The sequence below is a fragment of the Synechococcus sp. W70.1 genome, from assembly GCF_047461515.1.
GTDB lineage: Bacteria > Cyanobacteriota > Cyanobacteriia > Thermostichales > Thermostichaceae > Thermostichus.
Genome location: NZ_JANSHH010000035.1, coordinates 20,169 through 111,596, shown reverse-complemented (window position 1 = coordinate 111,596; position 91,428 = coordinate 20,169). Strand labels below are relative to the sequence as shown.

The window sequence follows — 91,428 nt, the reverse complement described above, 5'->3', positions numbered from 1 at the left end:
CGGCGGTGGGGGTGTTTGGCTGGATTGACGCGCCCACGATTGAGCTCTCCCAGGCTTTGATGCAGCATCCTGAGGTGAAGCTGATCCTGGCCACCGGGGGCCCTGGCATGGTCAAGGCGGCCTATTCTTCCGGCCACCCATCTTTGGGGGTGGGGGCAGGCAATACCCCGGCAGTGATCGATGCCAGCGCCGACATCCCCACAGCCGTCAGCTCGATTATCTTGAGCAAGACCTTCGACAACGGCATGATCTGCGCCTCAGAACAGGCGGTGATCGTGGTGGATGCTGTTTACGAGCAGGTCAAGGCCGAATTCCGCCAGCGGGGGGCCTACTTTTTGGATCCGGAACAAACGCAAGCGGTGCGCTGCCTCCTCCTCAAAGACGGCCGCCTCAATCCGGCTATTGTCGGCCAATCGGTGCAGACCATTGCCGCTCTGGCCGGGATCCAAGTACCCGAAGGCACGAAGCTCCTGATTGGAGAAGTGGACAAGGTGGGGCCTGAGGAGCCGTTCTCCTACGAAAAATTGGCCCCTGTTTTGGCCCTCTACCGCGCCAAGGATTTCCACAGCGCTGTCGATATTGCCGTCCAAGTGGTCAATTTCGGTGGGCGGGGTCACACCTCTGTTTTGTATACCGATCCAGCCAATCGGGACGATATTGCCTACTTTGAGAATGCCCTACAAACAGGGCGGGTGCTGATCAACACCCCCTCTTCGCAGGGGGCGATTGGGGATCTCTACAACTTCAGGCTGGATCCCTCGTTAACGTTGGGCTGTGGCACGTGGGGGGGCAACTCCGTCTCGGACAATGTGGGGCCGCGCCACCTGCTCAACGTCAAAACGGTGGCCTACCGGCGGGAAAATATGCTCTGGTTCCGGGTGCCGCCCAAGATCTACTTTAAGCGGGGATGTCTGCCGGTGGCCTTGAGGGAGTTGGCCGGCAAAAAGCGGGCTTTTTTGGTTACCGACAAGCCCCTTTTCGAGCTGGGTGTGCTGCAGCCGGTTACCCGGGTTCTCGAGGAGCTCCAGATAAAGTGGGATGTCTACCACGACGTGGAGCCGGATCCCACCCTCAGCGCCGTCAACCGCGGCCTGGAGCAGCTGCGCCAGTTTCAGCCGGATGTCATCATCGCCGTGGGCGGCGGATCCCCCATGGACGCGGCCAAGGTGATGTGGCTGATGTACGAGCAGCCCCAGCTGGAGTTTGAAGGCCTGGCAACGCGCTTTATGGACATCCGCAAGCGGGTCTACGAGCTGCCGCCGCTGGGGCAAAAGGCCCAACTGGTCTGCATCCCCACCACTTCCGGGACGGGATCCGAGGTGACACCCTTTGCGGTGGTGACCGACGACCGGGTGGGGATCAAGTACCCCCTGGCGGACTACGCCCTCACCCCCAGCATGGCCATCGTGGATCCGGATCTCACCCTGAAGATGCCCAAGAAGCTAACCGCCTACAGCGGCATCGACGCCCTCACCCATGCTTTGGAAGCCTATGTCTCGGTGATGGCCAGCGAGTTTACCGACGGGCTGGCGCTGCAGGCGATTAAGCTGCTGATGACCTACCTGCCGCGGGCCTACGAGAGGGGGGCCGAAGATCCAGAAGCGCGGGAAAAAGTCCACTACGCTGCCACCATTGCCGGCATGGCCTTTGCCAACGCCTTTTTGGGGGTGTGCCACTCCCTGGCGCACAAGCTGGGATCCACCTTCCACCTGCCCCACGGCCTGGCCAACGCTTTGATGATTACCCACGTCATCCGCTACAACGCCACCGACGCTCCCTTCAAGCAGGCCATCTTTCCCCAATACCGCTACCCCAACGCCAAGCACCGCTATGCCGAGATTGCCGATTACCTGCAGTTGGGCGGGGCCAATGACGATGAAAAGGTCATGCGCCTCATTGAGGCCATCGAGGAGCTCAAGCGGAAGCTGGGGATCCCGGCCAGCATTCGCGAGGCCCTCAGCGAGAGCGAGCAGGCGTTCTACGACCGTCTGGAAGCGATGGCGGAGCAGGCTTTTGACGACCAATGCACCGGCGCCAACCCCCGCTACCCCCTCATCCAGGATATGAAGGAGCTGTACATCTTGGCCTATCGGGGCTGCCGGGTAGAGGCTGCTCTCTACCACCAGCCGGAGCCGGCTCTGGCCTAAGAGCCGCCTTTTTGCTCCCAGCCAAAACGTGACCCCCACCCTGGCAACGGCTATGGCTACGCTGCACCGCCCCGATCCCAGCCTCGACATCTGGAAGGCCAGATCCCACCCCTTAGCTCCCATTTTTCTGCCCCGCTCGGTGGCCGTGGTGGGGGCAACAGAGCGCGAGGGCAGTGTTGGGCGCACGGTGCTGTGGAACCTCATTAGCCATCCCTTTGGCGGCACGGTCTACCCGGTCAACCCCAAGCGGCACCAGGTGTTGGGCATCCGGGCCTACGAGCGGCTTTCCGCCTTGCTCGAGCCGGTGGATCTGGCCATCATCGCCATCCCGGCAGCCGGGGTGCCGGCGGTTATCCAAGAATGCGTCGAGGCCGGAGTCAAGGGGGCCATTGTCCTCTCGGCAGGCTTTAAGGAAATCGGCCCGGAGGGGTTGGCCCTGGAAAAGACCATCCAACAGGCCGCCCGCGGCAAGTTGCGCCTAATTGGCCCCAACTGCCTGGGGATCCAAAACCCCCACACTGGCTTGAATGCCACCTTTGCCGCCCAGATGGCCCGACCCGGCAACGTGGGGTTTATCAGCCAAAGCGGGGCCCTCTGCACTTCAATCCTGGACTGGAGCCTGCGGGAAAATGTGGGCTTTAGCGCCTTCATCTCCCTGGGATCAATGCTGGATGTGGGCTGGGGGGATCTGATCGACTACCTGGGCGAGGATCCCCATACCCACAGCATTGTCCTCTACATGGAATCCATTGGAGATGCCCGCTCCTTCTTATCGGCAGCCCGCGAGGTGGCCCTGAGCAAGCCCATCATCGTCATCAAGGCGGGACGCACCCAGGCAGCAGCCCAGGCAGCAGCCTCCCACACGGGATCCCTCACCGGCAGCGACGCGGTTTTGGATGCGGCCTTTCGCCGTTGTGGTGTGCTGCGGGTGGATCGCATTGAAGATCTCTTCGACATGGCGGAGGTGCTGGCCAAACAGCCTCGTCCCCAAGGGCCCCACCTCACCATCCTCACCAATGCCGGCGGGCCGGGGGTGCTGGCCACCGACGCCCTCATCCGCGCCGGCGGATCCCTGGCCCAGCTTTCTCCCCAAACCCTGGAGCAGCTCAACCAGATCCTGCCGCCCCACTGGAGCCACGGCAACCCCATCGATATCCTGGGCGATGCCGGCCCGGAGCGCTTTGCCCAGGCGCTGGAAGTGGTGCTGCGGGATCCCGCTAGCCAGGGCTGTTTGGTAATCCTCACCCCCCAAGCCATGACGGATCCCACGGCCACGGCTGAGAAAGTGGTGGAGACCTGGCGGCGCAGCGGATCCCGCCAACCCATCCTGGCCAGTTGGATGGGGGGAGCCCTGGTGGATGCCGGCGAGCAGATCCTCAACCAGGCCGGGATCCCCACCTACCGCTACCCCGACCAGGCGGCGCGGGTGTTTAGCTACTTGTGGCGCTTTAGCGACAACCTCAAGGCCCTCTACGAAACTCCCACTTTGCCCCCTGCAAGAGCGGTCGAGCGGGATAGGGTGCACCAAATCCTCAGCCAAGCCCGGCAGCAAGGTCGCACGCTCTTAACCGAGGTCGAGTCCAAGGAGATCCTAGCCGCCTACGGGATCCCGGTGGTGCCCACGCGGGTGGCAGCAAGTTCGGAAGCGGCGGTGGAAGCTGCTGAGGCCATAGGCTACCCGGTGGTGCTGAAGCTTTACTCCCACACCCTCACCCACAAAAGCGACGTAGGCGGCGTGCAGCTCAACCTGCCCGATGCCGAGGCAGTGCGGCGAGCCTTTGCCCAGATCCGCAGCAACGTCAGCGAGAAAGCAGGGCCAGAGCACTTTCAAGGGGTGACGGTGCAGCCCATGGTTCCCACCAACGGCTACGAGCTGATCCTGGGCAGCAGCGAGGATCCCCAGTTTGGGCCGATGTTGCTGTTTGGCAGTGGCGGCCAACTGGTGGAGGTGTTTCAGGATCGCTCCATTGGCCTTCCCCCCCTCAACACCACCTTGGCCCGGCGTCTGATGGAAAACACCCTCATCTACAAAGCCCTCAAGGGGGTGCGGGGACGCCCAGCCGTCGATCTGGAGGCCCTGGAACAGCTCTTGGTGCGCTTTAGCCAACTGGTGGCCGAGCAGCGGGAGATCAAAGAGATCGACATCAACCCGCTGCTGGCTTCCAGCGAGGGCCTGCTGGCTTTGGATGCCCGCGTCATTTTGCGCGCGGAGCAAGAACCACCCGTGCCGTTGGCCATCCGCCCCTACCCCAGCCAGTACATCTGGCCCTTCCGCGACGGCATCACCATCCGCCCCATCCGTCCCGAAGACGAGCCGCTGGTGATCGAGTTTCACCGCCACGTCTCCGACTACAGCCTCTACCTGCGCTACTTCCACCCCATCCAATACAGCGCTCGCATTGCCCACGAGCGCCTGGTTCGCCTCTGCTTTAATGACTACGACCGCGAGATTGCCCTAGTGGCCGAGCGGCAAGACCCAGAACCCCAGCTCCTTGGCATCAGCCGTCTCTCCAAAAAACACGGCCTTCCTCAGGAAGCGGAGTTTGCCCTCTTGGTGGCGGATCCCTACCAAAGACAGGGGATCGGCACGGAGCTCTTGACCCGCCTCATTCAGGTGGCCCGCTGCGAAGGGATCCAGCGCCTGGCCGGCGAGGTGCTCAGCGAAAACGAGGGCATGCGCCGCCTGTGTAGGCGCTCGGGGTTCCAGTTGCTCCCCTCCCCAGAGGATCCCGGCCTCCTCAGGGCCACGTTGGATCTTGCTGCCGATGCAGCGCTCCCCACGCCCTGCCTAGGGAGCCCTGGCTCCAAAAACGGTTTACCGACCGGCTTACCGTAGAATAGATCCCTGACGCCCAACCTTCCCTCGTCTTCGGGGAGAGGGTTGAGGATGAGAAGCTTTTGGGGATGGCTGTGAACAGATTACCCATCGCGGTGGGCTGGTCGGCGAGAGTGGGGCGGTGGCTGGGGCTGGGATCCCTGGTTCTAGGACTTCTGCTGGGGCTGGGTGGCTGCGGCGGCGGGGCGGGATCCCAGGGGGAAGTGAGGATTCTGCTAGCTTCTTTTGCAGTGACCCGCGATGCCTACCGGCAGATCATCCCTGCCTTTGAGGCCCACTGGCTGGCCCAGACTGGACAACGGGTGCGTGTAGAAAGCAGCTACGCTGGCTCGGCAACGCAAGCGCGGGCGGTCATCGAGGGGCTGGATGCCGACGTAGTAGCCCTGGCCCTGGGCCTGGATGTGGAGCGCATTGTGGCTGCCGGCCTGATTCGGCCGGGTTGGGAAAGTCGCACACCCAACCAAGGGATCGTCACCCGTTCGGTGGTGGTGATGGTAACGCGGGAGGGCAACCCCCACGATATCCGCTCCTGGACGGATCTGGCTCGGCCTGGCTTGCAGGTGGTTACTGCCAACCCCAAAACCTCAGGGGGTGCCCGCTGGAACTTTTTGGCCCTCTGGAGCGCTGTCCCTGAGCCGCAGGCCCTAGCCTTCACTACTCAGGTCTACAAAAACGTCCGCGTCCTGCCGCGGGACTCGCGGGAGGCTACGGATGTCTTTTTCCAAAAAGGGCAGGGGGATGCCCTGCTCACCTACGAACATGAGGTGATCCTGGCGGGCTTGCGCGGCCAGCCCTTGCCCTACGTGGTGCCGGATCCCAACATTTCCATCGACAACCCGGTAGCGGTGGTGGATGCCAACGTAGACCGCAAGGGCACCCGCGCCGTGGCCGAAGCCTTTGTGGACTATCTCTTTACGCCCGAGGCGCAGCGGGCCTTTGCCAAGGTGGGTTTTCGGCCAGTGGAGCCCACGGTGGCGCAAGAGTTTGCCTGGCGTTACCCTCCTGTTGAGAAACTGGTAACCGTTGCCGACCTAGGCGGCTGGGAGACAATCCAAAACCGCTTCTTTGCCGATGGGGCTTTGTTTGACCGCATTCAAGCCGAGTTGTAGGGAGGCTCCCTTGTTTTGGATTCCCATTCAAGTTATTCTGGGAGCTGTATCAACGGTTTGTTGACAGGTTTACCGTAGATTAGGTGGGCGTTTAACTTCCCTCAACCTTTTGAGAAGACTCAGCCGGCAACCAATCCAGCAACTTCTCAGGCAAACCACTAGCTAGGCAGAGCCTATGGGCATCACCATTGCAGGGGTATCGAAGCGTTTCGGCGAGTTTCAGGCGCTCTACCCTACCGATCTCACCATCCCCACGGGATCCCTAGTGGCTTTGTTGGGGCCGTCGGGTTCTGGCAAATCTACCCTGCTGCGCCTGATTGCCGGCCTGGAGAAGCCAGACACGGGGCGGATTTTCCTCACCGGGCGGGATGCCACCCACGCCAGCGTCCAGGAGCGCAACGTCGGCTTTGTCTTCCAGCACTACGCCCTGTTTAAGCACATGACGGTGCGGCAGAACATTGCCTTTGGCCTGGAGATCCGCAGGCTGCCAAGAGCTGAAATTCGGGCACGGGTGGACGAGCTGCTGGAGCTGGTGCAACTGTCGGGGTTTGGGGATCACTACCCCTCCCAGCTTTCGGGGGGGCAGCGGCAGCGGGTGGCCCTGGCCCGTGCTCTGGCGGTGGAGCCGCAGGTGTTGCTTTTGGATGAGCCCTTCGGGGCGCTGGATGCCAGGGTGCGCAAGGAGCTGCGCCAGTGGCTGCGGCGCCTACACGACGAGGTGCATGTCACCACCGTCCTGGTTACCCACGACCAAGAAGAGGCTATGGAGGTGGCCGACCAAATTGTGGTCATGAACCAGGGGCGGATCGAACAGGTGGGATCCCCTGCCGAGATCTACGACCATCCGGCCACCCCCTTTGTCATGAGCTTTATTGGCCCGGTCAACGAGCTCTCGCCCCGCTCCGTATTATCCTGCCAGCTCCCTGAAGCGCAGGCCGGCCCGCATCGGCTTTTCTTGCGCCCCCATGATGTCCAAATCGAGCTCAGCCCCACCAGCAGCGGTGTCTCGGCTTGGGTCAAAGAGATCATCCACCTAGGGCGGGAGATCCAGGCGGAGCTGGTCTTGAGCGATGGCGGATCCCTCTGGGCCCACCTCAGCCGCGAGCAATACACCAACCAACCCCTGCACATTGGGCAGCAGGTTTACGTGCGCCCCAGGGTAATCAAAGCCTTCCCCATCAAGAAAACGGAAATGACAGCCATGGCGGTGGGAGCTTAGGGAACCTTGCTGCAGGCGGTGTTTCCAGTGTCTTGGCCGTGGTGGCTGACCCTGGGCTATCTCTTCCTGATGTTGGTCTTGCCACTAGCTGCCTTGGTTGCCAAGGCCAGCACCTTGGGTTGGGCAGAGTTTTGGCGAATTGCCACCGATCCCCTGGCTCTCTCTGCCTATGAGGTTACTTTTGTAACCGCCTTGCTGGCGGCCTTAGTGAACGGTGTGATGGGCACTCTAACCGCCTGGGTGTTGGTGCGCTACGCCTTCCCTGGGAAAAAGCTCCTCGAGGGGTTGATTGATCTGCCCTTTGCCCTGCCCACGGCTGTGGCCGGCCTCACCCTGGCGACCGTCTACAGCAGCAACGGCTGGATAGGATCCCTGCTGGCTCCCTTGGGAATCCGCATTGCCTTTACCCGCTGGGGGGTGGGGGTAGCAATGCTGTTTATCTCTTTTCCCTTTGTGGTGCGAACCGTGCAGCCGGTGCTGCAGGAACTGGAACCGGATGTGGAAGAAGCCGCCTGGAGCTTGGGCGCCTCCCGCTGGCAGACCTTTCGCCGAGTGGTGCTGCCGCAAATTCTGCCGTCTATCCTAACGGGGGTGGCGTTGGGGTTTTCTCGCGCTGTCGGTGAGTATGGCTCCATCGTCATTATTGCCGCCAGCATCCCCTTCGAAGATTTGATTGCAGCGGTGCTGGTCATCCAAAGACTGGAACAGTACGACTACGCCGGCGCCACGGTGATTGGGACGGTGATGCTGGTGATCTCCTTCCTGTCGCTGGCGGTGATTAACCTTCTGCAAGGCTGGGCAAGTCGCCATGAGACCTAAGGGAGTTGCCGAGGTTCAAGGGAAGCCACCCGCCAACCCTTGGCTGGCTGGCCTGCTGATTGGGATCGTCTTGCTCTATGTGGGGCTGCTCATCGGGATCCCCCTGGTGAATGTCTTCTACCAGGCGTTGCGGGAAGGGATCCCCAGTTTTTTTCAGCACCTGGGGGAGCGAGAGTTTCTCAGCGCAGCCCGCTTGACTTTGCTAACTGCCCTGGTTGTCGTGCCTCTCAATACTCTTTTTGGCCTCTGCGCTGCCATAGCGCTAGCACGCCGCCGCTTTCCAGGGCGGGCCTTGCTGCTTAGCCTCATTGACCTGCCCTTTTCCATTTCGCCGGTAGTAGCCGGCCTGATGCTGGTGCTGATCTTTGGCCGTCAAGGTTGGCTGGGATCCTGGAACCTGCGGGTCATTTTTGCGTTTCCAGGCATTGTGCTGGCCACGGCTTTCATCACCTTGCCCTTTGTGGTGCGGGAAGTATTGCCGGTGTTGGAAGAGGCCGGCACCGAGGAAGAAGAAGCCGCCAAAACTCTGGGGGCCAATTCCTGGCAGGTCTTCTGGCGGATTACCCTGCCCAACATCCGCTGGGGCCTCTTGTATGGAGTCATCCTCACCAATGCCCGCGCCATGGGGGAGTTTGGCGCTGTGGCGGTGGTCTCGGGCAACATCGTTGGGCGCACCCAAACCCTGCCTCTGTTTGTGGAAGATGCCTATCGCAGCTATGCCACAGGATCAGCCTATGCAGCCGCGGTGGTGCTTTCTTTGCTGGCGGTGGTGACCCTAGTGGCCAGGGAGCTGCTGGAGCGGGGATCCCCTTCCCGCCGCATCTTTTAGGTTCCCTCTCTCTCTAGGGAGCAAGGTCGGGGGTGAGGAGCTCCGGCAGCGGTACCCCAGTTCCCCCCAGGCCGCAGTAGCCGCGCGGGTTTTTGGCGAGGTACTGCTGGTGGTAGTCTTCGGCGTAGTAGAACTCTGGAGCCTCCAGGATCTCAGTAGTGATGGGGCCGTAGCCATGGGCGCTCAGGACTTGCTGGTAGAGGTCGCGGGTTTTTTCCGCCAGCTCCCGCTGGGTCTGGGAATAGACGTAGATGCCGGAGCGATACTGAGTGCCCACATCATTGCCCTGGCGCATCCCCTGGGTGGGATTGTGGTTTTCCCAAAACACTTTCAAGAGCTGGAGGTAGCTAATCTGGCTGGGATCGTAAACCACCCGCACCACCTCGTTGTGGCCAGTTAAGCCGGTGCAGACCTCTTCATAGGTGGGGTTGGGAGTATACCCGCCCGCATAGCCCACTGCAGTGGTATACACCCCAGGCAACTGCCAAAACCTGCGCTCCGCTCCCCAGAAGCAGCCCATGCCAAACATGGCTAGCTCCATCCCCTCGGGAAAAGGGGGCTTCAGGGGCGTGCCCTTGACGTAGTGCCGGTTAACGATTGCCATTGGCTCGGAGCGGCCCGGCAAAGCCTCCTCCGGGGTGGGCAGGGTCAGTTTCTTGCTCAGTTTGCCGAAACCAAAGAGCGCCATGGCGGCAGCCCGATACATTCGTTAACGTCTACCAGCCTAGCGTAGATAGCCGCTGTTGTCTCAAGGGAGCAGCTTAGGGTTTTAGACTGCCAGCTCCACAACCACAGGGGCATGGTCGCTGGGCTTTTCTGCCCGCCGCGGCTCGACGTCGATCCAGCAAGCCGTAGCTTTGTCCTGAAGCAGGGGGGAAAGGTAGAGGTGGTCAATGCGCCAGCCCCGATTCTTCTGGAACCCCCCGGCCCGGTAGTCCCACCAGCTAAAATGCCCAGGGTCCGGGTTAAACTTGCGAAAGGCATCCTCAAAGCCCAAAGCCAGGATCTCCCGTAGGGCCTGCCGCTCCGGCTCAGAGGCCATGATTTCTCCGGCTTTGCCGGGATCGCAGATATCCCGATCTTCCGGGGCGATGTTGAAGTCGCCACAGAGCAGAATAGGCTGCCCCTGGTCGAGGGCCACCTGGAGGTAGTCTTTCAGGCAGGCCAGCCAGCGCAACTTGTAGGCGTACTTGTCAGATCCCACCGCCTCGCCATTGGGCACGTAGAGGTTGAGGATGCGGATGCCGTGGTAGAGGCCGCCAATAAGCCGCTTTTGCTCATCCAGCTCTGCAGCTGCTGGCAGCAGGGCAGCAAAGCCCCGCTCCACCTTTTCCGGCACCTCCCGGCTGATGAGGGCAACGCCGTTGTAGGCTTTCTGCCCGTACACCTCCACATGAAAGCCCCGCTCCTCGAAGGGGGCACGGGGAAACTCCGCATCCACCACCTTGGTCTCCTGCAGGCAGAGCACATCCAGGGATCCCTGCTTGTCCAGCCAGGCCAAAACCTGGGGCAGGCGGCTGCGGATGGAGTTGACATTCCAGGTGGCTACTCGCATCCCAGAAGGTTCTCTCAAGCCACAAGCTTAGCTAGGCCCAGGGGGCGGATCCCTTGCGGCGAAACCTCGACCCGGTAGGGCAGCACCTCAACCCCCGCCTGCAGGGCCTGGTGAAACAGACGGGCATAGCGGGGATCCCGTTCTGCTCCGGGGGCAAACTCGGTGCAATCGGCGCGGTTAATCCAATACAGCAGCAGAGCCCGCTGACCCTGTCGGCGGATCTCCATCAAGTCTTCCAGGTGTTTTTGACCGCGAGTCGTCACGGTATCGGGAAAAAGGGCACAGGAGCCAACAGCCCAGGTTGTATTTTTAACCTCCAGGTAGGCACAGCCGCCCGGCCCCTCCAAAAGAAAGTCCACCCTGCTTTTGCCCCAGACCACTTCCCGCCGCCAGCGGGAAAACTGAGCCAGTTGGGGGAACCAGCCCTGCTGCAGCCCCCATTCCACTAGGCGATTGGGTAGGCCAGTGTTGATCCCTACCCACACCTCCCCCACTTGGATCATCTCCCAGGTGTAGGCCAGCTTGCGCCTGGGATCGGGGTGATAGGAGAGGCAAACGGGTGCCCCCACCTGGCAAACTCCCGTCATCGGGCCGGTGTTGGGGCAGTGGGCAGTTACCTGTTGCCCATTTTCCAGCTCCACCTCGGCAAAGAAGCGCTTGCAGCGGCCGCGCAACACGCCTTTGAGTAGGGGAATGGGGAAACGATAGGGTGGCGGGCCCTCCTGCCCAGGCATCTGCAAGTGCCCTCCAGCTAAGTATTTTTTCTTTAGGATTTTGGAAGTCTTCCAGGGGGGAGCGATCTTCTACGCTAGGGTAATGGCGTAAGCTAGGGCTCTCATGGGCCGATGCCTTGCTCCCCTGATTTTAATATCCTACCTTTTCTATCCCTTGGCCAAAACTTGGAGAAGAAAACTCGAATGTTGCGTCTTGACCCTGACCCTGGCTTTCAGCTTCCGGAGCCTTTTCAGGACAACCGCGGGCGCGTAGCCATCTTCATTGACGGGGCCAACCTCTTCTACGCTGCCCTGCAGATGGGCATTGAGATTGACTACACCCGCCTCCTGAAGACGCTCACCGGCCGTTCTCCCCTTCTGCGCTCCTTTTTCTACACCGGCGTCGACCGCAACAACGAAAAGCAGCAGGGGTTTTTGCTCTGGATGCGCCGCAATGGCTTCCGTGTGGTTACCAAAGAGCTGACCCAACTCCCCGATGGATCCAAGCGGGCCAACCTAGATGTGGAGATTGCCGTGGACATGTTGTCGCTGGTGCGCTGGTATGAGACAGCGGTGCTGGTAAGCGGCGACGGGGACTTGGCCTATGCCGTCAATGCTGTCAGCTACCAGGGAGCACGGGTAGAGGTGGTTAGCCTGCGCTCTATGACCAGCGATCAGCTCATCAACTTGGCGGATCGCTACATCGACCTGGAGTCCATCAAGGACTACATCAAGAAAACCAATCGTTCTTCTTACCTCTACCGAGGGGGGGTTAGCAACGACGAGGAGGACGAGGGCTAGAGCCCTAGGAGGCCCACCACTTCCCAGCCCTCCTGCCATTCTAGGCAAATGCCCGCCTGGCTTCCTAGCCCCTCTGCTGGGAAGCTAGGTTACCTCCTAGACCCCCTGTCCATTTAGAAAGAAAGTTACAGTGGTACTTTTGGCTCATTAGTGCTCCAGAACCTCCCTTTCCATGAGCTACTTGGTTATTGACACCGAGGGCAACCCTAACCTCGAAGAGATTGCCATTGTCGACAGCAGCGGTAAGCTTGTTTACCACGCCCATACCCAGGAATACTCGCCTGGCCACCCCCAGCCCAAGCCTTTAGCCCAGATTGTTGCAGACCTGCGGCGTTTGGCCCAAGGTAAAACCCTCGTTTTCCACCGCGCAGAGCACGACCTAAAAATCCTTAAACAAGCCTTTGAGCAAGCTAACCAAGAGTGGCTTCCTAACCCCGTTTTTTGCACTTGGCTAGCTGCCAAGGAATGTTTCCCCAACCTCCCCAGCTACAGTCTAGAGTATCTTAGCAAACATCTTGGTATCCAACTGGAGAGCGGCTATTTCAACTCCAAACTGGCCCACGACGCCAGCTACGATGCTCTTTTTACCTATCACCTCTATCGCCACCTCACCCACGCTCAGCTCAAAGCTCAGAATATTCCCAACCCCTTTGCCAGCAGTAGAGTTGACAATCCCTTTCAGAGTTACCCCGACGAGGCTACCATCTATCAGTCTCAGTACCAGCAACTCATAGCCGTTCTCCAGGACATTCAACGGGATCCCAACCACCAGAGCCGGGGCGTTGTCCTACTGGGGGAACCTGGATCCGGCAAGACTCACCTAATCATGCGGGTGGCCCAAAACCTGCTGCGCCACAACCGTCTCCTGTTTATCCCTCAGCCCACCCATCCCGACAACATCTATCACCACATCTACAGCCACACCCTGGAATCCCTGCGAGAACAAGTTGATGCTCGTCACCATACTCAGCTTGATTATCTCGTTGCCAAAAGCTTTGTGGAAATCTTGAAAACTTCCCCCAAACTTCAAAAAAATGAGGAGCTTCTCTCTATTCTCACTGCGGATCCCCTTAATCTCTTTCATCGCCTAGGAGCAGAAGGCAGCGAGCGTCGTCGTCAGCAATGGCAAGCCATTGAAAAACTGGTTCTGCGCTGGTGGGCAGAGCAAAACTTCCTTACCGGTTCCACCGAAAACATTCTCAAGGGCATCATCAAATACTGCAGCTACAGGGATCCCAACCGCCGTCACCAGATCATCCGCTGGCTCAGCGGTACCGACCTGGATCCTGAAGAAACCAACTTGATTGGGTTGCCCCCTTGGAGTGCAGATCTGGATCGCAACACCTTTGCCCTAGAAGGGATGAAAGTCATCGGCAGGCTTTCGCTGCTCGACCAGCCCCTGATCATTGTCTTCGACCAATTGGAGGCTCTGGGCCGAGAGGAAAATCGAGATATCCTTCTCAACTTTGGCGATGCCCTGAAAGAGCTTTTTACCCGTATCCCCAACAGTCTGTTTATCCTCAATCTGTTCCCCGACCGTTGGCAACATTTCCAAACCCAATTTGACCGGGCCACCGTTGATCGTCTCTCCCAAACCGTTCTCTCTCTGGATCCCCCCTCTCTTCCCCAGCTTCAAACCCTTCTGCAAACCCGTCTGCCCTCAGGGATCCACCTCCAAGCTCTCTTCACCGCCGATGACCTCAGCGATATCCTCAGCCAACCCTCCATCCGCGCCATTCTCAACCGAGCCTCAGCCTACTACCGCCACTACATCAACGGGATCCCTCTCCCTCCCCAGGTGCAAGTTGTACCCACTGCCAGCAATCTAGCCGCCCGCGTCCAGCGCCTCGAGACTGAGCTGCAAACCCTCAAACAACTGCTCATCCCCCTTCTGCCTGCCCACGGCCCCTCCATCGTTCTATCTCCACCCCTTCGGGATCCCAGCCGATCTGCCGATCTTGTTGAGACGCTGGATCCCTATCTCCGCACCACTGAGGCTCAGCTCCGCGCCGCCTATCCTCAAGAGGCGATCATCGACAGCACAGCTGATATCGGCAAATTGCGCACCATCGTCAATGCCCTGCAAGGGATCCATCCTGTCCCCATGAGCACCCTGAAGCTGGGCAAACGCAAGCTTCCAGATCACCTCTATTTCCCCAGCCAAAAGCGGGTGATTGCCTTTATCCAAGTGGCTGCTGGCAGCATGTATTGGCAGGTCAATAACTTCAACCAATTGGTGATTGCTCACCCTGGGCTTCAGTTTCTCTTGCTGCGGGACGCCCGCCTCAAGCCTCCTTCTCCAACAGCTACTGCCACCCAAGCGGCCTTGGCTGCCCTCAACAACAGCCCTAATGGCAAGTATGAGCTGCTCACCAAAGAGGATCGCATTCACCTGGAGCTGATGTACAGAATGATCGCCGACATCCAAAACCGCGACTTGGAGCTAGACCTGACCTCAGCCGTTCGGTACTATCTTGAGCATAGGGATCCCCCCCTTATCGCCTGGATCCTAGGCCGTGCCTAAGCCTTCCCTGAACTCTCTCCCATTCAGTTGAGGGCTTAGTGGAACTTCGAGGTGGAAGGGATTGCTTGCAGCAGGTAAACGGGGTTAAGGGGGGAAAAGCGAGTGCCCTCAGCCAAGGCCGTGGAGCGGGAGATCTGGACATGTTCCACTCGCACCTGCCAGCCCTGTGAGCGCAGCCACTGCAGGGTTTCGCTGCAGGTTTCTAGGGTGGCGAAGTTGGCTACCAGGATCCCTCCAGGCCGTAGGCGGGGCGCCACTGTGGGCAGGAGCTGGGGGATCCCCTTTCCACCCCCTCCCAGCAACACCCGATCCGGATCCGGCAGGTCAGCCAGCACCTGAGGCGCTGCCCCTGGGATTACCTGCAGGTTTTCCAGACCAAAGCGTTGGCGGTTGCGCTGGATGAGACAAATGCCCATGGCGTTGCGCTCGATGGCATAGACCTGGAGCTGGGAAGAGAGGCGGGCGATCTCCACAGCCACTGAGCCCGTGCCAGCCCCGATATCCCACACCACCCCCCGTCGCGGCAATTGCAAGGCTCCCAAGGTGAGGAGGCGGATGGGCTGCTTGGTGATTAGGCCGGGCTGGTCGGGAAAGGTGTGGAACTGGTCGTCCGGGATCCCAACCAAAGGCCAGCGGCTGGGATCCGGTTTCGGCTCAACGCGCCGCAGCACCACCAGGTTAGGGCTGGGGAAGGCAGAGTTCTCCCCTTCCTGCAGGGGCACGATCTGCTCCTGGGGGGATCCCAGTTGGCTGCACACCCAGGCCTGGTAGCGCACTGGCAGCCGCAGGTCGGCAATGAACTGGGCCAAGCTGACTGGTGTGTGCTCTGGATCGGTGAGCACTACAATCACAGGGGATCCCTGTTTGAGAACGGGTTCCAACTGCTCCATTCCCCGCCCATGCAGGCTGAGGATAGTGGCCTCCTGCCAGGGGATCTGTAGGCGGTTGAGGGCCAACTGTACCGAGCTCACCTGGGGATAAAAAGCCAACTGCTCCCTCGGGAAATACTGGGTCAGCAGGCGCCCAATCCCAAAAAACAGCGGATCCCCGCTGGCCAACAAGACCAGGGATCCCTGCGCTAGCTCCTGCTGCAGAAGCGGGATCCAACTTTCCACTGACCCGGTCAGCGGGATCTTGCGGGCTGGATGGTCAGCAAAGTGCTGGAGTAGGCTAGGAGGCCCGGCCAGGACTTTGGCCTGCGAAAGGGGTGGGATCCCCCAGGAAGCCACCGAGCCATCTCCGGCTACCCCTACAACTGCAAGCTGAGGCAACTGGCTCGCCATCTAGCGTTCGACAGGCGGGTGTACTGGCGTATGGGGTTTCCTGCATTTCTATCGCGGCGAGATTCCTGGATGGCCTTCCCAGCTCGTCCCCAATTCTAGTCCCGGCGGGCAGCCAGCAGCAGGGCATTGACAATGGCGGCAGCCACCGGGGATCCCCCTTTACGGCCCTCCACCCGAATCTGGGGAACCTCTGTCTGGGCCAAGGCTTGCTTTGCCTCTTCTACTGCCACAAAGCCCACCGGCACCCCAATCACCAGGCTGGGCCGAACCCGCTGCGCCCGAATCTCTTCCACCAGCGCCAGCAGGGCTGTGGGCGCGTTGCCGACGACAAAGATTGCCTCCGGGTGACGGCGGGCCACCTTGATCATCCCTTGAGCAGTGCGGGTTTGCCCCGCCTCGAGGGGCTCTTCCACCCAGTCCAAGGCGCAGTGGAGCGGAATCCCTTGGGCCTGCAGACCAGCTTGGATCCCGGCGGCTACCATCCTCACATCCACCACCACTGGCCGTTTTTGCCGCAGGGCCGCTAGCCCCGCCTCAACCGCCGTGGGGCTGAACACAAAGCGATCCCGGAGCTCGAAGTCAGCAGTGGCGTGGATAGCGCGGCGCACGATCTCATAGGGGATCCCCTGCCAGGGGTGGGGGCCGATCTCTTGGTCAATCTGGCGAAAGCTGGCTGCTGTAATCGGGTCTATCCAGGCCGTCTCGTCGGTTTTCTCGCTCATCGAATCTGCAAGCTCAAGCGAAGACTGCTGGCGGGCGGAAGCTGGGCGGAACCTCTAGTCCCCAAAACGCCTCGTTAGTCCACTCTAGACGCTCCGAAGAAGCGGCCATGATTGGTCTATTCTGATGGAGGTGGCTTGTTCGCTCCTTCCTTGCACACACCCAACCCCCTTTCTATTCCCTCCGCGCCGGGATCCCTACCTTCCCCGTCCCAGGCAGGCGACAGCAGGGATCCCCTCTCGGGCCTGCCTCGCTACGGCCACTCTCAAACCTGGCTTTGGCGCGGCTGGCCGGTTCACTTCACCTACACTCCTAGTCGCGCCCAAACTCCTGCAGGCCAGGTAAACTTGGTGGCAGCGCCGGCTCTTTTAATCCACGGCTTTGGCGCCTCCGTCGGCCACTGGCGCCACAACATCGTCCCTCTAGGATCCCAGCGCCCTGTCTACGCCCTTGACTTGCTGGGATTTGGCAAGAGCGCCAAGCCGGAGATCGCCTACAGCGTCGATCTCTGGGTGGAGCAGGTGTACGAGTTTTGGCGCGTCCACATCCGCCAGCCTGTGATCCTGGTTGGCCACTCCCTTGGCGGGTTGGTGGGGGTGATTGCGGCTGCCCGCTATCCCCAGATGGTGAGGGGCCTATGCTTGATTAGCTGCGCCGACGGGCCCCATCCAGAAGAACTGCCCCCTCCCTGGGATGCCCTAGTGCGAGCTTTCTGCGAGGGGATCCTGGCGCTGCTGGGCCCTCACCTCTTTAATTGGCTGCGACAGACTAAGGTGCTGCGGGCTTGGATCAAGAACGTCTACAAGCGCGATGAGCAAGTGGACGATGAGCTGGTGCAGATCTTCCAAACGCCAGCTTTTGAGCCAGGAGCAGCCCACGTGTTCTTGGACAGCCTCAGGGCCATCCTCTGCCGCCCCTTCGATAGCCCCAAGCGCCTCCTGCCCACCCTCAAAATGCCCATTCTCCTCCTCTGGGGTCAAGAGGATCCAGCGGTACCCAGCTTTTTGGCAGATCAGTTCAAGCACTGGCAGCCAGCTCTTACGTTGGTGAAGCTACCGGGGGTGGGTCACTGCGCCCACGACGAGCTGCCTCACTGGGTCAACACCCTCATCGGCGAGTGGGCCGCCAGCCTGGAGACATGTACCAGACTGCCGCGCCGTCCGGCCAGGGATCCCTTCCTGGCCTAGCTAGATCACTGGGGGAGGATGTCAATCTTGCTGCTCGATGGGCAGCTGCAGAACTATCCTCCTGAAAGTGGGATGGCAAGAAGTATGTCAGGATGGAAGAGTGCAGCTTTGTAGCCTAGAGGAGGCCGCTTCCTTTTCCTGGAGCAGCAAGATGGCAGTTTACGAGGGGAATTTTACGCAGACAGGCGATCTGCGTCTAGCTATCGTCATCAGTCGGTTTAACGATTTGATTGTGGGCAAGTTGTTGGAGGGGTGCCAGGATGCTCTGAGGCGGCATGGCCTGGATGTCAGCCCCGAGAGCCGCCAGGTGGACTACTACTGGGTGCCTGGCAGCTTTGAGGTGCCGCTGGTGGCCCACCAACTGGCCCAGTCCCGCCGCTACGATGCCATCATCTGCCTGGGGGCGGTGATCCGAGGGCAGACCCCCCACTTTGACTATGTGTCGGCAGAGGTGGCCAAGGGGATCGCGGCAGCAGGCTTTCGCACTGGCGTGCCGGTCATTTTCGGGATCCTCACGGCGGACACCCTGCAGCAGGCGCTGGAGCGAGCCGGGATCAAAAACAACAAAGGCTGGGAGTACGCCATGAGCGCCCTGGAGATGGCTACGCTCATGCGTCAAGTGGCTCCCCTTCTCCAAGAAAGTAGAAACGGCGCTGGCCCTCGTCCCCCCTTGCCTGGGGCAGCAGAAGCCCTGCAAGCAGGGGCAAGCTGGGAGAGTGCTGCCTACTGACGGCGGGTAAGCCGCGTCAGCACCTCGTTAGAGCGCTGCACGAAAGCCCGCGCCGCTGCCGGGTCGAAGCTTTTCTGGGTAATCAGCGCCAGGTCATAGATGTGGTTGCAGATAAGGTTGACTAGCTCTGGATCCCGGCCCTCCTCGGCTAAAGCTTGCAGGTTCTGAATGAGGGGATGGGCAGTGTTGACCACTAAGGTGTGTTCTTCCAAAAACTCCATCGGCTTCTGTTGCAGGATGGCATTGAGCTCCTGCAAGCGCCGCAGGGTTTCCGGCAGCAGGATCATGGCCGGCACAGACTCGGACTTAAGGGCCTCAGCCTTGATCTGCAGCTTTTCTTTCCCCAGCGCCTGACGGAAAAGATCTACTAGCTTTTCACTACGGGTTTTCTGAGTTAGGGGGTCGACAAGCTCAGCAGCTTTGTCTTTGTTGATCAGGGCTTCATCCAACTCCGAGTCCACCCGCTTAAATTGGATCCCCTCTTCGCGATACTCTCGCTCCAGGAAGCTGCTGAAATGGCTGTCGATCCAGCTATCTAGCATGATGACTTCTAGGCCCTGGGAGCGGTGCAGGTCAATGTAGGCGCTCTGGGCTGCCTCGTCCGTGGCGTAGTAAACCCGCTTGTTCTGTTTCTCTCGCGTGCGCTCTAGGTATTCCTTGAGGGTCACGTACTCGGGTTTGTCGGCAGGGGATCCGGCCACTCGGAAGATGAGAATGTCCTTAATCTGGGCAAAGAATTTGTCGCTATTCATTGCCCCAAACTTCATAAATAGGCTGATATCGGGCCAGACCCTGACGTACTTTTCGTAGTCTTCTCGGTAGAGCTCGTTGAGGCGATCCGCCACCTTTTTGGCTATGTGATCCCCAATGCGCCTGACAGTGCGGTCGTTCTGTAGGAAACTGCGGGAGACGTTGAGAGGAATATCAGGGCTGTCGATGGCACCGCGAAGGGGCAGGAGGAACTTAGGGATAACTTCCTCGCAGTTATCCTGGACAAAAACTTGGTTGCAAAACAGTTTAACTTGGCCCTTGGTGGGATCGATGTCCGGGCGCAGTTTGGGGAAGTAAAGGATCCCTTGCACAATGAAAGGATAGTCCGTGTTGATGTGAACCCAGAAGTGGGGATCTTCCTGGAAGGGATACAGGTAGCGGTAAAACTCCAGGTAGTCCTCGTCTTTGAGCTCTGAGGGAGAAATCTTCCAGAGGGGCTTTTGCCGGTTGATGACTTCTCCATTGAGCTTGATGGGAACGGGAATAAAATCGCAGTACTTGCGCACCAATTCGCGGATGCGACTTGGATCCAGGTACTCCTCGCTATCGGGGGTTAGGTAAAGGGTGACGGTGGTGCCGATAGCAGAGCGCTGGGAATCCGAGAGGGTAAAATTGGGGCTGCCGTCACAGGACCATTTCACAGGGGTGCTGCCGGGCTGGTAGGAAAGGGTGTCGATCTCCACCCGCTGCGCCACCATAAAGGAAGAATAAAAACCTAGGCCAAAGTGGCCGATGATCACCTGGTCAGCACCCTTGTCTTTGTACTTTTGAATAAACTCTTCAGCGCTGGAAAAGGCCACTTGGTTGATATATTTTTTCACCTCTTCGGCAGTCATGCCGATGCCAGTGTCGCTTACGGAGAGAGTCTTTGCCTCTTTGTTGAGCGCAATAACAATCTCTGGTTCTGGAGGCTCCGTCACTTCGCCGGCCAGCTTGGCCATTTTCAGCTTGGCAATAGCGTCAGCAGCGTTAGAGATCAGCTCCCGCAAAAAGATCTCGCGATCCGAGTAGAGAAACTGCTTGATGATGGGAAAAATATTTTCCGTGTGGACAGTGATGGCTCCTTGCTCCAAGACGGCCATAGGTAGCTTGTCACTCGAACCAGCTTAGTTCCAATTTACCAAGAAGACCAAGCCTCAAGCCTTGCCCACTACTATGCATGACCTTCGTAGGCCCCAGTAGAGCGGCTTTGTGCTCTGCCGTTTAGGGCAGCAGGGCAATAAATCTGCACTCAAACCAGCTGGCCCTAGAGGCTCTGAGCTTGGTTCCTACTAAGGGTAAGCTGCTCCGCCCAATCTCGACCTAGGCGAATGGTGACGTCGGAGTTGAGAACTCCCGTGGACTCCACCCGCACCTCTCCTAGCCCAATGGCAGCGCGAACCTGCCTAGCCCCCTCCCGGTCCCCACTTTGGGCAAGGATCTCGGTGCGCGGCAACACCTGGGGGCTATCCTCGACGGCAAAAGCTTGGGCATAGCCCTGTCTAACCAGTTCTTGCACCATGCGGCGGGCCATCCCCGGCTTGCCGGTAGCGTTTTGCACGGCTATGCGCAGGTGTTGCGGCGGGATGGGGGTTACTTCCGCCTCTAGGCCAAAATGGGTGGCGGCCACACGGCGGATCCCGGCCAGATCCGGCAGCCAGTAGCTGGTGGCAAATTCTCCCGCCTGGCTGAAGCGGCCCGGCAACAGCACCAGATCCATGCGATCCCCGCCGTAGGTGAGAAGGAATTTGGCCAAGCTCAAGACTTCTTCCCAGGTGAGGTTGGTATCCAAGTGGGCGCGGACAACCTGCAAAACCTTTGGGATGCGCGGCCAGACGGCAGGGGAGAGCAGTTCCCGGCTGAGGGCCCGCAGCAGCTCCTGTTGCCGTTGCACCCGGCCAATATCTCCTAACCCCAGCTGGTCGTGGCGAAAGCGGGCAAAGTGGTGGGCCTGTTTGCCGTTGAGGCGGTGCCAGCCGGGTTGTAGGGTAATGAACAACTGCTGCGTACGATCCACGTAGTGCATGGGCTCCGGCACGTAGACCTCTACGCCACCCACCGCGTCAATCAGCGCTTCCAGGGCTTCGGTATTGAGGCGGACGTAGCGGTCAATCGGGATCCCGCCCAGCAACTGGCTTACCACCTGAGCTGTTAGGGCGGGGCCTCCCACCACGTTGGCGGCGTTGATCTTGGCCACGCCGAAGCCGGGCAGGCGCACGCGGGTGTCGCGGGGGATCGACAACACGGTAATCCGCCGCGCCTGGGGGTCAAAGCGGGCTAGAAGAATGGTGTCAGAGCGGGTGTTGAAGCGGTCCTGATCCCCTGTTCCCAAGAGGACGGGATCTGGCCTGTCGAGGCCCAGAATGAGGATGTGCAAGGATCGATCTAGAGCAGCGGCGCGCAGGGCATCCGGTCGAAAGGCTGCCTGTTCCTCAGCACTTAGAGAAGGGGGAAGGATCGGGCGGGGCAGTATGGCCGCCAGGAAGGCCCCAGCGGAGCCGGACAAAATAGCCGTAAAGCCCAGCAACAGCCAGAGGATCCCTTGGCAAATGGCCTGTTGTCGAGCGGCGCGAACAGGGCCGGGGCGGGGTGGGTAGTGAAAGGAAGACATTAGCTCGAGCCGGGCCTTGGGAACACGTCTAAAGGAAGTACTGTCTAGGTGGTGTTGCCAACCACGCCAGCTCAAGGCCATGTTACCCCATTCGCAACCTCTCGAGCTGTCTAGGTCTCAAGAGGGTGGAAGGGTAAGATTGCGGCAGCCGCTGGTGGAGCTGGAAAAGCCGGAGATCCACCTGTGGCTACAGGCAGTGCCCCCTCTGGAGGTGTTGCTTCCTCAGCTTGACCTGCTCTCCCTCGAGGAACGGCAGCGGGCGGGGCAATTGCAACTGGTGGGGGATCGGCGCCGTTTTCTGGCTGGCCGCTTGTTGCTGCGAACTTTGCTTAGCCACTATAGCGGCATTCCGCCTCAAGCCATCTCCCTCGACCGCACGGCTAACGGTAAGCCCTACTGGCGGGATCCACCTCTGCCGCTGCAGTTTAACCTCAGCCACTCCCACCAGTGGATCCTGGTTGGCTTGGCGCTGCACCGTCGAATTGGCGTGGACTTGGAGCGGATCCGACCCGTGCCCCGCTGGCAGCGCATTGCCCGCCGCTACTTTTCTGCTGCCGAGCAAGCTTACCTCCTAGCCTGCCCACCGCCAGAGCGAGATGCGGCTTTTTTGCAGATATGGACCCAAAAAGAGGCTCTCCTAAAAGCCATGGGTGTGGGCCTGGCTGGTGCCAAAAGGTTGGCCAGGGATCCCGGCTGGCTAACCTTGCCTCTGGGGGTTGCCGATGGCTACGTTGCAGCGGTAGCGGTGGAATGGGAGAGGGGAACAGCCGAAGAGGCGCCCCCAACCGTGCGGCTTGGTCAAGTACCCCCTGGCTAAAGTTGGGGGTTGCCTGCCCCGTTTTTCGTGAATTGCTATCTTAGGTTTCCAGGCGGAGTTTCCCTGTTGGGTATGCTGCGTGGGCTGCGCTATCTCCTGCTAGTGAGCTTTTGTCTGTGGATGTTGAGCAGCGGGATCTCCTGGCCGGCGTGGGGACGGGATCTGTCGCGGCAAACGCCCCAGGACAGGGCAGTCGAGCTGGGCACGGTTGACAACCAGTTGGTATTTGCGCCTAAGGAGCTCTTTTTTCGCAATGGCAACCTCTACCGATTGCGCTTGAGCAACCCCAGCCAATTGAAGCACTACTTCAGCGCCAAGGACTTTGCCGATGCTGTTTGGACACGCAAACTGGAAGTGGCTGGCGTGGAAATTAAAGGGCAGGTCCGAGAAATTGAGCTCAAGCCGGGCGCGTCGGTGGAGTGGCAGTTTATCCCCCTCAAATCTGGGGTCTACTCTCTGGCTTGCACCATCCCTGGTCACGCAGAAGCCGGCATGATTGGCCAGATCACCATTGGCGACTAGGCGGCTCCCTGGGCTGGCCGGTTAAAGGAGAGAAAGACGTCGCCGAGCAAATGATGAACAATCCTCTCCTGCCTAGAGTGCGACGCTGGATGCAACAGCCGCAGGCGGCATCTGCTCGCAAAGCCTAGCCCTCTCTTTCTGAGCAGCTCCCCTTCACAGCTGTCCACGGGATCTGCTGCTACAACGAGCCACAGTTGACGGTTGGCAGCCGCTCGCCGCAGACGTTTATCGCCCCTGCAGTGGAGGCGGTTGGCAAGAGGCCGGCCCCCTGCCCTACGTTTCGGTTCAGTTGCTCTCTCTGCCCACCCAGCTCTACCTGCGCCAACTACCGCCCACAGATAGCAACGGGCCAGAGGGCCCTCTGCAACCCCTTGGCGGCTTAGCCATGGCGCAGCTCCTCCTCGACTGGCAGGCCAAACAAACGCTCATCGAGGCTTGCGAGAGCCCAACTCTGCCGCGGCCTAGATCCCGCTCCCTTCGACGGGATCTTCCTAGGCAAGCTGGGCAGGTGGAGAACTGTCTAGCTCTGGGGGTTATCCCCCGATAGGATAGGGGATTAGCGCTTTGGTGGCGCGGAGCGGTGTTTCCGCGCTCCTGCTTAGGATTCTCCTCGATGTTTTTTGGATGGCCTGCTGAATGCCTCAGGGAACTCTTACTTCGTCCAACCATCCGCAAGCTTCGACAGTCCCTATTCAAATCCCGCCGCTCTCTCAGCCCACCTCTGTCCAGCTATCGCTGGTTGTTCCCACCTACAACGAGGCCTCCAGCATCTGCAGCCTGATCCGGCAGTTGTGTGCCCACCTGGACAAAATCCTACCTGGGGCCTACGAGCTGATCGTGGTGGATGACAATAGCCCCGATTACACCGCCAAAGTGGCCCAGGAACTGCAAGAGGAATTTCCCCAACTGCAGGTTATCTGCCGAGACCACGAACGGGGGCTGGCCACGGCGGTGTTGCGGGGATGGCAAGCGGCCCGCGGCGAGGTCCTGGGGGTGATGGATGGGGACTTGCAGCACCCGCCGGAGATTGTTCTCAAGCTGTGGCCTGCCATCCAAGAGGGAGTAGACCTGGTGGTGGGCAGCCGCTACGCGGAGTCGGGGGGAGTGAGCCACTGGAACCTGGGCCGGCGCCTCGTCTCCCGGGGGGCCCAGTGGATTGGGCTGATGCTACTTCCTGGGGTTTTTAGGCGGGTGTCGGATCCTCTCAGCGGGTTGTTTCTAGTCAGACGCCAGGCTATTGCCGGGATCCCGCTCAGCCCCAAAGGCTACAAGCTGCTAGTTGAGGTGCTGGCGCGGGGCCGGGTGAGGACCATTGCTGAAGTCGGCTACATCTTTCAGGAGCGCCAAAACGGCGAGAGCAAAATCCAACTGCAAACCTGCCTCCAGTATCTCCACCACCTCATTGCGCTGCGCTTTTCGCTAGGTCAAGTGGGATCCTTTTTGCGCTTCAGCATGGTTGGACTGTCCGGCACGTTTGTGGATATGACATTGCTGTATCTGTTCCACGATCCCAACAACTTAGGGTGGGATCTGGCTATCAGCAAACTTATCGCCTCTGAGGTGGCCATCCTCAATAACTTCCTCTGGAACGACCTGTGGACCTTTCGCCATGTCACTCGGCTACAGCCAGGCCTCTGGAATCGTCTGCAGCGACTGGTCAAGTTTAATGTCATTTGCTTGATTGGCCTGCTGCTCAACTCTTTGTTGTTGATCTTGCTAAGCGAGCGCCTGGGCATTCACTATTTGCTCGCTAACTTGATCGCAATTGGTATTGTTGTATTTTGGAACTTTTATCTCAACGCTAAACTGAGCTGGCGGGTGGCAGCACCAAGGTCAGATGCCCATGGCAGCCAGTCCTGATCCCAGCCTTTTCCTATGGGGAATTGGGGCGGATCCCTTCTAGGGCAATGATCTCCTGGATCACCGAGCGAACCACGGGAGCTGCTGTCGTCGATCCAAAGGCATCTTCCCCCTTTGGCTCGTCGATCACAGCCAAAATCACATACTGAGGACGAAGGGCTGGGAAATAGGCCACAAAACTGGTGATGCGCTTGCCGGGCAAGTAGCTCCCTTGCGGCCCAACTTTCTGGGCTGTGCCCGTTTTACCGCCAATCTCATACCCCTCGATCTTGGCCGACTGCCCAGTGCCAAAGTCCACCACATCCCGCATCTGGATGCGCACTGCCAGCGTGGCCTCTTCCGAGAGCACCCGCACTGGCGCTGGCCGGGAGGGGCCCCAAACCAGGGTGTCGGTATCCCTCTCCACTAGGCCGCGCACCACATGGGGCCGCACCTTTAACCCGCCGTTGGCGATGATGCAGTGCAAGGTGGCTAGCTGCAGAGGAGTGAGAGCCAATCCCTGGCCAAAGGCGACGGTGGCCCGCTCCACTGGCACGGTTACAAATTGCCGCAGGGGCTTTAGGCGGCTGGGCGGCTCGAAGGGCAGATCGACACCGCTGCGGTCGTTCAATCCCAGCCGTAGGAGGGCATGGTGGTACTGGCGGGGATCCAGCTTTTGCATCAGGTGCACCATGCCCACGTTGCTGGACAGGCGCAGAATCTCGGTAACGCTTAGCCAGCCATGGGCACCCCGCTGGCGGTAGTCGTGGTTTTGGATGGGCCAGCGGCCAATCCAGATCCGCCCTGCGTCGTAAACCCGCTCGTTGGCGGCGAAGGCCCCGGCATCGAGCCCAATGGCGATGTTGATAGGCTTGAAGGTGGATCCCGGCTCGTACAAGTCTGTAACGGCCCAGTTGCGAAAAAGGGCAGGGTCGTACTCGAAGTAGCGGTTGGGATCGTAGGTGGGCTCGCTCACCAAGGCGAGGATCTCGCCAGTGTGGGGCTGCAAAACAATCACCGTGCCCCGCAGCGCCTGAAACCGTTCCATCTGGGCTTTCAAAGCAGCGCGGGCAGCCCGCTGCAGGCGCATGTCTAAGGTCAGTTGCAGCACCGTCTCGCCGGATTGCAGCAGCCTTTCCGGCACCTCGGCAGCCAACAACTGGCCGTAGCCATCTCGGGGAATGGTAACTGGCTGAACTGTCCGCTCCAGCAGTGCCTGTTGAGAATATTCCACTCCTGCCTGGCCGCGGTGGTCTAAATCCACATAGCCCACCACCTCGGCAGCCATCTCCTTTTGGGGATAAACCCGCTGCCGCTCGCTCACCAGCTCCAGGCCGTCCAGGTACAGAGCCTGAATTTGCTCCGCCACTTCTGGCGCCAGCCAGCGCTCCAGCCGCACCGCATGGTTAGCCGACAACTGCTGGGTCAATTGCTCAACTGGCCGCCGCAGCAGAGGGGCTAGAGCCGTGGCAATCTCCTGCGGAGTGCGCTTGCCGAAAAGGCGGGGATGGGCCCAAAGGGTATAGGCAGGGCGATCTACGGCCAACAGCTCCGCCTGCTGCCGAGCTACGGAGTGGCGATCCACGATCGAACGGCGAGGGAGGAAGGGTCGGAGGTGGGCCCGCTGCTGAGCCTCGGCCCGCTGCTGTAGGGTTGGCCCTTGGTAGTGTTGCAAGTAAACCAAACGCGCCCCCGCTCCCAAGAAAGCGACGGCCAAAGCCAAGCCCACCGCCGCAAGGCGAAAGTCCAGTTGTCGGGCCGTCGGGATCCGATCCTCCCAAAGCCACGCCAGCTGCCGTTCCTTAGTTCGGTGGCGGCGCCAGCGGGCAAGTTGCCGGCTGCTCTGGCTATTCTGTAAAGGCTGCCGGCCCAAGCCAGTCCTCGACTTGTCTTCCACTGCTGCCTTTGGGTAGATACCACCGTCAGTTTGACGCCCATCTCCTCCTCTGGCCAGCGTTTTACCGGGCGGGTGTCAGGATACCAGAGCAGGGGGCTCTCGTTCGCAACAGGGGTGCGGAGCACTTTGCTACTTTTGTGGCACACTGGACAGCGTTGCCAACAAATCTTCTGACTTAACGTGGAGTAGCTGAGCTAGTGGGCCGGCAGCTACCTCTCTTCGGTAGGTATTTTGCCTAAGCTAAGGTTGGCATCAAGAGCAAGGGGCAACTCCCGTCAGCTCGACAGGAAGTGACGTCTGTGGAGACCCCCCTAGCCGGCTGGTAGGTGTAGAGTTACTACCAGCTACAGGTCGTGGAAGCAGGAAGAAGGCAGAAACGCGGCAAGCCATGCCCTGCCATAAATTTTGTTATCGTTTCGCAGGTCTTTCAGGGCGGCGGAATACCATGCTCAAAGCCTACACCTCTGCTGGCCTGCGCCTTGGGGTTGCCGCTGCCTTGCTGCTGGGGAGCCTGGCCAGTTGGCACCAGGATCGCCTCTTGGCGGTGATGGGCCTGGCCAGCGCAGCGGCGATTTCTGCCTTTACTCGCCCGGCCATCTTGGCCTACAACCGCGCTCGCGAACGGTGGCTCAACCGGGATCTGCTAGGGGCCCTGCAGCAGCTTACCCTGGCGCTGCAACGGGATCCCCGTCTAGCCAACGCCTACCTCCTGCGGGGACAGATCCGCCTCGAACTGGGTCAGCTTGCCCAGGCCCTGGAAGACTTCGACCAGGCTGCCCAGTTGATCCCCCGTCGCCCAGAACCCTGTTTCTACCGCAGCCTCATTTACCAAGCGCGAGGGGATCTGCAAGGGGCAACCGCCGAGTTGACCAAGCTAGTACGGCTGCATCCCAGCCCTACTTACCATCTCCGTCTGGCTGAGCTGTACCTGCAGCAGGGATCCCTACCTTCAGCGCTGGCTCACTTGGATGAGGCAGTTGCGCGGGATCCCACCTGGGCGCCCGCCTATACCTGCCGTGCTCAGGTGTACGGCTACCTGGGGGAGTGGGAGGCGGCTGTAGCCGACTGGTCCCAGGCCATCCGCTGGGATCCCTGCCCAGCCCATTACTACCGGCGGGGGATCGCCTACGCCTGGGCCGATCGCTACCTCGAAGCGATTGCCGACCTCAGCTGTAGCCTAGAGGCAGAGCCCGGCCAGCCCTGCGCTCTCTACCTCAGGGGCAATCTGCTCTACGAGCTGGGGGAGCTTAGGGCAGCCCTCGACGACTATGACCAGGCCTTTCGCCTAGAGGCCAACGGCATTCCCCTTGACCTTGCCGACGAGTACGGCCTCTACGCAAGGGGACTGGCCTACCGGAATATGGGAGACCTCAAGACCGCCATTGCCAGCTGGCAAGCCGCCTTGCACCTTGGCCACCAGCGCCACAACCGGGTTCTGCAAGAGCAGGTGCAGCGCGCTTTGCGCCAACTCCAGGATGAAGAGGGAGATCCTTAGCACGGCTGAGTTCAATTCGGCAAGGCTCGAGGATCCCTCCTGGCAGCTGCGGAATTGGCGTAAGATTTGTACAAGGCCATCGCCTACTTCCAGCCACTCTCCTCTGCGGTTGCCGTGAGACATACCCTTAGCGCTCTTGTGCAGGATCAGCCCGGCGTCTTAACCCGCATTGCCGGCATGTTTGCCCGCCGGGGCTTCAATATCGACAGCCTCACCGTTGGCCCTACTGAACGGCCTGGGATCTCCCGCATCACCATGGTGGTGCAGGGAGACGAGCACGATGTGGAGCAGCTAACCAAGCAGCTCTACAAGCTCATCGAGGTTCTGAAAGTAACGGATATTACCCACGTCCCCTGTGTAGAACGGGAGCTGATGCTGGTCAAGGTCAATGCCAGCATCGAAACTCGCTCTGCCATCATGGACGTGGCGCAGATGTTCCGGGCCCGCATCGTCGATGTGGCGGAAGAGTCTTTAACTTTGGAAGTCACCGGGGATCCGGGCAAAATGGCGGCCATCATCAAAATGTTGACTAGCTTTGGCATTCGCGAGATTGCCCGCACGGGTCTAGTGGCGCTCACCCGCGAGTCGGGAGTTAATACCGAATACCTAAAGCAGCATCCCAACGCTGCTATGGTCTAACAGACTTGGCCAAGCTGCCGGGAAGAGGAGATGCCTAAGGAGAGGGCCACGGCAAAAGCAGCAGGCAACCGTGGCAGGCGTTGTCTACTCAACCTCCTGGCCCTTGCCTTGTTGGGGCTCCTAGCAGGCTGTGCTCCCCGGCCACCCCAGTCTGTTGTCCAACAGGCCCTGACCTACCAGATTGCTCACCTGTCGGAGCCAGTAGCCTCGCTGGTGGGCAGTGACCGCTTGGCAGCCCATCTGGAAGTGCAGGATGTCCGCATTCGCCGGGATCGCCGGGAGACGGGGCTGCGGGTAGCAACCGGGGAAAAACTAGAGATCCACCACCTCAGCGGCACCTATACTCTAAGGGTGAAGCCACCGGGATCCCGCCGCCCCTACCGCCGCAAAGGCGATCCCTTTCAGCTCACCTTGGCCCGCCAACAAGTCCAATCGGCGGGGTCTCAAGGCCTAACTGAGCGATGGCTGTTGGCCTCTAGCTCCCCCGATGGCAAGGGGTGGGAAGTCGTCGACTTCTTGCCCCCTGGGCAAGCAGAGGCACCCTCCCCTGCGTCAGCTGCGTCTCCAGCCGGTCAAACGGCGTCGCCTGCCGCCACTCCTGCCGTGCCTCAGAGGGAGCCAAACTAGGTGCCAAGGCGGGCAAAGCGTTGCCGCCAATTCAGCATGGGCCAGAGCGGCTCCCAACGCAGCCAGCCCCGGTTCCGCCAGCCAGCTCGGGGTAACCCTGGCATGGGCAAGAGACCTTCCCACCTCTGGATTCCGACGTCCATTGCCAGAGCCCTGCCGAAAATGGCAGGGTGGAATGGGCGCGCTGCTCGGAGAAGGCCCCATGGAGTTGCTGCTGGCCGGAGATGTTGGGGGCACCAAGACCAGCCTCAGTCTGGTCAAGGCCGAGGATCCCGAGCACAGCCTCTACAGCCGTCGCTACGCCAGCCAAAATTACTCCAGCCTTACCCCCCTGGTGCAGGAGTTTCTGGCCCAAGCTCGGCAGGAGCTGGGGCGGGATCCGCAGCCGGCTGCTGCTTGTTTTGCCGTGGCCGGCCCAGTGGTGGAGGAGAAAAGCGGCGGACAAAGGGCCAAAATCACCAACCTGTCCTGGAGCTTGCACTCAAGCCAGTTGACGGCAGAACTGGGGATCCCGCGCCTGGCCTTGATCAACGACTTCAGCGCCGTAGGCTATGGCGTGCTAGCCCTGCACGATGCGGAGCTGGAGACTCTGCAAGCGGGGGAGCGGCAGCCGCGGGCACCCATTGGCGTCATAGGGGCGGGCACGGGGCTGGGGCAGGCCTACCTTACCTGGGGAGAGGGCGGCTACCAGGTCTATCCCAGCGAGGGAGGCCACGTGGATTTTCCCCCGCGCACTCCTCTGGAATGGGAGCTGCTGCAGTATTTGCAACAGCGATACGGGCGTGTCTCCACCGAGCGGGTGGTCTCCGGCCAGGGGATCGTAGCCATCTACCAGTTTTTGCGGGATAGTCGCCGGGCCCAGGGAGAGGAGCAAGGGTTAGCCCAGGTTGCTGCCTGGGAAAGAGGAGCCAGTGGGATTGATCCAGCCGCCCAAATTGCTCATGCCGCCCTCGAGGGACGGGATCCTCTAGCTATGGAGTGTTTGCGGCTGTTTGTTAGCCTCTACGGAGCGGCTGTTGGCAATTTTGCCCTGCACCTATTGCCCCGGGGTGGGCTGTTCCTTGCCGGTGGGATTGCCCCCAAGCTCTTGCCCCTGTTGCGCCAGGGGGAGTTTCTAGCGGCGTTTTTGGACAAAGGGCGAATGCGGCCGCTGTTGGAACAGCTGTCGGTGCAGGTGGTGCTTAACGAGCAGGTGGGTTTGAGGGGGGCCGCCCGCCATGCTGCCACCTTGCTGTAGTCCTCCTCTTTCGCTGCGGGGGATTAGCTCCCAGCGGCACTGACCCCCTTTTCCGAGGCCAAAAACAGCTGAGCCCGCCAAAAGCAGGCAATGGATTTGCTGTCCAAATCGAGGCCAAAACGAGCTTTCTCGGTAAGTTCAGCCGGGGAAAACTCGACAACAGTAATGTCTTCGTCTTCATCCCTTGCCGGAGGAGAGTCCAGCACTTCCAGATCCCGCGCCAGATAGGCGTACATAATCTCGCTGGAATAGCCGGGGCAGAGATAAAACTGGCCAAGTGAATCCCAGCGGTGGGCCCGCAGGCCGGTTTCTTCCTCCAGCTCGCGGCGAATGGTTTCGTCTGGATGTTCTCCCGGCTCGACCGTACCCGCTGGAAATTCATAAAGGTAGGAGGCGACGGCAAAGCGATACTGGCGAATGCAGACAAACTTGCCCTCGGCAGTCACTGGCACAGCCACCACGCCCCCGGGGTGGATGAGGTACTCCCGCTCCCCCTCTGTGCCGTTGGGAAAGCGCAGACGCTGGCTGACGAAGGTGTACTTGTGGCCCTGAAAGCGCAGGCGCTCGCGGAGGACTTGCGATGGGATTTGCATGGCCAAGATTTCCCAAGAGTAGAGCCGCTCCTAGCTTAGTGGTTTCCGGCCCTGTTGCCAGGGATCCACTGTGGGATACAGTCGGGGAAAGCAGGGATCCCACCTGGCAAGCCATGATTTACCCTCCCCTGAAAGAGTTTCTTGCCCTCACGGGTCAGGGCAACTTCATCCCGGTGTACCAGGAATGGGTGGCGGATTTGGAAACGCCTGTCTCTGCCTGGTACCGCGTCTGCGCCGGGCAGCCCTACAACTTTCTGCTGGAATCCGTGGAGGGAGGGGAACAGGTGGCCCGCTACAGCTTCCTCGGCTGCGATCCCCAGTGGGTGCTGGAGGTGCGCGGGGATCAGGCTTGGCAAATCCACCGCGATGGGCATCGGGAGCAGCATCGGGGGGATCCCTTTGCCATCTTGGCCCGCTGCCTAGAGCCCTATGAGCCGGTGCACCTGCCGGAGTTGCCCAGCAGCATTGGCGGGCTCTTTGGCTACTGGGGCTATGAGCTCATCCGCTGGATTGAGCCCAAGGTGCCCATCTATCCCCTGCAACCAGAGGACCCTCCCGACGCCATCCTGATGCAGGTGGACAGCATCCTCATCTTCGACCAGGTCAAGCGCAAGATCTGGGTGGTGGCCTTTGCCGACACGCGCCAGCAGCCGGCGGAGCAGGCCTACGCCCAAGCCTGCCAGCGGGTGGAAAAGTTGGTGCAGCAGCTCAGCGCCCCCCTGGCGCTATCCCACCTCAGCCTCAACTGGAAGCCCCACCTGCCGGATCAGATCCCCCCCAGCACTCTCAGCCGCGACGCCTACTGCCAGGCCGTGGAGCGGGCCAAAGAATACATCCGCGCCGGCGAGATCTTTCAGGTTGTGCTCTCGCAGCGCTTCACCACTCCCTTTGCCGGCGATCCCTTCCGGCTTTATCGCTCCCTGCGGCTCATTAACCCCTCTCCCTACATGGCATTTCTGCAGTTTGGCGATCTTTGCCTTGTCGGCTCCAGCCCAGAGGTGATGGTCAAGCTCAGCCGCGTTGGGGAAGAGCGCCTTGCCACCGTTCGTCCCATTGCCGGCACCCGCCCTCGCGGCGCTACCCCTGCCGAAGACCGCCAGTTGGAGCAGGAGCTGTTGGCGGATCCCAAGGAGCGGGCGGAACATGTGATGCTGGTGGACTTGGCCCGCAACGACCTGGGCCGGGTCTGCCGCCTGGGATCCGTGCAGGTGGACGACCTAATGCAGATTGAGCGCTACAGCCACGTGATGCACATTGTCAGCAACGTGGTGGGGCAGTTGGATCCCCGCTACAGCGCCTGGGATCTGCTGCGGGCCACCTTTCCTGCGGGCACGGTTACCGGCGCTCCTAAGATCCGCGCCATGCAGATTATCCACGAACTGGAAGGGTGCCGCCGCGGCCCCTACGCTGGCGCCTACGGCTACTACGACTTTGCCGGCCAACTGAACACCGCCATCACCATCCGCACCCTCCTGGTTCACCGCGGCCAGGTGAGTGTGCAGGCGGGGGCGGGCATTGTGGCCGACTCGGAGCCGGAGCGGGAGTACCAAGAATGTTTGAACAAAGCGCGGGGCATGCTCATGGCTGTAGCCAGCTTGCAGGAAAGCCAGGGTGGCTCCGGGGCGCTTTAGCGCTGCTGTTAAGCGCAAGGGCGAGAAACCCAAGCCAAGTACTCTTCCTTCACCTCCAGCCAGCCACCGCCGGGGTAGTCGGGGCTGCGGCTGCGGCGACCTGCTTTGAGGAGCCGGACCCCGGCTTCCACCTGCTCAAAGGTGGGGTGATGGGGGAGCAGCAAGGACAAGAACTGAAACAGGACTTGCCGCTGCAGCGCAAGGGGAGCAGCTCGCAAGGGATCCCGCCGCAACCCCGGCAGGGCCGGCTCATACACCTGCGGCCATAGCTGAGCGGCTTGGGCCACCACCAGTTCATGTTCTGCTTGTAACAAGATGGCGGCCCGGTTCAGAGCTTTTTCCACCTGGGGATTGAGGTGCTGCTTGAGATAGGGTATCACCTCCAGGCGGAGCCGGTTGCGTCCGTGCGCCAAATCTTGATTGCTGCGATCCGGCCAGACCGGCAGCTGGTACTGCCGGCAAAACTCCTCTGTTTCCCACCGGAAAAGGCCTAGGAGGGGCCGCACCAGCCAGGCGGAGGAGGGATCCCGCTCGTCCAAACGCCGCCGCCAATCCAGGCTAGCTAGCCCAGCTGCCCCTGTGCCCCGCAGCAGGTTCCACAAGAACGTCTCCGCGCGGTCACTGGCGGTGTGTCCCGTAACCACTGCCTCGCAATTCCAGGTGCGCGCCCATTTGTCCAGCTGTTGGTAGCGCCAAACTCGGGCCCCCGCCTCATCCCAGCGGATGGGATCGGCAGTTTCAATGGCATGAGGCAGGCCCTGCTGCTGCAGCCACTCTTGCAAGAAGCAAGCACACGTCGTTTCATCCTCCGACCAGCGGTGGTTACAGTGCAGGACAAAGATTTGCCAGTTCCAGCGCCGCTGCAGATCGCGCAGGATCTGGAGCAGACAGAAAGAATCTTGCCCGCCGGAAAAGGCCACTAGCAGCCGCTGGCCGGGGCGCAGCAGTTGCCGCTCGCGGATGGCACACTGAACGCGTAGGTGAAGAGGGGAGAGTCTGGCCACGGTGGGCGATTGCTCTTGGGAACTTGCACCTAGACTTCCTAGGCCAGAGCCCGCGTGAGATGGGAGGCCACCGTCTGCACCGCCGCAATGCTCCGCTCGTAGGCCATCCGCGTTGGCCCCAGCACGGTAACCGTCCCCAGCGGCGCCGAGCGACGGCGGTAGACTGAGGCGATAACCGTGCAGTGGCGCAGAGACTCTAGCGGATTCTCGCTGCCAATGTAGATGACCACCGGGATGGTGTGGAAGGGATCGCCAGAGGAGGGCGGGGCAGAAGGAGTAGCCTCGCTAGAGATCTGGCAATCTGGGGGGCTGGTAGTATAGAGCCCAATCATCCCCTGCAGTTGCTCGGATCCCGCCTCAATCAACTGGGCCACCGCTTGCACCCGTTGGGTCTGAGAAAACTCTGGCTGCCGCATCAGCTCTGTCATGCCTGCGCTAAACACAGGCCCCAAAGAGGGCCGCAGGTAGCGCTGGACCACTGAGCGCAGCAGTTGCTGCAGCCACTGGCTGTAGGCGCGAAACTCTTCGTCTAGCTTTAGCCAGCTCAGATCCTGCAGCTCGGCAAAAGTCTTGCCCCGCAGCTTGAGGGTGAGAAAGTTGCTCAGTAGCTGCAGCTCGTCTTCCAAATCCTCATAGCGGCTGTCGGGCCATGCCGGTGGGCTGACCAGGGCTGAATGGGCTTGGTAGGAATCGGTAACCACCACTACCATCACCCGTCCCGGCCCTACCGACAGCAGCTGCACGTGGTGAATGGCTACAAGGGGCCCCTGAGGTGGGGTGATGAGGGCAATGCAGCCGCTCACGTGGGCCAGAAGCTGCGCCACCCTCTGGAGGAAACTGTCGAGGTCGTCTCCCAGCTCGCGACTAACCTGATCCAACAGCCGCTGCAGCGCAGGGTGGGGCTCTGGCTGGGGAGCGTCGTCGGGGATCCCCTCCATGCCGACGGAGGTCAACAAATCGTTGACATAAACCCGATAGCCAAAGTCGGAAGGGATCCGACCGGCAGAGGTGTGGGGCTGGAACAGCAACCCCGCCTGCTCAAGAGTGGCTAAGTCGTTGCGAATGGTGGCTGTGCTTACCCCAAAGTTATACGACTGAGCCAAAGTCTTGGAACCGACAGGTTCAGCCGTTGCAATGTAGCTGCGCACTGTCGCCCAGAGAATCTTCCGCTGGCGGGGAGTCAGTTCAAGTTTCATGGCCGCTCAAAAGAATCTAGTTAACCCGTATCTCAAAGCAGACTGCCAAGCAACCGGTAGATTCCTGTTGAGGACTGAGATACCAATCTAAATGAACCTTTAGTCTACCTAACGCTTCGTATTGATGAATTGATAATTTTTGACTTTTTGACAATTTAATTAACCTCGCTGGGGTGGACTGCCTGGCAAGGAAAGCTGCAAAATACCGACAGAGGCGTTGGGTTCGCCCTAAGCTTTCCCCAGAGCTGCTACTTCTGGGGCAACAGGGCTTACCTTTATCCCCTTTGTAACCTTTTGTTCTGAGGTTGCTCCAGGAGCTGAGAGTTCGCCTAGCTGCTCTGAGGGTAGCCGTTTTGGGGGGCAGGGGAAGATTCCGTTGATAAGCAAAGGCCTGGGAGTATCGAGCTCCGCTAGAGGCTTGGGGGATCCCCCTGCTCCTTGCTAGCGCAACTGGGCCACGGTTACGCCGCTTCCTCCCTCCTGGGGAGCCGCCGCGGCAAAACTCTGAACGCGCGGGTGATTTTGGAGATAGGCCCGGATACCCGCCCTGAGGCGACCCGTGCCGTGGCCGTGGATGATCCAAACGGGACCAGGAGGTGCCTGGGCCAAGTGCGCTTCGAGAATAGCCTCGGCCTCAGCCACGGTTTTCCCCCTTAGATCAAGGGTGTTGTGGCTGGTGCGCAGGTTAAGGGGGGCGGTGGCTGGTGGCGGGGGAGGTGGAGCCTTGGGGCGTTGGCGCTGCTTAGCCTGGTGTTCATCGAGGGGATCCAACTGGGCCCTTGGCACGGTGAACTTGAGGAGGCCGCTGCGCACCACATACACCTCTCCTTCGACGGCAATGACCTCTCCCGTTTGTCCCAGCCCCCGCAGCCGCACCCGGTCCCCCACCTCCGGCACAAACTCCGTGTCCACAGGTTGAGGCGCCGGCAAGTAGCGCTTGCGGATTTGCTCGAGATGGGCGGCTACCTGTTGAGGAGCGTCCCCCTGTTGCAGCTTGCGAATGGCAGCAGCCACTTCTCGGCGGGCAGTAGCTAGCAGAGTTTCCAGCCCCTGGCGCTGCTGGTATTCCAGTTGGGCCTCCCGCTCGGCCAGCCGCCGGCTGCGCTCTTGCATTTGGCGGTAGAGGGTCTCTAGCTCTTGGTGCAGGGATCCCACCTGGGCTGCCCGCTCTTCCAATTGAGCCCGCTGCGCTTCCAACCCAGCGATGACCTTATCCACTTGGCTTTCTCCCTGCAGACGCCGCTGGGCCCGCCGCAGGATCTCCGGATCCAACTGCAGCCGCTGGGCAATGGTCAAGGCGTTGGAGCGGCCCGGGATCCCCCACAACAGGCGATAGGTAGGAGCCAGGGTGGCCTCGTCAAACTCCACCGAGGCATTTTCAAAGCCGGGGTGCTGGTACTTGAGGGCCTTCAGCTCGCCGTAGTGGGTGGTGGCCAGAGTCAGCAGGGCCTTTTCCGAGAGATACTCCAATAGCCCAGCCGCTAGGGCAGCGCCTTCGGTGGGATCCGTGCCCGCCCCCACCTCGTCCAGCAGAACAAGGGCCGGCGCTGGACTGGATTGCAGAGCTTGCACAATGCGGCTAATCCGATGGATGTGGCCCGAGAAAGTGGAGAGGTTTTGCTCCAGCGATTGCTCGTCACCGATGTCGGCATAGACCCCGTCAAACCAAGGCAGTTGGGGCGGATCTTGAGCTGGCAGGAAGATCCCTGCTTTGGCCATCAGCACCAACAGGCCCAGCGTCTTCAAGGCAACGGTTTTGCCACCGGTGTTAGGGCCAGTGATGACCACAGCACGAATAGACTCGGGGAGGGTGAAATCGATGGGCACCACGTCTAGGCCCTTGCCCTCTTGACGGGCCTGCCACCACAGCAAAGGGTGTCTAACCCGGCGCAGGCGCAATCCACCGGCAACAAACTGCGGACGGTTGCCCTCCAACCAAAGGCTATAGCGGGCGCGAGCCAGGGCTACCTCCAGCCTCACCATCACCGCTTGCAGGTGCTCCAAGTCGGCAGCCACGGCTCCCACCTGGGCCGAGAGCGCCGCCAAGATTCGCTCCTCCTCCGCCCGGAGGCGAGCCTCGGTTTCTCGCAAGCGGTTGCCCAGCTCCACCACCGCATAAGGCTCTACATAGAGGGTAGCCCCACTGGCAGAGCTGTCGTGGACAAGGCCGCGGATGAGATCCCGGTGGGTGGCCTTCACCATCAGCACAAAACGTCCCTGCCGCTGGCCAATCAGGGTATCCTGCAGCGCCTGTGGGCACTGGCTCATCACCTCTTGCAGGCGTTCCTGGATCTGGCTGCGAAAAAGGCGGTGCTGACGGCGCAGGTCGGCAAGGGCTGGGCTGGCGCTATCTCTCACCTCGCCGTGCTCGTCCAGACAGCGGAAGATCTCCTGCTCCAGCTCAGGGTAGGTGCGCAGGCTGCTCACCCACTCTTGCAGGCGGGGTAGGTGCTCCTGCTCATCGATGAGGCGACGAAGGCGGCGAGCAGTTCCCAGGGTTGTGGCAATCTGGATCAGCTCTTCCCCGCTCAGGACACCCCCTCGTTCGACCCGTTCCAGGGCCGGCAGCAAGTTGTGGATCCCCTCCAGGGAAACCCCTCCCGGCTGGCTGCGATCCAGCTGTATAGCTTCCTCGGTCTGGTCAAGGTAGGCCTCGCTCTCCTCGCGGCTACGCCAGGGATCCAGCTCCAGACAGGCGCGACGGCCCAGAGGTGTAGCCGCAAAAGTGGCTAGCTGCTGACAGAGGCGGGGCCACTCCAACAGTTCCAAGGTTTCCTGGCGGAGGGAAGAGTCGGGGCAAGAAGAGACCGAAGGGATAGCCGTAGGCATTACCTAGCGATTTGAAGAATACCGAAGACGCAGTCGCTCCATCTCGCGTAAAAATTGCCGCTGGTAGTTGAGAAAAGCGGTGTGCCACTCGCGGAAGCGCCGCTCGCCATCGCGCACCAACATCTGTCGGTAGTGCTCGGAGTTGAGGCAGGGCCGGGCTGAGTCCATGGGGTTCAAAGAACGCTCTGCTCCTATTGTGGCAGGCTCCGGGGTACCTCTTGGAGCTTCCAACCGGAGAGGTTCTACCCCTGCAGGAAGAGGCCTTGCCATACTGAAAAGCGAGGCTTCCTGGCCAATGCTCAACCCACAGTCTGAGATTCCGTGCGCAAACGAGTAACGTTGATCTTCCCGCGGCACTTGGTGAACGTGCCTGTTACCTACCGCCTGGCCAAAGACTTCGACGTGGCGGCCAACATCCTGCGCGCTAGGGTCAGTCCCAATGAAGTGGGCACCCTCGTGGTGGAGCTCTCCGGAGATATCGACCAAGTGGAAGCAGGGCTGGAGTGGGTGCAGTCGCTGGGGATCGAGGTGGCTGACCAGACCAAGGAAATTCAGATTGACCCGGATTTGTGTGTAGACTGCGGCTTGTGCACGGGAGTCTGCCCTACCGAAGCCCTGAAGATTTCAGCTCCTGACTGGAAGCTAGAGTTCCGGCGCAACCGCTGCGTCATGTGCGAACAGTGCATTCCCACCTGTCCGGTTGGGGCCATTAGCGCCAGCCTGTAGGCAGCCTTGAGCTGGCGACCTCTCCCAAGAGTAGAATGGGCAGTACTAGGTTCTGGGGCAAGCTCACCATGGCTTCTACCACCTGGCTAGTTTGGGCAACTTATGGTGCTCTAGCAGCTCTTTACCTGCTGGTGCTGCCGTTTTTGTCTTTGGTGTACGTGGACAAGCGCTGGAACTGCAGCGGCGCCTGGGAAAAGGTGTTGATGTTTTTCCTGGTCTTGTTTTTCTTCCCCGGCATGGTGTTGGTAGCCCCCTTCATGACGTTTCGGCCTAAGCCGCGTTCCCTCTAGAGCCCTCGAGCTATGCGCAGACGAGATATCCTCAGCATTGGCCTGGCCCTGCTGCTGGGGGGAGGCGTTCTTTACGGTCTGTTGCTTTGGGCCGGCCTAGACACGGGAACGGCACAGCAGGTGTCGAGTGCGGCGTTTATGCTGGGGTGCCTGGGCTGGACGGTGAGTTACCTGAGGCGGGTTCTAAGCGGCGAGATGACTCTGAAGGCCCAGTGGGCCAGTTTCGAAAGGCAGCAAATTGAAGAGAAACTCCGCTCTTTCTCGCTGGAGGAGTGGCAGGCCCTGCAGGCCGAACTGGAATCCGAAACCGAAGGGGAAGTTAGCTGGCCTGGGCCGGACAGGCGCTAGAGCTGCTTTCGCAAGGTAGAAGAGGGGCACGGCGCCTGTATACCCAGCTACTACTTTCTCCCTTTGGCAAGGCTATTCTGCACTGCAAGCAGGGCTAGGAAAGCAAGCTAAGTGGTACAGGTTTTGACTTCCCATTTTGCTTACGTATTCCCCCTTGCCGTGACTAAGACCGTCCTGGTAGCTCAGGGCCAGCCCTTCCAAGCGCAGCTCTGGAAGTTGGCGCTGGAGTCTCAGCAGCATAGGGTGGTGCTCATTTCGCCGCGGCCAGATCTGGCGGAAGTGGCAGCAACGCAATGCCAGCCCCTAGACTTGATGGTAGTGGATATAACAACGGGACTCTTTAACCCCTACGCCTTCTGCCGAGAGTGCCGGAGCAGGCTCCCGGCTGTCCCTGTGATCCTCACCCACCATCCTCGGCGCCCCATCGAACCTGCTGAGCGACGTTGGGCCATCTCCCAGGGAGCAGCAGAGATGATCCCAGGCTTGGCAGAGGCGGACGACATCCTCCCTCCCCTTGAGCAAGTGTACAAAGCCGCCGGCTGGCCTCTTCCCATCGATGTGCAAGCCCTCTATACCGCTCTCGAGCAGGCAGGTCTGGGGAGTGGCAAGCCCGTTTCTTCTCTGCCTGAGGCAGCAGAAGAACACCAGGAGCAAAAGGCTGAGACCCAGCCGGCAAAGTACCGGTTGATGTATCGGGGCCGCCCCGTCGAGTAGTTGCCAGCGCTCCGCCCTGCTAACGCAAAGCGGGGGACTACCTCGGGCAAGGTTGGAGATCAGGGCAGCACCAGGGCCAGAGTCGTGCCTTGGGATCCCGTCTCCACCAGCCGCAGGTCTCCTCCGTGAGCCTCCAGGATGCGCTTGGCAATGTAGAGTCCCAGACCTCCCAAGCCAGTTGGATAGTGCTGACCGGCAATGGAAATGGTCTGGGCAATGTAGGGCTGGGCCAGATCTTCTAGGGGAGCTGGCAGGCCGGGTCCGTCATCTCGCACCTGGATCTGGCGGGGGCCAACGGTCAGCACCACCGCGCGGCGGGCATAGCGCAGGGCATTGTCCACCAGATTCACCAGCGCCCGCTCCAGCTCGGCCTCATCGGCGTTGCCCCAGCCTTCTCCCTCCACGCCCAGGTCAATCCCCCGCTCTCGCGCCAGGGATCCCATGCGGTTGGCTACCCGCCGAGCCAGGGATCCGAGATCGCAGGGCCGGGGATGCAGGGCAATCTCCCCCCGCTCCAGGCGGTAGACCTCCACCATTTTTTGCACCAGCGCCAGGTTGCGTTGGTTTTCCTCCAGCATGCGATCCAGCAGGGCTAGCCGCTCCTGACGACTCAAGGGCAGCTCCTGCTTGAGGGCGCCTAGCAGATGCCCAAAGGCGATGAGAGGAGTCTTTAGATCGTGCACCAGAGTGGCAGTGAAGGCCTCCCGCTGTCTTTGATTGCTTTGAATCTGGCGCAGCAGGTGGGCAAGGGCTTGCCGCAGGATCAAAACCTCTTGAGGATCCCCTGGGCGGAGCAGCAAAGTCCAGCGGTCTGGCTGGTTAATCAAGGTTTCTAGGTGAGCTAGCTCGCGGGCCAGCAAGGTCAGGGGCCGCAAGAGCATGGAAGACAAGGCATAGCCCGCCAGCGCCGATAGCACCGCCAGCAAAGGGATCCACAGCAGCAGCAGGGCGGATCCCTCACTGCTGAGCTGCCTATCGGCCAGGATCCACGGCACCGACAGGATGAAAACCAGGTTGGGGACAAAGGAAAGGCTGGCAATGACCAGCGCCACCTGAGTGCGCAGGTTGTGGGGAAAGCGACGTCGCCAGAAGTATCTCAAGGGAGAAGGGGAGAGAGGTTTGCCTTGAATTAGGCCAGAGACGAGCAAACCGGTCAAGAGGGCTGGCAAAAGACATCCCCAAACTCCGGGAAAGCTTTCCAGGTCTCCTCAAGTTGCGCCAAGAGCTGTCTGGCTAGGCAGGCTTTTTGACCAAGCAGGGCAAGAGGACCAAAAACACCCCCGGGGTTCAAAGGCTAGAGCTTTCAGAGGTCATGAAAAAACCTCTGGGTGTCTGTCCGTGTTTCGACCCCAGAGGCTTCTTCTCTTCACTCCTCACCGCCTTCGAGCGTACCCGCCCTCTGAAGGATTGTCAAGCATTTTCCCGCTGGGGTTGGCGAGTGGGAAACCGCACCAAGGTGGCGCTGCCGGAGAGGATCATCTGCTGAGGCTGGAGGCACACCCGATCTACCTGCAGCTTGCTCCCTTGCAAGGCCAGTCGGTCCAAATCCAGGAGCGCATTCAGGTGGTCGACCAAAGCCCGGCTTAGGAGGCGCTCCTCTTCTGTATCGCCCTCAAAGAACGGATCGGCCAAGCAGATGCGGCGGCGCTCTATCACCTCAACGCGCGCGGAGAAGCCCACCCGAAAAACCCTGCTTTCTCCTTGCTGCACCTTGGCCCGCACTTGCAACCGCTGCTCGGGGGTGATGCGCACTTCTACCTGGTGAAACGACAGGGGCTGGCCTTCCTGCCCCGCCTGGGCCAGCTTGTTCAGCACAAGAGGGGTGTTGAAGGATTGCGCCAGATCCGCCTCGCTCAGCACCACCCGCATCCTAGCCTGCACCGGCTGGCGCAGTCTAATCCGCCCTTGCCAGACTTGGCTGAAATCGATGGCCACGGCATTGCAAAATAGCTCCAGAAGCGAAAGCCGCAGGCCGTTGTACATCTGCAAGTTCTGGCCCACCAGCTCGAAGCTGTCGATGCACCCTTGCAGCAATTTGGCCATCGGCTCTGCTCGCACCCGTGCCTCCAGCCGCCCGGCTTGCTTAAAAAGGGCACGAATGGCAGCGCTCACCCCTCGGCTGACCCAGTCAGTGAGCATGGAATGGGGCAGAGAGAGCTCTGGCAGGAGTCCTGTGGCCATAGGGCAAGGTGAGGAGCGCCTACAGGGATCATAGCCAAGCCATTAAGAAAAGTTACAAGCGCGGCTTCCCTAGGGAGAGCTACGTTCCTCTCGAAGGGCCGAGCGGGCTACGGCTGCAATCCTCTGGTCAGTGGCCCGGGGGAGGTGGAAGTAGCGTCCGCCCGCCAGTTCCGCCAGCTCAGCGCCAAAGCCAGTTGCAGCGAAGCGGCTTTGCGAGTCGATTAAGAGCAACTTTAGCCCCAAGGCGCGGATGCGCAGGGCAATCTCTCGCAACTCTTGTTTGATGTCAACAGGCTCGCCCTCCCTCCGTCCCAGCGAGCGGCTGAGGGGGATGTTGGCCCGGCCATCGGTAAGGGCCACCAGCAGCACCTCTCCCACGTCGCCGCTGGCGCGGGCGTTCACCCCCAAGCGCACCGCCTGGGTGAGGGCATGGGCCAGGGGGGATCCCCCGCCACAGGGTAGGGATTCCAGGCGACGGCGGGCCAGCTCAATGGAGCGGGTGGGGGGCAGCAGCACTTCGGCGGTTTCCCCACGGAAGGCGATGAGGGCGACCTTGTCCCGGTTTTGGTAGGCCTCGGTCAGCAGGCGCAGGGCAGCGCCTTTGGCCGCCTGCATGCGGTTGAGGGCCATGGAGCCAGAGGCGTCCACCACGAAGATTACAAGGGCCCCGGCCTTGCGCACCAGTTTCTTGGCGCGGATGTCGCCAGGTTCCACAATAACGCTCCGCCCTGGCTGCCGCTGGCGGCGGCTTTTTTGGTGGGGAGCAGCAGCCCGCAGGGTGGCGTCGACGGCAATGCGGGGGTTGGCTCCCCGGGGCAGGATGGGCTTGACGTAGCGGCCCCGGTCGGTGCTGAACACCAGGCTGCGGGAGCCCGTTTTCCCCTGTTGGGTGAGGGACTGGGCAAAGGCCAAGAGGCGTGGGTCGAGGGCCACCTGCTCGGGGTCGAAGAAAAACTCCTGCGGCAGGCTGGGGCTTTGCGGCTGGGGATCCGTCTCCTCTGGGTCGCTGTTATCGGAGGAGCTGGGTGGGGGATCCGGCTGTTGGGATTGGGGTGGAGGGGGTGGCGGGTCGGGGTTATAGCGGGCCCGGGGCAGCAGCACCAGTTGCACGGCCTGTTGCAAATCCTCAGCCACCAGGCGATCCCGCCCCTCCAGAGCCGCCAGGGCGCGGGCAGCCCGCAGGGCAAACTGCTCCCCTCGATGCCCTTGGACGTTGCCGCGGATGGCCTCTTGCACCAGGTAGTGGATCTGTTCCCGCTGCGGCTTGACCTGGGGCAGCCACTCCTGCGCCAGGAGGATGCGGGTGCGGATCTCTTCCAGTTCTGGCTGGTGCTTGGCTAAGAAAGGCTCGGGGGCATCGACAAACTGCGTTACCCGCTGGACAATCTCCTCGCGCTCTTCCAGGCTCAGCTCCTGCCCCACCGGCACCACCAGCGCCAGGCGATCTAGCAGGTGGGGGCGCAGGGATCCCTCTTCGGGGTTGTAGGTGGCCACCAAAAGAGGCCGGCAGGGGTGCTGCAGGCTCAGCCCTTCCCGCTCCAGGCGGTTTACCCCGTCCCCCACCACCGCCAGCAGCAGGTTGACAATGGCCTCATCTAAGAGGTGGATGTCGTCTACGTAGAGCACGCCCCGGTGGGCGGCAGCCAAGAGCCCCGGCTGAAAAACCGTTTCCCCCTGCCTTACCGAGGCCTCCACATCTACCGATCCCAGCAGCCGATCCTCCGTCACCCCCAAAGGCACCTGGACAAAGGGAGGAGCTATCACCTGGGTAGGGGGCGTCGTTCCCTGGGGGTAGCGGGTCTTGGCCCAGTCCGACCACGTCTCGGGCCGTGCCGGATCGTCGTTGCAGTAGGAGCCGGCAATGACCTCAATGGGGGGTAGGAGGGCGTGAATGCCTCGGGCCAAGACGGACTTAGCTGTGCCGCGCGGCCCCACCAGCACCACTCCTCCCAAGCTGGGATCCACCGCCGCTAACAACAGAGCCAGCTTGGCGGTTTGCTGGCCGACTACGGCAGTGAGAGGGAAAGTGCGGGGAGGGGCTAGGGTTGCGGATCCTGGGGTTGAGAAGTAGGACGTGGCCATTGGCAACGGAGAACAGGGGGTGCAATACACCCAAGTCTATCGCTTGGAGGAGTTCCCCAAGGCATGGCCGACCGGCTGCCACTAGCCTCTTCCTCGAACGAGATTTCAGCCAGTAGCAATCATCACATGCTTGGTCGCTTGATACTCTCGCACGGCCTCTGCCGAGAGATCCTTGCCAAAGCCCGACTGCTTGAAGCCGCCGTGGGGAGCCTCTGAGGCTATGGGCAGGTGGTCGTTAATCCAGACGGTGCCCACCTCCAGCTCGGCGGCTAGTTTCAGGGCTCGTCCGATGTCCTGAGTCCACACAGAAGCCGCCAGCCCGTATAGGACGTCATTGCCCAGGCGTAGCGCTTCCTCGTCCTCGCGGAACGAGCTGAGGGTGAGGACTGGCCCAAAAACCTCGCTCTGCACAATCTCCGCTTTTTGATCGACATGGGTAATCACCGTGGGTTCGTAGAAGTATCCCCGATCCAGGAGGGAAGGGATCCGCCCGCCGGTCAGCACCTTAGCTCCCTCGGCTTTGGCCCGCTCCACGAATCCCATCACCCGCTCCCGCTGGGCTGCCGAGATCAAGGGTCCCATCTCCACTCCTGGCTCAAAGGGGGATCCCAGCTTGACGTTGCGCATGGCCTCGACAATGGCCTCTTGAAGCTGCGCCAGCTTGCTCTCGTGCACATAGACGCGGGTGGCTGCTGTGCAGTCCTGGCCGCTGTTGAAGGTGGCGGCAAAAGCAGCCTTGGCGGCCACTGTTTCCACGTCGGCATCCTCGAAAACCAAAAACGGGGCCTTGCCCCCCAGTTCCAGATGCACCCGCTTGAGGGTGTGGGCAGCCGTGCGCATCACCTGCTTGCCGGTGGCGGTGGAGCCAGTAAAGCTGACCATGCGCACCAAGGGATGCTCCACCAAGGCCTGACCCGTGGCATTGCCCCCAGTAACGATGTTAACCACGCCTGGCGGGATCCCGGCCTCGGCAATCAGTTCCGCCAGCTTCAGGGTGGTCAAGGGAGTAACAGGGGCGGGCTTGAGCACCACCGTACAGCCAGCTGCCAGCGCAGGGCCAAGTTTCCAGATGGCCATCAGCAGCGGGTAGTTCCAGGGGGTAATTTGCGCGCACACGCCCACCGGCTCTTTGCGAAAGAGCGAGGTGTAGCCCTTGGCATAGTCCCCGGCGCTGAGGCCATGGGCGTCGCGGGCGGCAGTGGCAAAGAAACGCAAGTTATCTACCGCAAAGGGCAGATCCGCCCCCAAACTGACGGCCTCGTAGGGCTTGCCAGTGTTTTCCGACTCCAGACGCGCCAGTTCGGCGGCGTGAGCTTCGAGGAGATCGGCCAGTTTCCAGAGGGCCAGGGATCGCTCGCTAGGGGTGAGTTTGGACCAGCGGCCATCGGAGAAAGCGGTGTGGGCAGCCTGCACGGCCCGATCCACATCAGCAGGGCTGGCGTCCACCACTTCTGCCAATTTCTCGCCAGTGGCCGGGTTTTCGATGACCATTAGGTCTCCCCCTTGGCTGTCGACCCATTGGCCATTGATCCAGAGTTTATGGGCCATGGCCGCTTCTCAACTGCTTGCTAGAAACACTTTTTCCCATTGTGCCCAATCTTGCCCAGCTTGGGAGGCGTTGCCTCCCTCTCTGCTATCTCCTCTGAATAAGGCCAGAAGGGGGTAGACAACAGCAGGCAGAAAGACTCACAATACTCAAGCAAGCTACCCAACACTCCTAGTCCCATGCTGCTGGGCTTTAAAACCCAGTTGGCCCTCAACAACAAGCAGCGAACCCTGGCAGCCCGGCATGCTGGGGTGGCTCGCCACGCCTACAACTGGGGCTTGGCTATCTGCAAGCAAGCTGTTGAGGCCAAGCAAAAACTGCCTACAGCTAAAGTGCTCCGCACCGCTGCCGCGAACGACCTACATAAGCGCTTAGTGGCAGAGGTCAAGAAAGCCAACCCTTGGTACTACGAGGCTTCTAAGTGTGCCCCACAGCAGGCCCTCCGCAACTTGGAGCAGGCCCTCAAACGCTGGCGGAGCGGGCAGGGTAGGTTTCCCCGCTTCAAGCGTAAGGGGGTACGGGAAAGCTTTTATCTCGAAGGCAATATCCGTATTTCCGGTAACTGCATCAAGGTGCCCATTTTTGGCTGGTTGCGCTGTGCGGAAATTCTCCCCACTGCCACCCCCAAGAACGTTGTAATCAGCCTGCGGGCCGGGCGGTGGTACATTTCCTTCAAGTACGAGGCCCCACTTCTGCAGGTGGAGAAGACTGGAGAGGTGGTGGGAGTGGACTTGGGCGTGAACCGCTTGGCCACCTGCTCCAGCGGGGAAATGTTTGCACTCCGCGCCGCTAGCGCGAACGACAACCCCAAGCCTTACCGCAAAGCCCAGAAGCGCTTGGTGAGGCTGCAACGGCGGGTGAGCCGTAAACAGAAGGGCTCTGCCAACCGCAAGAAGGCGGTAATGCAGCTTGCTAGGGCCCACAAGCGGGTAGCGGATATCCGCCTGGACAACTTGCACAAGTTGACCAGCTATCTCGCCAAGAAGTACCGGGTGGTGGTGATTGAGGACTTGCAGGTGCAGAACCTGCTTAAAAACCGCAGCTTAGCAAGCAGTATTGCCGAGTGTGGGCTTTATGAGTTCAGGCGACAGCTAGAGTACAAGGCCCAGCTCTATGGCTGTCAGTTGGTGGTGGTGGATAAGTTTTATCCATCCAGCCAACTGTGTTCTCGCTGTGGGCACCGACAGAAGATGCTCCTTCACCAGCGGGTGTTTCGGTGTGAAAGGTGTGGTCTGGAGCTAGACCGCGACCTGAACGCTGCCCTCAACCTGGTCCAGTGGTATCTGGCTACCTGCAGCTCGCGGGGAAGTGACGCCTGTGGAGATCCCTCTGGCGGGGTGGTAGGGGTGAACTCTGCCACTAGTCATGGGTCGCGGAAGCAGGAAGAAAGCAGAGACGCGACAAACACTGCCCTATCGCAAATAGGAGTGTTTGTGAGCGTTTCGTAGGTCTTTCAGAGCGGCTTTCTGCACAGGCAAGGTTGGCCCATGTCTCCTGTGCTGTGGCAAGCCATTGGGTACGCCTGCGGGATCTCGGTGGGGATCCTGGGACTGGTTGCCCTTGTCAACTTTCTCTGGCAGCGCCTAGAGCAGCAGGCCAAAGAAGCCACAGCCCAGCCAGCCGAGCCGCCAGCAGCTCCAGAACCCCGCAGCACCTCGGAGGAGGGATCCCTGTCGACATGAGTAACACCGTTCGCGTTCACGTCTGGATCAGTGGGCAAGTGCAGGGAGTGGGGTTTCGGGCTTACACGGAGGCCATGGCTCGCAAGGCCGGTGTTGGCGGCTGGGTGCGCAATTTGCGGGATGGCCGGGTGGAGGCGGTTTTCGAGGGATCCCCGGCGGCGGTGGAGGCAATGCTGCGCTGGTGCCAGCAGGGCAGCCCTGGCTCAGTTGTAGAGGCCATCGAGCAACGGCCCGAGCTGCCGGAAGGCCTATCTACCTTTGAGATCCGCCCCACCGTCTAATCCCAGCAGCTGGCGAGATCCCACTAGAATGGGGAAACCCACTTTTCTCGTTTGGCCATGACGGTTGCCGCTCCTGCCAAAGTGCAATATGAGGCGGTGATCGGGCTGGAGGTGCACTGCCAGCTCAGCACTCGCTCCAAGATCTTCTCCAGCAGCGCGACGGCCTTCGGCGCTCCCCCGAACACCCAAATCGACCCTGTCTGCATGGGCCTGCCTGGCACCCTGCCGGTGCTCAACGAAAAGGTACTCGAGTATGCCGTCAAGGCTGCTTTGGCTTTGAATTGCACCATTGCCCCCTACAGCAAGTTTGACCGCAAGCAGTACTTCTACCCCGACTTGCCCAAGAACTACCAAATCTCTCAGTACGACCTACCCCTTGCTACCCACGGCTGGGTCGAGATCCAGCTCAGCGACGGCCGCACCAAGCGCATTGGCATCACCCGCTTGCACATCGAAGAAGATGCGGGCAAATTGGTGCATGCCGGCAGCGATCGCCTGGCGGGATCCAGCTATTCCCTAGTGGATTTCAACCGGGCGGGGGTTCCCCTCATCGAGATCGTCAGCGAGCCAGACATCCGCAGTGGCGAGGAAGCAGCGGAATACGTACAGGAGCTGCGCCGCATCCTGCGCTATGCCGGCCTGTGCGATGGCAACCTGCAGGAGGGATCCCTGCGCTGCGACGTCAACATCTCGGTGCGCCCCCTGGGAAGTCAAACCTTTGGCACGAAGGTGGAAATTAAAAACATGAACTCCTTCAACGCCATCCAGCGGGCCATTGAGTACGAGTTCAACCGCCAAGTTAAGGCTTTGGAAGCGGGCGAGCCCATCGTCCAGGAGACCCGCCTCTGGGAGGAAAACAGCCAGCGCACCATCAGCATGCGCAGGAAGGAGGGATCCAGCGACTACCGCTACTTCCCCGAGCCGGATCTGCCGCCCATTCGCATTACCGAAGCGCAAAAAGCCCGCTGGCAAGCTGAGCTGCCGGAACTCCCCGCCCTGAAGCGGCGCCGCTACCAAGAAGTCTACGGCCTCTCGGTATACGACTCCCGCTACCTCACCGATGAGCGCACCACTGCCGAGTACTTTGAGGCCGTGGTTGCGGCTGGCGCTAGCCCGAAGGCGGCCGCCAACTGGATGATGAGCGATATCGCCAGCTACCTCAACACCCACAAGCTGGACTACCCCGACATTGCCCTCAAGCCGGAAACCCTAGCTGAGCTCATTGGCCTCATTGAGCAGGGGGTCATTTCCAGCAAAATTGCTAAGGAAATCCTGCCAGAGCTGCTGGAAAAAGGCGGATCAGCCCGGGCCCTAGTGGAGGCTAAGGGCCTAACCCAAATCTCCGACAGCCGCCTACTGGAGCAGCTCGTTGCCGAGGTGCTGGCGGAAAACCCCGAGCAACTGCAGCAGTATCGGGGAGGCAAAACCAAGCTCTTTGGCTACTTTGTTGGGCAGTTGATGAAAAAAACCCAAGGACGGGCCGATCCTAAGCTGGCCAACGAGCTGCTCAAGCGGCATCTAGACGGCTAATTCCAGGCTGCAGTGAGGGAATAGCCCAACTCCTGCAGCATGCGCCGCAAGAGAGGAAGGCTTAGCCCAATTACGTTGCCTGGGCACCCTTCAATCCGCTCTACGAACAGGCTGCCACGGCCATCGATGGCAAAACAGCCGGCACAGTTCAGGGGCTCGCCGGTGGCTACGTAGGTGCGGATCTCCTCGTCGCTGGGCTTGGCAAAAAACACCCGCGTTACGGCGTAGTGGACGAGGCGGCGGTTTTGCTTCAGGTCAATCAAGGCATGGCCGGTGTAAAGTTCTCCCACCTCGCCCCGCATTTGGCGTAGACGCCGCTCTGCCTCCAGGGCATTGGCCGGCTTACCCAGGATCTCCCCATTGAGGTAGAGGACGGAGTCCGCTCCGATAACCAAGACAGGTTCCCGCTGCTGGGCTGCCACCACTTCCGCTTTTGCCAAAGCCAACTTCTGGACGAGCTCCACCGGATCTGAGCTCTTGATTTGGCTTTCGTCAAAGTAGCTGGGTTGAACGCGAAAAGGAATCCGGGCAGCTTCCAGCAGTTGGCGGCGGGCAGGAGATTGCGAAGCCAGGACGATGGGCGGCAACATCGATTCAAAACTCAAGCCTAGAGTTTGCAGGATCAAAGTTCGCTCTACTACTAGTTTCCCTTAGCCTAGGCAAGGTAGGCCCGCTAGGCGTTGACAGGAAGCAACTGGATCCAGCTCTCCTAGTCTCCCAGCCCCTCCTCAAGCCGAGCTTGTCCCTGCTTCCTCCGCAGGTGCGCCTTGGCCTAAAGCTGCTGATGGTGCTGAGGATCTCGAGGGTCGTGGCCCTCCTCCCTTTGCAGGTGGGAGAGCTAAAACCGGCACTGCAGGAGGCCTGCCCAGGCTGTGGCCTCTCCCAGCACGATGGGGATGCCCAGTTTTGTAAGCGCTGGGGCACGGCGCTCTCCTCTCAGGCCGCTGGCCCATCTCCCCGTTGGGGGCAAAGCCAGGATAGGCTAGGACGGGATCCAGAGAACCTGCAATGTTAGCCATCCCTGGCAAGGTCAATGCAAAGGCAGGAGTGGCGATGCTGCTGGCGGCCATCGTCCTGGGCCTCATCCTTAGCCAAGTGCAGCCGTTGCCGCTAGCTCCGCCAGAGGCGTCATGGATCCCTGCCCGGTCCCTTTCCTGGCAAGAGGTGCCCAAACAAAAGTACGCCTGGCACATTTGGTACGCCTGGCACATTTGCTACGCCTTTTTGGGCAACATGGGGCTAGTCAACATTGGCGGCGGACTGGCCCTGGTGGCGCTGGGATCCCGCTTTACGGCTGGGCGACTGCTTTCCCAAATTCTCCTCTTGGGGGGAATGCTGCACCCTGCTTCTTGGGCCTTGGTGGCTCTGACGGGATTGGAGGGATGGAATTGGCTGGGCAATATTGGGGCAGCCGCCGTGGCGCTGGTCGTGGCAACCCTGTTTGTTCACCTGCTCTGGGCCACCTACTGCTCAGGGCAAGCCCTTCAACGGCAAACCCGATCCCGCCTCTCCCGCTAACTTTCCGGGCAGTTGGGAAAAGCTGAGAAGCTGTTTAAGATTGTTAGAGTCGTCCCTGTTAACACTCAACTAGGCTAGGCATGGCTATCAAAGAGGAGGTTTTCTTCGAAGGCGGGCCTCATATAGGCGATCTAGTGCTGAACTCCTTTATCGGCCTTACCGTTGTTGGCTTGCCTCTATTTGTGGGGGCGCTGGTGCGCAGGCTGTGGGTTCACTACCGGATTACCAATCGCCGCATTACCGTCATTGGCGGCTGGGGGGGCAAGGAGCGCTCTGATGTCATTTACAAAGAAATTGCCAAGGTGGTAACGGTGCCACGGGGCCTAGGCACTTGGGGCGACATGGTGCTCACCCTTAAAGACGGCAGCCGCCTAGAGATGCGGGCAGTGCCGCGCTTCCGGGAGATCTACGCCTACATCAGCGAGCGGCTGGACGAAAAAGCCAGACAGGTCAGCGGGCCCATTGGCAAAAGGCCTCCCGCCGCCGCGTCCTAGCCATGCCTACTGAGGATCCCGCTTGGCCACAGCGCCTAGCGTTGGTGCATGAGTACCTCATCTGGCCGGGGGGATCGGAAAAGGTTTTGCAGGAGCTGCTGGCCTTTGCCCCGCAAGCCCCTCTCTACGTCAGCCTCTTCTGGGCGCACACGCTGCCGCCGAGCTGGCAGGATCGGCCGATCTACACCTCATTTTTGCAAAGCTGGGCCAAGGGGCTAGGGGTGTTGCGCCGCAACTACCATGGGCGCCTTAAGTACCTGCTGCCCTGGATGCCTTTGGCCTATGAGAGCTTCGATTTCTCCGCCTATGACTGCGTCATCTCCAGCAGCCATGCTTTCGCCAAAGGGATCCTGACAGGGCCTTCCACCCTGCACCTAAGCTACATCCACAGCCCGCCCCGCTACCTCTGGGAAAACCGGGAGCTCTATCTTGAGCGAGAGGGGTTGACAGGGATCCGCCCCCTTGCCGCCCTCAGCCGGTGGCTGATGCACCACCTGCGCCAGTGGGATTTTGTAGCAGCCCAGCGGCCAGATCTCTTGATTGCCAACTCGCAGCACATCCGCAGGCGCATTGCCAAGCTCTACCGCCGCGAGGCCGTGGTTATCTATCCGCCGGTGCCGCTCCAGGGGTTTGAGCCGGTGGCCACTCCCACAGCCGACTACGACCTGGTGGTGGGCCGGCTGGTGCCCTACAAGCGGGTGGATTTGGCCATTGCTGCCTGCAAGCAACTGGGCCGCCGTCTGGTGGTGGTGGGGGAAGGGCCGGAGCTGCCGCGGCTAAAGCAACTGGCAGGGCCACAGGTGGAGTTTTTGCCTCACCAGCCTCTAGAGCGTCTCCAGAAACTGCTGGCCCATTGCCGGCTGCTGATAGTTCCCTGGGAGGAAGATTTTGGCCTGGTGGCAGTAGAGGCCCAAGCGTGTGGTCGACCTGTCGTTGCCCTCAACCGAGGGGGCACTCGCGAGACCGTCCGCCACGGCCAGACTGGGATCCTCATCCCTGAAGCCAGTGTGGAAGCCCTGGTGGAAGGGCTGCGCCAAGCGGATCGCCGGGAATGGGATCCGCAGCAAATTCGCGCCCATGCTCTGCAGTTTGCGCCGGAGCGGTTTCATGCCCAACTGGGATCCCTGCTGCGCTGGGCCTGGCCTCGTTTTCAAGCTGGGGAGCCGCTGGATCCAAGAGGCTGGAGCGCTCAGTAGAGCCGTCGCTGCACAAAAGTTGGCAACTCGATGCGGCTGCGCTCACCACCTTCTCCGCTGCTGGGGCCAGTGGCCAAGAGAGAGCGCTTCAGCAGCCTCTCTGTCCGACTCTCCTCTTCCTTGAGGGTAAGGGGTGGGATCCCGCCGACGGGCTTTCTCTTCCTGGAGGACTCACCGCTGGTGGGGGCGGCAGTCACTTTTGGAGAGAGAGCGGGCTGGGCAGGCAGGGCTTGCAGCCGTTCCTGATTGCGCCAGCAGTGCGCAGCCTCTGTCGGATGGCTCGACCTGAGCTCGACCCCTGCCCGGCTTGGAGCCGACTGGCGCAGGGCAGCCAGTTGCTCCTCCAGCTCCCGGTTGCGCTGCTGCAGCAGAGCCACCTCCCTTTCCTGCGCCTGCGCGTAGGCTTGGGTTTGCGCACACTCAGCTTTTAGGGCCGCCACCTGCTGCTGCAGCTTCTCAATCTCTTTTTGGCCGAGTAGATAGCGGGCCTCCGCCACCTCCCGCGCCCGCTGGGCTTCTTCCAGCTCTTCTTTCGCCGGTCGCTGGGCCAGCTCTTGGAGGAGGTGATCCCGCTCAGCCCGCAGGGTGTCCACCTCACGGGAGAGAGCCTGCACCTGCTCCTCCAGGGCAAGATCTCTACCGCTGCCGGGTTCAGCTGGCGGCTGTTCAGAGCGCAGAGCCTGTAGCTGGGCCTCCAGTTGGGCAATTTGCTGAGCCTGCTCTGCCTGTTGCTGCCGGCTCTGCTGCAGTTCTTCCAGCAAGCTAGCCCGCTCCGCCTTGGCAAAGGAGACCTGTTGGCGCAGATGCTCCAACTGGCGAAGCTGTTGCCAGGCCTTGTTCAGCTCAGCCTCGAGGTGGGCTTTTTCGCTCTCTAGCTGCGTCTTCAGGCTTTGCCATTCTGCCTCGGCCTGGCGGTGGGCAGCTTCCAGCTCCGCCCGCCGGGTTTCCAACTCCTGCACCTGCGCCTGCAACTGCTCCCTTTCTTTCTCCAACTCCTGGATGCGGAGCTGGAATTGGGCTTGCAAAAGCTGCACCTGGGGCAACTTGGCGGCGTACTCCCCCAGCTGGTTGGCTTGCTGTTTTAGCTCCCAGAGCTCCTGCTGCAGTTGATAGAACCGAGCTGGCTCGATGCGCCGCTGCAATTCTGCCTTGAGGGTTTCGATTTCCGCTTGGCTGGTTTGCAACTGCTGCTGCAGGAGCTGGTAGTGCTCTAGGGTGGGGCGACGCTCCATCTCCCAGAGGAGATTTTGGAGCTCCTCAATGTGCTGCTGCTGTTGCTGAAAAGCTTCCAGGGTAGGGCGTTGTTCCAGGCGAGCCTTCTCTTCCTGACACACTTGCAACGCTCGCTCTTGCTCCTGCAGCTGCCGTTCCAGGCGCTGGATGCACTCAATCTGCTGCAGCGACAGCGCCTCTGACTCGGCCACGGCCCGCTCCAAGTCACGCACGCGCGCCCGCAAGGTTTCTAGTTCCCCTTCCATAGCCGGGCTGCTCGAGAGGTTATGGGCCCTACTGTAGCAGATGCTGTGGGGGAAGATCCAGTGTAACCACCACATATAGCGTAAAAACTTTTGGGTTCTCGAGAACTGGCGCTAGAGATGTCCAGCTTGCCGCCTATACTGGGAGAGGGATTTTCAGGGGAAAGTCCAGTGGGATCCAAACTTTGCCAACTGACGTTGGCCCTGCTGGGAGTAGCCGTAGGGGGTTGCAGCAGCGCAGCTCTGGCTCCTAGCACCCCCCTGCCACCCCTAATCCTTAGCAGCGACATTCCTTCTGTAATCAGTCGAAGCGGATTTTTGGAGGTGGGGGTTGCGGTGTCAGTGCCAGGGCGGCTCCCGGCAGAGCTGGCGTTTCAGCTCTCGTGGTCCGGGATCGAGGTGCAAACCCTCTCGGCAGCCCAGGTAAACTGTGTTGCTGGCGAGGTATCCTGCACCACTCGCTTCCGGCTCCGCCCGCCTTCGAATCTAGCGCCCGGCTCGTACCTGCTCAGTTTGCGGGTCTTCGACCGGCTGGGACAAAGTACTGCTGTGAGCAAACCGGTGCTGCTGCGCGATTCCTAGGAGGGTCGGGACTGGCCTTTACTGCACTGCCTGGGCAAGGGCCTGGATCCCCGCCTGCAGGCGTTCGGCAATCTCATCTTCCAGCCGCAGGGTGCCGTCTGCCTCAAACTGAATCTGCGAGCTGAGGATGTAGATCCCTTTCAAAATGTGGGTTGCGCCCATCACAGCCAGCACTGGCTTCATGGCAAAGTCGATGGCCAGTAGGTGGGCCAGCGTTCCGCCAGTGGCGATGGGGAGAATCACTTTGCCGACAAAGGCATCCTGATCCAGTAAGTCCAGCAGCGCCTTGAACACGCCGGGATAGGAAGCCTTGTACACCGGAGCCGAGAGGACGATCCCAGCGGCTTGGGCCACCTTCTCTTGGATCTGCTTTAGGTGAGGGCTCTCAAAGTTAACCCGCACCAGGTCCTCCGGCGGCAAATCCCGCACCGAAGCAAACTCGCTGCTTAGCCCCAACTGGGATAGGATCCCGGCAACGTAGTGCAAAATTGCTTCCGACCGCGGCGGTGGGCCAGCAGACTCTCGAGGACCAGGGCTACCGGAGAGCAGAAGGATAGAGGGCATCGGCCAAAGGCAGAACGCTGCTTCTGTTGTACCAGGGATCCCGTCCAGAAAGTGCTAGTAAAGTGCTAGTATAGTGTCTAGTGTTAACTGCGGGCGTAGTTCAGCGGTAGAACGCCAGCTTCCCAAGCTGGATGTCGTGAGTTCGAGTCTCATCGCCCGCTTCTTGAGAGCTACAAAGCCTTCCCCCTTTGCTCCTCCCCTGGGTCCGAGGCGGTGTTTGCTCAGGTAAGGACTCTGTCCCGCTGGCGCAAGCAGGATGAAAAGTCCGCCTTTTAGGGCGGATAAGTTTGCCCTGAGGCGCAGCCCTTTTTGCGGCAAGGGAGGAGAGCCTTTTCGGCGGGACAAGCTAAGGTGCTAGCATCCCACTGCTATGGGGAGAACGTTGAGGATGCTGGCCAAACTCTTCCCTGGGGTAGCAGCTCTGTTCTGCCTAGGTCTAGCTCCAACCGCCCTGGCCCAGACCTTCTCTGCCCAGCAGACGGTGCTCCTCGACAGCAAACAGAACAGCGCCACCCCTTTCCAAAGCAATGTCCTGCAAAACCTCGTCTTCGTCGTGCCCAATCCCCCAACGCAGCACTTCGCTAGCAGGTGGGGTTGGCACAGCAGCCCCTTACCGCCTCCTGCTCCCATCACAATTCTAATTCTCAACTCCCAAGCCAACCTGTCCGCCGAGCAGGTCGAGTCTCAGAGCTGTGGCCAGCGCTGCCAGGGATCCCTGCGCCTGCCCTGAGGAAAAAGCTGACCAAGGTCCGCAATCCGGCCCGCGGCAAGGCTCGGATCCGCTAGGGAGGGAGTTGATATAATTCAGGCCAATTGTTCACGGCGGAGCGGAATCTTTTTCTCCTTGGGGTGTGAGGGATGAGGAACCGTTCCAGGCAACTCGGGCTCCAGCTTACTGCCGCGCTCACTTGGGGGATGATCCTGCTGGCGGGAACTGCAGCTTGGGCGCAACCCCAGCCGGGCACCCTGGATCTGCACACCGGTGGCACCACGCCCGCCCCACCCTCCCCCACCCCTACCCCCGCTGCCAGCGAGCCGGAAGTTTTGGTGGCAGAGGTGGTGGTTGAAGGAACCGATGACCCAGAGTTGATCGAGCAGGTTTACAAAGTCATTCGCACCCGCGCCGGCGAGGTCTCCACTCGATCCCAGTTGCGGGAAGACATCAACGCCGTGTTTGCCACCGGTTTCTTTGCCGATGTGCGGGCTGTGCCCTCCGATACCCCCCTGGGAGTGCGGGTTACCTTTGAGGTCAAGCCCAACCCCGTCCTCAAAGCCGTGCGCACAGAAGGGACAAAAGTGTTGGATCTGGAGGTGCTCCGGAAGGCTTTTGCTGAGCAAGAAGGACGGGTGCTCAACTTTGGCAAACTGCAGGCGGCAGTGGAGGAGATCGAGCAATGGTACGCCGACAAAGGCTACGTGCTAGCCAAAGTTATTGATGTACGCACTTCCGAAGACGGCACCCTCACCCTGGAAATTGCTGAAGGGGAGATCGAGGACATTCGCGTGCAGGGCAACACCAAAACCCGCGACTTCATCATCACCCGCGAGCTCAAGACCAAGCCGGGGGATGTGTTTAACCGCAACCAGATCCAGGAAGATCTGCAGGCGGTTTTCAACCTTAACCTCTTTCAGGACGTGAATGTGGGCCTCAACCCTGGGCGGGATCCCAACAAAGTCGTGGTGGTGGTGAATGTTGAAGAGCGGCGCACCGGCACTTTGAGCGGGACCCTTGGCGTCAGCTCGGCCACAGGGGTCTTTGCCGGTCTCAGCGTCTCGGAAGAAAACTTGGGCGGCAACAACCAAAAGGCCAGCTTCAATGTGCAGGTGGGCGCCAACGAAACTCTGTTCGACCTCAACTTCACCGACCCGCGCATTGCCACGCTGGAGATCCCCACCTCCTACAGTGTCAACATCTCCAACCAGCAGAGCTCCAGCTTTGTTTTCAACGAGGGATTGACTCTGCCCAACGGGGATCCTGTGCGCATCAACCGGCTGGGCGGCAGCATCACCTTCTCGCGCCCCCTTGGAGGGAATTGGCGGGCCAGCTTGGGTGCCCGCGTCCAATTTGTGGAAGCCCGAAACAGCAAAGGCGAGCAGGAGCGCTTTGATGTGCTGGGCAACCCGATTACCTTCAGCGCAAGCGGCCAAGACAGCTATACCAGCCTGCGGTTGGGCCTCATCCACGACACTCGCGACAACCTCAACACCCCCAGCCAGGGATCCGTCTTTCGCCTCTTCACCGAGCAGTCAGTACGTCTGTTCCAGAACGGCCTGAACGCCAACCGCCTCGAGGCCAGCTACAGTCAGTTCATTCCCGTCAAGCTCTTTGAAACGCGCAGCGAGCGGCCGCAAGTGCTGGCTTTTGACGTGCGGGCGGGTACTACCCTTGGCGACTTGGCTCCCTACGACGCTTTCCCTATTGGCGGAGGCAACTCGGTGCGGGGATTTTTTGAGGGCGGCATCGGCTCCGGCCGTAGCTTTGCCACTGCGACGGCGGAATTGCGCTTTCCCCTTTTCGACGCAGTAGGGGTAGTGGTTTTTGCCGACTACGGCACCGATCTGGGCAGCGGCGCGGCGGTCATCGGCAATCCGGCGGCGGTGCGCAACAAGCCCGGCAGTGGCCTAGGGCTGGGGGCTGGTATCCGCATCCAATCTCCCCTGGGGCCGCTGCGGATCGACTACGCTGTTGGGCAAGGAGAGGCCGGCCGGGCTCAACTGCACTTTGGCATCGGGGAGAAGTTCTAGCTAAAGGCTTGCTATGGTGGGAGCAGCACTTGTGGGGAAAAATCCATGCGCGGCTCCTTAGTTCTCTTGCTCTGCCTCAGCCTAGCCCTAGGTGGGTGTAGCCAGTTGGCACGGCTTGGCCTTGGCATAACCCCCATTGCCCAGATTGAGCAGGATCCCTCCCGCTACGCCAATGTCTACGTCCGTGGTCGGGTGGTCAACCAGATAGGGGTGTTCGGCCAGGGTGTGTACGAGATCCAAGACCACAGCGGCTCCCTCTGGGTCCTCACGGACAAGGGGCTGCCAGCTATGAACAGCACGGTAACCGTGCGCGGCAAGGCCCAGGAAGGGATCCTGTTGGCAGGGCGCCGCTTTGGGGTGTCGCTGGTGGAAGTCGAGCGCTTCTAGCCGGCCCCGAGAGCTACCATGGAGACTCGGCCCGCCAAGGCTTTGGCAATCTGCTGGAGCGCCTGGGCTGAGGCAGACTTGGGCTTGTCAACAACAATAGGCTTGCCCGCATCTCCCCCCTGGCGCAGAGCAATCTCCAACGGGATCCGTCCCAGCAGCGGAACCCCCAGCTCGCGGGCGGTGGTCTCTCCCCCTGCCGAGCCAAAGATATCGTACTGGCGATCCGGCAGGTCGGGGGGAATGAAGTAGCTCATGTTCTCCACAATGCCGAGGATGGGCACCCCCAGCTGCCGGAACATGTTCAAGCCCTTGCGGCTGTCGAGGAGGGCAACCGACTGGGGGGTGGTGACGATGACAGCGCCCGCTAGCGGCACCGCTTGGGCCAAAGTCAACTGGGCATCGCCAGTGCCGGGGGGCATATCTACAATCAAGTAGTCCAACTCTCCCCACTGCACCTGATAGAGGAATTGCCGGATCACCCCGTTCAACATCGGCCCCCGCCAGATCACCGGCTGATCCCGTCCCACCAGGAGGCCCATCGACACCATCTTGACGCCGTAGTTTTCCAGAGGAAGGATCTCTTCGCTGCCGTCTTCCCGTTTGCGCACCACCAGAGACCGATCCTGCAGCCCCAGCATCAGCGGCACATTGGGGCCGTAGATATCCGCATCCAGCAGCCCCACCTGCGCTCCGCTCTGGGCAAGGGCGACAGCTACATTGACCGCTACCGAGGTTTTGCCCACCCCTCCCTTGCCGCTGGAGATGGCGATGATGTTGCGCACGCCTGGGATGGGCTGCCGATTGGGCAGAGAGGGCGAGCGGGGGGTTTCTGCCGTAACGGTAACCTCGATGGTTTCAACGGGAGCCAGGCGGCGGATAGCAGCCTTGCACTCCTCGACGAGGAACTCCCGCAAGGGGCAGGCTGGCGTTGTCAGCACCAGAGTAAAGGCCACCCGCTCCGGCTCGACGCGGATATCCCGGATCATGTTCAGTTCCACCAGGCTGCGGCGTAGCTCCGGATCTTGAACCGGGCGCAAGGCTTCAAGGATAGCAGCAGCATCAAGGGTGGAGGTCGTCATGGGAGCTGAGGAGGTTGCTTCATATTCTTCACTCTAATCGGTTTTTCCAGCTCTTCTCGGCTAGCCCTCGGCCAACTGGCTGACCCAGGTCAGTTCTAGCTGTAGTCTGTTCTCGTGCCGGTATCTCAAGTTGTGAGGCTAGAAGGTATGGAAATCCGCCCTGCCAGGCCTGAAGATGCGCCCGCTTTGTTTAACCTCATCTGCGCCCTAGCCGAGTACGAGAAGCTGAGCCACTTGGTAACGGGATCCGCTGATCTATTGCGGCACCATTTGTTTGGCCCCGAAGCCTTTGCCTCGGCGTTGTTGGCAGAAGTGGAGGGGCAAGCGGTGGGGTTTGCTCTTTACTTTCGTCATTTTTCCACCTTCCTCACCCGGCCCGGACTCTACCTGGAAGATCTGTTTGTGCTGCCCGAATTCCGCGGCAGGGGCATCGGCAAGGCGCTCTTGGCACGGGTGGCTCAGGAGGCGGTGGCCAAAGGATACGGGCGGCTGGAGTGGATGGTTTTGGACTGGAACCAGCCGGCAATGGAGTTCTATCGGCGCTTGGGCGCCAAACAGCACCCTGAGTGGATTCTCCACCGTCTCAGCGGCTCTGACCTGGAAGCGCTCGCCCAGGCAGCTGCGCCCCCTCTCCCTTCTGCTGGGGGATCAATTTACCGGATCCCTGAGTCCAAGGGAGGCCAAGACTTCTATACTTGCGGCTGAGCTGTTTGCGTCAGCGGGCTGAAGCCCTTGGTTAAACAGAACATGAGTTCACCCCAAACCCTCACCCCCCAAGGGGCCGAAATCCTCTGTGTTGGCACCGAGTTGCTTTTGGGAGAGATCGCCAACACCAACGCCCAATATCTGGCAGCCGAGCTGGCCAAGCTCGGGATCCCGCACTACTACCAAACGGTGGTGGGGGATAACGAAGCCCGCATCCACCAGGCCCTGGAGGTGGCCTGCCAGCGCTCCAGCCTGCTGTTAATCACAGGAGGCCTGGGGCCAACCCCGGATGATCTGACCCATGCGGCGCTGGCTTCCTTTTTTGGAGTGGAGATGGTGGAGCACCCCCAGCTCTGGGAGGAGATTCTGCGAAAATACGGCCAGCGCGGCCTTGTGCCCTCGCCTAGCAACCGCAAGCAGGCCTTTCTGCCCCGGGGAGCCGCCATCCTGCCCAACCCCCTCGGCAGCGCCTGTGGCCTCATTTGGCAGCCCCGCCCCAACCTGCATGTTCTCACCTTTCCCGGCGTGCCGCAGGAGATGCAGCGCATGTGGCAGGAGACGGCTGTACCCTATTTGCGCTCCCTCGGCTGGGGCAAGGAGGTCTTCTACAGCCGCGTGCTGCGCTACTGGGGCATCCCCGAATCGACCTTGGCCGAGCGGGTGGCCCCCTGGCTGGCCGGGGAAAATCCCACGGTCGCTCCCTACGCCAGCCAAGGGGAGGTGCGCCTGCGAGTTACTGGACGCGCTCCCACGCGCGAGGCGGCGGAGGCCCTGATTGCTCCAGTGGTGGAGCAGATTTTGCAGATTTCTGGAGAAGACTACTTTGGCAGCGATGAGGCCACCTTGGCCAGCGTGGTGGGGGAGCTGCTCCTGCAGCGGCGGCAGACCCTGGCGGTAGCCGAATCCTGCACCGGCGGGCTACTGGGGCAGTTGGTAACCGGGATCCCAGGCAGCTCGCGCTATTTCCTGGGCGGCATCGTTGCCTACGACAACCGCTTCAAGGAGCAGCTTTTGCGGGTAGATCCCAAGACGCTGCAGCAGCATGGAGCAGTTAGTGAGCCGGTAGCTGCCCAGATGGCCCTGGGGGCCAAGCAGGTTTTTGGCTCCGACTGGGCCCTAAGCATTACTGGCATTGCCGGCCCCGAGGGGGGCACTGCTGCCAAGCCGGTTGGCTTGGTCTATCTGGGCTTAGCTTACCCGGAGGGGAAAGTGGAAGTGTTGGAGTACCGCTTGGGTAGCCTGCGCGGCCGAGAGGGCGTGCGCTGGTGGAGCGCCCAAGCGGCGCTGGACTGTCTGCGGCGGCGCTTGCTCCGCTATCCCCTTTCGGGGGGATCCCCAGAGCCTAAGCTAGAGGAGCAGACAGATCTCGGAGCAGGCTGATGACTCCCGCGGAGGCGGGCAAGGAGGCCCTACGGCAGGGCCGCTTTCAAGAAGCTATCCAACTTCTTGAGGACTATTTGGCCCAGGTTCATCACGGGGGCCAGGGAGGGGGGATCCCAGCAAGTAGGCAAGTCCTGGAAGCCCAGATGAATTTGGTGCGGGCCTACCATCAGCTAGGCCAAGCAGAGAAGGCGCGGGCGCTTTGTCTAAAACTGCTGCAGCATCCGGATCCTCAGGCGCGAGACTGGGCCCAAAAAATCCTGTCCCGTCTGCCCCAAACGGCGGAAAAACCCGCTGCTTCCCCCTCCTCCAGCCGCCAACGGGCCAGTCAAGTAGGCTTAAGGATCCCCTTGCCGGCGGAGGCCGGTTCTCTAGGATGGGCCAAGTGGGGATCCCTGGCTGTGGGCCTCCTCTTCCTCTGGTGGCTGAGTTTTGGGCTGGTGGGCAGCCACCTGGATTTTGGGCGGCTGAGTTTTCCACGGCAGCTTTGGTTTTTGCAGGGGTTGCTGCCCTGGCTGCGCAACGGCTTACGCTGGCTGGTGGCTGGCAGCCTGGCGGTTAACTTTGGCGTAGGCCTGCTCTTTTTTGCCCCCTGGCTCCTGGATCACCTGCACCAGCGGCTGCACAAGTTGCGCTGGGCCAGCCTGGGAGAACTCGAGCGCCATAGCCCCGAGGCAGCTCGCCTGCTGCAGCGCCTCTGCGCCCAGAAGCACCTCAAACTGCCGCGCCTGGGGGTGATTCCAGAAGGGGGACCGCTGGCCTTTGTCTACGGCACTTTTCCCGATGGCGGCCGCATCGTGGTCACCCAGGCCCTCTTGCAGCGGCTTGCTCCAGATGAGATTGCCGCCGTCTACGCCCAGGCCCTGGGGCGGATCGTTAACGGCGACATCCTGCTCATGACCCTGCTGGGATCCCCCCTGCAGTTGGTTTACCTAACCCTGGAGCAAGTAAGCCACCTGGGGAGCCAACGGCGGGATCTCATTGGACACGCGGCTCCCCTGCTCTACCTGATCTACACGGTGCTTTCCTACCCCCTGTTTTTCCTCTCCCGCCTGGGCACCTACCACGCCGATCACTTCGCGGTCGAGGCCACGGGCAACCCCAACGGGCTAATGGCCGCCCTGCTCAAGTCGGCTGCCGGCCTGCAGGAGGTTCACAAAAACGACCGCCGCCCCTCCTCGCTGTTGCACTGCACCCGCCTCTTCAGCTTCCTGGACTTCAAAACTACCGCTGCCGCCACTGCCGCTGTCCGCTTGCGGGATCCCGCCCAAGCCGGCCAGGTCTTCCGCTGGGAGCAGCTCAACCCCTGGGCCCGCTGGATGCAGCTGAATTCCAGCCATCCCCTGCTGGGACAGCGCTTTCAGGTTTTGGGGAAATACGCGCAGCGGCTGCGCCTTTTGCCTGAGCTAAGCCTAGTCAAGCCAAAGGAGGGAGGGGCTCCTCAAAAGGCTCGCTTCTGGGTGGACCTGGCCATCTACGCTGCCGAGGTGGTCGGCATGGTTATAGGCTGGCTGGTGGGGCTAATCCTCTACTTAGGGCTGCAAGATCGCCTTGATCCCAAGATCATTGCCGCGGCTGCGGTGGTGGGCTATGGGATGGGCCTGTGGGCCAAGGCAGGGCTCATGTACCGAGGACCTCTGTTGCCCCAGCCCACTGCGGTGCTCAGCTTGCTGGCCGATCCGGACGCGGATCCCTGCCGCAGTCAGCTGGTGGAGCTGGAAGGCGAGCTGCTGGGATTGGGACCAACTGGCTATCAACTGGGAGCAGAGCCCAAGCTCCAGGATGCCACCGGCCTGATCCCCCTGCGCTTCACCTCTCCCCTGGGACCGCTGGGCAATGTCTTTTCCGGCCTAAAGCCCCTCCGCGCCCTCATGGGCCGGCAGGTCAAGGTGGTGGGCTGGTTCCGCCGCGGCAACACTGCCTGGGTGGATTTGGCCTATGTCCAAACAGAAGCAGCTCGTCTCCACAGCCGTCCCCGCCTGTGGCTGCTGCTCCTTGGCCTGGGGTTTGTCCTCCTCGGCCTTTGGGGCGCTTTCTATTTCCCCAACTTACGCTTTTACCTCTAGCGGCGAGAGGGCACTAACTGGACCTTGCGCAGTCGCACCGACTGAGGGGTGACCTCCACCAGCTCGTCCTCGCCAATGTATTCTAGGGCTCGCTCCAGAGTCATCTCCACCGGCGCCTGCAGCTGCACCAGCTCTTCTCCCGTTGAGGCGCGATGGTTGGTTAGGTGTTTGGTCTTGCAGACGTTTAGCTCCAGATCCTGGGGTCGGTTGTGCTCACCCACAATCATGCCCTTGTAAACGCGGGTGCCCGGCTTAATGAAGAACACGCCGCGGTCCTCCGCATTCTTCAGGGCATAGGTGGTGGCCACTCCCTCTTCAAAGGCAATGAGCACGCCGTTGCGGCGAGTCTCCAGCCCTGAGGTGAGAGGACGGTACTCCAAAAAGCTATGGCTCATGATCCCTTCGCCGCGGGTGATGCGGACAAACTCGCTGCGAAAGCCAATGAGCCCCCGCGCCGGGATGACGAACTCCAACTGGGCCCGACCGTCCGCGCCCACTCTCATGTTCTGCATCTCTCCCCGCCGCTCTCCCAGCCGTTCGATGCAGGCGCCCACTGCCGCTTCCGGCACATCCAACACCAAAAGCTCATAGGGCTCGTAGGGCTGGCCGTTGACTTCGCGGAAGATCACCTTCGGCTGGCCAACCTGGAACTCGTAGCCCTCCCGCCGCATGGTTTCCAGCAAAATGCCCAGGTGCAGTTCGCCTCGCCCCGACACCAAAAAGCAATCTGGGGACTCGGTCTCCTCCACCCGTAGCGCCACGTTGGTTTCCAGCTCCCGCATCAGGCGCTCCCGCAATTGCCGCGAAGTAACAAAGGTGCCCTCCTGGCCGGCAAAGGGAGAGTCGTTGACGCAGATCCTCACCTGCAGCGTCGGCTCGTCCACCTTGATCAGCGGCAGGGCCTGGGGGTTTTCGGGAGAGGTGAGGGTGTGGCCAATGTGGGCCTCGGCAAACCCCGCCACCGCCACAATATTGCCGGCAGTGGCTTCTGTTAGCTCAATGCGCTCCAGGCCTTGGAAGCCAAACAGCTTGGTTACCTTGCCCCTGGCAATCGACCCGTCTTCTTTGACCACCGCCAACTGATCCCCAACCCGAATGGTGCCGTTGTGGATCTTGCCAATCACAATCCGGCCCAGGTATTCCGAGTGCTCCAGCGTCGTGACTTGCAGTTGCAGCGGCTTGGCGGGATCCCCCACTGGCGGCGGCACGTATTTGAGGATGGCCTCAAAGAGAGGCCTCATGTCGAGAGGGCCGCTGTAGTTGCCTGCAAGGAAAGCTTTGAGGTCAGCTTCTTCCAGGGCAAAACCCCGTAGTCCCGAGGCAAATAGGTAGGGGAAGTCGCACCGGTCTTCGTCAGCGCCTAGCTCCAGAAACAGATCCAACACTTTGTCGATGACCTTGTAGGGCTCGGCCTGAGGCCGATCAATTTTGTTGACCACCACGATTGGGCGCAAGCCCTTCTCCAAGGCCTTACGCAACACAAAGCGGGTCTGAGGCATCGGGCCCTCGTTGGCATCCACAATCAGCAGACAGCCTTCCACCATGCCCAGCACCCGCTCCACCTCCCCGCCAAAGTCGGCGTGGCCGGGAGTATCGACGATGTTGATCAGGGTTTCGCCATAGCGAACGGCGGTGTTCTTTGCCAGGATGGTGATGCCCCGCTCCCGCTCTAGGGCGTTGCAATCCAGCACGCAGGCGGGAATGTCTCCTTCAGCCCGCAGGGCTCCTGCCTGGCGCAACAGGGCATCCACGAGGGTGGTTTTGCCGTGGTCAACGTGGGCAATGATGGCAATGTTGCGGATAGGGATCGGCATAGCCCTCAATCCGTAGAAAAACTTACCCCCAGCCTTTCCTGGGGGTGCCTCTACAACTCTAGCGCAAAGAAGTGTTACATCGCAGAGAGAGTTGCCCTGCCAGCGCTACCGGGCAACCCTTGCCTCACATATCAGCCCCGCGCAGGTAAAGCACCAAAATGACCGCCGGCCCTGCTAGGACGATCAAGGCAAGCAGCGCCAACTGCACGAACACTTCGTATTGCCCGAACATAGCCCCAAATCCCGTAGCCTACTTGTGTATCCTAAGGTCCGCTGTTGCCTGAAGATGAGGGGACTGTTGCAATTCTTTAAAACCTAGCGCTCCTGCTGGGCCTGAAAGGGCATGGGATCGAGGTTAAAGAGTTCCTGCAGAATTTGCATCGCCTTCCGTCGGGCCTCGATGTCCCGTTTGGCCCGCAGTTGCACCATAGGGTCATGCAGGATCTTGTTGACGATGCCACGGGTGAGGGCGTCGATGACCTCCAGGTGCTTCTCGGCAAAGTCCTTGCCCAGCCGGGAGAGAGCTTTCTCCATCTCCTGCTCGCGGATAGACTCCACCTTGTGGCGCAGGCTGGAAATGGTGGGCACTGTTTCCAGAGAACGCCACCACTCCATGAACTGCTCCACCTCTTCTTCGATCAAGGCCTCGGCCGCCAGGGCCAGCTTTTGCCGTTGGGCGCGGTTTTCTTCCACGACGCGGGAGAGGTGATCTACGTTGAACAGCCGCACCCCTCTGAGCTTTTCTACCTCGGGATCGATGTTGCGGGGCACGGAGATATCCACCAACAGCAGCGGCTGATCCGGCTGCAGCACTTCCACTAGTTGGGCGTAGGTAAGGATGGGCTGGGTGGCGCTGGTGCTGGTGAAGACCAGATTGGACTCCGCCACGCTGTTGAGCAACGACTCCCAAGGCAGGACTTGGATTGGTTGCTCAAATTGCTGGGCTAGCGCTTCTGCCCGCTCTAAGGAGCGGTTGACTAGGGTAATATCCACCGCTCCCTTGGCCAGAAGATGCTGCAGCAAGAGGCGGGCCATTCTCCCTGCTCCCACGACGGTAACCTTGCCCTGGGAAAGCGATCCCTGCTCTTGCAGGGCCAGCTCCACGGCTGCCGAGCTAATGGACATGGCGCCGGTGCCGATCCCCGTCTCCGCGCGGACGCGCTTGCCGGCAGTGATGGCAGCCTTGAAGAGGCGGTTGAGGATGCGATCCGTGCCGTTGCATGCCTGGCCCAGTTGTTGAGCCTTTTTCACTTGCGCCAAGATCTGCCCTTCTCCCAGCACCAAGCTCTCCAGTCCGGCCGCCACCCGCATCAAGTGGGTTACCGCATCTTGGTAGAGCAGGGTAAACAGGTGGGGACGCAGTTGGGGCAGGGGGATCCCCTTTGCCTCGGCCAAAAACTGCATCGTCTGCCGCACCCCGCTTTCGGTTTCTGGCGTAACGATGTAGACCTCCAGCCGGTTACAGGTGCTGAGGATTGCTGCTTCCTCAATGTGGGGGTAGGCACGGAGCTGCTGGATCCTCTCTCCCACCTCCGCCTCCCCCATGCTGAGGCGCTCCCGGATCTCCACAGGAGCTGTGCGATGGCTAAGACCGACAACCGCGATAAACATGCCTCTCCGTCGTCTCTAGACCACTGATTGTTAAATCTCTAAACAAAGGCAAACCTTGCCCGAAACAAGAATAGGCCAGAGCCTAAGCAAAGCGTCTTACCTGTCTTGGCTGCAGCAAGCTTAGGTAACTTTTCTCAGACTACCTAAACCCTAAGACCAGTATCGGATCGGTTTTGCCAGATTTTGCTGAAGAGTTATTACGTTTTTTCGGGGTCGGCCTTGATAGATTTTTTAACGTTCTCCCAAGCAGAAGGGCGACCTTCCCCAGGGAAAGCCGCCCTCGTCACTGGGAAGAGCTAGGAGGGGATCCGTCAGCGCAGTTGCAGGGCGGGGGGCTGCTGGCCCTCCTTCAGGTGGATGGTGTCCACAAAGCGCACGGTGCGGGATTGGCTAGAAATCACCAGCGTTTCCGTACGCGCTCCACCCCCGAAGAAGCGCACTCCCCGTACCAGATCCCCATCGGTGATACCGGTGGCCGCAAAGAGCAGCTCTTTGCCGCTGGCTAGCTCCTCACACTCCCATACCTTATCGGGATCCTCAATGCCCTTTTCTTTTAGTTCTCGCCGAGTCTCTTCTACCGGTGGCAGGTAGGTGCCCGCCTGCACCACTTCGGGATCGTAGATGAGCCGCCCTTGGAAGTGAGCGCCCAGACAGCGCAGCGCCGCTGCCGAGATCACTCCCTCGGGAGCCGCTCCAATCCCCATCAGGGCATGGATACCTGTGCCGCTGAACGCCACTGCCAGAGCTGCCGAGAGGTCGCCGTCGGTAATTAGCTTCACCCGCGCCCCTGCCTCGCGGATTTGGCGGATGAGATCGGCGTGGCGCTTGCGATCCATGACCACTACCGTTAGGTCCGCCACTTCCCGACCCAGGCTTTCGGCAATGATCTTGAGGTTCTTTTCTGGCGGATAGTCCAGGTGGACTTTGCCCTTGGCCTGGGGCGGGGCCGCTAGTTTTTGCATGTAGATGTCCGGGGCGTTGAGAAGGCCGCCTTTCTCGGAGATGGCCAGCACCGCCATGGATCCGTTCTGGCCTTTGGCTACCAGGTTGGTGCCCTCGCAGGGATCCACGGCAATATCGATCTCCACCAGCTCTTCCACGCGACAGAACTGCTCGGCGTCGGGACGGGTGCAGATCCCCACTTCCTCCCCGATGTAGAGCATGGGGGCCTCGTCGCGGGTTCCCTCCCCAATGACGATCCGGCCGCGCATGGGGATCTGGTTGAGTTTCTCCCGCATGGCTTCTACGGCTGCTTGGTCAGCGGCCTTGTTGTCCCCCTTGCCCATCCAGCGGGCGGCAGCAATGGCAGCCTGTTCCACCACTTCGATGATCTCGAGCCCCAACTTGTTGTCCACGGTGTGCCCCCCCTCGGAACGATGAAGGCCAACTTCAGTAAGGATCTCTTCAAACTCTCTCCCAGTTTACCAGGGCAGGCTTCTTCTCGAGATCTTTATCCCCACCTTGAATAACCTGAGAGAACAAATCGCCAAAAGTTAAGCGCAAAGAGCGATCCCCGTCCCAGCCGCTGGCTATTGTCGGCTGGGGATCAAGGATGATAGCCTGTCCTAAAGGGCAATAAGTTTTTCTTAAGGGAATTAAAAAACAGCAATGAAAAGATACGTTTATGTCAACCGCTCTGGCCGGGTTCAGGTAATCCGGACGATCCCTGGCCACTGGGAGCGCACCCTCTTCCCGGGCCAGTATGCCACTTTCGAGGCAGAGCCCGACGACTACCTAGAAGTCTATAGCTACTGCTGCGCCACTACCATCTTGGAAGAGCGCCGCCCCTGCCGCTGGTTGCTGGATTCTTCCCTTCCTGAAGTAGAAGCCCATCCTTGGCTGCCCCCCCATTTGGATACCTTGGCAGATGCTGTAAATGGGTGAGGGACAAGAGGTTGTCGGGTCGGTTTAGCTTGCCTAACCCGCAAGACAAACTCATTATGAGTATGGTATGTTGATTTTAGTTTACATTTGCACCTTACCGGAAGGAGGGTCGACCTCATGTCTCAGCAAGGATGTCTGCGGGTGGGGCAGCTAGCTCCCGATTTTTCGGCCACGGCCGTTTACGACATGGAATTCAAGACGGTGAGGCTCTCCGACTACAGGGGCAAGAAGTATGTGGTGCTGCTCTTTTACCCCCTGGACTTTACCTTTGTCTGCCCGACCGAGATCACGGCTTTCAGCGATCGCTACGACGAGTTTGCCAAGTTGGACACGGAGATCCTCGGCATCTCGGTGGATAGCGAGTACTCTCACCTGGCCTGGATGCAAACCGACCGCAAAGCTGGCGGGGTGGGCGAGCTGAGGTATCCGCTGGTCTCCGACCTGAAGAAAGAGATCAGCGCCGCCTACAATGTCCTGGATCCGGCAACAGGGGTGGCGCTGCGCGGCCTGTTTATCATCGACAAGGAAGGGATCCTTCAGCACGCCACCATCAACAACCTGGCCTTTGGCCGCAGCGTGGATGAGACCCTGCGCACCCTGCAGGCTATCCAGTATGTCCAATCCCACCCCGATGAAGTTTGCCCAGCCAACTGGCAGCCCGGCCAGAGAACCCTAAAGCCCGACCCGGTCAAATCCAAGGAGTTCTTCGCAGCAGTTGCCAAGTAGACCAGGAATGCCAGACTTGCGGCTCCGGCTCCAAGTGAGCTGGAGCTTTTTTAAAGAGGTGCAGACAGACAAAAGGGATCCCCTGAGCCTGGCAGGGGATCGGACAAGACCAAGGCTGCCAACCAAATTAGTCCCAGGGCTTGCCGTCGGTGAACTTGTAGGTAACGGGCTCGCGGTTTTTGCCGATGCTGTGATCTACCTTGCCGACGGGCTGGCGACCCTCGTTAGCTTTTTCAGGGAAGACGCCATCTTTGGGATGCACCAGCTCCGGCTGTCCCCCTGCCGGAATGCGGAAGATCTGGTAGTCGTTGATCTTGTATTCAGATCTCAGCTGGGCCCCAAGAGCCAGGCACTGCTCCTTGCGGGCGAAGGTGAGGTAGTTCTTACCCTCCACCATCTCAGCAGCCCCGCCCGTGGGCATCTCAAACACCTGCCCTGGCTTGCCAGTCCAGGTGATGACGTATTTCTCTTCGGTCTCGGCTGCGCTCAACAGCCCTCCGGTAGATCCCCCGAAGAGGGGGAGCTTAGCGCCCTGCCGGGGATCGCCTTCCATCACAGCCATAGCCTCCCTTCTCGTTGTAGTTAGCGTTGTTTGGGCCGCGCTTGGGATAGCGCGCAGCACTTTGAATCTACCACTGACTTGATCTTTGACCTCAGAGCCGGCCAGGAACTGTAATTTTTCGTAGCAGAGCTAGCTTCGCTGAAGATAATTAGCTCCCCTGAGCCAGCTCCAGAAAAGCTCCCATACGGCGAAACTTTTGGTAACGCTCTTCCCGCAACTCCCGCCCGCTCAGCCTGGAAAGTTCCTTGAGGTGTCTTAGGAGAGCCTCTTTGAGAGTTTGGGCAGCTTCCAAAGGGGCGCGGTGGGCACCCCCCACTGGCTCTGGCAGGATCTCGTCAATGACCTCCAGTTGCAGCAGATCTTGGGCAGTAATGCGCAGGGCTGCTGCCGCCTGGGGTGCTTTTTTGGCGTCTTTCCAAAGAATGGCTGCACAGCCCTCCGGCGAGATCACCGAATAGACAGCGTGTTCAAACATCAAGATGCGGTTGCCCACCCCAATGGCCAAGGCACCCCCGGATCCCCCTTCGCCAATCACCGTACAGATAATGGGGATCTCCAGCTGAAACAGCGTCCGCAAGTTGGTGGCAATGGCCTCCCCCTGGCCCTCAGCCTCGGCCTTAACTCCTGGGTAGGCCCCTGGCGTGTCGATAAAGGTCAAAAGGGGCAGACCAAAGCGGTGGGCATGCTCCATGAGCCGCAGGGCTTTGCGGTAGCCGGCAGGGTTGGGCATGCCGAAGTTGCGGTGGATGTTGTCTTTGGTGTCGCGGCCCTTTTGGTGGCCGAGGATCATCACCGGCTGATCCTCCAGCTTGGCTAGGCCGCCGACAATGGCCGGATCGTCCTGGCCGTGGCGATCCCCGTGCAGCTCAAACCAATCGTCGCAGATGGTCTGCACATAGTCCAAGGTGGTAGGGCGACGGGGATGGCGGGCCACCTGCAGCCGCTCGACAGGTGTGAGCTGCCTGAAAATCTCGCGGCGCAGCTCTTCGGCTTTGGCCTCCAGTTGGCGAATCTGCTCAGAAGCATCAATGTCGTTTTCTTCAGCCAAGGCCCGAATCTCCTGGATGCGCTGCTCGAGAGCGGCAACAGGCTGCTCGAACTCCAGCAGCAAGCGGTCGCTAGACTTGCTCATACCGTGTTGGCTAAACCTCGGGAGTCTGCTCAGAGATGGGGAGGTCAGGCTTTGATCTTCTCACATGCAGATCGGGTAGGCTAGAGGGAGTTACCCTGGGGGATCCTTTTGAATGGGAAAGGATCCCTTGGGTTGGCGGGTTCTCTTCCCATGAAGGCTGTTGTCAGAGATGGGGGATCAACAGGCTGCCTTGGAGAGCAGTCTTTGCCAACTCGGATGCCTCTCCTGCTAGCGCCGGCGGGGGACTGGGAGTGTGCCAAGGCAGCAGTGGAAAACGGAGCCGACGCCATCTACTTCGGACTGGAACGGTTCAATGCTCGCCTGCGCGCCCGCAACTTTACGGAGGCGGACCTACCAGAACTAATGGCCTGGCTGCACCAGCGCGGCGTGAGGGGCTACGTCACTTTAAATACCTTGGTCTTTCCTGAAGAGCTGGAGGAGGCGGAACGGTACATCCGCGCGATGACGGCAGCAGGGGTAGACGCGGTCATCGTGCAGGATGTCGGCATTGCGCGCCTGGTTCGACATCTTTCTCCCGACCTGCCCATCCACGCCTCAACGCAGATGACTATTACCAGCGGCGTGGGAGCGGAGTTTGCTGCCGAGCTGGGCTGTGAGGTGGTGGTGCTGGCGCGGGAGTGTTCCCTCCAGGAAATAGCCAAGATCCGCGCCCATCTGGAAGAGAGGGGATCCCCCATTGCTCTGGAGGTGTTTGTCCATGGGGCCCTGTGCGTGGCCTACTCGGGGCAATGTCTGACCAGCGAGGCGCTGGGGAGACGCTCGGCCAACCGCGGGGAGTGCGCCCAGGCCTGTCGCCTGCCCTACGAGCTGGTGGTGGACGGGGTTCGCCGCGATCTGGGAGAGAAGCGGTATCTACTTAGCCCCCAGGATTTGGCTGGCTTGGAAGTGTTGCCAGAGCTGGTCAAGCTAGGGATCCACTGCTTGAAAATTGAGGGCCGACTGAAATCCCCAGAGTATGTAGCTAGCGTAACGCGCATCTATCGGCGGGCCTTGGACGCCTTGGGGGCAGGGCAGGCGTGGCAGCCCTCAGCCCAGGAATGGTATGAGCTGGAGATGAGCTTTTCCCGCGGCCTGTACACCGGCTGGCTGCGAGGCATCAACAACAAGAAGCTGGTGCACGCCCGTTTTGGCAAAAAGCGCGGCGTTTACCTGGGGCAGGTGGTGAGGATCGAGGGGGATCAAGTGGGAGTGCGCCTAGAGGCCCCCCTCAAGGCAGGGGATGGCGTGGTGTTTGACCAGGGGGAGCCGGAGCTGGCAGAGCAAGGGGGACGAGTTTACCGCGTGCAAGAGAAGCAGGGGTTGGCCTGGCTGAGCTTTGCCCAGGGGGCAATTGACCTCAAACGCCTGCGGGTAGGGGATCGCCTCTGGAAAACCAGCGACCCGGAGCTGGAAAAGCGCCTGCGCCAGAGCTATGCCGGGGATCAGCCCCGCTTCCGCCGCCCCGTCCACCTGGAAGTCCATGGCCAGGCCGGACTGCCCCTGACCCTCATCCTGCGCGATGAAGAGGGCCACGTGGTGCAGGTGGATTCCCCCATGCCTTTGCAGCCCGCTCGCCAGCAGCCCCTCACCGACGAGAAGCTGCGACAGCAACTGGGCCGCCTGGGAGGTACGCCCTTCCGGCTGGGATCCCTGCACAATGCCCTGGAGGGGGAGGTGATGCTGCCGGTCAGCGTCCTCAACCAGATGCGGCGCCAGGCAGTGGAGCAGTTGCAAGCGCTGCGGGCTCAGCCGCGCCGCTGGCAGCTCAATCCTGACGCCCACTGGCAAGACCTGCTGCCTCCCCTAGAGCCAGCCGAGCCGGGATTGCCCCAGCTGGTGGTGTTGGTGCGGGAGCCGGCCCAGTTGTCGGCGGCAATTGCCTGTGGCATCCGCCAGATCTACCTGGAGTTTGAGGATCCCCGCCGCTACCGGGAAGTTATCCGCGCTACCAAAGCTTCTCACCCCGAGGTGGAGCTGTGGGCGGCCCCGCCCCGCATCACTAAGCCGGGGGAAACTTGGATTCTAAAACAGGTGCTGGCGGCAGGAGCCGATGGCTACCTGGTGCGAAACTACGACCACCTACGCTTTTTCGCCAACCAGCGCTGCATCGGCGATTTTTCCCTGAACGTGGCCAATCCCCTCACCGCCCACTATTTCAAAAGCCGCTACCGCCTGGAGCGCCTGACGGCCTCCTATGACCTCAACCATGAGCAACTGGGATCCCTGCTGCAGGCTGGCCCTGCCCATTGGTACGAGGTTACTATCCACCAGCACATGCCCATGTTCCACATGGAGCACTGCGTCTTCTGCGCCTTTTTGTCCAGTGGCACGGATTACACCAACTGTGGCCGCCCCTGCGAAAAGCACGAGGTGAGGCTGAGGGACAGGGCCAATGTGGAGCACATTTTGAAAGCCGATGCCGGCTGCCGCAACACCCTCTACAATGGCAAAGCCCAAACTGGGGCAGAATATGTGCCGCGGCTCCTGGCGCTGGGGTTGCGATATCTGCGCATTGAGTTCTTGCAGGAGTCTGCCGAGCAGGTTCAGCAAACCCTACGCTGCTATCAACAGCTCCTCCAGGGCCAGATGAGTGGCTCTCAACTGTGGCGGGAGCTAAAGCTGTACAGCCAGTTGGGGGTAACAAGGGGCTCTCTGGAAAGTTGAGGTCAATCTATGCCCTTTTGGCCGCCGCAGATCCTCCCCTCTGCCCTCTACCCCCTTCTGCAGCAGGGCCTCAAGACCCTTTTTCCTGAGGCTCTCTGGGACTTACCGCCAGATCCTCAGAAGCGACAGGTGGCCCTTACCTTTGACGATGGCCCTCACCCTGAATACACGCCGACCCTGTTGCAAGTTTTACAGGAGTTTCAGGTACCAGCCACCTTCTTTGTGTTGGGGGAACGGGTGCAGCGCTGGCCCCACCTGGCCCGGAAAATCCGCCAACAGAGCCACGGCATTGGCCTGCACGGCTGGCAGCACCGCTCGTTTACCCAGCTTAGCCGAGGCGAACTGCTACAGAGCTTGCGACGCAGCCAGGATACCCTCGTGGCTGCCTGTGGCGGCACCCCAGAAGAGTATCGGGCTGTGCGCCCCCCCAACGGTCTCTTCTGGCCCCGGACGCTAACCGACTTGCGCTCCTGGGGGTATCTACCGGTGATGTGGAGTGTGGTGCCGGAGGATTGGCTCTGCCCGCCGGTGGCCGTGGTGGTGGAGCGGGTGCTCAACCAAGTGCGGCCCGGCTCCCTGATTGTGCTCCACGACGGCGTCCAGGGGGGATCCCAGGTAGCCGAGGTAGTCTGCCGTTTGATCCCGGCTTTGCGGGAGCAGGGGTTTGACTTTGTCCGCCTGCCCCTTTCTGGCAATCTTCCCAGTTGCAGAGGAAATTGAATACAGTGAAAGACAGCGATAGGAAGGGCAAGCCATGGGCGTGCGCAAGATCATCTACGGCATTTTCGGGCAGCGAGCCGGCAGCCTCATCGTGGGCACGTGGAATTGGCTTTGGGGGCTGCCGGTGGAAAAAGGCGGGGCAGAGGCAGTGGCGGTGGCCGAAGAATCGGTGCGAACCATGCAGGAGACTGTGCAGCGTCTCACCGAAGCCGTCGCCACCCAGGTAGCTGCCTACCAGCGGGCCGAGCAAAAGTACATGCAAAAGGTGCGGGAGTACCAGGCGCTGGAGAACAAGGCTCGCCTGGCTATGCAACGGGGGGATCAAGAAGCCGCTCGCCTAGCTATGGCCGAAGCCCTGCGCATTGAGGCCGCTCTTGGCCCACTCAAAGAACAAGTGGAAACCGCTGAGCGCTACGTCAAGGCTGCCAAGGAAAAGTTGGCCCGGGAAAAAGAGCGTCTGGCCCTCTACAAGAGCGAGCTGAGCAACCTCAAAGACATCTACGAGGTGAACAAAGCCCTTGAACAGATGACCCGCGTTAACAACGCCTACAGCATTGACTCGGCCAAGTCCCAATTTGAGGCGGCCAAGAACGCCATCCAGGCTCGCCAGCTCAAGGTCCACGCCCTCAGCGAGCTCTCCGAGGATCGCAGCGAGCAACTTGCCGCCCAGCTTGACGAAATGGCTCTTGAGGACGAGATCTCCCGCCGCCTAGCTATGCTCAGTGGCCAGGAAGGCAGCCCCGCCAAGCTGCCCTTGCCGGATCTGGACTTCGAGAAGCGCTCTTGATCACGTGTCCTAGCGAGGCTTTGCTTTATTCGTGGGTAAAGTCGGCTTCTGGCACCTGGCTTGTCTCGGAACCAGCAGCCACTGCTTGCAGGGGCACTGCCTGCGGCACTTGTACAATCTGGGGTGTAAAGACAAAGAGGTTGTACACGGTGTTGCGGCGGATGTTGTCCAGCATCTCTAGGAACAGCTCGTAGCCCTCGTTCTTGTATTCGATAAGGGGATCCCGCTGGCCATAGCCGCGCAGGCCCACCGCTTCCCGCAGCGCCTCCATCTGTTGCAAGTGCTCCCGCCAGAGGGTATCCACCTGCTGCAATAGGAAAAAGCGCTCAGCCTTCCGCATCAGGCCAGGCTCAAAGGTATCCAAGAAGGCCTCTTTGGCCTCGTAGGCCATCTCCGCCTGTTTGATCAGGTAGTCGAGGATTTCCTGATAGGAGAGATCCCGTAAGTCCTCAACCTTGAGGTTGTCTTTGAGCAGGGGAATGAACTCCTGCATCTTGGCCGTCAGCTTGTCGATTTCCCACTCCTCCGGCGGCAGCTCTGGGTTGACGTGGGCTTGCACGATCTCCTCAACGGTCTTGCGCACGTAGTCCAGGATCTTGGGTTTGAGGTTCTCCCCTTCCAGAATGCGCCGCCGCTCCGAGTAGATAGCCCGACGCTGGTTGTTGAGAACCTCGTCGTATTCAAACACCTGCTTACGCAGGTCAAAGTAGTACACCTCCACCTTGCGCTGGGCATTTTCTAGGCTTTTCGACAGGAGCGGGTGCTCGATGGGCATGTCTTCGTCTACCCGGAACATGTCCATCAGCTTGGCCACCCGCTCGCCACCGAAGATCTTGAGCAGGTTGTCTTCCAGGCTGAGGAAAAACCGCGAGGAGCCAGGGTCTCCTTGCCGTCCAGCGCGGCCGCGCAGCTGGTTGTCGATGCGGCGGGACTCGTGGCGCTCCGTGCCAATGACATGCAAGCCCCCCAGCCGCACCACCTCCTCGTGCTCGGCCTCCGTGACCTTTTCGTACTCGGCCTTGATGCTGTTGTAGACCTCTCGCAGTTGCAAGATCAGGGGATCCTGCACCGGCGCCTTCTCCGAGGCCACTGCGATGAGATCTTCCACCACCAGCTCCGGCAGGCGGTTTAACCCATACTTGGCCACTGCAGCGGCCACCACCTCCTCCAAAGCCTGGCTGGTGCGAGCTGAGAGCTCACAGGGGTAAAAGTTGGGGGAGACCACCGTCCAGGACTTTTTCGGCTTGGGCGAGGCTGGGCCAAACCCTTGACCGCCGCCGCGGCTTGTCGTGGAGGCCGATCCCAGGGGGTTGTCGGGATCCAGCTGCACCAGCTTGGGCATCAGCCGTTCCCGCAGTTTGAGGCGGGCCATGTATTCCGCGTTGCCACCCAAGATGATGTCCGTGCCCCGCCCAGCCATGTTGGTAGCAATGGTTACGGCACCTTTGCGACCCGCCTGAGCAATGATTTCCGCCTCCCGCTCCACGTTCTCCGGCTTGGCGTTGAGGAGGTTGTGGGGGATCCCTCTTTCCTTGAGCATGGCCGAGAGGCGTTCAGATTTTTCCACACTGGTGGTTCCCACCAAAACAGGACGCCCCTTGGCGTGCATGTAGGCAATCTCCTCGACCACCGCCTTCCACTTGGCGTTTTCAGTCTTGTACACCAGGTCAGGGGCATCTATGCGGCGAATGGGCCGGTTGGTGGGGATAACAGTCACTTCGAGGTTGTAGGTTTTAACAAACTCTGCTTCCTCAGTGCGAGCCGTGCCCGTCATGCCGGCAAGCTTGGGATAGAGGCGGAAGAGGTTTTGGTAAGTAACGGTGGCTAGGGTTTGGCTCTCGCTTTGAATGGGCACCCCCTCTTTGGCTTCAATGGCCTGGTGCAGGCCATCCGACCAGCGGCGACCAGGGAGCACCCGCCCGGTGAACTCGTCCACGATCACCACCTCCTGGTTGCGGACGATGTAGTGGACATCCCGGATGAAAAGCTCCTTGGCCTTCACGGCGTTAAAGACAAAGTGCGCCCAGGGATCTTTGGGATCAAATAGATCTGAGACCCCCAGCAACCGCTCGGCGGCTTCAAAACCTTCGTCGGTGAGGATGATGTTGCGGGCTTTTTCGTCCACCTCGTAGTGCTGGTCGCGGATCAGCTCCCGCGCCACCTGGGCTGCTTTGAGGTACTTCTCGGAGGGACGGGACACCTGGCCAGAGATGATCAAGGGGGTGCGGGCCTCGTCGATGAGGATGGAGTCCACCTCGTCAATAATGCAGTAGTTAAAGGGCCGCTGCATCACTTCTCTGATGTCAGTGGCCAGGTTGTCCCGCAGGTAGTCAAAGCCCAGCTCGCTGTTGGTGCAGTAAGTAATGTCGCAGTGGTAGCTGCGCCGCTTCTCGTCGGTGGACATGCCCTCTTGCACCAAGCCAACCGTCAGGCCCAAGAAGCGGTGCACCTGGCCCATCCACTCCGAGTCTCGCCGGGCCAAATAGCCGTTGACCGTAACGATGTGAACCCCCTTCCCCGTCAGGCCGTTTAAGTAGGCCGGTAGGGTGGCCACCAGGGTCTTCCCCTCCCCCGTTTTCATCTCGGCAATCTGGCCCTCGTGCAGCACCATGCCACCAATGAGCTGCACGTCGTAGTGGCGCATGTTGAGAACCCGCTTGGCCGCCTCTCGCACCACTGCAAAAGCCTCGGGCAGGAGCTCGTCGAGGGACTCTCCTCTGTCTAGGCGTTGGCGAAACTCGGTGGTCTTGGCCCTGAGCTCCGCATCGGAAAGGGAGGCAATCTCGATCTCCAGCGAGTTGATCAGCTTGACAACAGGCAGGTACTTGCGGATCTTGCGCTCGTTGGGATCCCCGAGAAGCTTCTGTAGGGCTTGGAGCATGGGAAGCCTAGGCCAATAGAACGGGTATAGCGCAATTTTATCATTCCCCTCCCCTGGGCTTGGGCGGCCGGAAAGGGCCTAACCTGGTAGCCCAGCCAAGACGGCAGCGGCAGTTTGCTGCAGCAGAGGCAAGCCTTGGAGGGAGAAAAGCGCTTGCGGACAAAGGCAAGAAGATGTCAGGCTAGGGAAGCAAAGCGATCCCAGGGCTTATGAATTTCTTGGGCGTCGGACTGCCGGAAATGCTGGTTATCTTTGCAGTGGCTCTCCTAGTGTTTGGGCCACGCAAGCTACCAGAGATTGGTCGTGCCCTAGCCAAAACCTTGCGCAGCTTGCAGGATGCTGCCAGGGAGTTTGAGGCTCAGTTAAACCAGGAAGCCCAGGAGCTAGAAAGAGCCGCCCGCGCCTCTAGTCCGCGGACAGCCCCTGCAGCCCCGTTCAAAACCGACCCAGTTGCCACAGCCGATATGCCCACAAAGCCGGCTGTGGAGGCAGAGCCTGGGGCCGCCGCCTCCCCCTCCGAGGGCTCCTCAAGCGTGGATGCTGCCTAGCCAATGCCCCGCTTCGACCCGCTCTGTCTCGGCATAAGGACAATTCTAACTATGCCCTGGCGAATGCAAAAGCCTGGCCGCAGCAGCACGGCCAAAACCCCTCGAGTTATTCTCAGGAGCTGTCCCCCGCCGACTCCTCTTCAGGCGTTGGGACGGCCAGCTGGGGGGTTCTGGGTTGTTGCAAGAGCTCAAGACTGAAACCCCCTGTCCAGAGGCGCTTGCCCTCAGACCAATCCAAGTCCTAGGGTAAAGGGGCGAGCTCTTTGCACTTCTATGCCCACGGCCACCCTACTGGTGTCCTGTCCCGATCAAAAAGGCCTGGTAGCCAAGCTCTCCAACTTCATCTACAGCTACGACGGCAACATTCTTCACGCTGACCACCACACGGATCTCGAGGCAGGGTTGTTCCTAAGCCGCATCGAGTGGGATTTAGAAGGCTTTCGGCTAGAACGGTCGGAGATTGTTCCTGCCTTCTCCGGCATTGCCCGCGGGATCCAGGCCAACTGGGAGCTGCATTTTTCCGATACGCGCCGGCGCATTGCAGTGTGGGTTAGCAAGCAACCCCACTGTCTGTTGGATCTCATCTGGCGGCAGAGGGCTGGGGAGCTGCCGGCGGAGATCCCTCTGATCATCAGCAACCACCCCGACTTGGAGCCGCTGGCCCGCTCTTTTGGCATCGACTACTACCACATCCCCGTTTCTCCAGAAAACAGAGCTGAGGCAGAGGCCCGACAACTGGCCTTGCTGCAAGAATATCGCATTGACTTGGTGGTGCTGGCCAAATACATGCAGGTCTTGAGCGGGTGGCTGCTCCGCCAGGCGCCCCCGGTGATCAACATTCACCACTCTACGCTGCCTGCTTTTGCCGGTGCTAACCCCTACCAGCGTGCCCACCAGCGGGGCGTCAAGATCATCGGCGCCACCGCCCACTACGCCACCGAGGAGCTGGATGAAGGGCCAATCATCGAGCAGGACGTAGTACGGGTGAGTCACCGCGACACGGTAGCTGACCTCATCCGCAAAGGCCGCGACGTGGAGCGCCTAGTCCTGGCCCGGGCCGTGCGCTATCACCTAGAAAATCGCGTCCTGGTGTACTGCAACAAAACGGTGGTGTTTGCCTAGGGAAACTGTCCCTTCCTCTTTGGGTGCAAAGGCCGAGCTCTGGAAAAGAAGCTGCTTTGCCAAACTGGAAAAAAGTCAGGCTAGAGGTGGGATTATGGCCTTTGATTGGTTTCGCCGTCGCTACACCGACTCCAAGGGTGAAGCAGAGTCCTCTCCCCAAAAGGCCGAGTCGGCAACTCCCCCAGCGGCAGAGCCGGCTGCCATGTCGCCAGAGGACTATTTGGCCTTTGCTAAAGCCGCCTATGCCAACCTAAAAGCGCGGGCTGCCGCCAAAGCTACTCAAGCAGAGGTTGTCTCCCCAGCCGCCCCAGAACCCCCTGCAAGCGAGGGATCCCAGCCCTCTGCTCCAGCAGCTACAGCACCTGAAGCCGCCTCTCCCTCATCGTCTCCTGAGCAGCCGGCTGCTGTCCCCTCCTTTTTTGATCTGGCTCCTCGCGCTGCCGAGCGCCTGCAGGCCCTAAAGGCAAGCGCCGTGGAGGAAGCAGAGCCGATCCCTGCCAGCGTTGTTGCTCCTGCTGCCCCACCTCTAGAGTCGGCAGAGTCGGCGGCGGAAGAGCTGGTTTTCGACGAGGGCTTCCGCTGGTCAGCCGAGATCCTGGCGGCCCAAGGACGCAAGCCCGAAGAGATCTCCGTAGAAGAGATCTCCTGGCTGCAAAAACTGCGGCGGAGTCTGGGCAAAACCCGCCTCAACCTGATCAACCAGTTAAAGGCTCTGATGGGCCGGGGGCCTCTTGATCGGGAGGCGGTCGAAACCATTGAGACGATGCTGCTGCAGGCGGATGTGGGCGTTGAGGCCACCGAGCAGATCCTCCAGGCCCTGCAAAAACGCATGCGGGAGGAGGTGGTGCCTCCAGAGGAGGCGGTGAAGTACCTCAAGCAGCAGATGCGGCAGATGCTGACGGTAGGGGATCCCACCTTTGCGCCGCAGCGGGGCACGCTCAACATCTGGCTGATCGTGGGCGTGAATGGGGTGGGCAAGACCACCACCATCGGCAAAATTGCCCATGTGGCCCGCCAGTCCGGCTACCAGTGTCTAATTGCTGCTGCCGACACCTTCCGCGCTGCCGCCATAGAGCAGCTCAAGATCTGGGCAGAGCGGGCGGGGGTGGAGGTCATCGCCAACCCTTCCCCCAACGCTGACCCGGCCGCCGTAGTGTTTGATGCCATCACCGCCGCCAAGGCCAGAGGCACCGAGTTGCTCTTGGTAGATACAGCAGGCCGCCTGCAGAACAAGAAGAACCTGATGGAGGAGCTGGCCAAGATCCGCCGCATCATCGACAAGAAAGCTCCCGAAGCCAAGGTGGAAAGCCTCTTGGTTTTGGATGCTACCCAAGGGCAAAACGGCCTGCGCCAGGCCCAGGTGTTTGCCGAAGTGGCCAAGCTAACCGGCGTCATCCTCACCAAGCTGGACAGCACCGCCAAAGGAGGGATCGCCCTAGCTATTACCCAGCAGATGAACCTGCCTATCCGCTTTATTGGAGCTGGCGAGGGGTTGGAGGATCTAAGGCCTTTTTCCAGCTACGAGTTTGTGGAGGCTCTTCTTAGCGAATATTGAGCTCCTATTGGGTAAGGTGGTGGGGGGAGAGGAGATGGGTTTAGCCGCAAACGCTGCCAAGCCTCGCTCTCAAGTTTGGCTTTGGAGTGCGGTGGGGGTGGTGGCAGGTCTAGCCTGGGCAGGGGGGGCGCACCGCTGGATCCAAGCCGGCTTGGCGTTGGCTCTTGCCCAACCCGTTCAGCAGCCAGGAGCGCTGCAGGAGTTTGTGGTCACCTTGGCCGAGGTGCTGTCGGGGATGCTGGGCTTTACCCTCTCAGTGGTGGCCATTGTGGTGCAGTTGAGTGCTGATCGCTTCACCCCCAAAGTTACCGAGTTGTTTCTGCGGGAGAAGACCAATTTCTACCTCTTCTCGTTTTTGATTTTGGCGAATGTGGTCAGTTTGTGGAGCTCGGTGGCCCTGGGTTTCTACGAGGATCCCCAGCTCCTGATTGGGCTAAACCTACTGCTGGGTACTGCCTCGTTTTTGGTGCTCATCCCCTACTTCAGCTTTGTGTTTCACTTCCTACAGCCGACTTCGATTATTCGCCGCATTGAGCAGCAGGTGCAGCAGGCGATCTTGGGATCCCTTGCCTCCAAATCCTCACGATCCAGATTAGAACAGCGGCAGCCCTCTGCCCTACAACCTTGCGCTGCCGCCCATCAGCGCTGCCTCTCGGCCTTGGATGAAATCAAAAGTATTGCCATCAGCGCCCTGCGCCAACGGGAGGAGGTCATCCTCCTGGAAGCCTTGGATAGCCTAAAGGCCCTGTGGATGTTCTATGCCCAGCACAAGGCACACCTACCCCGCTCCTGGTTTCTCTTGACGCCAGCGCTGTGGCGAGATCCCGACTTTGCCTCAGTGGATGAGGGGCTGTTGCGCCAAATCGAAGCGGAGGGATCCTGGCTGGAGCTGAAGATCCTGCGGCAGTATCAGGCCCTGTTTACTGAGGGCCTCAATGGCCTGCGGCAAGCAAGTACTCTGGTGGCCATTCACACGCGGGAGCTGGGGATCCGCGCCCTGCAAAGCCGAGAGCTCCGGCTGGTCGGCTGGGTGATCAAGTTCTTCAACACCTACCTGCGGGCGGTGATCAACGCACGGGATATCCGCAGCGGCTACAACCTGCTCAAGCAGTACCGTTTGCTGGCCGAGGCCGCTTTGCGCCATCAGCAGTCGGCGTTGGTCTTGGAGATGGTCGGCCATTTTCGCTACTACAGCCTAGTGGCCTACAAGGCCGGCTTACTTTTCCTTTCTGAAACCTTTGGCTTTGACCTAGGGGTGCTGGCCCAACTCAGCTGCGCGCTGCAGTCAGAGACAACGGAGGCCATCCTACAAGTCCTGCTCCACCTGGACCAAGACCCGGAAAGCGAGCAGCAGGAAATGACCCTGCGCGGGATCCGGAAAACCCAGGCGCGGCTAGCAGCCTATTTCCTCAGCCGTGGGCGGGAGGATTTGGCCAGGCTGATCTATGAGGATATGAAACAGGAGCCTTTGGCCCGACTGCAGATCATCCGCCAGGAACTCTACTGCACTGCTTCTGAGTTTTGGGAGTTTACGGATCGGGCGGAGAACTTCTACTACCTGGAGCCTGCCCTTCGACCTTATGCCGAGCAGTTTTTCAGCTGGTTTCAGGGACTAACCTCTCTGCCAGCCAGCCTGGAGGGTGTTCCTGGATCCCTGGAGCTTCCGTAAAAAGAAAAGGCCAGATCTCCTTCTGCAGAGTCTAGTCTGGTTAGAGCCGCCACTTGGTGCCGTTCCAGAGGGCTTGTTCATGCGTCCCTTCGGCAACCCCAACCGTTTGGGCAGTGCTCCTCGCCGGGGATCCCTGCCCCCAGCCAGCTCTTTTGTCCAGTTTCGCCGCGACCCGCATCTGTTTTCCTTTTGGGCTTTGAGCCTATTGATCGTGGGCCTGGCAGTGCCGCTGTTTGTGCTCTCGGGAGCGGATCCCAGTTTGGCTGGTTGTGACGAGAGCTTTTACGCCCAGATGGCTCGCGAGCTGCTGCGGGGAGGCAACTGGCTGGGGCCAACTTTTCTGGGAGAGCCTTTTTTTGAGAAGCCTCCCCTGCTCACCTGGAGCGTGGCCCTCAGCTTTGCCCTTTATGGCGTAAACGAGTGGGCGGCGCGGCTGCCCGGGATCCTGGCGGCTTTGCTTTCCATCCCCCTCATCGGCTGGATTGGGCGGGCCTTTTTGCCAAGCCGGGCGGCCCTCTTGGGAATGGCAGTTTTGCCCCTGTGCTACCTCTGGGTGCAGCAGGGGCGGCTGGTGGGTCAGGATGTGCCTCTAACCTGCCTGGAGCTCCTGGGGATCCTAGGCCTAGTGAACGGCATCCGCGGCCACCGGCGCTGGTTCTGGTTGGCGGGAGTGGCCTTTGGGCTGGGCCTTTTGATGAAGAGCGCCATGATCCTGCTGCCGGCGGTGGCTTTGATCCCCTACCTGTGGCAGCAGCGGCGGCACTGGCTGGGATCTGCCCAATTTTGGCTGGCAATTGGCCTGGGCTTGGGGATCTTTGGCCTGTGGCTAGTGCCGGCTGTAGGGGTGCACGGCCCAAAGGTGTTAGCTGCTTTGGTGGGGAAGGTGTGGGATCTGGGGCAAGAACCCTTCCATGCCGATGCCACCGGCTGGTATTACTTTTGGCACATCCCGATCCATGGCTTCCCCTGGACGGTTTTGGCCTTGGTGGGAGGCTGGCTGCTGCTGCGGCAAAAGCCGGGATCCACCCTGCTGGTTTGGTCTTTCCCCCTGCTGTTGTTTTTGCTCTTGCAGCTCTATCCCACCAAAACGCCCTACTACACGGTACAGCTCTATCCCTGGCTAGCTCTCCTAGCGGGGGTGGTTCTGGATCAAGCTCTGCCCTTTCCGCTCCGCTCCGCCTTGCCGGCAACAGTAGGACGAGGCTCTCGCCGCGACAGACCTCATGTGGCCCAGGTGCTCTCTTGGGGGCTGGCGGCGGTGGGAACCCTGCTTTTGGGTTTGGGGCTGGCCCTCAAGCGGGATGTTGAGGGACTGGGTCTGCTCCAACCCCACGCTTGGCCATTGATGGCGATCGGCCTGTTGTATCTGCTCTTGCCGGCAATCTGGAGCTGGCGGCGGGTGCTGCATTATGCCGGCGAACTCTGGGTGGGCACGCTTCTAGCTGCCAGCCTCCTCGCCGTGGTCAGCATTGTCCTGCGGCCTGACTTCGGCAATTTCAATCCCGCCTTTGCCCAGATGGACTGGAGACAGATGCTGGGCTCTGCAGACCCTGATTTTCCCACGGTGGACATTGGCCGCAGCGGCCTAGCGGACGTCTGTCAGGCCCAGGCCCTTGCCTTCTACACCCCCAACCCAGGACGGTGGGTGGATAACCAGGCCCTGCAAGCAGGGAAACATGGGGATTACCTGTGGGTCTCTCCTGTCCAAGCTCAGCAGATATCGATCCAGAATCTGGGGCTGCAGCCTTTGGCCGAGGTGGAGGGCTGGCAACTGGTGCGCCGCTTGGAGCAAGCCAGTGGCGAGCTTTGATCCCTGAGGAAGAGGGGAGGTGAGGAGAGCACTCCACGCCCGACGGGAAGTAACACCTGTGGAGATCTTGCTAGGGGGGTAGTGGAGGTGAACTCTGCTGCTAGCTACAGGTCGTGGAAGCAGGCAGGTCACTTTGCCATGGGCAAGGTCGGATTCGAACCGACACGGTTTCCCGCCGCATTTTGAGTGCGGTGCGTCTACCAGTTCCGCCACTCGCCCAGCTAGATCCATTATCGTACTGAAGGGACAGAGGCCCGTCAACTTTGCTGCCCCAACCCGGCTGACAACTGGGAGCCAACGGGATCCATGCCCCTAGAGACCTGTTGAGGTTGCTCTTACTTTACTTCGTGGGGAGAGGGATCTCCTCTAGTCCTTGATTCACCGGACAATTGGCCACTTTGTGGCATAACCAACCTTCTGCCTTGACGTAGATGGGCTGAGCTAGTAGGCTTGCAAGTACATCTTTTCTGGTAGGCACTTTGCCTAGGCTGAAGTTGGCTCCGTCTTTAGCCGGTGTGCCTTATGGGGGCAAGGAGCAACTACCTGCAGCTTGCGGGGAAGTCACGCCTGTGGAGATCCCGCTGGCGGGGTGGTAGGGGTGGGCTCTGCCACTAGCCATGGGTCGCTGAAGCAGGAAGAAAGGCTCAACCCCGAGCGAAAGTCTGCTTTTGCCCGGGGTTGTATAAGTCTTTCAGAGCGGCTCCTAGCCTTCTGATACTCGTCGCTCTTTTGGGGCATTCTAGGTCTAGAACTAGCGGTTTGCCAGGGATCCCCTATGATTCGACTTTTGGTGGCTGCTGCCGCGGTGCTGGTGGGCTTTCTGCTGGTCAACCGCCTCTACCGCAACCCCTTGAGCTCGGAGCCAAGGCCGGAACAGGCCAGTCCCGAGGCCGCCCAGCAAGGGATCCCGCAGGGAGGGCCGCTGCAGATCTACCAGTCGCGGGATCAACTGCAACAAACCCTCAACCAAGGAGCCACCGCTACCCAGCAGCAAGTGGAAGCCATTGAGCAGTCCTTGGGCAATTGAACTGGGGCTTGCGAAGAGAAAGCAGCCAGGACAGGAGGGTGGAAGGCTTGGGCAGATCTCCCAAACGCGCTAAAGTCGAGAATGCGGCAATTGCTATAGACCGTCCATGCGGATCCCTCCTGTTACTCCAGAGAAAGCCGACAAGCAACTGCAGAAGGTTTACGAAAGCCTGGAAAAAACCTACGGCACTGCCCTGAACCCCTTGCAGGTAATGGCCCACAAGCCTCAACTGATGCGGGCGGTGATGAACCTCTATGGGGCGCTGCACACGCAAAATCCCAACCTGCCTGAGGAGCTAAAAGAACTGATCAGCATCCGCATTGCCCAGATCAACGGCTGCCGCCACTACTGCCTGCCCTACCACACCCTGCAGGCGCAAAAACTGGGGGTCCCCCCAGCCAAAATTGCAGCGGTGGCGCAGGCCCGCACCAGCTCCCTCTACACTGAAGCCGAGAAGCTAGCCATCGAGTACGCCGAGCGCATGACCGTGCCCAGCATGGTGGTGACCGACAGCTTCTTTGCCCGCCTCAAAGCTATTTGGTCAGACGAAGATCTGGTGGAGCTCTCGGCCTGGATTGGCTTCATGAACTTCTGGACCAAGGTCATCGCCGCTTTGGATGTGCCTCTGGATCCCGTTTTTGCCGAGCAACTCCAGGCCTCCTAGCTGGCCGCTAGAAGTCTCCCCTAAGCCCAATCGTCTCGGGTGGTAAAGCTGCGGTCGTACACCTGGCCGAGGGCGTGGATTTGGCGAGTGCGGGCGAATAGATCTTCTTCGCTGAGGCCCCACCGCTCCAGGATCTGATCCAAATCTCGCTGTAGATCCCAGGCACCGGGGAAGCCATAGTAACGGATGCGCAGACGGGCCACTTCCGCTAGCGCCCAATCGGAGGGAGGGCCCTCCTGGGCCATCAGCTCGTTGAGGAGAGCTCGATCGATGTGGTATTGCGGGTGTTGCTGCTCGCGTCGAGAGGAGCGACTGGTAGGAGAACCGGTCATCGCCCTCCCTCCTTTTTCACCACTTTAGCCAAGGCCAATGGCGAGGATTGGGATCCTTGATGTCTAAAGCCATCGAGGAAAAACGGGAAAGCCGCTATACTGCAATTGTTGCAGAGTATAAACTTCATTGCGGAGGTGGTGGCCATGCCCATGCCCATGATCGAGACCCGTACCGATCGGATGCTGCTCAACTTTGGGCCGCACCACCCTTCCATGCACGGGGTCTTGCGCCTGCTGGTCACCCTCGATGGTGAAAACATCGTCGACTGCGAGCCCGTGATTGGCTATCTGCACCGCGGCATGGAAAAAATTGCCGAAAACCGCACCGTGGTGCAATACCTGCCCTACGTCTCCCGCTGGGACTATGGGGCTGGCATGTTCAACGAGGCCATTACTGTCAACGCCGTCGAGAAGCTGGCCGGGATCAGCGTGCCCAAGCGGGCTAGCTACCTGCGGGTGATCATGCTGGAGCTAACCCGCATCACCAATCACCTACTTTGGTTTGGCCCTTTCTTGGCGGACTTGGGCGCCCAAACCCCCTTCCTCTACGCCATGCGGGAGCGGGAGTGGATTCTAGACCTGTTTGAAGCCGTCACCGGCATGCGCCTCATCAACAACAACTACTTCCGCGTCGGGGGCGTGGCGGTGGACTTGCCCTACGGCTGGACGGAAAAGTGTTTGGACTTTTGCGAGTACTTCCTGCCCAAAGTGGATGAGTACGAACGACTGGTTACCGACAACCCCATCTTCCGGCGGCGGCTGGAAGGGGTAGGGGTCATTTCCAAGGAGGATGCCATCAACTGGGGCCTCTCTGGACCCATGCTGCGGGCCTGCGGCGTCAACTGGGATCTGCGCAAAGTAGACCACTACGAGTGCTACGACGACTTCGACTGGGAGGTGGCCGTTTACCCCGAAGGGGACTGCCTGGCCCGCTATCGGGTGCGCATGAAGGAGATGCGCGAGTCCTGCAAAATTGTCCAGCAGGCAGTGAAAGCCCTGCCCGGCGGCCCCTTTGAAAATCTGGAAGCCAAACGCATGCTGGAGGGGCCAAAGTCGGAGTGGAATCAACTGGACTACCAGTTCATCAGCAAGAAGCCCTCGGCCAACTTCAAGATCCCCAAAGGGGAGGCCTACGTGCGGGTGGAGAGTGCCAAAGGGGAGCTGGGGATTTACATTGTTGGCGACGACAATGTCTGTCCTTGGCGCTGGAAGATTCGTCCGCCTGGCTTTGTCAACCTCCAGGTGTTGCCTCAGCTGGTTCGCGGCATGAAGGTGGCCGATATGATTGCCATTCTGGGCAGCATCGACATCATCATGGGGGAGGTGGATCGCTAAGATACTCTAGGAAAGCGAGGACAAAGGCGATGGCCTGGGCGATCCTAGTTCTGCCGCTTTTAATTGTTGTAACCATTGCCGCAATTATTGGCCCCAAGCAATGGGCCAAGTACCAAGAAGAAAGGCGTCGCCGTGCCGAAGAGTTATCCGATGCCCGCCTCCAGGCCATCATTCAACAGGAGCTACGCCGCCGCCACCGCCCTCCCCAGTCGGATCCCAACGGCAAGACCTAATTAGCAGTATTTGCAATCCACTGTCTTTAGGGAGCTACTTGACTCCATGACCACTGCTGGCATCGACTTGCAGCACAGCTTTGAGACGGCCCTGCAAAACTTGGGCCTAAGCCCAGGCGCTGCCCACGCTCTATGGGTACCTCTGCCCCTGGTGCTCATGGTTATCGCCGCCACCTTGGGAGTGATGGTCATGACCTGGCTAGAGCGCAAGATCTCGGCGGCGGCCCAACAGCGGATTGGCCCCAACATGGCTGGGCCCCATGGGGTACTGATCCCGATTGCCGATGGCATCAAGCTCTTAACGAAGGAAGATGTACTGCCCAGCCTAGCTGACCCAGTTTTGTTCACGCTGGGTCCCATCCTGGTTTTTCTGCCCGTCTTTCTGTGCTATCTGGTGGTTCCCTTCGGCCAGAATCTACTGATCTCCAACATCGCCATCGGCGTCCTTTTTCTGATCGCCACCTCCAGCGTGCAGCCCATTGGCTTGTTGATGTCCGGCTACGGCTCCAACAACAAGTATTCCCTGCTGGGGGGTCTGCGAGCGGCGGCCCAATCGATTAGCTACGAGCTGCCCTTGGCCTTGTCGGTGCTGGCGGTGGTGCTGATGAGCAACGGCCTAGACACCGTGGGGATCGTGGAGCAGCAGAGCGGCCTGGGGATCCTTAGTTGGAACGTCTGGCGGCAGCCGATTGGCTTTGTCATTTTCTTGATCTCGGCGCTGGCAGAGACGGAGCGGATTCCCTTTGACCTACCGGAGGCCGAGGAAGAGCTGGTGGCTGGCTACCACACCGAGTACTCCGGCATCAAGTTTGCCCTGTTTTATCTAGGCTCCTACGCCAACCTGCTGCTGGCTTCTCTAATCGCGGCAGTGCTGTACCTGGGGGGCTGGTCCTTCGTGGTGCCGGTGGAAGCTATTGCGGCGTGGATGGGGATCCCGCTAGACAATCCCTTTTTGCAGATTGCAGCCGCAGCCTTGGGCATTGTTATGACGATGGTCAAGGCCTTTATCTTTGTGTTTTTGGCTATCCTCTTGCGCTGGACCGTGCCGCGGGTGCGCATTGACCAGCTCTTGGACTTGGGGTGGAAATTTCTGCTGCCCGTCTCGTTTGTCAATTTGCTGTTGACGGCAGCTTTGAAGCTGGCCTTCCCAACCTTTTTCGGGGGTTAATGAAAGTAGAAGCAGCAAGGGAGAGGAAATAGGTCATGACTTTTCTAAAGCGCGTTGGCGAATACGTAAGCGATGCCTTCAAGGCTGCCAAGTACATTGGCCAGGGAATGGGGGTCGTCTTCGACCACATGAACCGCCGGCCCGTGACTGTTCAGTACCCCTTTGAGAAGCTGATCCCTTCCGAGCGCTTTCGGGGACGTATCCATTTTGAGTTTGATAAGTGTATTGCCTGTGAAATCTGTGTTCGGGTTTGCCCCATCGACCTGCCCGTGGTGGACTGGGTCTATAACACCGAGCTGAAGAAAAAAGAGCTCTACAGCTACAGCATCGATTTTGGAGTGTGCATTTTCTGCGCCAACTGCGTAGAGTTTTGCCCCACCAATTGCCTCTCGGTTACCGAAGATTATGAGCTAGCCACCTACGACCGCCACGAGCTGAACTACCATCAGGTGGCGCTAGGTCGCCTGCCTTCCAAAGTAACAGAGGATCCAATGGTGACCCCACTGCGGGAGTTTGCCTACCTGCCCAAAGGGGTGATCGATCCCCACGACTTGCCCCCTGGATCCCAGCGAGCTGGGAAGCGACCCGAAGAGATTTTGGCAGAGATGAGAGCGGCTAAAGCAGCAGAAGCAAAAGAGGACAAAACTGCTGCAGAGCAGTCTAACTAATAGGCATAGGCAGCTCTCTTGAGTAGTTGACAAGACGCCTTCTTCACTCCAAGAGGCTTGGGCCCAGGCTAATTCCCTCTCTTTGTTGCCGTTCTTGTTTGTGCTGCGGGCGCAGATTGCAAACGGCAACACTTCATCCTTGACGGCGACCGAGGTCTTCACCCCCTCTCTAGGAGACAGAAATCGTCAGCAAAAGCCGGTAAGAAAGGCGACCGGCTGCCACCTAGCGCCTTCTAAGTGGAAATTGAGTGCCCTTCTGGAGCCAACCCCAAGCTAGTTCACCGAAATGGCAGGGCCAAAGTTGAAGTAGGTGGTGCTGCCAGGGTTGGTGGTGTTGTCAAAGGTGCTAAGGGTAGTACCGCCGACCGTAATCGGCCTAGGTGAAGGAATGGCGGGAGTCACCCGGATCTGGCCACCAAAGGGGATGGTAAAGGAAGTGGGGAAGATAGCCACATCTCCAGACACCGAGGTAGAGGTGGCAATTACTGTGCCATCCGCTTGTCGAATGGTCACCGTGGCCCCTGCCGGCAAGCCCGGGATCGTAATCCGCGGGCCAGCAGGAGTTGGCGTTGGCCTGGGTATTGGCTCTGGGATGGGCGTTGGAGTCAGCCTAGGTGTCGGTTCCGGCGTAGGCGTGGGTATCAGTCCTGGGGTAGGTGTGGGTGTCAGTTCTGGAGTGGGCGTGGGCGCCGGAGTTGGGGTGGGCCTTGGAGTTGGCCTGGGTGTTGGCGCTGGGATGGGCGTTGGAGTCAGCCTAGGTGTCGGTTCCGGCGTAGGCGTGGGTAT

Annotated in this window: 83 protein-coding genes and 2 tRNA genes; 54 read left to right on the top strand and 31 right to left on the bottom strand. The window is 60.4% G+C overall.

Going from position 1 to position 91,428, the window contains the following annotated elements; translation table 11 throughout:
• From adhE to cysW, 6 genes are all read left to right on the top strand, one after another.
• Positions 1 to 2,147, top strand: a 2,147-nt coding sequence (adhE, locus tag NW808_RS10865; RefSeq protein ID WP_414421195.1) for a bifunctional acetaldehyde-CoA/alcohol dehydrogenase, incomplete at its 5' end; no start/stop codon positions are given.
• A gap of 28 nt (positions 2,148 to 2,175) precedes the next feature.
• Positions 2,176 to 4,983, top strand: coding sequence for a GNAT family N-acetyltransferase (locus NW808_RS10860; protein ID WP_414421194.1), 2,808 nt, complete (start codon positions 2,176 to 2,178; stop codon positions 4,981 to 4,983).
• A 68-nt stretch (positions 4,984 to 5,051) separates the two neighbouring features.
• Positions 5,052 to 6,092 carry a sulfate ABC transporter substrate-binding protein gene (locus tag NW808_RS10855; protein WP_414421193.1) on the top strand — a complete coding sequence of 347 codons (1,041 nt, stop codon included), beginning with the start codon at positions 5,052 to 5,054 and terminating at the stop codon, positions 6,090 to 6,092.
• A gap of 175 nt (positions 6,093 to 6,267) precedes the next feature.
• A complete protein-coding gene (locus tag NW808_RS10850) occupies positions 6,268 to 7,311 on the top strand; it encodes a sulfate/molybdate ABC transporter ATP-binding protein (protein ID WP_414421192.1) in 1,044 nt (347 codons plus the stop codon).
• 6 nt (positions 7,312 to 7,317) lie between these two features.
• Positions 7,318 to 8,130 (top strand): sulfate ABC transporter permease subunit CysT, encoded by an 813-nt coding sequence (gene cysT, locus NW808_RS10845; protein WP_414402644.1) that lies wholly within the window; start codon positions 7,318 to 7,320, stop codon positions 8,128 to 8,130.
• On the top strand, positions 8,120 to 8,959 hold the full coding sequence (gene cysW, locus NW808_RS10840) for a sulfate ABC transporter permease subunit CysW (RefSeq protein ID WP_011429375.1): 840 nt from the start codon (positions 8,120 to 8,122) through the stop codon (positions 8,957 to 8,959). The genes cysT and cysW overlap by 11 nt, the downstream gene beginning before the upstream one ends.
• Before the next feature lie 13 nt (positions 8,960 to 8,972).
• Here cysW and msrA read toward each other — a convergent pair whose 3' ends face one another.
• From msrA to sfsA, 3 genes are all read right to left on the bottom strand, one after another.
• Entirely contained in the window at positions 8,973 to 9,647 is a 675-nt protein-coding gene (gene msrA, locus NW808_RS10835; protein ID WP_414409715.1) for a peptide-methionine (S)-S-oxide reductase MsrA, read from the bottom strand.
• 81 nt (positions 9,648 to 9,728) lie between these two features.
• Positions 9,729 to 10,514, bottom strand: coding sequence for an exodeoxyribonuclease III (gene xth, locus NW808_RS10830; RefSeq protein WP_414409601.1), 786 nt, complete (start codon positions 10,512 to 10,514; stop codon positions 9,729 to 9,731).
• A 14-nt stretch (positions 10,515 to 10,528) separates the two neighbouring features.
• Positions 10,529 to 11,248 (bottom strand): DNA/RNA nuclease SfsA, encoded by a 720-nt coding sequence (sfsA, locus tag NW808_RS10825; protein ID WP_414421191.1) that lies wholly within the window; start codon positions 11,246 to 11,248, stop codon positions 10,529 to 10,531.
• A 183-nt stretch (positions 11,249 to 11,431) separates the two neighbouring features.
• Between sfsA and NW808_RS10820 the strand changes: the two genes are divergently transcribed.
• Together NW808_RS10820 and NW808_RS10815 are read left to right on the top strand one after the other, a co-directional pair.
• Positions 11,432 to 12,028 carry an NYN domain-containing protein gene (locus NW808_RS10820; RefSeq protein WP_414393469.1) on the top strand — a complete coding sequence of 199 codons (597 nt, stop codon included), beginning with the start codon at positions 11,432 to 11,434 and terminating at the stop codon, positions 12,026 to 12,028.
• 172 nt (positions 12,029 to 12,200) lie between these two features.
• Positions 12,201 to 14,552 (top strand): AAA family ATPase, encoded by a 2,352-nt coding sequence (locus NW808_RS10815; RefSeq protein WP_414421190.1) that lies wholly within the window; start codon positions 12,201 to 12,203, stop codon positions 14,550 to 14,552.
• A 35-nt stretch (positions 14,553 to 14,587) separates the two neighbouring features.
• Here NW808_RS10815 and cbiE read toward each other — a convergent pair whose 3' ends face one another.
• Positions 14,588 to 15,823 carry a precorrin-6y C5,15-methyltransferase (decarboxylating) subunit CbiE gene (gene cbiE, locus NW808_RS10810; RefSeq protein ID WP_414421189.1) on the bottom strand — a complete coding sequence of 412 codons (1,236 nt, stop codon included), beginning with the start codon at positions 15,821 to 15,823 and terminating at the stop codon, positions 14,588 to 14,590.
• Between the two features lie 107 nt (positions 15,824 to 15,930).
• On the bottom strand, positions 15,931 to 16,557 hold the full coding sequence (locus NW808_RS10805) for a cobalt-precorrin-8X methylmutase (RefSeq protein ID WP_414421188.1): 627 nt from the start codon (positions 16,555 to 16,557) through the stop codon (positions 15,931 to 15,933).
• A 135-nt stretch (positions 16,558 to 16,692) separates the two neighbouring features.
• Here NW808_RS10805 and NW808_RS10800 point away from each other — a divergent pair, with 135 nt between their 5' ends.
• Positions 16,693 to 17,742 carry an alpha/beta fold hydrolase gene (locus tag NW808_RS10800; RefSeq protein WP_414421187.1) on the top strand — a complete coding sequence of 350 codons (1,050 nt, stop codon included), beginning with the start codon at positions 16,693 to 16,695 and terminating at the stop codon, positions 17,740 to 17,742.
• 151 nt (positions 17,743 to 17,893) lie between these two features.
• Positions 17,894 to 18,472, top strand: a complete 579-nt coding sequence (gene ribH, locus NW808_RS10795; protein ID WP_414393477.1) for a 6,7-dimethyl-8-ribityllumazine synthase — start codon at positions 17,894 to 17,896, stop codon at positions 18,470 to 18,472.
• Here the strand turns inward: ribH and htpG are convergent.
• Positions 18,466 to 20,325: a molecular chaperone HtpG gene (gene htpG / locus NW808_RS10790; RefSeq protein ID WP_414405529.1), complete on the bottom strand. Its 1,860-nt coding sequence runs from the start codon at positions 20,323 to 20,325 to the stop codon at positions 18,466 to 18,468. The two genes, ribH and htpG, sit on opposite strands and share 7 nt — an antisense overlap.
• Before the next feature lie 164 nt (positions 20,326 to 20,489).
• Positions 20,490 to 21,833: an LCP family protein gene (locus tag NW808_RS10785; protein WP_414421186.1), complete on the bottom strand. Its 1,344-nt coding sequence runs from the start codon at positions 21,831 to 21,833 to the stop codon at positions 20,490 to 20,492.
• Between the two features lie 139 nt (positions 21,834 to 21,972).
• Here NW808_RS10785 and NW808_RS10780 point away from each other — a divergent pair, with 139 nt between their 5' ends.
• From NW808_RS10780 to NW808_RS10770, 3 genes are all read left to right on the top strand, one after another.
• On the top strand, positions 21,973 to 22,650 hold the full coding sequence (locus NW808_RS10780; protein WP_414421185.1) for a 4'-phosphopantetheinyl transferase family protein: 678 nt from the start codon (positions 21,973 to 21,975) through the stop codon (positions 22,648 to 22,650).
• A 72-nt stretch (positions 22,651 to 22,722) separates the two neighbouring features.
• Positions 22,723 to 23,172 carry a sulfocyanin-like copper-binding protein gene (locus NW808_RS10775; RefSeq protein WP_414405532.1) on the top strand — a complete coding sequence of 150 codons (450 nt, stop codon included), beginning with the start codon at positions 22,723 to 22,725 and terminating at the stop codon, positions 23,170 to 23,172.
• Positions 23,173 to 23,808: 636 nt separating this feature from the next.
• The gene (locus NW808_RS10770) at positions 23,809 to 25,032 is read left to right on the top strand and encodes a glycosyltransferase (protein ID WP_414409592.1); all 1,224 of its coding nucleotides are present in this window, start codon (positions 23,809 to 23,811) and stop codon (positions 25,030 to 25,032) included.
• A 13-nt stretch (positions 25,033 to 25,045) separates the two neighbouring features.
• On the opposite strand, the gene NW808_RS10765 is transcribed toward NW808_RS10770, so the two are convergent.
• Positions 25,046 to 26,884, bottom strand: a complete 1,839-nt coding sequence (locus tag NW808_RS10765) for a peptidoglycan D,D-transpeptidase FtsI family protein (protein WP_414421184.1) — start codon at positions 26,882 to 26,884, stop codon at positions 25,046 to 25,048.
• Positions 26,885 to 27,353: 469 nt separating this feature from the next.
• On the opposite strand from NW808_RS10765, the gene NW808_RS10760 reads away from it, so the two are divergent.
• From NW808_RS10760 to NW808_RS10745, 4 genes are all read left to right on the top strand, one after another.
• Positions 27,354 to 28,403 carry a tetratricopeptide repeat protein gene (locus NW808_RS10760; RefSeq protein WP_414421183.1) on the top strand — a complete coding sequence of 350 codons (1,050 nt, stop codon included), beginning with the start codon at positions 27,354 to 27,356 and terminating at the stop codon, positions 28,401 to 28,403.
• Between the two features lie 114 nt (positions 28,404 to 28,517).
• Positions 28,518 to 29,042: an acetolactate synthase small subunit gene (gene ilvN / locus NW808_RS10755; RefSeq protein ID WP_414405579.1), complete on the top strand. Its 525-nt coding sequence runs from the start codon at positions 28,518 to 28,520 to the stop codon at positions 29,040 to 29,042.
• A gap of 30 nt (positions 29,043 to 29,072) precedes the next feature.
• Positions 29,073 to 29,669 carry a hypothetical protein gene (locus NW808_RS10750; protein WP_414421182.1) on the top strand — a complete coding sequence of 199 codons (597 nt, stop codon included), beginning with the start codon at positions 29,073 to 29,075 and terminating at the stop codon, positions 29,667 to 29,669.
• A 202-nt stretch (positions 29,670 to 29,871) separates the two neighbouring features.
• Positions 29,872 to 30,906, top strand: coding sequence for a glucokinase (locus tag NW808_RS10745; protein WP_414421181.1), 1,035 nt, complete (start codon positions 29,872 to 29,874; stop codon positions 30,904 to 30,906).
• A gap of 23 nt (positions 30,907 to 30,929) precedes the next feature.
• Here the strand turns inward: NW808_RS10745 and NW808_RS10740 are convergent, their stop codons facing one another.
• A complete protein-coding gene (locus NW808_RS10740) occupies positions 30,930 to 31,499 on the bottom strand; it encodes an NUDIX hydrolase (RefSeq protein WP_414405538.1) in 570 nt (189 codons plus the stop codon).
• A 113-nt stretch (positions 31,500 to 31,612) separates the two neighbouring features.
• Between NW808_RS10740 and trpE the strand changes: the two genes are divergently transcribed.
• A complete protein-coding gene (gene trpE / locus NW808_RS10735; protein WP_414421180.1) occupies positions 31,613 to 33,130 on the top strand; it encodes an anthranilate synthase component I in 1,518 nt (505 codons plus the stop codon).
• A gap of 8 nt (positions 33,131 to 33,138) precedes the next feature.
• On the opposite strand, the gene tilS is transcribed toward trpE, so the two are convergent.
• The 4 genes from tilS to NW808_RS10715 form a co-directional block, all read right to left on the bottom strand.
• Entirely contained in the window at positions 33,139 to 34,134 is a 996-nt protein-coding gene (tilS, locus tag NW808_RS10730; protein ID WP_414421179.1) for a tRNA lysidine(34) synthetase TilS, read from the bottom strand.
• Between the two features lie 38 nt (positions 34,135 to 34,172).
• Positions 34,173 to 35,330 carry a heat-inducible transcriptional repressor HrcA gene (gene hrcA / locus NW808_RS10725; RefSeq protein ID WP_414421178.1) on the bottom strand — a complete coding sequence of 386 codons (1,158 nt, stop codon included), beginning with the start codon at positions 35,328 to 35,330 and terminating at the stop codon, positions 34,173 to 34,175.
• Between the two features lie 441 nt (positions 35,331 to 35,771).
• Positions 35,772 to 38,159, bottom strand: a complete 2,388-nt coding sequence (locus NW808_RS10720) for an endonuclease MutS2 (RefSeq protein WP_414421177.1) — start codon at positions 38,157 to 38,159, stop codon at positions 35,772 to 35,774.
• 3 nt (positions 38,160 to 38,162) lie between these two features.
• On the bottom strand, positions 38,163 to 38,327 hold the full coding sequence (locus NW808_RS10715; RefSeq protein ID WP_414393508.1) for a hypothetical protein: 165 nt from the start codon (positions 38,325 to 38,327) through the stop codon (positions 38,163 to 38,165).
• Positions 38,328 to 38,480: 153 nt separating this feature from the next.
• On the opposite strand from NW808_RS10715, the gene NW808_RS10710 reads away from it, so the two are divergent.
• The 4 genes from NW808_RS10710 to NW808_RS10695 all read left to right on the top strand — a co-directional run bounded on the left by NW808_RS10710 (position 38,481) and on the right by NW808_RS10695 (position 40,237).
• Positions 38,481 to 38,885: an NIL domain-containing protein gene (locus tag NW808_RS10710; protein WP_414393509.1), complete on the top strand. Its 405-nt coding sequence runs from the start codon at positions 38,481 to 38,483 to the stop codon at positions 38,883 to 38,885.
• A gap of 68 nt (positions 38,886 to 38,953) precedes the next feature.
• Positions 38,954 to 39,175, top strand: coding sequence for an NAD(P)H-quinone oxidoreductase subunit L (gene ndhL / locus NW808_RS10705; protein ID WP_414393511.1), 222 nt, complete (start codon positions 38,954 to 38,956; stop codon positions 39,173 to 39,175).
• Between the two features lie 12 nt (positions 39,176 to 39,187).
• Positions 39,188 to 39,523: a DUF3007 family protein gene (locus NW808_RS10700; RefSeq protein WP_414421176.1), complete on the top strand. Its 336-nt coding sequence runs from the start codon at positions 39,188 to 39,190 to the stop codon at positions 39,521 to 39,523.
• Between the two features lie 159 nt (positions 39,524 to 39,682).
• The gene (locus NW808_RS10695; RefSeq protein ID WP_414421175.1) at positions 39,683 to 40,237 is read left to right on the top strand and encodes a response regulator; all 555 of its coding nucleotides are present in this window, start codon (positions 39,683 to 39,685) and stop codon (positions 40,235 to 40,237) included.
• A gap of 59 nt (positions 40,238 to 40,296) precedes the next feature.
• On the opposite strand, the gene NW808_RS10690 is transcribed toward NW808_RS10695, so the two are convergent.
• From NW808_RS10690 to NW808_RS10675, 4 genes are all read right to left on the bottom strand, one after another.
• Positions 40,297 to 41,406 carry a sensor histidine kinase gene (locus NW808_RS10690; protein WP_414393516.1) on the bottom strand — a complete coding sequence of 370 codons (1,110 nt, stop codon included), beginning with the start codon at positions 41,404 to 41,406 and terminating at the stop codon, positions 40,297 to 40,299.
• A gap of 241 nt (positions 41,407 to 41,647) precedes the next feature.
• The gene (locus tag NW808_RS10685; protein WP_414421174.1) at positions 41,648 to 42,418 is read right to left on the bottom strand and encodes a DUF2993 domain-containing protein; all 771 of its coding nucleotides are present in this window, start codon (positions 42,416 to 42,418) and stop codon (positions 41,648 to 41,650) included.
• Between the two features lie 69 nt (positions 42,419 to 42,487).
• Positions 42,488 to 44,500, bottom strand: coding sequence for a magnesium chelatase ATPase subunit D (gene bchD, locus NW808_RS10680; RefSeq protein ID WP_414421173.1), 2,013 nt, complete (start codon positions 44,498 to 44,500; stop codon positions 42,488 to 42,490).
• Between the two features lie 105 nt (positions 44,501 to 44,605).
• Positions 44,606 to 46,048, bottom strand: a complete 1,443-nt coding sequence (locus tag NW808_RS10675) for a gamma-aminobutyraldehyde dehydrogenase (protein ID WP_414421172.1) — start codon at positions 46,046 to 46,048, stop codon at positions 44,606 to 44,608.
• A gap of 177 nt (positions 46,049 to 46,225) precedes the next feature.
• Here NW808_RS10675 and NW808_RS10670 point away from each other — a divergent pair, with 177 nt between their 5' ends.
• The 4 genes from NW808_RS10670 to gatB are packed head-to-tail and all read left to right on the top strand — an operon-like array spanning position 46,226 to position 49,539.
• Complete coding sequence (locus NW808_RS10670) at positions 46,226 to 47,494, top strand: RNA-guided endonuclease InsQ/TnpB family protein (RefSeq protein WP_414421171.1); 1,269 nt, start codon at positions 46,226 to 46,228, stop codon at positions 47,492 to 47,494.
• A 39-nt stretch (positions 47,495 to 47,533) separates the two neighbouring features.
• Positions 47,534 to 47,728, top strand: coding sequence for a hypothetical protein (locus NW808_RS10665; RefSeq protein ID WP_414393524.1), 195 nt, complete (start codon positions 47,534 to 47,536; stop codon positions 47,726 to 47,728).
• Complete coding sequence (locus tag NW808_RS10660) at positions 47,725 to 48,009, top strand: acylphosphatase (protein ID WP_414393525.1); 285 nt, start codon at positions 47,725 to 47,727, stop codon at positions 48,007 to 48,009. Before NW808_RS10665 ends, NW808_RS10660 begins: the two co-directional genes overlap by 4 nt.
• 57 nt (positions 48,010 to 48,066) lie before the next feature.
• On the top strand, positions 48,067 to 49,539 hold the full coding sequence (gene gatB / locus NW808_RS10655; protein ID WP_414405581.1) for an Asp-tRNA(Asn)/Glu-tRNA(Gln) amidotransferase subunit GatB: 1,473 nt from the start codon (positions 48,067 to 48,069) through the stop codon (positions 49,537 to 49,539).
• Here the strand turns inward: gatB and NW808_RS10650 are convergent.
• Positions 49,536 to 50,129 (bottom strand): nucleoside triphosphate pyrophosphatase, encoded by a 594-nt coding sequence (locus tag NW808_RS10650; protein ID WP_414409712.1) that lies wholly within the window; start codon positions 50,127 to 50,129, stop codon positions 49,536 to 49,538. The two genes, gatB and NW808_RS10650, sit on opposite strands and share 4 nt — an antisense overlap.
• Positions 50,130 to 50,278: 149 nt before the next feature.
• Here NW808_RS10650 and NW808_RS10645 point away from each other — a divergent pair, with 149 nt between their 5' ends.
• The 4 genes from NW808_RS10645 to NW808_RS10630 all read left to right on the top strand — a co-directional run bounded on the left by NW808_RS10645 (position 50,279) and on the right by NW808_RS10630 (position 52,747).
• Positions 50,279 to 50,554: a hypothetical protein gene (locus NW808_RS10645; RefSeq protein ID WP_414405549.1), complete on the top strand. Its 276-nt coding sequence runs from the start codon at positions 50,279 to 50,281 to the stop codon at positions 50,552 to 50,554.
• The gene (locus NW808_RS10640; protein WP_414421170.1) at positions 50,548 to 51,057 is read left to right on the top strand and encodes a hypothetical protein; all 510 of its coding nucleotides are present in this window, start codon (positions 50,548 to 50,550) and stop codon (positions 51,055 to 51,057) included. Before NW808_RS10645 ends, NW808_RS10640 begins: the two co-directional genes overlap by 7 nt.
• 80 nt (positions 51,058 to 51,137) lie before the next feature.
• Positions 51,138 to 51,551 carry a PH domain-containing protein gene (locus NW808_RS10635; protein WP_414421169.1) on the top strand — a complete coding sequence of 138 codons (414 nt, stop codon included), beginning with the start codon at positions 51,138 to 51,140 and terminating at the stop codon, positions 51,549 to 51,551.
• A gap of 2 nt (positions 51,552 to 51,553) precedes the next feature.
• Positions 51,554 to 52,747 carry a glycosyltransferase gene (locus NW808_RS10630; protein WP_414421168.1) on the top strand — a complete coding sequence of 398 codons (1,194 nt, stop codon included), beginning with the start codon at positions 51,554 to 51,556 and terminating at the stop codon, positions 52,745 to 52,747.
• Here the strand turns inward: NW808_RS10630 and NW808_RS10625 are convergent.
• Positions 52,741 to 54,225 (bottom strand): hypothetical protein, encoded by a 1,485-nt coding sequence (locus NW808_RS10625; RefSeq protein ID WP_414421167.1) that lies wholly within the window; start codon positions 54,223 to 54,225, stop codon positions 52,741 to 52,743. The genes NW808_RS10630 and NW808_RS10625 overlap by 7 nt on opposite strands.
• 168 nt (positions 54,226 to 54,393) lie before the next feature.
• On the opposite strand from NW808_RS10625, the gene NW808_RS10620 reads away from it, so the two are divergent.
• Positions 54,394 to 54,804, top strand: coding sequence for a hypothetical protein (locus NW808_RS10620; RefSeq protein ID WP_414421166.1), 411 nt, complete (start codon positions 54,394 to 54,396; stop codon positions 54,802 to 54,804).
• Between the two features lie 18 nt (positions 54,805 to 54,822).
• Here the strand turns inward: NW808_RS10620 and ssuE are convergent, their stop codons facing one another.
• Positions 54,823 to 55,368, bottom strand: a complete 546-nt coding sequence (gene ssuE, locus NW808_RS10615) for an NADPH-dependent FMN reductase (RefSeq protein ID WP_414405553.1) — start codon at positions 55,366 to 55,368, stop codon at positions 54,823 to 54,825.
• A gap of 89 nt (positions 55,369 to 55,457) precedes the next feature.
• On the opposite strand from ssuE, the gene NW808_RS10610 reads away from it, so the two are divergent.
• From NW808_RS10610 to NW808_RS10595, 4 genes are all read left to right on the top strand, one after another.
• Positions 55,458 to 55,529, top strand: a tRNA-Gly gene (locus NW808_RS10610).
• A 227-nt stretch (positions 55,530 to 55,756) separates the two neighbouring features.
• Positions 55,757 to 56,098 carry a hypothetical protein gene (locus NW808_RS10605; RefSeq protein WP_414421165.1) on the top strand — a complete coding sequence of 114 codons (342 nt, stop codon included), beginning with the start codon at positions 55,757 to 55,759 and terminating at the stop codon, positions 56,096 to 56,098.
• Between the two features lie 128 nt (positions 56,099 to 56,226).
• Positions 56,227 to 58,113: a BamA/TamA family outer membrane protein gene (locus NW808_RS10600; RefSeq protein ID WP_414421164.1), complete on the top strand. Its 1,887-nt coding sequence runs from the start codon at positions 56,227 to 56,229 to the stop codon at positions 58,111 to 58,113.
• Positions 58,114 to 58,158: 45 nt separating this feature from the next.
• Positions 58,159 to 58,500 (top strand): hypothetical protein, encoded by a 342-nt coding sequence (locus NW808_RS10595; protein WP_414409567.1) that lies wholly within the window; start codon positions 58,159 to 58,161, stop codon positions 58,498 to 58,500.
• Here NW808_RS10595 and NW808_RS10590 read toward each other — a convergent pair.
• Positions 58,497 to 59,579, bottom strand: coding sequence for an Mrp/NBP35 family ATP-binding protein (locus tag NW808_RS10590; RefSeq protein ID WP_414421163.1), 1,083 nt, complete (start codon positions 59,577 to 59,579; stop codon positions 58,497 to 58,499). The two genes, NW808_RS10595 and NW808_RS10590, sit on opposite strands and share 4 nt — an antisense overlap.
• Before the next feature lie 147 nt (positions 59,580 to 59,726).
• Between NW808_RS10590 and NW808_RS10585 the strand changes: the two genes are divergently transcribed.
• Genes NW808_RS10585 through NW808_RS10575 form a run of 3 tightly spaced genes read left to right on the top strand, consistent with a single transcriptional unit; the run spans position 59,727 to position 63,730 of the window.
• Positions 59,727 to 60,284, top strand: coding sequence for an N-acetyltransferase family protein (locus NW808_RS10585; RefSeq protein ID WP_414405558.1), 558 nt, complete (start codon positions 59,727 to 59,729; stop codon positions 60,282 to 60,284).
• A 42-nt stretch (positions 60,285 to 60,326) separates the two neighbouring features.
• Complete coding sequence (locus NW808_RS10580; RefSeq protein ID WP_414421162.1) at positions 60,327 to 61,664, top strand: competence/damage-inducible protein A; 1,338 nt, start codon at positions 60,327 to 60,329, stop codon at positions 61,662 to 61,664.
• A complete protein-coding gene (locus NW808_RS10575; protein ID WP_414421161.1) occupies positions 61,664 to 63,730 on the top strand; it encodes a M48 family metalloprotease in 2,067 nt (688 codons plus the stop codon). The genes NW808_RS10580 and NW808_RS10575 overlap by 1 nt, the downstream gene beginning before the upstream one ends.
• Here the strand turns inward: NW808_RS10575 and typA are convergent.
• The 4 genes from typA to glpX all read right to left on the bottom strand — a co-directional run bounded on the left by typA (position 63,727) and on the right by glpX (position 68,510).
• Complete coding sequence (gene typA / locus NW808_RS10570) at positions 63,727 to 65,544, bottom strand: translational GTPase TypA (RefSeq protein WP_414421160.1); 1,818 nt, start codon at positions 65,542 to 65,544, stop codon at positions 63,727 to 63,729. The two genes, NW808_RS10575 and typA, sit on opposite strands and share 4 nt — an antisense overlap.
• A 124-nt stretch (positions 65,545 to 65,668) precedes the next feature.
• Positions 65,669 to 65,776 (bottom strand): photosystem II reaction center protein Ycf12/Psb30, encoded by a 108-nt coding sequence (psb30, locus tag NW808_RS10565; RefSeq protein ID WP_099812430.1) that lies wholly within the window; start codon positions 65,774 to 65,776, stop codon positions 65,669 to 65,671.
• Between the two features lie 83 nt (positions 65,777 to 65,859).
• Entirely contained in the window at positions 65,860 to 67,155 is a 1,296-nt protein-coding gene (locus tag NW808_RS10560) for a glutamyl-tRNA reductase (RefSeq protein WP_414421159.1), read from the bottom strand.
• A 311-nt stretch (positions 67,156 to 67,466) separates the two neighbouring features.
• Positions 67,467 to 68,510, bottom strand: coding sequence for a class II fructose-bisphosphatase (glpX, locus tag NW808_RS10555; RefSeq protein ID WP_414411182.1), 1,044 nt, complete (start codon positions 68,508 to 68,510; stop codon positions 67,467 to 67,469).
• 253 nt (positions 68,511 to 68,763) lie between these two features.
• Here glpX and NW808_RS10550 point away from each other — a divergent pair, with 253 nt between their 5' ends.
• Together NW808_RS10550 and NW808_RS10545 are read left to right on the top strand one after the other, a co-directional pair.
• Entirely contained in the window at positions 68,764 to 69,039 is a 276-nt protein-coding gene (locus NW808_RS10550) for a DUF1830 domain-containing protein (RefSeq protein WP_414409560.1), read from the top strand.
• A gap of 117 nt (positions 69,040 to 69,156) precedes the next feature.
• Complete coding sequence (locus NW808_RS10545; RefSeq protein ID WP_414393562.1) at positions 69,157 to 69,765, top strand: peroxiredoxin; 609 nt, start codon at positions 69,157 to 69,159, stop codon at positions 69,763 to 69,765.
• A gap of 127 nt (positions 69,766 to 69,892) precedes the next feature.
• Here the strand turns inward: NW808_RS10545 and NW808_RS10540 are convergent, their stop codons facing one another.
• Positions 69,893 to 70,327, bottom strand: a complete 435-nt coding sequence (locus NW808_RS10540) for a photosystem I reaction center subunit II PsaD (protein ID WP_414421158.1) — start codon at positions 70,325 to 70,327, stop codon at positions 69,893 to 69,895.
• A 148-nt stretch (positions 70,328 to 70,475) separates the two neighbouring features.
• Positions 70,476 to 71,459 carry an acetyl-CoA carboxylase carboxyltransferase subunit alpha gene (locus tag NW808_RS10535; protein WP_414409559.1) on the bottom strand — a complete coding sequence of 328 codons (984 nt, stop codon included), beginning with the start codon at positions 71,457 to 71,459 and terminating at the stop codon, positions 70,476 to 70,478.
• Between the two features lie 216 nt (positions 71,460 to 71,675).
• On the opposite strand from NW808_RS10535, the gene NW808_RS10530 reads away from it, so the two are divergent.
• Genes NW808_RS10530 through NW808_RS10520 form a run of 3 tightly spaced genes read left to right on the top strand, consistent with a single transcriptional unit; the run spans position 71,676 to position 75,630 of the window.
• Complete coding sequence (locus tag NW808_RS10530; RefSeq protein ID WP_414421157.1) at positions 71,676 to 74,123, top strand: DUF3656 domain-containing U32 family peptidase; 2,448 nt, start codon at positions 71,676 to 71,678, stop codon at positions 74,121 to 74,123.
• Between the two features lie 9 nt (positions 74,124 to 74,132).
• The gene (locus NW808_RS10525) at positions 74,133 to 74,843 is read left to right on the top strand and encodes a polysaccharide deacetylase family protein (protein ID WP_414421156.1); all 711 of its coding nucleotides are present in this window, start codon (positions 74,133 to 74,135) and stop codon (positions 74,841 to 74,843) included.
• A gap of 34 nt (positions 74,844 to 74,877) precedes the next feature.
• A complete protein-coding gene (locus NW808_RS10520; RefSeq protein WP_414421155.1) occupies positions 74,878 to 75,630 on the top strand; it encodes a PspA/IM30 family protein in 753 nt (250 codons plus the stop codon).
• Positions 75,631 to 75,655: 25 nt separating this feature from the next.
• On the opposite strand, the gene secA is transcribed toward NW808_RS10520, so the two are convergent.
• Positions 75,656 to 78,511, bottom strand: a complete 2,856-nt coding sequence (gene secA / locus NW808_RS10515; protein WP_414421154.1) for a preprotein translocase subunit SecA — start codon at positions 78,509 to 78,511, stop codon at positions 75,656 to 75,658.
• 209 nt (positions 78,512 to 78,720) lie between these two features.
• On the opposite strand from secA, the gene NW808_RS10510 reads away from it, so the two are divergent.
• The 5 genes from NW808_RS10510 to NW808_RS10490 all read left to right on the top strand — a co-directional run bounded on the left by NW808_RS10510 (position 78,721) and on the right by NW808_RS10490 (position 85,215).
• Positions 78,721 to 79,059, top strand: a complete 339-nt coding sequence (locus tag NW808_RS10510; protein ID WP_414421153.1) for a TatA/E family twin arginine-targeting protein translocase — start codon at positions 78,721 to 78,723, stop codon at positions 79,057 to 79,059.
• Positions 79,060 to 79,332: 273 nt separating this feature from the next.
• On the top strand, positions 79,333 to 80,181 hold the full coding sequence (purU, locus tag NW808_RS10505; RefSeq protein ID WP_011429651.1) for a formyltetrahydrofolate deformylase: 849 nt from the start codon (positions 79,333 to 79,335) through the stop codon (positions 80,179 to 80,181).
• Between the two features lie 94 nt (positions 80,182 to 80,275).
• Positions 80,276 to 81,736, top strand: coding sequence for a signal recognition particle-docking protein FtsY (gene ftsY, locus NW808_RS10500; RefSeq protein WP_414421152.1), 1,461 nt, complete (start codon positions 80,276 to 80,278; stop codon positions 81,734 to 81,736).
• A 34-nt stretch (positions 81,737 to 81,770) separates the two neighbouring features.
• Positions 81,771 to 83,405, top strand: a complete 1,635-nt coding sequence (locus tag NW808_RS10495; RefSeq protein ID WP_414409551.1) for a DUF2254 family protein — start codon at positions 81,771 to 81,773, stop codon at positions 83,403 to 83,405.
• A gap of 79 nt (positions 83,406 to 83,484) precedes the next feature.
• A complete protein-coding gene (locus NW808_RS10490) occupies positions 83,485 to 85,215 on the top strand; it encodes an ArnT family glycosyltransferase (protein ID WP_414421151.1) in 1,731 nt (576 codons plus the stop codon).
• 139 nt (positions 85,216 to 85,354) lie between these two features.
• Here NW808_RS10490 and NW808_RS10485 read toward each other — a convergent pair.
• Positions 85,355 to 85,434, bottom strand: a tRNA-Leu gene (locus NW808_RS10485).
• Positions 85,435 to 85,990: 556 nt separating this feature from the next.
• Here NW808_RS10485 and NW808_RS10480 point away from each other — a divergent pair.
• Together NW808_RS10480 and NW808_RS10475 are read left to right on the top strand one after the other, a co-directional pair.
• On the top strand, positions 85,991 to 86,242 hold the full coding sequence (locus NW808_RS10480; protein WP_414405574.1) for a hypothetical protein: 252 nt from the start codon (positions 85,991 to 85,993) through the stop codon (positions 86,240 to 86,242).
• A 106-nt stretch (positions 86,243 to 86,348) separates the two neighbouring features.
• Positions 86,349 to 86,906: a carboxymuconolactone decarboxylase family protein gene (locus NW808_RS10475; protein ID WP_414393582.1), complete on the top strand. Its 558-nt coding sequence runs from the start codon at positions 86,349 to 86,351 to the stop codon at positions 86,904 to 86,906.
• Positions 86,907 to 86,926: 20 nt separating this feature from the next.
• Here the strand turns inward: NW808_RS10475 and NW808_RS10470 are convergent, their stop codons facing one another.
• Positions 86,927 to 87,238, bottom strand: a complete 312-nt coding sequence (locus NW808_RS10470; RefSeq protein WP_414409549.1) for a DUF3288 family protein — start codon at positions 87,236 to 87,238, stop codon at positions 86,927 to 86,929.
• A 150-nt stretch (positions 87,239 to 87,388) separates the two neighbouring features.
• Between NW808_RS10470 and NW808_RS10465 the strand changes: the two genes are divergently transcribed.
• Genes NW808_RS10465 through ndhI form a run of 4 tightly spaced genes read left to right on the top strand, consistent with a single transcriptional unit; the run spans position 87,389 to position 90,642 of the window.
• Positions 87,389 to 88,573 (top strand): NAD(P)H-quinone oxidoreductase subunit H, encoded by a 1,185-nt coding sequence (locus NW808_RS10465; protein WP_414393799.1) that lies wholly within the window; start codon positions 87,389 to 87,391, stop codon positions 88,571 to 88,573.
• A gap of 29 nt (positions 88,574 to 88,602) precedes the next feature.
• A complete protein-coding gene (locus NW808_RS10460; protein ID WP_414393585.1) occupies positions 88,603 to 88,806 on the top strand; it encodes a hypothetical protein in 204 nt (67 codons plus the stop codon).
• Between the two features lie 46 nt (positions 88,807 to 88,852).
• Entirely contained in the window at positions 88,853 to 89,974 is a 1,122-nt protein-coding gene (nuoH, locus tag NW808_RS10455; RefSeq protein WP_414421150.1) for an NADH-quinone oxidoreductase subunit NuoH, read from the top strand.
• A 35-nt stretch (positions 89,975 to 90,009) separates the two neighbouring features.
• The gene (ndhI, locus tag NW808_RS10450; protein ID WP_414421149.1) at positions 90,010 to 90,642 is read left to right on the top strand and encodes an NAD(P)H-quinone oxidoreductase subunit I; all 633 of its coding nucleotides are present in this window, start codon (positions 90,010 to 90,012) and stop codon (positions 90,640 to 90,642) included.
• A 273-nt stretch (positions 90,643 to 90,915) separates the two neighbouring features.
• On the opposite strand, the gene NW808_RS10445 is transcribed toward ndhI, so the two are convergent.
• Positions 90,916 to 91,155: a hypothetical protein gene (locus NW808_RS10445; protein WP_414421148.1), complete on the bottom strand. Its 240-nt coding sequence runs from the start codon at positions 91,153 to 91,155 to the stop codon at positions 90,916 to 90,918.
• Between the last annotated feature and the right edge of the window lie 273 nt (positions 91,156 to 91,428).

What these genes read in the sequence shown, in the direction of transcription:
- NW808_RS10855 (WP_414421193.1), top strand. Translation starts at nt 5,052, where the DNA reads ATGGCTGTGAACAGATTACCCATCGCGGTGGGCTGGTCGGCGAGAGTG.
- NW808_RS10850 (WP_414421192.1), top strand. Translation starts at nt 6,268, where the DNA reads ATGGGCATCACCATTGCAGGGGTATCGAAGCGTTTCGGCGAGTTTCAG.
- cysW (WP_011429375.1), top strand. Translation starts at nt 8,120, where the DNA reads ATGAGACCTAAGGGAGTTGCCGAGGTTCAAGGGAAGCCACCCGCCAAC.
- msrA (WP_414409715.1), bottom strand. Translation starts at nt 9,647, where the DNA reads ATGGCGCTCTTTGGTTTCGGCAAACTGAGCAAGAAACTGACCCTGCCC.
- xth (WP_414409601.1), bottom strand. Translation starts at nt 10,514, where the DNA reads ATGCGAGTAGCCACCTGGAATGTCAACTCCATCCGCAGCCGCCTGCCC.
- sfsA (WP_414421191.1), bottom strand. Translation starts at nt 11,248, where the DNA reads ATGCCTGGGCAGGAGGGCCCGCCACCCTATCGTTTCCCCATTCCCCTA.
- NW808_RS10820 (WP_414393469.1), top strand. Translation starts at nt 11,432, where the DNA reads ATGTTGCGTCTTGACCCTGACCCTGGCTTTCAGCTTCCGGAGCCTTTT.
- NW808_RS10815 (WP_414421190.1), top strand. Translation starts at nt 12,201, where the DNA reads ATGAGCTACTTGGTTATTGACACCGAGGGCAACCCTAACCTCGAAGAG.
- NW808_RS10805 (WP_414421188.1), bottom strand. Translation starts at nt 16,557, where the DNA reads ATGAGCGAGAAAACCGACGAGACGGCCTGGATAGACCCGATTACAGCA.
- ribH (WP_414393477.1), top strand. Translation starts at nt 17,894, where the DNA reads ATGGCAGTTTACGAGGGGAATTTTACGCAGACAGGCGATCTGCGTCTA.
- htpG (WP_414405529.1), bottom strand. Translation starts at nt 20,325, where the DNA reads ATGGCCGTCTTGGAGCAAGGAGCCATCACTGTCCACACGGAAAATATT.
- NW808_RS10785 (WP_414421186.1), bottom strand. Translation starts at nt 21,833, where the DNA reads ATGTCTTCCTTTCACTACCCACCCCGCCCCGGCCCTGTTCGCGCCGCT.
- NW808_RS10775 (WP_414405532.1), top strand. Translation starts at nt 22,723, where the DNA reads ATGCTGCGTGGGCTGCGCTATCTCCTGCTAGTGAGCTTTTGTCTGTGG.
- NW808_RS10770 (WP_414409592.1), top strand. Translation starts at nt 23,809, where the DNA reads ATGCCTCAGGGAACTCTTACTTCGTCCAACCATCCGCAAGCTTCGACA.
- NW808_RS10760 (WP_414421183.1), top strand. Translation starts at nt 27,354, where the DNA reads ATGCTCAAAGCCTACACCTCTGCTGGCCTGCGCCTTGGGGTTGCCGCT.
- NW808_RS10750 (WP_414421182.1), top strand. Translation starts at nt 29,073, where the DNA reads ATGCCTAAGGAGAGGGCCACGGCAAAAGCAGCAGGCAACCGTGGCAGG.
- NW808_RS10745 (WP_414421181.1), top strand. Translation starts at nt 29,872, where the DNA reads ATGGAGTTGCTGCTGGCCGGAGATGTTGGGGGCACCAAGACCAGCCTC.
- NW808_RS10740 (WP_414405538.1), bottom strand. Translation starts at nt 31,499, where the DNA reads ATGCAAATCCCATCGCAAGTCCTCCGCGAGCGCCTGCGCTTTCAGGGC.
- trpE (WP_414421180.1), top strand. Translation starts at nt 31,613, where the DNA reads ATGATTTACCCTCCCCTGAAAGAGTTTCTTGCCCTCACGGGTCAGGGC.
- hrcA (WP_414421178.1), bottom strand. Translation starts at nt 35,330, where the DNA reads ATGAAACTTGAACTGACTCCCCGCCAGCGGAAGATTCTCTGGGCGACA.
- NW808_RS10720 (WP_414421177.1), bottom strand. Translation starts at nt 38,159, where the DNA reads ATGCCTACGGCTATCCCTTCGGTCTCTTCTTGCCCCGACTCTTCCCTC.
- NW808_RS10715 (WP_414393508.1), bottom strand. Translation starts at nt 38,327, where the DNA reads ATGGACTCAGCCCGGCCCTGCCTCAACTCCGAGCACTACCGACAGATG.
- ndhL (WP_414393511.1), top strand. Translation starts at nt 38,954, where the DNA reads ATGGCTTCTACCACCTGGCTAGTTTGGGCAACTTATGGTGCTCTAGCA.
- NW808_RS10700 (WP_414421176.1), top strand. Translation starts at nt 39,188, where the DNA reads ATGCGCAGACGAGATATCCTCAGCATTGGCCTGGCCCTGCTGCTGGGG.
- NW808_RS10685 (WP_414421174.1), bottom strand. Translation starts at nt 42,418, where the DNA reads ATGGCCACAGGACTCCTGCCAGAGCTCTCTCTGCCCCATTCCATGCTC.
- bchD (WP_414421173.1), bottom strand. Translation starts at nt 44,500, where the DNA reads ATGGCCACGTCCTACTTCTCAACCCCAGGATCCGCAACCCTAGCCCCT.
- NW808_RS10675 (WP_414421172.1), bottom strand. Translation starts at nt 46,048, where the DNA reads ATGGCCCATAAACTCTGGATCAATGGCCAATGGGTCGACAGCCAAGGG.
- NW808_RS10670 (WP_414421171.1), top strand. Translation starts at nt 46,226, where the DNA reads ATGCTGCTGGGCTTTAAAACCCAGTTGGCCCTCAACAACAAGCAGCGA.
- NW808_RS10665 (WP_414393524.1), top strand. Translation starts at nt 47,534, where the DNA reads ATGTCTCCTGTGCTGTGGCAAGCCATTGGGTACGCCTGCGGGATCTCG.
- NW808_RS10660 (WP_414393525.1), top strand. Translation starts at nt 47,725, where the DNA reads ATGAGTAACACCGTTCGCGTTCACGTCTGGATCAGTGGGCAAGTGCAG.
- gatB (WP_414405581.1), top strand. Translation starts at nt 48,067, where the DNA reads ATGACGGTTGCCGCTCCTGCCAAAGTGCAATATGAGGCGGTGATCGGG.
- NW808_RS10650 (WP_414409712.1), bottom strand. Translation starts at nt 50,129, where the DNA reads ATGTTGCCGCCCATCGTCCTGGCTTCGCAATCTCCTGCCCGCCGCCAA.
- NW808_RS10640 (WP_414421170.1), top strand. Translation starts at nt 50,548, where the DNA reads ATGTTAGCCATCCCTGGCAAGGTCAATGCAAAGGCAGGAGTGGCGATG.
- NW808_RS10635 (WP_414421169.1), top strand. Translation starts at nt 51,138, where the DNA reads ATGGCTATCAAAGAGGAGGTTTTCTTCGAAGGCGGGCCTCATATAGGC.
- NW808_RS10630 (WP_414421168.1), top strand. Translation starts at nt 51,554, where the DNA reads ATGCCTACTGAGGATCCCGCTTGGCCACAGCGCCTAGCGTTGGTGCAT.
- NW808_RS10625 (WP_414421167.1), bottom strand. Translation starts at nt 54,225, where the DNA reads ATGGAAGGGGAACTAGAAACCTTGCGGGCGCGCGTGCGTGACTTGGAG.
- ssuE (WP_414405553.1), bottom strand. Translation starts at nt 55,368, where the DNA reads ATGCCCTCTATCCTTCTGCTCTCCGGTAGCCCTGGTCCTCGAGAGTCT.
- NW808_RS10605 (WP_414421165.1), top strand. Translation starts at nt 55,757, where the DNA reads ATGCTGGCCAAACTCTTCCCTGGGGTAGCAGCTCTGTTCTGCCTAGGT.
- NW808_RS10600 (WP_414421164.1), top strand. Translation starts at nt 56,227, where the DNA reads ATGAGGAACCGTTCCAGGCAACTCGGGCTCCAGCTTACTGCCGCGCTC.
- NW808_RS10595 (WP_414409567.1), top strand. Translation starts at nt 58,159, where the DNA reads ATGCGCGGCTCCTTAGTTCTCTTGCTCTGCCTCAGCCTAGCCCTAGGT.
- NW808_RS10590 (WP_414421163.1), bottom strand. Translation starts at nt 59,579, where the DNA reads ATGACGACCTCCACCCTTGATGCTGCTGCTATCCTTGAAGCCTTGCGC.
- NW808_RS10585 (WP_414405558.1), top strand. Translation starts at nt 59,727, where the DNA reads ATGGAAATCCGCCCTGCCAGGCCTGAAGATGCGCCCGCTTTGTTTAAC.
- NW808_RS10580 (WP_414421162.1), top strand. Translation starts at nt 60,327, where the DNA reads ATGAGTTCACCCCAAACCCTCACCCCCCAAGGGGCCGAAATCCTCTGT.
- NW808_RS10575 (WP_414421161.1), top strand. Translation starts at nt 61,664, where the DNA reads ATGACTCCCGCGGAGGCGGGCAAGGAGGCCCTACGGCAGGGCCGCTTT.
- typA (WP_414421160.1), bottom strand. Translation starts at nt 65,544, where the DNA reads ATGCCGATCCCTATCCGCAACATTGCCATCATTGCCCACGTTGACCAC.
- psb30 (WP_099812430.1), bottom strand. Translation starts at nt 65,776, where the DNA reads ATGTTCGGGCAATACGAAGTGTTCGTGCAGTTGGCGCTGCTTGCCTTG.
- NW808_RS10560 (WP_414421159.1), bottom strand. Translation starts at nt 67,155, where the DNA reads ATGTTTATCGCGGTTGTCGGTCTTAGCCATCGCACAGCTCCTGTGGAG.
- NW808_RS10550 (WP_414409560.1), top strand. Translation starts at nt 68,764, where the DNA reads ATGAAAAGATACGTTTATGTCAACCGCTCTGGCCGGGTTCAGGTAATC.
- NW808_RS10545 (WP_414393562.1), top strand. Translation starts at nt 69,157, where the DNA reads ATGTCTCAGCAAGGATGTCTGCGGGTGGGGCAGCTAGCTCCCGATTTT.
- NW808_RS10540 (WP_414421158.1), bottom strand. Translation starts at nt 70,327, where the DNA reads ATGGCTGTGATGGAAGGCGATCCCCGGCAGGGCGCTAAGCTCCCCCTC.
- NW808_RS10535 (WP_414409559.1), bottom strand. Translation starts at nt 71,459, where the DNA reads ATGAGCAAGTCTAGCGACCGCTTGCTGCTGGAGTTCGAGCAGCCTGTT.
- NW808_RS10530 (WP_414421157.1), top strand. Translation starts at nt 71,676, where the DNA reads ATGCCTCTCCTGCTAGCGCCGGCGGGGGACTGGGAGTGTGCCAAGGCA.
- NW808_RS10525 (WP_414421156.1), top strand. Translation starts at nt 74,133, where the DNA reads ATGCCCTTTTGGCCGCCGCAGATCCTCCCCTCTGCCCTCTACCCCCTT.
- NW808_RS10520 (WP_414421155.1), top strand. Translation starts at nt 74,878, where the DNA reads ATGGGCGTGCGCAAGATCATCTACGGCATTTTCGGGCAGCGAGCCGGC.
- secA (WP_414421154.1), bottom strand. Translation starts at nt 78,511, where the DNA reads ATGCTCCAAGCCCTACAGAAGCTTCTCGGGGATCCCAACGAGCGCAAG.
- NW808_RS10510 (WP_414421153.1), top strand. Translation starts at nt 78,721, where the DNA reads ATGAATTTCTTGGGCGTCGGACTGCCGGAAATGCTGGTTATCTTTGCA.
- purU (WP_011429651.1), top strand. Translation starts at nt 79,333, where the DNA reads ATGCCCACGGCCACCCTACTGGTGTCCTGTCCCGATCAAAAAGGCCTG.
- ftsY (WP_414421152.1), top strand. Translation starts at nt 80,276, where the DNA reads ATGGCCTTTGATTGGTTTCGCCGTCGCTACACCGACTCCAAGGGTGAA.
- NW808_RS10495 (WP_414409551.1), top strand. Translation starts at nt 81,771, where the DNA reads ATGGGTTTAGCCGCAAACGCTGCCAAGCCTCGCTCTCAAGTTTGGCTT.
- NW808_RS10490 (WP_414421151.1), top strand. Translation starts at nt 83,485, where the DNA reads ATGCGTCCCTTCGGCAACCCCAACCGTTTGGGCAGTGCTCCTCGCCGG.
- NW808_RS10480 (WP_414405574.1), top strand. Translation starts at nt 85,991, where the DNA reads ATGATTCGACTTTTGGTGGCTGCTGCCGCGGTGCTGGTGGGCTTTCTG.
- NW808_RS10475 (WP_414393582.1), top strand. Translation starts at nt 86,349, where the DNA reads ATGCGGATCCCTCCTGTTACTCCAGAGAAAGCCGACAAGCAACTGCAG.
- NW808_RS10470 (WP_414409549.1), bottom strand. Translation starts at nt 87,238, where the DNA reads ATGACCGGTTCTCCTACCAGTCGCTCCTCTCGACGCGAGCAGCAACAC.
- NW808_RS10465 (WP_414393799.1), top strand. Translation starts at nt 87,389, where the DNA reads ATGCCCATGATCGAGACCCGTACCGATCGGATGCTGCTCAACTTTGGG.
- NW808_RS10460 (WP_414393585.1), top strand. Translation starts at nt 88,603, where the DNA reads ATGGCCTGGGCGATCCTAGTTCTGCCGCTTTTAATTGTTGTAACCATT.
- nuoH (WP_414421150.1), top strand. Translation starts at nt 88,853, where the DNA reads ATGACCACTGCTGGCATCGACTTGCAGCACAGCTTTGAGACGGCCCTG.
- ndhI (WP_414421149.1), top strand. Translation starts at nt 90,010, where the DNA reads ATGACTTTTCTAAAGCGCGTTGGCGAATACGTAAGCGATGCCTTCAAG.